Source organism: Actinokineospora enzanensis DSM 44649, from assembly GCF_000374445.1.
GTDB lineage: Bacteria > Actinomycetota > Actinomycetes > Mycobacteriales > Pseudonocardiaceae > Actinokineospora > Actinokineospora enzanensis.
The window spans coordinates 288,358-403,700 of the sequence record NZ_KB894404.1 but is presented as its reverse complement, the minus strand read 5'-3'; the positions used below and the strand labels follow the sequence as shown (position 1 = coordinate 403,700).

25 protein-coding genes (2 of these 25 only partly in view) are annotated in these 115,343 nt (G+C 72.3%); 14 read left to right on the top strand and 11 right to left on the bottom strand.

Annotation, left to right across the window (positions count from 1 at the left end; all coding sequences use genetic code 11):
• Positions 1-478, bottom strand: partial view of a sulfotransferase gene (locus C503_RS0104090; protein ID WP_018680933.1) — the 5' portion only. Its footprint begins 500 nt before the window's first position; only the first 478 of its 978 coding nucleotides appear in the window; the start codon lies at positions 476-478; the stop codon falls past the left edge of the window.
• A complete protein-coding gene (locus tag C503_RS0104085) occupies positions 475-2,529 on the bottom strand; it encodes a class I tRNA ligase family protein (protein WP_018680932.1) in 2,055 nt (684 codons plus the stop codon). The genes C503_RS0104090 and C503_RS0104085 overlap by 4 nt, the downstream gene beginning before the upstream one ends.
• 785 nt (positions 2,530-3,314) lie before the next feature.
• On the opposite strand from C503_RS0104085, the gene C503_RS37810 reads away from it, so the two are divergent.
• The gene (locus tag C503_RS37810; protein WP_033400224.1) at positions 3,315-4,616 is read left to right on the top strand and encodes a lysine N(6)-hydroxylase/L-ornithine N(5)-oxygenase family protein; all 1,302 of its coding nucleotides are present in this window, start codon (positions 3,315-3,317) and stop codon (positions 4,614-4,616) included.
• A gap of 3 nt (positions 4,617-4,619) precedes the next feature.
• Positions 4,620-5,648 (top strand): NAD(P)/FAD-dependent oxidoreductase, encoded by a 1,029-nt coding sequence (locus C503_RS0104075; RefSeq protein ID WP_018680930.1) that lies wholly within the window; start codon positions 4,620-4,622, stop codon positions 5,646-5,648.
• Positions 5,649-5,690: 42 nt separating this feature from the next.
• Here C503_RS0104075 and C503_RS0104070 read toward each other — a convergent pair whose 3' ends face one another.
• Positions 5,691-6,596 carry an Lrp/AsnC family transcriptional regulator gene (locus C503_RS0104070; protein WP_018680929.1) on the bottom strand — a complete coding sequence of 302 codons (906 nt, stop codon included), beginning with the start codon at positions 6,594-6,596 and terminating at the stop codon, positions 5,691-5,693.
• Positions 6,597-6,667: 71 nt separating this feature from the next.
• Here C503_RS0104070 and C503_RS0104065 point away from each other — a divergent pair, with 71 nt between their 5' ends.
• From C503_RS0104065 to C503_RS0104035, 7 genes are all read left to right on the top strand, one after another.
• Complete coding sequence (locus C503_RS0104065) at positions 6,668-7,435, top strand: inositol monophosphatase family protein (RefSeq protein WP_018680928.1); 768 nt, start codon at positions 6,668-6,670, stop codon at positions 7,433-7,435.
• Positions 7,436-7,675: 240 nt separating this feature from the next.
• Positions 7,676-7,855: a hypothetical protein gene (locus tag C503_RS0104060; RefSeq protein ID WP_018680927.1), complete on the top strand. Its 180-nt coding sequence runs from the start codon at positions 7,676-7,678 to the stop codon at positions 7,853-7,855.
• Between the two features lie 491 nt (positions 7,856-8,346).
• Positions 8,347-10,944: a winged helix-turn-helix domain-containing protein gene (locus C503_RS0104055; RefSeq protein ID WP_018680926.1), complete on the top strand. Its 2,598-nt coding sequence runs from the start codon at positions 8,347-8,349 to the stop codon at positions 10,942-10,944.
• 89 nt (positions 10,945-11,033) lie between these two features.
• The gene (locus C503_RS37805) at positions 11,034-11,726 is read left to right on the top strand and encodes an ANTAR domain-containing protein (protein ID WP_018680925.1); all 693 of its coding nucleotides are present in this window, start codon (positions 11,034-11,036) and stop codon (positions 11,724-11,726) included.
• Positions 11,723-11,905, top strand: a complete 183-nt coding sequence (locus C503_RS0104045) for a hypothetical protein (protein ID WP_018680924.1) — start codon at positions 11,723-11,725, stop codon at positions 11,903-11,905. Before C503_RS37805 ends, C503_RS0104045 begins: the two co-directional genes overlap by 4 nt.
• 88 nt (positions 11,906-11,993) lie before the next feature.
• Positions 11,994-12,476 (top strand): DUF1269 domain-containing protein, encoded by a 483-nt coding sequence (locus tag C503_RS0104040; RefSeq protein ID WP_018680923.1) that lies wholly within the window; start codon positions 11,994-11,996, stop codon positions 12,474-12,476.
• Positions 12,477-12,670: 194 nt separating this feature from the next.
• Positions 12,671-13,102, top strand: a complete 432-nt coding sequence (locus C503_RS0104035) for a DUF7144 family membrane protein (protein ID WP_018680922.1) — start codon at positions 12,671-12,673, stop codon at positions 13,100-13,102.
• Between the two features lie 86 nt (positions 13,103-13,188).
• On the opposite strand, the gene C503_RS0104030 is transcribed toward C503_RS0104035, so the two are convergent.
• Together C503_RS0104030 and C503_RS37800 are read right to left on the bottom strand one after the other, a co-directional pair.
• Positions 13,189-13,785, bottom strand: a complete 597-nt coding sequence (locus C503_RS0104030; RefSeq protein WP_018680921.1) for a GAP family protein — start codon at positions 13,783-13,785, stop codon at positions 13,189-13,191.
• Entirely contained in the window at positions 13,760-14,848 is a 1,089-nt protein-coding gene (locus C503_RS37800; protein WP_033400168.1) for an AI-2E family transporter, read from the bottom strand. Before C503_RS37800 ends, C503_RS0104030 begins: the two co-directional genes overlap by 26 nt.
• A gap of 229 nt (positions 14,849-15,077) precedes the next feature.
• Between C503_RS37800 and C503_RS0104020 the strand changes: the two genes are divergently transcribed.
• The 3 genes from C503_RS0104020 to C503_RS0104010 are packed head-to-tail and all read left to right on the top strand — an operon-like array spanning position 15,078 to position 18,728.
• A complete protein-coding gene (locus tag C503_RS0104020) occupies positions 15,078-16,448 on the top strand; it encodes a glycosyltransferase (protein WP_018680919.1) in 1,371 nt (456 codons plus the stop codon).
• Positions 16,449-16,471: 23 nt separating this feature from the next.
• Positions 16,472-17,530, top strand: coding sequence for a DegT/DnrJ/EryC1/StrS family aminotransferase (locus C503_RS0104015; protein ID WP_018680918.1), 1,059 nt, complete (start codon positions 16,472-16,474; stop codon positions 17,528-17,530).
• Positions 17,531-17,552: 22 nt separating this feature from the next.
• Positions 17,553-18,728: a cytochrome P450 gene (locus C503_RS0104010; RefSeq protein WP_018680917.1), complete on the top strand. Its 1,176-nt coding sequence runs from the start codon at positions 17,553-17,555 to the stop codon at positions 18,726-18,728.
• Here the strand turns inward: C503_RS0104010 and C503_RS0104005 are convergent, their stop codons facing one another.
• Positions 18,729-19,529, bottom strand: coding sequence for an aminotransferase class IV (locus C503_RS0104005; RefSeq protein ID WP_018680916.1), 801 nt, complete (start codon positions 19,527-19,529; stop codon positions 18,729-18,731). It lies immediately after the preceding gene.
• Between the two features lie 192 nt (positions 19,530-19,721).
• On the opposite strand from C503_RS0104005, the gene pabB reads away from it, so the two are divergent.
• On the top strand, positions 19,722-21,851 hold the full coding sequence (pabB, locus tag C503_RS0104000; protein WP_018680915.1) for an aminodeoxychorismate synthase component I: 2,130 nt from the start codon (positions 19,722-19,724) through the stop codon (positions 21,849-21,851).
• Between the two features lie 80 nt (positions 21,852-21,931).
• A complete protein-coding gene (locus C503_RS0103995) occupies positions 21,932-26,845 on the top strand; it encodes a type I polyketide synthase (protein ID WP_026315962.1) in 4,914 nt (1,637 codons plus the stop codon).
• Positions 26,846-26,974: 129 nt separating this feature from the next.
• Here the strand turns inward: C503_RS0103995 and C503_RS47640 are convergent, their stop codons facing one another.
• The 5 genes from C503_RS47640 to C503_RS0103970 all read right to left on the bottom strand — a co-directional run.
• Positions 26,975-57,646 carry a type I polyketide synthase gene (locus C503_RS47640; protein WP_018680914.1) on the bottom strand — a complete coding sequence of 10,224 codons (30,672 nt, stop codon included), beginning with the start codon at positions 57,644-57,646 and terminating at the stop codon, positions 26,975-26,977.
• A 142-nt stretch (positions 57,647-57,788) separates the two neighbouring features.
• Positions 57,789-73,970, bottom strand: coding sequence for a type I polyketide synthase (locus C503_RS0103985; RefSeq protein ID WP_425393500.1), 16,182 nt, complete (start codon positions 73,968-73,970; stop codon positions 57,789-57,791).
• A 263-nt stretch (positions 73,971-74,233) separates the two neighbouring features.
• Positions 74,234-84,700 carry a type I polyketide synthase gene (locus C503_RS0103980; RefSeq protein WP_018680912.1) on the bottom strand — a complete coding sequence of 3,489 codons (10,467 nt, stop codon included), beginning with the start codon at positions 84,698-84,700 and terminating at the stop codon, positions 74,234-74,236.
• A 33-nt stretch (positions 84,701-84,733) separates the two neighbouring features.
• On the bottom strand, positions 84,734-99,859 hold the full coding sequence (locus C503_RS37795; protein ID WP_018680911.1) for a type I polyketide synthase: 15,126 nt from the start codon (positions 99,857-99,859) through the stop codon (positions 84,734-84,736).
• A gap of 53 nt (positions 99,860-99,912) precedes the next feature.
• Positions 99,913-115,343: the 3' portion of a type I polyketide synthase gene (locus C503_RS0103970; protein ID WP_018680910.1), read on the bottom strand. The gene runs 12,142 nt beyond the window's last position; only the last 15,431 of its 27,573 coding nucleotides appear in the window; its start codon lies off the right edge, out of view; its stop codon occupies positions 99,913-99,915.

The window sequence follows — 115,343 nt, the reverse complement described above, 5'->3', positions numbered from 1 at the left end:
GTTCCCGGTCGAGCACCAGCAGGTGCAGCCGCTCGGCGGGCCACCCGGCGTCCACCAGGCAGCGGATCGGGTCGAACAGCGTCTCGTAGTGCACGTACGGTCCGGCCATCTCCTTGGCGAACAGCACGTCCTGGCCATCGGGCAACCGCCACGGCGCGCCTTGCCCGCCGGTCATGGCGTGCCGGGCGATGGTCTTGACCGGCTGGTAGTAGGCCGGGACGCCTGCGACCCCGAACAGGTTGGTGAGCGCGGTTGAGCCGACCCGGCACTTCCCCCAACCCACCACGAGCAGCGGGAACTCCGCGGGCCCGCGGCCAGCGAAGCCGTCGGCGAGGGTCCGCGACACGTACTCGGACATGCTCGCCAGGGTGGTCGGCCGCAGCTGGTAGCGGCCGTCCGGGGCCAGCTCGGCGCGGCCGAGCTCGTCCTCCGCGCCGTCGGTGAGCAGCTGCCGGACGCGTTCTGTCGAGTCGATCACGGGCGGGTACCTCCGGGGGGCGTTGACGGGGTCGGGGAACCGAAGAAGATCCGGTCGGCGAGGTCGACGGGGGTGCCCGCCGGGACGAGGTCGACCAGGCTCGGCCAGCGGTCGGGCTCGTCGTCGGACAGCGCCGCGGCCAGCCCGGCGGCGAACCGGGGCATGAGCGGCGCGGCCACCCGGCCGAGCAGTCGGGCGGCGGCCAGCTCCAGCGCGATCGCGGTGCGGTTCTGGCTGCCCCAGTGGTCGATGCCCGCCGCGGCGCGCTCGGCCAGGGAGAACCTCAGCACGTCGTCGACGATGCCGTCGAGTTCGGCCGCGGCGGCGTTGAGGGAGAAGCCGTCCGCGCCGAGCGCGGTGGTGACCGCGGCGAGGCGGACCCGCAACCTGCCGAGCAGTGCGGTGTGCTCCGGTGTCCAGATGCCCGCGTCCGGGGCGCGGCCGCCGTACTGCTCGGCGACCCGCGCGCCCAGGTCGGTGAGCCAGTGCTGCCAGCGCCCGATGAGCGTGTCGCGCACGACGGCGTGGTAGTCGGCGAGCCGGAAGTCGGTGCGCCTGCCCTCGGGACGGGTGCGCGCGACGTGGAAGCGGACCGCGTCGACGGTGTCCGGACCGAGCAGTTCCTTGCCCCAGATGGCATGGCCGCGACTGGTGGAGAACTTCTCGCCGTCCAGCAGATAGAACTCGTTCACGTGATAGTCGATGTCCGGTTCCCAGTCGGGGTGGGCGAGCCGGTACAGCGCCGGGTACAGGACGGAGTGGTAGAAGCTGTTGTCGTAGCCGAAGAAGTGGACGATCTTCCAGTCCGCCGACGGCCGGTCGGCCTGCCAGTCCTCGCCGAGGCGCCCGCCCAGCGCCTGGATGCCGTGCAGGAAACCGAACGCCATCTCCGGCCACACCCACACGACCTGCTCCGGCCCATCCGAAACAGGCACAGCGGGCGCGGTGGGCGCGGTGGGCGCGGTAGGCACTGTGGGCGTGGGCACGCCCCAGGACGACGGGTGGCTCACCGGGAGGTGGAACTCGTCCCGGGCCAGCACCCGGTCGGCGAGCTCGCGCAGCCGGGCCGGGACCCGGCCCAGGTTGTGGTGCGCGCGGATCTCCTCGCGGAACTCGTGCAACGGCAGCGAGTAGCGACGCGCCGAGTCCTGCCGGGGCGCGCGGTCCGACCGGTTGGACACGGGCGCGACCAGGTCGACGCACTGGTTCGGCTCGCCGCACTCCTCACAGATGTTGCCGCCCGTCACGGCCTTGCAGGTGGGGCACAGGCCGTGCACGTCGCACTCGTAGAGGTACTCCCCCGTCTCGGCGTCGAACAGCGCGGGCGCGTCCTGCGGGGCGACGCGGCCGGAGTCGAGCAGACGCCGGAAGAACGCGGTCAGCGCGGGCGGGTAGTCCGGGTCGGCGGTGGTCACCGTGTACTGGTCCGGCTCGATGTCCATCAGCCGCAGCGTGGCGGCGATCTCCGTGCTGAACCGGCGCGCGGTCTCCGCCGGGGTGGTGCCGTCCTTGCGCGCCCGGGACTGGACGTAGCTCTGGAAGTCGTCGCTGCCGGTGAGGTGCCAGGCCCGGACGCCGTTCATCCGCTGGAAGCGCACGTAGGCGTCGGCGCCGAGGTAGGGGCCGGACAGGTGGCCGAGATGCAGGTCGCCGTTGGGGGTCGGCGGGGTGGAGAACACGAACACCGGCCTGCGGTCGAAGCCCCGGCCCACGGTCCGGTTCGCGCGACGAGCGGCCCGGGGCTGGTCGCGCCAGTAGAAGGTGGTGAAGACCAGGTCGGTGTCCCCGGTGTTCGCCACCACATGGGTCTCGAACGGCTCGAACAGCGCCACCGTGCCCTCGGTGACCGGTCTGCGCGCACCGTCGACCACGAGGTGCCCGTGGCCGCGCACGATGACGAACACCTCCACCTCGTCGTGCTGGTGCGGGTCGGACCGCCCGCCGGGCGGCACCCGGCCCCAGCCCGCGCCGACCCCGAGGCCGGGGATGTCCGCCATGTCGATGCCGAACGCCGCGCTGAGCGCGGCGTGGTCGTACACGCTGGTGATCACAGGTTTCTCCTCGCAGTACGCGGCAAACCGGTCGCGAGCCGACCGTCCGGGCGGAGGCACGAGACGATTCCCTACCTGGCGGTGGCCGCCCGCGGGTCGCCCCCCGGGACCACGATGTCCATAATGGAATGGACCGTGGCTCGGGCCACGACGGTTCGGACGAGACCGCACGACACCGTCCGCCGGGTCCGGGAATTCCCGTGCACGGACATGCGATTCGCGCCCCCAGGCGCGCCGTGACCCCACGGCCGATCGCGTCCAGCATCGAGCGCGACCCTGTCGATTTCAATCCCCCAAACGATGGAACACCCCCGAGGTGTCGCGTGCGCGGCCCACCCGACCATGTCTACCAGGTAACACTCGCCCACGTCCGCCAACAGGCATGAATTCCCTGGATTAAGTGGATGTTTCCAGGTCATGTCCTCCTGATTCGTAACTATCGAGTCCTTAGTGGAGGGTAGGAATTCGCCGGGCGGTCCTGCGGGATACCGCAAAAGGGTTGTCCGGAGGTCGATTCGTGACCTGTTGCGGCATCCGAGTGATGACACCGGTCCGCGCTTGCGGCGGTTCGCCCGGCGGTGGCTACCCTGGAACCCGCCGGTGCGCGGCGTCGAACCGCCTCGACGGCAGGGCCTCGGGGGCGGTCGTGCACGAATCACGTTGGGGCGGCGGTGATCCACCGGCCGCGCCGCTCGACTCCTCCGCGCGGGTCACCGACTACCACGGAGGTCACCACAGTGCAGTCCTCGCAGTCAGCACAGTCCCCGCAGTCCGCACCCCCCGCCATGCCCGGGACGCATTTCGGCTGCGTCGGGATCGGCGCCGGACCCGCCAACCTCAGCCTGGCATCGCTGCTGCACGGCCGCCCGGAGCTGTCGAGCCTGTTCCTGGAGGGCAAACCGGCCTTCGGCTGGCACGACGACCAGCAGATCCCCGGCGCCACCCTGCAGGTGTCGCTGTTCAAGGACCTGGTCACGCTGGCGGATCCCACGAACCGGTTCTCGTTCCTGTCCTATCTGCACGCGCAGGGCCGGATCTACCAGTTCATCAACGCCCAGTTCGAGGCCGTGCCCCGCCGGGAGTTCCGCAACTACCTGTCCTGGGTGTGCGAGAACATCGAGAACATCACCTTCGGCGAGTACGTCCGTTCCGTCTCGTTCGACGGCGTCTTCCGGCTGCACACCGACAAACGGGTGCTCACGGCCGACAACGTGGTACTCGGCGTCGGGACGCGGCCGTGGGTGCCGGACGGTGTGGCCGATCTCCTCGGCGATCGACAGTTCCACGTCAACGACTACGCCACCAAGGCGGCCGACCTCACCGGCCTGCGCGTGGTGGTCGTCGGCGGCGGGCAGTCGGGCGCCGAGGCGTTCCTGGACCTGCTGTCCCGACCCCGCGATCGGCGCCCCGCCACGGTGTCCTGGGTGTCTCGACGCGGGAACTACCTGCCCATCGACGATTCCCCGTTCACCAATGACTTCTTCCTCCCCTGCTTCTCCGACCACTTCGCCGGTCTCGACCGCGCGGTCCGCGAGATGTTCAACACGCGGAACGTGCTCGCCAGCGACGGCATCTCGGCGCACACCCTGCGGGCTATCTACCAACGCTGCTACGAGGAACGCCTCATCGACGGCGCGCGCGACACGTTCGCGCTCTACCCCGGCCGCGCGGTCACCACCGTGACACCGAAACCGCACGGCGGCTGGGAACTGCGGTTGGAGAACGCCACCGCTCCCTCGGCCGCCGAGTGTCTCGGCGCGGACGTCGTGGTGTGGGCGACCGGGTTCCGCCCGACCGGTTTCGACCTCCTCGCGCCGATCGCGGACCGGCTGTCCTGGGAGGGCGACGAGCCGGGCATCGACCAGGACTTCGCGATCCGCTGGGACGGACCGGCCGGGCACGACATCTTCGTGCAGAACGGCGCGCGCGGGCAGCGCGGCCTCGCCGACCCCAACCTCAGCCTGGTCGCCTGGCGCAGCGGACGGATCATGGACCGGCTGCTCGGGACCAAGACCCCCGAGCAGGTGCCGTCGTTCCTGAACTGGTCCTGTGCCCCCGCCCTCGACGGCGTCACCGAGGGGGTGTGAGGGATGACCGCCGACGTCACCATCGTGGGGGGCGGGATCCTCGGCTGCGTGATCGCCCGGGAGCTGGCCGACCGACTGCCCGGCGCCCGGCTCGTCGTACTCGACCAGGACATGGTCGGCAGCGGCGCGAGCAGGCGTTCGGCGGGCCTGCACATCCCGCGCGGCGCGACCGGGCGGGTGCGCCGGATGACCTCGTACAGCCAGGCCTGGTATGAGCGGCTGCTCGCCGGGCACCCCGAACTGCCCATCCGGCCGGTGGACATGTTCGTGGTCGGCTCCGGCGAGGACCCGCCCGCGGCCTATGTGGACGACGCCAGGCTGGAGCCGTTCGACGGTCCGCGTGAGCACGTGCCCACCGGTGCGCGGATGTGGCGCGCGCACGGGGCGCAGTACGCCGACGTCTACCAGCTGACCCGGGCACTGGCCGCCGGGCTGCGCGACCGCGTCGAGATCCGGGAGAGCGCACGGGTCAACGCGCTGGAGTCGACATCGGACGGTGTGGTGGTGCGGCTCGACTCGGGTGAGCGGGTGGTCAGCCGCAGGCTCGTGCTGGCGCCGGGCCCATGGCTGTCGTCCGGCGCGTGGCGGGACCTGGTCGCCCCGCTCGGCGCACGGGTCAAGAAGGTCGTCGCGCTGCACGTCGACGGGCCCGTGCCGCCCGACGCGGGTGTGGTGGTGTACGAGGACGTGGACGCTTTCCTGCTGCCACTGCGGAACGCGGGCCACTGGCTGTTCAGCTACACCTGCCAGGAATGGGACGTCGACCCGGCGACAGTCGCCTGTGGATTGTCCACACACGACATCGAGGAAGCAGGCCGGGCGTTGCGCGACTGTGCGCCGAGCCTGGTGGACAGGAATGGCTCCGGCCGGGTGTTCTGCGATGCCTACAGCACCACCCGGGAACCGCTCGTCACGGCTCTCGCCGACGACCGGGTCGTCTTCGCGGGCGCGGCCAACGGCAGCGGATACCGGTTGGCACCGGCGATCGCCGACGAGGTCGCCGAGCTGCTGGTGCCCGCGCCCCACCGGTGACCGTCCGACATCACCGGATCGGAAGTGGATCGTCCGCGGTGGTCACCCCGGCCGGTGACCGACCCGCATCACCGCGCCGCCGACGACCGTCACCTCGGCGGCCGGGACGTCGTGCAGGCCGGTGACGAACTCGTACAGGGCGGGCAGGTCGCGGCAGAACACGGCCGCCATCAGGTTGGTCTCGCCGGTGGTCGCCAGCACGCCGTGCACCAGTGGTGACGTGGCCAGGCGGCGGCCCAGGTCGTCCAGGCGTCCCGGCGGCACGGTCAGCCACACGTTCGCGTCGACGGTCAGGCCGAACACCCGGGGATCGGCGACCACGCACGTACGCAACAAGCCGGCGACGGACAGCCGTTCCAGGCGCCGCCGCACGGTCGACTCCGGCGCGTGCACTGCCGCAGCCAGGTCCGCCGACCCGATCCGGGCGTCCGTGCCGAGTACCGCCAGCATCCGCGTGTCCAACTCGTCGGGTTCGAGACGCAGTGTGGGCGCGGGCGGCGTGAGCGCGGCTGTCTCCTCGGGCGTGAGCAGTCCCGTGCGCCAGTCGGCCGCATCGGAGAACACGTGCATCACCGAGTAGGCGCGCACGCTGGTGACTGCTTGGCCGGTGGGCAGTTCCGGACGGCCGCCCACCACCACCGTGCTGATCTCCTCCCCACCCGCGAGGACGTCCACGAACAGGACTTCGGGACGACGGGCCAGTGCGTCCGCGATCACCTCGACCCGGCCGCGCAGTACGCGGATCCGCAGCATGGTCGTGGCGGGCAGGCCGTGCCGCGGATCCGGGACGCGCACGACCCGCACCGCGCTCGCGATCCGGCTCAGGCTGCGGGTCACCGTGCGCGCGGAGACGCGCAGTGCCGCCGCGATGCGCCCCGGGCCCGCGCGGCCGTCCACCTGGAGGGCGGAGGCCACCCGCTGGTCCAGTTCCGGCAACATCTCGGTCATCGGTGTCCGCTTTCGCTCATTTCGTGACCAGATGGTCGCTGATCGAGCCGCCCAGGTGCAACTCTCGTCGCATGCTGACCTCAGTGATCGAGATCGTCCAGGACGTCGCCGCCACCGTCCCCACCCGTACTTCCGGGCCCGCCACGCTCGACGAGCTGTACGCCGAGTTCGTCGCGCTCGACGGTCCGTTGACCGACGAACTGCGCACCCGGCTCGTCGCGCTCGGCCCCGCGTGGGCGCGCGGGGCCGGTGACGGTTGGGTCGTGGACGCCATGGACGGCGCGGTCCAATACCTGCAGGGCCTGCCGCAGTGGTGTGTCTCCGTGACCCTGGTCCGGGAAGGGCTACCGGTTCTCACCGTGCTGCACTCTCCGTTCGTAGGCGAGACCTACGCGGCGGAGGCGGGCAGCGGCGCGTGGCGCAACGGACAGCCCGTCAGACCGTCCGCCAAGACCTCTCTCGACGCCGCCCTCGCGACCACCAGCCACCCACACACACGACAGCCGGACGCCAACCGCGTCGCGGGGCACGCATTGCCGTACGTCCTGGACGCAGTCGCGGCCGTACGCAACCTCGGGCCGACGTCCTGGCAGATAGCGGATGTCGCCGCCGGACGCGTGGACCTGTTCTGGCAGTTCGGCCTCGACCGGGAGAACCTGCTCGGCGCGTCCTTGATCGCCCGGGAGGCCGGTGCCGTGATCACGACCGCGACGGGTCGGCCGTGGACGCCGGACGCGCCGAGCTTCCTCGCCGCCGCGCCGGGCCTGCACGCCGCCGCCGTGACCCGGTTTTGCAACGCTTCCATTGCCCGACAGGGTGATCTCGCCCCGATCAGGTGACGATCCACCCGGCGCACGGCCGCAGGATTGAGGTCGGACGGAGCGCGGAGGGGCCACCGTGGGCCACGCGGGCCCCGGCACCGTCCGCCGGTGTCGGGTCCGGCGCGCCCGCCGCGAAATCGGGGTCGCGGTGCCGAGCGCCTGTCGGCCGGACCCGACACCGGTGCCAGTGCTGATCTCGGGCGCCCCGGCACCGTCCGAGGAACCGACGCCGTGCGAGATGCGAGAAAAGGGGACGCGATGACACGACTCGCCAACGCCCTGGCCGCCAGCGAACCCAGACCGACCCGGTCGCGGGGCCGCCCCTCCCGGCTGCTCGCCGCCGCCCGGCTCCTCCTGCTCAGCTGCGCCATCGGCACCGCGATCGCGGTGGCCGCGCTGCCCGCGGTCACCACCGCGGTCCCTCAGGTCTTCGGCTGAGCCGGACCGATCCTCGGCACCCGACCGCCCGGCCCGGTCCCCCACCGGGCCCGTACCCCCGGGTGACCGGGATCCGTGACGCCCCGCGCCCACTCCGGGCGCGGGGCGTTCGCGCGTCCGGACCAAGATCGTCACCCGTCCCGGGTGAACGATCTCGGCGACTTCTCGTTGCCATTATTCCGCGCATACTGGGAATGCCCGGCCGGAACCCTCCGCAATGCCTTCCCATATGCGTAAACGGCGGCGAGGCCCAAATCACACCCGGCCCCCGACCGGTCTCGGATTGCGCTGTCCGACAACCTCTTCGCGCCGGTCAGCGGGGGCATGTGAACTTGTTTCGCCCGCCGGAGGTGACGCCCGTCATTAAGTCCCGACGATCTACTCGCCGAAGAGAGGGATAGCAGGCGACTCGGATTTCGACGGGCGGCGATAAGCCAATCCGCGGACCGGCCTGATGCGACCAACCGCGTGAAGAGGAGCAGGTACGCACGATGCGGGACCAGAACGAATCGCCAGTCCACGTCCGGGCCGCCGTGCCCACCAGCAAGGTCCGGGTGCCCACGCGCGCCGCGACCCGGCCCTGGCGGGACCGGCTCGCCGCCACACTGGACGGCTACGTCACCGACCCGGGCACGCCCCCGGCGGTGACCGTGGTGCACGGCCCGGCGGGCTCGGGCAAGACATCCGCGTTGGCGTCGTGGGCGAGTACGCCCCCGGACGGCGTGGAAGTGCGGTGGGCGACAGTGGACCAACGCGACAACGAACCCGGGCGGTTGTGGGCGACCATCCACGCCGCGCTCACCGGCGCCCCGGAACCGCGACCGGAGCCCGCGGACCCGTTCGGGGACCTGGTGGGCGTGATCGACGACCTGACCGCGCACACCTGCCTGGTCCTCGACGACGTGCACGAGCTGCGCGACCAGGCGGTGCTCGGTGTGGTGGCGACGCTGATCCGGCACACGCCCGACCATCTGCGGCTGATCCTGTCCGGCCGGACGCCGCCGGTGCACCTGTCCCGGTTGAGCCTGGACGGGCGGCTGCGCGAGATCGACGGCCGTGAGCTCGCGTTCACCCGCGCGGAGGCGGAGGTGTTCCTGGTCGGGCATCACATCGAGCTCGCCCCGGACGACCTGTCGTCCCTGCTGGACCGGACGCAGGGCTGGGTGGCCGGGGTGCGGCTGGCCGCGCTGTGGCTGGCCGGGGACACCGGGGAATCCCGTGATCTGGCGGGGTTCCCGGCGGAGGATCCGCTCGCGACCGACTACCTGGCCGAAGAAGTTCTCGCCATGCACCCCCCGCACATCCGGCAGTTCCTGTTGTCCACCAGCGTCTGCGACCGAGTCAGCGCGGAGCTGGCGGTGGTGCTGTCCGGCCTGCGGAACGCGGGGACGATCCTGCACAACCTGGGACGGAGCAACTCCCTCGTGGTGCGGTGCGACGACATGGCGGGCGAGTGGTACCGCTACCACCCGCTGATGCGCGAGCACCTGCGCGCGGAGCTGGCACGCACCCGGCCCGGGTCGTCGCAACGTCTGCACCTCACCGCGGCGCGGTGGTTCCGCGGCGAGGGTGACGTCGCGGCCGCGTTGGAGCACGCGGAACTGGCCCAGGACCCGGACCTGACCGCCGAACTGGTGGAGACCGACGGACTGAGAGAGATCCTGCGCGGCCACGGCCGACGCCTGTGCGCGGCGGTGTCCACTCTGCCCGAGGAGCGTCTGTCCTCTCCCCTGTTCGCGGTCACCGCCGCGCTCGCGGCGTTGCAGGTGCCGGATCCCGCAGCCGCGGAGGGCTTTCTCGCGCACATCGCCGACTCCGACCACGCGCCGTGGCCGGACCGGGTGCGCGCGCTGCACGAGGTCACCCTCCTGCGGCGCGCGCATCTCGACGCCTCCGGGGTTCCACCGCAGGTTCGGGCCAAACCGACCGGCGACCCCCAGGTGGACATACTGACCTGGCAGGCACGCGGGACGGCGGCGCTGTGGCTCGGTGATCCGGAGGCCGCGGAGGCGGAGCTGAGCCGGGTGGTGCAGACCTGCCTGCGGGACGACCTTCCCTGGCTGGCCGTGCAGGCCAAGGTGCAGTTCGCGATCGCGGCCGCGTTGCGCACGGACCTGCCGGAGATGGAACGCCGCGCCCGCCGGGCGTTGCACCTGGCGACCACGCACGGCTGGGAACGGGAGTGGCCGTGTTCCGCCGCGTACGTGTTGCTGGGCTGCTACGCGTACCAGCAAGGCGCTGCCGCGGAGGCGAAGCGGCTGTCAACTCTGGCTGAACAGACGGCGCCGCAGCACGAGGAGCCCACGGTGGAACTGGCCCGGCACAGCCTGGCCGCGTTCGTGGCCTTCGAGGACTCCCCCGATCCGCACGCCGTTGTGCGTACAGCGCATCAGAAGTGGCGGCAGCTGACGACCCGACAGGTGAGCCCACAGCTGGTGGCCATGATGCTGCCGACGCTCGTGCGGATGACCCTGCGGGTGGGCGAACCGGGCCGGGCGGTGGAACTGGTGGAGGGCAGCCAGGCGGCGCTCACCGGCCACGCCGAGCTCGCGGTGCTGTTCGCGATCACGCACGCGCATCACGGCCGCGTGATCCAGGCCCGCAGACTCCTCGGACCGGTGCTGTCCGGGGAGCTGCGGCCGTTGATCAGCACCACGATGATCGACGCCTGGCTGTTGGAGGCGACGCTCGTCGACCGCGGCGAGAACCCGCACCGCGCGCACGAGGCCGTCAGCCGCGCCCTGCACAGCGCGGAGCCGGTCCGCACCATCCGACCGTTCCTCACCGCGCGGCGCGCCGTGCGCGACATCCTCGCCGAGGGCGCCGGGCGGTTCGGCAGGCTCGACCGGTTCGCGGTGTCCACGCTGGCGGCACTGCCGGTGGACGCGGCCACCGCGGACCCGCTCACCAGCCGGGAGCTGGAGCTGTTGCTGGAGCTGCCGTCCATGCGCACGGTCGACGAGATCGCGGAGTCCATGTTCGTCTCGGCCAACACGGTCAAGACGCACCTGCGCGGCATCTACCGCAAGCTCGGCGTCCGACAGCGGCGCGACGCGGTGGTGGCCGCGCGCAGGCAGGGGCTGCTCTGAGTCACCGGTCATCCACGGCGGGGGATGACCACCGGCACGGGGGCACGGAGGCTGGCGTCGGCAAGTGCGGTTCCGCGAAAGGAGCGACGGTGCGGACGAAGGACTCCTGGCTGGAAGGACTCATGCGGGTGGTGCTGCACGGCATCAGCGGTGACCTGCCCGGCGCGCTCGGGGTGTCGGTGAGCGCGCCGCGGCCGCGCAGCCCGCACCCGCGACCCGTGGTGTTCGCGGGTCGGGGGGTGGGACGCGCGCTGGAGGAGACCCAGCAGCGCGCGAACACCGGGCCCAGCGCCGAGGCGGCGCTGGGCGGGGCCCCGGTGTCCACCGCCGACCTCTGGGGCGACCGGCGCTGGCCGGGCCTGTCCCTGGACCGCGCCGCGGCGGGCGCGCCGAACCGGGCGGACGCGCTGCGCGCCGTCCGGGGCGCCGCGGCGCTGCCCGGCCTGCGGGACAACGGCAGCAGGCTCGTGCTCGCGGTGTACCTGCCGGAACCGCCGACCGCGGCGGCCCAGGCGGTGCTGCGCAGACACGAGCGACTGGTCGCGGCGGGCGTGGCCGCGCTCGTCGCGACCGCGGGTCCGCGCACCGGAACCGACCGCGCGCTGGACCTGTTGCACGGGCGGGACGTGGTGGAACAGGCGAAAGGCGTACTGGTCGCCCGGCACGGCACCGACAGCGCGACCGCGTGGGAGATGCTGCGCGAACTCGGTGTCGCGACCGACGCGCCGGTGGAGTCCGCCGCGGACCGCCTGGTGCGCGAGGCCGAACAGGAGCGGGAGTGAGATCCCGGCGGGCGAAGTCCCTGACGACGGTGTTGTTCCTGGTGGTGCTGCTGGCCTCGGTGAAACGGTCGGCCGCCCCCGGGGACCCGCCGGACCCGGTCGCGACCGTCCTGCTCAGCGTGCTGGACGCGCCCCTGCTGCTGCGCGTGTTCGCGGACATGATCCGCGCCCTGCCCTGATCGTTCACCCGGCCCGGACGAAGAGGCGCCCGCGGCGGTGGCCGACGCTGAGGTGGTCAGCGGCTCGACAAGTCCAGAAAGGACACGCATGACCACCTTGACGGTATGGAAGTTCCACACGGCCGAGGGTGCCGAGCAAGCCCAACGCTCCCTGGAGCGGATGCGGCGGGAGGGAACACTCACCCTGGTCGACGCCGCGGTCGTGACGTGGCCCGTCGGGGACAAGAAGCCGCGCACTCGGCAGCTGCACAGCCTGGTCGGCTCCGGCGCCCTCACCGGCACGTTCTGGGGCATGCTGTTCGGCATCCTGTTCTTCATGCCGCTGATCGGCGCGGCCATCGGCGCCGCGACCGGCGCGCTGGGCGGCAAGTTCACCGACATCGGCATCGACGACCGCTTCATCGACGAGGTGCGGGCCACCGTGGGACCGGGCTCCTCGGCCCTGTTCCTGATGACCGAGGACGTCGTCCTCGACCGGTTCCGCGAGGAGTTCCCCGGCGAGGAGGCCGAGCTCGTGCACACCAACCTGTCCGACGAGCAGGAGAGCGCCCTGCGCATGGCCTTCGCCTGAGCAACGGCGGCCGACGGTGGTGTCGCGGGGATGTTGTCGTGCGGCAGTGCCATCGGCACCGGGGCGGGAACCTGCCCCGAGCAGGTTCCCGTCTCTGGGCCGTTCACAGCGGTCCTGGAACCCCTGGAGGAGGAAGTGACGAAAACAACCGGAACGCAGGTTCACAACAGGGACGGGAGCTACCTGAGATGAGTATGTACCGCACGGTCGAACAGACACGCACCGATGACGACGGTTACTACCCCCGCCGTGACTCGGCCTGGGTCGGCTGGATCTGGTTCGGCGCGGTGATGATGATCCTCGTGGGGTTGTTCACCGTCGTGAACGGCCTCGTGGCCCTGTTCCAGGACGAGTACTACACAGTCACCGCGGGCCGCCTGCTCGTGTTCGACCTGACCGGCTGGGGATGGCTGCACCTCATCGTCGGGATCGTGGTGACGCTGGCCGGTTTCGCGTTGTTCACCGGCGCCATCTGGGCCCGGGTGGCGGCGGTGGTGCTGGCCGGGATCAATGCCCTGACCCAGCTGGCATTCCTGCCCGCGTATCCCGTCTGGTCGATCATCGCGATCGTCCTGGACGTGGTCGTCATCTGGGCCGTCGTCGTCTACGGCAGAGAGGTCGCCTGAACCGTCGACCCCGATGGCCCGGCCGCGACGGCCGGGCCATCGGCGTGTCCTACGAAACAGGTCGACCGCCGTCGAACCCGCGCAGCTCAGAAGCCGCGGCCGATAAGCACGACCCCCAGCACCAACAGCAACACAGCGGTGATCGAAGCATGGTCCCGAACCAACCAGGCCCGAGTCCGCTCCACATCCCCATACCGATCGGCCGGGATCACCACGGTCGGCGCGGCGACAACCACGAACACCAGCACGGCGACCGCGTCCTGCACGAACCCGAGATCCGCGGCCCCCAACACCAACCCGCCCGCGACAAGCAACACCAGGTTCTTCGGCGTGAGCACCACCAAGGCGACCCCCAGTGCAGTCGCCTTGACTGCCCCGACAGCGTCCAGCCCGCGAGTCCACTTGGGCAACACGGGCGGATCATCCACAGCCTGATGACGCCGCCACTGCAAAGCGGACAGCACCAACAACACGACCCCGAGCACGATCTTCACCCAGGACACCGCGGGCACCCGCACCGTCGCACACACCGACAGCACGGCCAGCGAACCGACCACCCACCCGATCCGAAACCCGCCTGCCCGCTCCGGCGCCATCGCCAGCACCGCGTGCACCGGCACCGGACTCACCGCCACCCCCACCGCCAGCGGGAGCAGCTCACCCACCACCTCGCCGAACGCCACCGTCGTCCTCCTCGTCCAGCCGCAACCGCTGCCCGCTGGCCACCAGCGCGTGCACCCACCGCGCCCGAGGGTCGACGTCGACCAGCAGCGCCTTGGCGAGGAGGGTCAGCGGCACGGCCAGGATCGCGCCGAGCGGGCCGAGCACCCAGCTCCACAGGATCAGCGACACGAAGGTCGTGGTCCCGGACAGGCCCACCGCGTCGCCGACGAAGCGCGGTTGGACGACCGACTGGAGCAGGAAGTTGAGCACCGCGTACAACACGATCACGCCCAGCATGAGCTGCCAGCCGCCCGCCAGCAAGCCGAGCAGCGCCGGTGGGGCGACGCCGAGCAGGAAACCGATGTTGGGGATGTAGTTGGTGATGAACGACAGCACGCCCCAGAGGATGGGCAGCGGGATGTCCAGGAACATCAGGCCGACGGTGTCCAGGACGGCGATGAGGAAGCCGAAGATCGTGGTCACCCAGAGGTACTGGCGGGTGTCGCGGACGAACCCGGTGAGCGACCGGGCGATGTAGGGGCGGTCCTTCGCCACGATGTCGAACCGGTCGTCGGCGCTGGCGGCGTCGATGCTGAGGAACAGCAACAGGGAGAGCAGGAAGACCAGTCCGCCGCCGATCCCGGTGACGGCGTCCAGCAGCGAGCCGAAGAAGCTCGCCAGCCGGTCGAGGTCGATCCCGTTCAGGGCGTCGTGCACCTGTTGGCGGTCCACGCCGAAGCGGGCCAGGAACCGGGCGAGGTGGTCGACGAACTCGGTCGCCTGGCGGGAGTAGCCGGGCAGGATCTCGGCCAGCCGGGCGATGGAGACGACCAGCACGAACACGATCAGCGCCAGGACCGCGTAGACGAGGACGACCAGGATCGTGGTGGTCAGCCAGGCGGGCACGCCACGGGCGCGCAGCCAGCGCGGGGCCGGGCTCAGGCCGATGACGATGACCAGGGCGAGGACGAGCGGGGCGATGAGCCAGGCGGCCACCGACATGCCCGCGATGACGATGACGAGGGCCGCCATTCCGACGAGGATCGCGACCGCGCGCGGGAGAGGGGTTCTGGGGAGTGTCACAGGGCGAAGGTAGGGGCGCCTTTCGGCGGGATGCCTCATTCCGGCTGGTTGAATTCCCGGGTTGTTCCGTGCTCGGAAACGGCGGTGGTTCATCCGGTCGGGGTGCCGACCGGGTGGTCCGCGCCGGGGCGGGCGGCGGCATCTAAGGATTTCCCTGGGGCGGGTCGTGAGATCAAGGTCGGGTGCGGCCAGGCATGCCCGCAGTGCGACGTCTCCGGAGGGGTCGATCATGGAGTCCGGTCAGCGGCCGATGTTGTTCGTCAGTCTTCCGGAGAGCGGGCTGTTGAACCCGATGCTGGTGCTGGCGGGTGAGCTGGCGCGACGGGGGGTGGAGAACCTCTGGTTCGCCACCGACGAGCACCGGCGGGCCGAGGTGGAGGGGCTGTCGGGCACGACGGCGGTGGAGTTCGCCTCGCTGGGCGAGGTGGTCACCGAGCTGTCGGCCGTGACCTGGGACGACGAGGTGTACCGGGAGGTCACGCAGTCGTCGCGGTTCCGGGCGCACCGGGCGGTGATCCGGCAGACCTACCGGCCGGAGGTGCAGGCGCGCAAGTACCGGGCGCTGGAAGCGGTCGTGGACAAGGTGCAGCCCGCGCTGATGGTGATCGACTGTGTCAGCTCGTTCGCGGTCGACCTGTGCCTGGTGCGGGACATCCCGTTCGTGCTGAGCGTGCCGTTCCTGCCGAGCAACCTGTTGACCTCGTACAACCCGTTCGCCAAGTCGTACACGCCGAAGGACTTCCCGGTGCCGCACTCCGGGCTGCCGCAGGCCATGAACCCCTGGCAGCGGATGCAGAACCGGCTGTTCAAGCTGCGCACGCTGCTGATGTTCGTCAACCCGGCCATGGGCAAGGTCGTCGCGGAGGACGCGCGGATCCGCAAGGAGCTGGGGATCGCGCCGCCCAACCCGATGACCAGGGTCGAGCGGGCCGAGGTGGTGCTGTGCAACTCGATCGCCGAGCTGGACTACCCGTTCACCGTGCCGGACAAGATGCGGCTGGTCGGCGCCATGGTGCCGCCGCTGCCGGAGACCTCGGGCGACGACGACGTGGCCCGCTGGCTGGACGCCCGGTCGTCCGTGGTCTACATGGGGTTCGGCACGATCACCCGGCTGACCCGGGAGCAGGTCGGGTCGCTGGTGGAGGTGGCGCGCAGGCTCGACGGGCGGCACCAGTTCCTGTGGCGGCTGCCCGCCGAACAGCAGCACCTGCTGCCCGGGGCGCTGCCCGACAACCTGCGGATCGAGAGCTGGGTGCCCTCGCAGCTCGACGTGCTGGCGCACCCGAACGTCAAGGTGTTCTTCACGCACGGCGGCGGCAACGGCTTCCACGAGGGCGTGCACTTCGGCAAGCCGCAGGTGATGCGGCCGCTCTGGGTGGACTGCTTCGACCAGGCCGTGCGTGGCCGGGACATGGGCTTCAGCCTCACTCTCGACCGGCCGCAGGACATGGACCCCGACGACGTGGTCGACAAGCTCACCCGGGTGCTCGACGACCCCTCGTTCCGGCGGAACGCGGAGCGGCTCGGCGCGCTGTCGCGGGCCGCGGGCGGGCGCGCGGCGGCCGCCGACGTACTCCTCGGGCTGCCCGCGCTGGCCTGACCCCCATCCCCACGGAGGACCGCATGGCGTTCACCTATCCCGTCTCCAAGCCGTGCCTGGACGGACGCGAACTCGACTACGTCACCGACGCGGTGAACGCCGGGTGGATCTCCTCCCAGGGCCCGTATGTACAGCGGTTCGAACGGGCGTTCGCCGACCACCATGGCAGCGCGCACGGCGTCGCCTGCTCGTCCGGGACCACCGCGCTCACCCTGGCGCTGCGGGCGCTGGGCATCGGGCCGGGCGACGAGGTGATCGTGCCCGAGTTCACCATGATCGCCTCCGCCTGGGCGGTCACCTACACCGGCGCCACCCCGGTGTTCGTGGACTGCGCGGACGACCTCAACATCGACGTGGCGCGGATCGAGGAGAAGATCACCGCGCGGACCAAGGCGATCATGCCGGTGCACGTCTACGGCAGGCACTGCGCGATGGACCCGATCATGGACATCGCCTTCCAGTACAACCTGCGGGTGGTGGAGGACTCGGCGGAGGCACACGGCCTGCGCCCGGTCGGCGACATCGCCTGCTACTCGCTGTTCGCCAACAAGATCGTGACCGCAGGCGAGGGCGGGGTATGCCTCACCGACGACCCGCGGCTGGCCGGGCAGCTGGCGCACCTGCGCGGCATGGCGTTCACCACCGACCACAGCTTCCTGCACAAGAAGCTGGCCTACAACTTCCGGATGACCGCCATGCAGGCCGCCGTGGCGCTGGCCCAGACCGAGCGGCTGGACGAGATCCTGGCCGCGCGCCGGGAGATCGAGTCCCGCTACGACCTCGGGCTCAAGGACGTCCCCGGGATCACCCTGATGCCGCGCCGGGACGTGCTGTGGATGTACGACGTGCGCGCGGAGCGGCGGGAGGAGCTGCGCGCGCACCTGGCCGACCACGGCATCGAGACCCGGCTGTTCTTCAAGGCGATGAGCAGGCAACCCGGCTACCTCGACCCGGTCTGGCCGTCGCTCAACGCCACCCGGTTCAGCGAGGACGGGCTGTACCTGCCGACCTACACCTCGCTGACGGCCGCCGACCAGGACTTCATCTCGGGCACCATCCGCGGCTTCTACGGCGTGGACTGACCACCGAACGGAAACGGGCACCATGGAGAAGACCGCCACGACCATCGACTTCCCGCTGCGCACGCCCGGCGAGCCCTTCCCGCCGCCGGTGTACGACGACTACCGCGGCCGGGCCGGGCTCACGCTGTCGCACCTGCCGAACGGGAAGCAGGTCTGGCTGGTCACCCGGCACGAGGACGTGCGCGCCGTGCTGACCAACCCCAAGATCAGCTCCAACCCGATGCACCCGAACTTCCCGAACATCAACGAGACCATCGGCGTGCCCAGGCAGGACCAGATCCCCGGCTGGTTCGTCGGCCTGGACTCGCCGGAGCACGACCGGTTCCGCAAGGCGCTCATCCCGGAGTTCACCGTCCGCAAGATCCGGGACCTGCGCCCGGCGATCGAGCGCACGGTGGACGACTGCCTGGACGCCCTGCTGGCCGCCGGGTCGCCCGCGGACCTGGTGGCGGACTTCGCGCTGCCGGTGCCGTCGCTGGTCATCTCGTCGCTGCTCGGCGTGCCGCCGGTGGACCGGGAGTTCTTCGAGTCCCGGACCCGCACGCTGGTCGACATCCGGTCCTCGACCGACCAGGAACGCGACACCGCCACCCGGGAACTGCTCCGCTACATCAACCGGTTGATCGCGATCAAGCAGAGTTGGCCGGGCGACGACCTGATCAGCAGGCTGCTGGCCACCGGGGCCATCGACCCGGAGGAGCTGTCCGGGGTGCTGTCGCTGTTGTTGATCGCCGGGCACGAGACCACGGCGAACAACATCGCGCTCGGCGTGGTGACGCTGCTGCAGCTCCCCGAGTGGATCTCGGATGACCGGGTGATCGAGGAGGTCCTCCGGTTCCACTCGGTGGCCGACCTGGTGTCGTTGCGGGTGGCCGTGGAAGACGTGGAGATCGCCGGGCAGCTGGTGAAGGCGGGCGAGGGGATCGTCCCGTTGGTCGCGGCGGCCAACTACGACGAGAAGGTCTTCGCCTGCCCGCACGAGTTCAACCCGGCGCGGACCACGCGGCAGCACGTGGCGTTCGGGTACGGGATCCACCAGTGCCTGGGGCAGAACCTGGTCCGGGTGGAGCTGGAGATCGCGTATCGCAAGCTGTTCGAGCGCGTGCCGACGCTGCGGCTCGCGACTCCGGTGGAGGAGCTGCCGTTCAAGTACGACGGTGTCCTCTTCGGAGTGCACTCCCTGCCGGTGGAGTGGTGACTACAACTCGTCGCCCTTGATCTCCGCGTAGGCGGCGGCGAGAGCGTCCACTGTGGGATGAGCGGGCACGCCGGTGAACCTGGCCGTGCCCGTCTCGTCCGCGACCAGGGCGATGGGGCGGACGCCGAAGGCCGCGTTGGTGGCGAAGACGGCCTGCGCCGTGCGGAGATCGTCGACCGTGACCGGCGCGACGACGCCCGGGATGGTGTCGACCTGCTGCAATAGGGCCATGGTGACACCCGGTAGTGCGGGCGCGCTGGGCCAGCGCACCCCGTTCGGGTCGACCACGCCGAGGTTCCAGGTGGCGCCTTCCGAGATCACCCCGTCGGGCCCGGTGAAGACCACGTCGTCGAACCCGGCCCGCTGGGCGGCGCGCCTGCATCGCACCGTGCCGAACAGTCCGACGTGCTTGACCGCGGGCGAGTCGCGGGCGTGCTGTACCAGTTGGACGGTCAGCGGCGACAAGGGCAGGTTCGGGGCCGGGCGGGTAGTGACCAGGATGTGCGGGTGCGCCTCGGCTCCGGGATGGCCCAGGTCGAGGGCGGGGTCGTAGACGGTGACCCGGACGACCACGGCGCCGGTCCGCCCGCCGACGGCCTGGCGGACGTAGGCGAGGACGCGGTCGGGATCGATGTCGGCGTCGAACACGGCGCGCGCGTCGTGGGACAGCCGGTCCAGGTGCAGCGGGAGACCGCGGACCCGTCCGTCCTCGACGCGCATCGTCGTGAAGTGCCCGTAGTTGTACATCGCGAGCACCTGTAACCGGTCGACCGTCACCGGTGCACCATCGAGTTCGGACATACCACCATCGTGCCATTCGACGGGGTGGCGGGCGTGCGCACGCGGTGATGACTAAGGAAAACCCTACGACCGCCGGAATAGTGTGATCCGGTGTATTGCGGACACGAATGATCCGACCAGTGGCAGCCAAGGCCGACAACGGTAAATGGAATCGCGCGGACGACCCTCCGCCCGCTGGATGAGGAAGTATCGATGCGCACGTTGCTTGTCGACAACTACGATTCCTTTACCTACAACCTGTTCCACTACCTCGCCCAGGTGAACGGGACCGAGCCCGAGGTCATCCGCAACGACGACCCGGCCTGGCGACCGGAGTGGCTCGACGGGTTCGACAACGTCGTGCTCTCCCCCGGCCCCGGCACCCCGCACCGGCCTGCCGACTTCGGCCTGTGCGCGCGGATCGTGACCGAGGCCAGGCTGCCCGTGCTCGGTGTGTGTCTCGGGCACCAAGGGCTCGCGCTCGCGTATGGCGCGTCCGTCGGACGCGCGCCCGAACCGCGCCACGGCCGCAGTTCCCGGGTGAGCCACGACGGAACCGGTCTGTTCGCCGGGCTCCCCTCCCCCCTTGAGGTCGTGCGGTACCACTCGCTCGCCGTGACCGGGTTGCCCACCTGCCTGGAACCGGTCGCCTGGGCGTCCGACGGTGTCCTCATGGGACTGCGCCACCGCGAGCTGCCGCTGTGGGGGGTGCAGTTCCACCCCGAGTCCATCGGCACGGACGGCGGCAGGCGGCTGCTGGCGAACTTCCGCGACCTGAGCGAACGCCACCACCATCACCGACGACACGACCAGCGTGTGCCTGTCGGGGCGCGCCGACGCGCGCCCGCGACGCCCGCCGAGCAAGCACGGCCGCACGCGGTGCGGCGCTTACGGTTGCTGGTGGAGCGGATCGAGACCCGGTGTGACCCGGAGGTGGTGTTCGACCGGCTGTTCCGGCGGTCCGAACGCCACCCGTTCTGGCTGGACAGCAGCCAGGTCGGCGGCGCCCGCGGCGAACTGTCCATCATGGGCGACGCGGCCGGGCCACTGAGCCGGGTCGCCCGCGCCGACGTGCCGGGCCGCAAGGTCACCGTCACCGCCGGGAACGCCACCCTGGTCGTCGGCGAGGAGTTCCTCACCTGGCTGGACCGGGACCTGCGCTCGATCCGGCTGGACGCACCGGACCTGCCGTTCGAGTTCACCCTTGGCTGGGTCGGCTACCTCGGCTACGAGCTGAAGGCCGAGTGCGATGGGGACCTCGCGCACCGCTCCACCGAGCCGGACGCGGTCATGGTCTTCGCCGACCACGCGGTGGTGTTCCACCACCCGACCGACACGACCTACCTGCTGGCGCTCGCCGAGGACGGCCACGAGGGCCCGGCGCGCGCGTGGCTGCGGACCGCGGCGGACGAGCTGGCGGCCGCGGCCGGGCAGGTCCCCGAGCCGTGCCGGGCACCCGAGGCGGCGAGCGTCCGGCCGCGCCTGCACCACGACCGCGACGCGTACCTGGGGCTCATCGACGCCTGCCAGGAGGAGATCCGGGCGGGCGAGACCTACGAGGTGTGCCTGACCAACATGATCGAGGCCGAGGCCGACCTGGACCCGTGGTCGGCCTACCGGTTCCTGCGGCGGGCGAGCCCGGCGCCGTTCTCCGCGTTCCTCGCGTTCGGCGAGCTGTCCGTGCTGAGCACCTCGCCGGAACGGTTCCTGCGGATCGACCGGCACGGGCTGATGGAGTCCAAGCCGATCAAGGGGACCCGGCCGCGCGGCGCCACCGCCGCGGAGGACGCCCTGCTGGTGGCCGACCTGGCGACCAGCGAGAAGGACCGGGCGGAGAACCTGATGATCGTCGACCTGGTCCGGCACGACCTCGGCCGGTGCGCGGAGACCGACTCGGTGGTGGCCGACCCGGTGTTCGAGGTGGAGTCCTTCGCCAGCGTGCACCAGCTGGTCAGCACCGTGCGGGCCCGGCTGCGGGCGGACCGCAGCGCGGTGGACGCGGTCCGGTCGGCGTTCCCCGGCGGCTCGATGACCGGCGCGCCCAAGATCCGCACGATGCAGATCATCGACCGGCTGGAGGGCAGGCCGCGCGGCATCTACTCCGGCGCCATCGGCTACTTCGCGCTCACCGGCGCGGTGGACCTGAGCATCGTCATCCGCACCGTCGTGCTGCACGGCGACCGGCTCAGCTACGGCGTCGGCGGCGCGATCATCGCCATGTCCGAGCCGGAGGCCGAGTTCGAGGAGACCGCGGTCAAGGCCGCGCCCCTGCTGAACCTGCTCCAGGCCGAGTTCCCCGGGCGGCGCACGGCCTCCCTGGCCTCGAACCCGACGACCTCCTGACCGGGGTCGGCAGCGGTCCCGCCGCTCCCCCGGGCGAGACCGGCACCCGTTTCGCTCAACGCTCGACCCCGGGAGTGCGCGTGTCCGTCCACCGAGATGACTACCTCGTCGTTCCGACCACCGACCGTGAAGGGGCGCTGACCGGCCACACGCTGCCGGGGGTGTTCGCCGCGGCCGTGGCGGTGGATCCCGACGCGGTCGCGCTGGTCGACGGGGACCGGTCGTGGACGTGGCGGCGGTGGGCGGTGGAGGTGGACGCGCTGGCCCGCGGGCTCCAGGAGATCGGGGTCGGGCCGGGGGACGTGGTCGCGGCCCAGCTGCCGAACTGCTGGGAGTTCCAGACCGCGCACCTCGCCGTGGCGGCGGTCGGCGCGGTGATGATGCCGATCCACAGCGGGAACGGGCGGCCGGACGTGCTGGCGCTGCTGACCCGGGTGGAGCCGGTCGTCGTGGTGTTGCCGGAACTGGACGACGCGTGGCGGGAGACGCTGGCGGCCGTGTCGTCGGTGCGGGCCGTGCTCGTGGCCGGGGACGGCGAGACCTCGGTCGCGAGCCTGGTGGCCGCGTGGGTGGGTGAGCGGCCACGGTCGGTCGAGGTACGGCCGGACATGCCGTTCATGTTGATGCCGTCGTCGGCGACCACCTCCGCGCGGCCCAAGATCTGCCTGCACAGCCACGACGGGCTGCTGTCCAACACGGCCGCGGTCACGGCGGAGAGCGCGGCGTTCGGCGACGCGGTGATCACGGCCTGTCCGCTGACGCACCTGTTCGGGTTGCAGTCGATCCACTCGGCGCTGTTCGCGGCGTGCAGGCAGGTGTTGTTGCGCGGGTGGGATCCCGATCGGTTCCTCGAACTCGGCAGGCGGGTCCGTCCCAGCGTCGTGTTCGCCGTGCCGACGCAGCTGCACGACGTCGTGGGCAGGCTGGCGGAGTCGGGCGCGGCCGCCGGGTTCCGGCCGGTGGAGGTGCGGACGGCGGGGGCGGCGATCTCCGGGGCGCTGGTCGGGCAGGTGCGGGACGCCCTGGACACCGCGTTGGTCGTGGTGTGGGGGATGTCCGAGGTGGGCACGGGGACGTGCACTCGCGCGGACGAGCCTGCCGAGGTCGCGGCCACGAGTGTCGGGCGGCCGACGCGGGGCGCGCGGGTGCGGGTGGTCGATGAGGACGGACTGGAGTGCGCGCCCGGGACCGTCGGCGAGTTGCAGTACCGCAGCGCCGGGATGTTCCGTGGCTACTTCGGCGACGTCGAGCTGACCCGGGCGGCGATGACGCCGGACGGGTGGCTGCGGACCGGGGACCTGGCGAGCGTCGACGGCGGGCTGGTGCGGTTCGGCGGGCGGTCGGCCGAGCTGATCAACGTGGGCGGGCGGAAGTTCACCGCGACCGAGGTGCAGGGGGTGCTGGCGGACCTGCCGGGGATCGGGCCGCTCGCGGTGGTGGGCAAGCCGGACGAGCGGCTCGGCGAGTACCCGTGCCTGGTGCTCACCGAGCGGGCCGACCGGTCGATCGACCTGGCCTCGGTGACCGGGTTCCTGAAGGGCCGGGATGTCGCGGACTACAAGATCCCGCTGGAGCTGATCGTGGTGCCCGATCTTCCCCGGACGCCCGCCGGGAAGCCGCATCGGCGGGCGTTGGAGGAACTCGTCCGGACGACCGTGGACTCCCGGCCCACGCGGCTGCGGACGTTCGAGGAGGCGTTGGAGCTGGTTCGCGCCTGTCTGGCCGAGGTGGTCGACGCGGAGTTCTCCCCCGAGGCGACGTTCCGGGAGCACGGGCTGGACTCGATCCTGGCGATCCGGTTCCGGAACGCGCTCGCCGAGGCCGTCGGCACGCCGTTGACGGCGAGTCTGGCCTACGACTTCCCCAGCCCGGCCGCCGTCGCGCGGTCGTTGGTCGGGCAGGCGGAGGACGAGGCGGAGGTCGACCTCGGCGCGGACGAGCCGGTGGTGATCGTCGGGATGGCCTGTCGGCTGCCGGGCGGGGTGGTGTCCCCGGAGGGGCTGTGGGCGCTGGTCGACGGGGAGGTCGACGCGATCTCCGGGTTCCCGGTCGACCGGGGGTGGGATCTTGACGGGTTGTTCGATCCCGATCCGGAGCGCGTCGGGACCAGCTATGTGCGTGAGGGCGGGTTCCTGCACAACGCGAGCTACTTCGACGCCGGGTTCTTCGGGTTCTCCGACCGGGAGGCGTTGGCGACGGATCCGCAGCAGCGGCTGCTGTTGGAGACCGCGTGGGAGGCGTTGGAGCGGGCCGGGATCGACCCGACGGCGTTGCGCGGGAGTCGGACCGGGGTGTTCGTCGGCGCGATGTACCAGGACTACGCGGCACATGCCGCCGGGTACCCGGCGGAGATCGAGGGGCTGCTGAGCATCGGCACGGCGTCGAGCGCGCTGTCCGGGCGGCTGGCGCACGCGTACGGGTTCGAGGGGCCCGCGTTGACCGTGGACACCGCTTGTTCGTCGTCCCTGGTCGCGCTGCACCTGGCGGGCCGGTCGCTGAAGGCCGGGGAGTCGTCGTTGGCGATCGCGGGCGGGGTCGCGGTGATGGCGACGCCCGATTCGTTCGTGCGGTTCTCCCGGCTGCGTGGGCTGTCTCCGGATGGGCGGTGCAAGTCGTTCGCGGACTCTGCGGACGGGGCGGCCTGGTCGGAGGGTGTAGCGCTGGTCGTGCTGGAGCGGTTGAGTGATGCCCGGCGGAACGGGCACCGGGTGCTGGCCGTGGTGCGCGGGTCGGCGATCAACCAGGACGGGACGTCGAACGGGCTGACCGCGCCCAACGGGCCCGCGCAGCGGCGGGTGATCCGGCAGGCCCTGACCGACGCCGGGCTGGAGCCCGGGGATGTGTCGGCCGTGGAAGCGCACGGGACCGGGACGACGTTGGGTGATCCGATCGAGGCGCAGGCGTTGATCTCGGCTTATGGGCGGGAGCGGGCGGAGCCGCTCTGGTTGGGGTCGGTGAAGTCGAACATCGGGCATGCGCAGGCGGCCGCCGGGGTCACCGGGGTCATCAAGATGGTGCTCGCCCTGGGGCATGGGGTATTGCCGAAGACGTTGCATGTGGACGCGCCTTCGTCGCATGTGGACTGGTCGGATGGGGTGCGGTTGCTGACCGAGGCCCGGCCTTGGCCGCGGGTGGCCGGGATTGCGCGGCGGGCGGGGGTGTCGTCGTTCGGGATCAGCGGGACCAACGCGCATGTGATCCTGGAGGAGTCGCCGGACGACGCCGTGGCGGGCCGGGAGGATCGCGGGATCGTGCCGTGGGTGTTGTCCGGGCGGTCCGAGCAGGCGGTCCGGGAGCAGGCGCGGCGGTTGGCCGAGCATGTGGACAGGCATCCTGGGCTGTCTGCGGTGGATGTCGCGTACTCGTTGGCCACCACGCGGGCTCGGCATGAGCATCAGGTGGTCGTGGTCGGTGAGCGGGACGAGTTGGTGGCGGCGCTCGCTGATGTCGGACAGGTTGTGCGGGGTGGGCGGGGGAAGTTGGCGTTCGTGTTCGCCGGGCAGGGGAGCCAGCGGGTCGGGATGGGGCGGGGGTTGGTCGCGTACCCCGTTTTCGAGGCGGCGTTGAACGAGGTTCTGGGGATTCTCGATCCGTTGTTGGATCGGCCGTTGGCGTCGGTGATGTGGGCTGATGCCGGGGCGCTGGATGACACGCTGCTGGATGACACGGCGTACGCGCAGCCTGCGTTGTTCGCGTTCGAGGTGGCGTTGTACCGGTTGTTCGAGTCCTGGGGTGTTGTGCCGGACTATCTGGTGGGGCACTCGGTCGGCGAGGTCGCGGCGGCGCATGTGTCGGGGGTGTTGTCGCTGGGGGACGCGTGCGTGTTGGTCGCGGCGCGGGCGCGGTTGATGGGGGCGTTGCCTGCAGGTGGGGAGATGCTGGCGGTTCGGCTTGGCGAGGACGACGTCGCGGAGTGGTTGGTCGGGCGCGAGTCGGTGTCTCTCGCGGCGGTGAACGGGCCTCGGTCTGTGGTGCTGTCCGGGGAGGGGGCGGCGGTTCGGGAGCTTGCCGGGGAGTTGACGGTGGCCGGGCACAAGGCCACCGCGCTCGCGGTCAGCCATGCGTTTCATTCGGTATTGATGGAGCCGATGTTGGCGGAGTTCGCCTCCGCTGTCGAGGAGCTCGGGTTCTCCGCGCCGGGGATCCCGGTGGTGTCGGACCTGACCGGGAAGTTGTTGACCTCGGCGGAGGCCCGGGACCCGGGGTATTGGGTTCGGCATGTGCGGGATGTGGTGCGCTTCAAGGACTCCGTGGACTGGTTGACAGGGGCCGGGGTCTCGGCGTTCGTCGAACTCGGGCCTGGTGCCGCGCTCGCGCCGATGATCGACGAGTGCGGCGGGGTGGTCGTGCCGGTGGCCGGGGCTGACGAGGTGCGTGGTGTGTTGGGTGCGGTCGGTCGGCTGCATGGGCATGGGGTGGGGGTTGATTGGGAGGCGGTGCTTCCCGGGGCCCGGACGGTGCCGTTGCCTACCTATGCGTTCCAGCACGGGGAGTACTGGTTGGGTGGGGCCGGCGCTGTGGCTGCGGCCGCGCCGGTGGTGGAGCGCTCGCTGTCGTTGGGTGGGTTGAGCGGGCGGGAACTGGAGAAAGTGTTGGGGGACATGGTGCTGCGGGAGGTCGGCGCTGTGTTGGGGAAGTCGGTGGACGATGCCGCGCAGTCGTTCGCGGACATGGGGGTCACCTCGCTGAACACGATCGAGCTGCGAAACCGGATCACGACGGCGTGCGGGGTGCGGTTGCCCGCGACGCTGGTGTTCGACTACCCGACGCCGGGGGCGCTTGTTCGGTTCATTCGGGGTGAGGTTGTTCCGACCGGGGACGCGGCCGAGTTGGTGGGGCGGTTGGAGAACCTGCTGGCCTCGGGGGCCGTTGACGCCGGTGTCATGTCGCGGTTGCGGACGATCGTGGGGCGCTGGAGTCCTGGGACGGCCAGCGGGGTGGATGTCGGGGAAGCCAGCGATGAGGAGCTGTTCCAGCTTCTGGACAACGGCTGACAGACTCGACAACAGCGCCCTGTCTCCGCGGAGACAGGGCGCTGTTGCTTTGTACCGGTGATTCTGGCCTGGCAGACGACAACGCCCCGTCTCGGCTGAGATGGGGCGTTGTCCGTTCCGGCGGTCCGGTCAGGACAGGCCGAGTTCGTTGTCCAGGATTCGGAAGACCTCCTCGTCGGAGGCCGACTCGAAGTCGAACTCGTCCCTGGGGGCGGTCCGGGCCGCCGACAGCTTCGACCTGAGGATGTCGAGCCGGGCGGTGATCTGCTGGTGCAGGTCGTCGGTGACGTCCAGGTCCAGGAGGGTGTCCAGGCGGTCCAGCTCGGTGAGGATGGCGTGCGGGGTGGGGGTCTCGTCGGGGATGAGGTGCGGGGTCAGGTGGGTGATGAGGTCGGTGGTGGTGGGGTAGTCGAACAGGAGGGTCGCCGGGAGGCGCAGGCCGGTGAGGGTGTTGAGGCGGTTGCGCAGTTCGATCGCCGTGAGGGAGTCGAAGCCCAGGTCCTGGAATGGGCGGGCGGGGTCGATCGCCGACGTGTCCGGGTGGCCGAGGACGGTGGCGATCTGGGTGCGGACCGCGTCGAGAAGGAGTTCGTGCTGCTGGTCCGCGGGGAGGCCGACGAGTTTCTGGGTCAGGTTGGCCGGGGTGGCGGCGGCGCGGCGGGAGCGGGTGCGGACCAGGGCGCCGAGGATCGTGGGGACCTCGGCACGGGTGCGCCAGGTGGGCAGGTCCAGCAGGACGGGGGCGACCACCGGGAGATCACCGGCGACCGCCGTGTCGAGCAGGGCCATGCCGTGGCTCGGGGTGATCTCCTGCATGCCGGAGCGGGCGGCACGTTGAGTGGTCATGCCGGTGTCCTGGGTCCACGGACCCCAGGCGAGCGACCGGGCGGGCAGACCTGCGGAGTGGCGGTGGTGGGCCAGGGCGTCCAGGAACGTGTTGCCTGCGGCGTAGTTGGCCTGGCCGGGGTTGCCCAGGGTGCCCGCGATGGACGAGAACAGGACGAAGGCCGCCAGGTCCCGGTCCCGGGTCGCCTGGTGCAGGTTCCAGGCCGCGTCGACCTTGGGGCGGAGCACGGTCGAGAGCCGCTCGGGGGTCAGGGCGGTGAGCACGCCGTCGTCCAGGACACCCGCCGTGTGGATCACTGCGGCCACCGGGTGGCGGTCCAGCAGGTCGGTCACGGCCGCCGGGTCGGTCACGTCGCAGGCGACCAGGTCGACCCTGGCGCCGTGGCCTGCCAGCTCGGTCACCAGGTCGGCGGCACCCTCGGCGGACGGGCCGCGACGGCTGACCAGGAGCAGGTCCCGGACGCCGTGCTCGGCCACCAGGTGCCGGGCCACCAGCCTGCCCAGACCGCCGGTGCCGCCGGTGATCAGAACGGTGCCCTGCATATCGGACCAGACGGGGCGGTCGGTGGTGGGCGGGGTCTTGGTGAGCCTGGCCGCCAAGGGGTTGCCGTCGCGGATGAGAAGTTGGGGTTCGTCGGAGTTCAGGACGGACAGTGGGATCGGGCCCGAGTCCTGGTCGATCAGGGCGAAGCGGCCCGGGTGTTCCGACTGGGCGGAGCGGATCAGGCCCCAGACCGCGGCGCCCACCAGGTCGGTGCCGGTGGTCGCGCCCCGGGTGATGAAGACCAGGCGGGACTGCTCGGTCCGGGCCAGCCAGGACTGGGTCAGTTCCAGTACGCGGGCGGTGGTGGCGTGCACGTCGTCCACGACCGATGAGGTGCCGACGATCTGCACCGCGACCACGTCCGGGAGGCCGGACCGGACCAGGTCTGCCAGGTCGTTGTGAACGGGCAGGTCCAGGTGGGACAGGAGGCCGTGGTCCGGGCCGATGATCGCGGCCGAGATCGTGGCGTCCTCGGAGACGTCGGCAGGCAGCCAGTCGAGATGGAACAGCGAGCTGGGAGCGAGCTGGTCCGTGGTGATGGGGCGGACGGTGAGGGTGTCCACAGTCGCGACGGGGGTGCCGTCGGGGGTGTCGATGGTGATCGACAGGCCGGAGTCGGTCGCGGTGAGGCGGGCGTGCAGGGCAGCGGCGCCGGTGGTGTGCAGGGAGATGCCACGCCAGGAGAACGGCACACCGGAGTCGCCGGTGCCCAGGAACGCGGCGGCATGCAGGGTCGCGTCCAGGAGGGCGGGGTGCAGGCCGAACGCCGGTGCCTCGGCGGGGTCCGGGAGGGCGACCTCGGCGAGGATCTCGTCGCCGTGACGCCAGGCGGCGCGGAGGCCCTGGAAGGTGGGGCCGTAGTCGAAACCGGCGGTCGCGAGGTTGTCGTACGCGTCGGTCACGTCGATCGGGTCGGCCTCGGCCAGCGGCCACGGAGTGACTGCGGGAGTGGGGTGGTCGGCGGGAGTCAGTTCGCCGGTGGCGTGGAGCTGCCAGTCGTCGGTGGATTCGGGGCGGGAGCGGATGGTGATCGGGCGGTGGCCCGTGGTGTCGGGCTCGCCCACCCAGGCCTGGAGCTGGATGCCGCCGTGGTCGGGCAGTACCAGCGGGGCCGCGAGGGTCAGTTCCTCGACGCGGGGGCAGCCGAGTTCGTCACCGGCGTGCAGGGCCAGGTCGACGAAGGCGGTGCCGGGGACGATGGTCGAGCCCAGGACGACGTGCTCGGCCAGCCACGGGTGGGTCCGCACCGACAGCCGCGAGGTGAACACGGTGCCGTTGCCGGGAACCTCGACCGCCGCGCCGAGCAGTGGGTGGTTGGTGGCGGTCAGGCCGATGGCGGTGGCCCCGCCCGCGCGGAGGGTCGGCTTCGGCCAGAAGCGCTGGTGTTGGAACGCGTAGGTGGGCAGGTCGACGCGCCGGGCGCCGGTGTCGACGAAGAGGGTCGGCCAGGTGACGGTGGCGCCGGAGACGTGCAGGTGGGCCAGGGCGTCCAGCGCGGTGGTCTCTTCGGGGCGGTTCTTGCGCAGCAGCGGGATGAGCAGGGGGTCCGGCAGGCAGGTGGCGATCATGCCGGTCAGCACCGCGTCCGGGCCGAGTTCCAGGTAGCGGGTGACACCGGCGGCGTCGAGCGTGGTCACGCCGTCGGCGAAGCGGACCGCCTGGCGGACGTGGTCGACCCAGTAGTCCGGTGTGTACTCGGTCGCCATTGTCCCGGTCACATTCGACACCAAGGGAATCGCCGGTTCCGCATAGGACAGACGAGCGGCCACGGCGCGGAACTCCGCCAGCATGGGCTCCATCAGGGGCGAGTGGAACGCGTGGGAGACGCGGAGACGGGTCGTCTTGTGGCCACGCGCTGCGAACTCGTCTGCCACCTGCAGCACAGCGGCCTCGTCACCCGAGATCACCAGTGCGGAAGGGCCGTTGATGGCGGCGATGGACACCTTGTCGGTCAGGAACGGGAGGATCTCGTCTTCGGTGGCCGCGATGGCGACCATGGCCCCTCCGGTGGGCAGGGCCTGCATCAGCTTGCCGCGCGCGGCCACCAACGCACACGCGTCCGCCAGGGACAGCACGCCCGCGATGTGGGCGGCGGCGACCTCGCCGATCGAGTGGCCCGCGAGGTAGTCCGGGCGGACGCCGAAGGACTCGATCAGACGGAACAGGGCGACCCCGAGCGCGAACAGACCCGTCTGGGCGTGCACGGTCTCGTCGGCCAGGTCGGCGTCCTCACCCCAGATCACGGACTTGGCCGACTGGTCCAGGTGCTCGTCCAGACCGGCGCACACCGCGTCGAAGGCCGCCGCGAAGACCGGGAACCGCTCGTACAGCTCCCGGCCCATGCCCAGGCGCTGGGAGCCCTGACCGGAGAAGACGAACGCCGTCCTGCCGGGCCGGGCGACGCCCTGGATGACGCCCGGAACGGCCTCGCCTGCGGCCAGGGCGGGCAGGAGGTCCGTGGCCGTGACGACCGCGCGGTAGGCGAAGGTCGACCGTGCGGTCACCAGGGAGTACGCCAGGTCCAGGAGACTCGTGGTCCCGTGCGCGGCCAGACGTTCGGCCTGGGCACGGAGGCCCGCCTCGGACTTGGCCGACAGCACCAACGGCACCACCGCCAGGTCCTTCGGCTCGTCGGCCACCACGCTCGGCTCGGGTTGTTCGAGGATCACGTGCGCGTTGGTGCCACTGATCCCGAACGACGACACACCCGCCCGGCGCGGACGCTCGCCCGCCTGCCACGAGATTTCCTCGGTCAGCAGCTCGACCGAGCCTGCCGTCCAGTCCACATGTGCGGACGGGTCGTCCACGTGCAGGGTCCTGGGCAGCACACCATGACGCATGGCCATGATCATCTTGATCACCCCGGCGGCCCCGGCGGCCGCCTGGGTGTGCCCGAGGTTGGACTTCACCGACCCCAGCCACAGTGGACGATCCCGGTCCTGACCATAGGTCGCCAACAGCGCCTGGGCCTCGATCGGGTCACCCAACGTCGTCCCGGTGCCGTGCGCCTCGACCGCGTCGACATCCACAGTGGACAGTCCGGCGCTTGCCAGGGCCCGGCGGATCACCCGTTGCTGGGACGGACCGTTCGGCGCGGTGAGGCCGTTGGACGCGCCGTCCTGGTTGATCGCGCTGCCCCGGACGATCGCCAGCACCTCGTGGCCGTGCCTGCGGGCGTCGGACAGGCGTTCCAGTACCAGCATGCCGACGCCCTCGGACCAGCCGACGCCGTCGGCCGCGTCGGCGAACGGCTTGCAGCGGCCGTCCTCGGCGAGGCCGCCTTGTCGGGAGAACTCGATGAACGTGGTCGGGGTGGACATGACCGTGACGCCACCGGCCAACGCCAGCGAGCACTCCCCCGCGCGCAGGGCCTGGGCGGCCAGGTGCAGGGCGACCAGAGACGACGAGCAGGCCGTGTCCACGGTGACGGCCGGGCCCTCGAACCCGAAGGTGTAGGAGACGCGGCCGGAGGCGACGCTGCCCGCGCTGCCGCTGCCCTGGTGGCCCTCGAACTCGGGGCCCGTCAGCAGGCCCGCATAGTCCTGGTACATGACCCCGGCGAACACGCCGGTCTGGCTCCCGCGCAGCGATACCGGGTCGATGCCGGTGCGCTCGACCGCCTCCCACACCGTCTCCAGCAGGAGCCGCTGCTGGGCGTCGGTGGCCAGGGCCTCGCGCGGACTCATCCCGAAGAAGTCCGGGTCGAACTCCCCCGCGTCGTACAGGAAGCCGCCGTGCCGGGTGTAGGAGGTCCCCGGGGCATCCCGATCCGGGCTGTACAACGTTTCCACGTCCCAGCCGCGATCGGTGGGGAACCCCGACACCGTGTCCACGCCCTCGGACACCACCCGCCACAGGTCCTCGGGCGAGGACACGCCGCCCGGGTAGCGGCAGGCCATGCCGACGATCACGATCGGGTCGTCCGCCACGACCGGCGGGTGCATGTCCGCGAGAACCGGGTCGGCGCCGAACAGCTCACCGAGGAGGAAGGTCACGAGGACGTCGGTGGTCGGGTAGTCGAACAGGAGGGTGGCGGGCAGGCGCAGGCCGGTGCGGGTGTTGAGGCGGTTGCGCAGCTCGATCGCCGTGAGGGAGTCGAAACCGAGGTCCTGGAACGCGCGGGTCGGGTCGATGTCGGCCGCCTCGGTGTGGCCGAGGACCGTGGCGATCTGGGCGCGGACCGCGTCCCTGGCGACGTCCCGGCGCCGGTCGGGGGCGAGGGCGGTCAGGCGCCGGGTCAGGTCGGAGCCGGTGGCGGCGGCCGATCGGCGGGCCCTGGTGCGGACCAGGCCGCGCAGGATGGCGGGGACGTCGCCCTGGGCGCGCCAGGCCGCCAGGTCCAGTCGCACGGGCGCGATGGCCGGACGGTCGCCGGTCAGGGCGACGTCGAACAGGGCGGCGTCGAACAGGGCGACGCCGAGCTCGGGTGAGATGGCGGGCATGCCCGGGTGGACTGCCCGTCGGGTGGCGGTCAGGGTGCCGGTCATGCCCGCGTCCTGGGTCCACGGGCCCCAGGCCAGGGAGATCGCGGGCAGGCCGAGGTCGGCGCGGTGGCGGGCCAGGGCGTCGAGGAAGGCGTTGGCGGCCGCGTAGTTGGCCTGGCCGGGGCTGCCGAAGGTGCCCGCCACCGAGGAGAACAGGACGAACGCGGACAGGGGCAGGTGCCGGGTGGCCTCGTGCAGGTTCCAGGCGGCGTCGGCCTTGGGGCGCAGCACGGCGGCGAGCCGTTCGGGGGTCATCGAGGTGATCACGCCGTCGTCCAGGACACCGGCGGTGTGGATCACGGCGCGCACGGGGTGCCGCTCGATCAGCTCGGTGACCGCGTCCCGGTCGGTGACATCGCAGGCCACGATCTCGATGCGCGCGCCCTGCTCGGTCAGCTCGGCCGCCAGTTCGGCGGCACCGTCGGCGGCCGGGCCACGGCGGCTGACCAGGAGCAGGTCCCGGACCCCGTGCGCGGACACCAGGTGCCGGGCCACGATCCGGCCGAGACCGCCGGTGCCGCCGGTGATCAGGACCGGGCCGTCAAGGTCCGGCCGGGGTTCGGTGGTGGTGACCGGGACCCTGGTGAGACGGCCCGCGAGCACCTCTTCACCTCGGATGACCAGCTGCGGCTCGTCCGACCCGAACGTGGAGAGCAGTGTCGGCGAGACCTCGTCGTGGTCGATCAGGCCGAACCGGCCCGGGTGCTCGGACTGGGCGGAGCGCACCAATCCCCACACGGCGGCGGCGGCGAGGTTCGCGCCCGTGGTGGCGCCCCGGGTCAGGAAGACCAGCCGGGAACTCGCGAACTCGTCTTCCGCCAGCCAGGACTGCACCAACTCCAAGGCACGGCAGGTCTCACTGTGCACCGCCGTTCCCCCGAGGACTGGGACCACGACCACGTCCGGGACATCGTTCTGGGCCAGCCCCGCGAGATCTGTGTAGGTCGGGAGAGAGAGTCCGGCGTCGGGGCCCACCACCGCGACCGAGGCTGCCGGGTCGGTGGAGACGGGGAGCCAGTCGAGTTCGAAGAGAGAGTTCTGGTCGACCGTGCGTCGGTCGGCGGAGATCGGGCGGATGGCCAGGGCGTCGACCGTGGCAACGGGGGCGCCGTCGGTGTCGTCGATGGTGACGGAAAGGCCGTCGGTGCCGGTGGCCAGGCGGACGCGGACGACGGAGGCGCCGGAGGCGTGCAGGGAGACGCCCTGCCACGCGAACGGGACGCCGGTGTCGCCGGAGCCCAGGAACGCGGCGGCGTGCAGGGTCGCGTCCCACAGGGCCGGGTGCAGGCCGAACCCGGCGGCCTCGGCCTGCGCGGACTCCGGTAGGGCGACCTCGGCGAACACGTCGTCGCCGTGTCGCCAGGCCGCCCGCAGGCCCTGGAATGTCGGGCCGTAGGCGAGGCCGCTGTCGGCAAGCCGGTCGTAGGCACCGGCGAGATCGATCGGGTCGCCGGTGGGCGGCCAGGTGAGCGGTTCGTGCTCGGCAGCCAAGCCTGCTGTGACGGTGCCCTGGGCGTGCAGGGTCCAGAGGTGGTCGCCGTCGTGGTCCGGGCGGGCGTGGATGGTGAGGGCGCGGCGGCCGGACTCGTCCGGCTCCTCGACCCGGACCTGGAGCTGGACGCCGCCGTTTTCGGGCAGGGACAGCGGGGCGGTCAGGGTCAGTTCCTCGACCCGGTCGCAGCCGACCTCGTCGCCCGCGCGGATGGCCAGCTCGACCAGGGCCGTGCCGGGCACCAGCACGGAACCGAGTACGACGTGGTCGGTCAGCCAGGGGTGCGAGCGGGTGGACAGGCGGCCGGTGAGCAGGGCGCCGTCGAAGTCGGCCAGGTCGACCGTGGCGGTGAGCACGGGGTGGGCGGTGTTGTCGGGGGTGCCCATCGCGGGGATGTCCGTGGACCAGAACCGCTGGTGCTGGAACGCGTACGTGGGCAGGTCCACGCGCCGGGCGCCGGTACCCGCGAAGAAGGCCGACCAGTCGATCTTCACACCGGAGACGTGCAGGTGGGCCAGCGCGGTGACGATCGTCGGTTCCTCGGCGCGGTCCTTGCGCAGCACCGGCACCAGGACCGTGTCCTCCGGGACACTCTCCCGGGCCACGGCCGTGAGCACGCCGTCCGGGCCGATCTCCAGGAACCGGGTTACCCCGGCGGCTCGCAGGGCACGCACACCGTCGGCGAACCGGACGGTCTTCCGGACGTGCTCGACCCAGTACTCCGATGAGTACTCGGTCGCCAGGTCCCCGGTCACGTTCGACACCAGCGGGATCACCGGCGCGCTGTGCGACAGTCGTGCCGCCACCTCGCGGAACTCCGCCAGCATCGGCTCCATCAACGGCGAATGGAACGCGTGCGACACCCGAAGCCGACTCGTCTTGCGACCCCGGGCCGCGAACTCCTCCCCCACCCGCAGCACTGCCTCTTCGAGGCCCGACACGACCACCGACGAGGGTCCGTTGATCGCGGCGATCGAGACGTGCTGGTCCAGCAGTGGAGCGACTTCGTCCTCGGTGGCCGCGATCGCCACCATCGCGCCGCCGGACGGCAGGGCCTGCATCAACCGGCCACGAGCGGCCACCAAGGCGCAGGCGTCACCCAGTGAGAGCACCCCGGCGACGTGCGCGGCCGCGATCTCGCCGATGGAGTGGCCGGTCAGGTAGTCCGGCCGCGCGCCCCAGGACTCGACCAGGCGGAACAGTGCCACCTCGACCGCGAACAAGCCGGCCTGGGCGTGGACGGTCTCGTTGATCAGCGCCGGGTCGGTCCCCCAGATCACGGACTTGATCGACCCGTCCAGGTGCTCGTCCAGCCCGGCGCACACCGCGTCGAAAGCCTCGGCGAAGACCGGGAACCGATCGTGCAGCTCCCGTCCCATCCCGAGCCGCTGCGAGCCCTGGCCGGAGAACTGGAACGCGAGCAGCCCGTCGGACGCGACACCGCTGATGGCCTCGCCGAGCGTCACCGCCCCCAGCCCGGTCACCAGATCGTCACCGGTGCCCACGATCGCGGCCCGGTGTTCCAGCGCCGCCCGGGTGGTGGCAAGGGAGAACGCGATATCCATCGGTCGCAATGCCAATTCATCCACATAGGACACAAGCCGCTCGGCCTGGGCGCCGAGTGCGTCCTGTTGCCCAGCCGACAAGAGCCACGGAACAACAGGAGAGTCCACCTCGGACGCCACGGCGACCGGCTCGACCATCGGGGCCTGTTCCACGAGGACGTGGGCGTTGGTGCCGCTGATGCCGAAGGAGGAGATGCCCGCGCGGCGCGGACGTCCGGTGTCGGGCCAGTCCTGCGCGTCCCGCAGCAGGTCGACGGAACCCGCCGTCCAGTCCACATGCGGCGACGGGCTGTCCACATGCAACGTCCTGGGCAGCACCCCGTGCCGCATGGCCATGACCATCTTGATGATCCCGGCCACGCCTGCGGCCGCCTGGGTGTGACCCAGGTTGGACTTCACCGAACCCAGCCACAGCGGCCGGTCTCGTTCCTGGCCATAGGTGGCCAGGATCGCCTGCGCCTCGATCGGGTCGCCCAGGGTGGTCCCGGTGCCGTGTGCCTCCACCACGTCCACCTGGTCGGCGGACAGGCGGGCGTTGGCCAGGGCCTGGCGGATGACGCGGCGCTGGGACGGGCCGTTGGGCGCGGTCAGGCCGTTGGACGCGCCATCCTGGTTCACCGCGCTCCCCCGCACGACCGCCAGCACGGGGTGGCCGTTGCGGAGCGCGTCGGAAAGCCGTTCCACCACCAGGAAACCCGCGCCCTCGGCGAACCCGGTCCCGTCGGCGGCGGCCGCGAAGGACTTGCACCGGCCATCGGAGGCCAAGCCGCCCTGCCTGCCGAACTCGACGAACACGCCAGGGGTCGCCATCACCGTGACGCCGCCGGTCACCGCCAGCGAGCAGTCGCCCTGGCGGAGGGCTTGGACGGCGAGGTGCAGGGCGACCAGGGAGGACGAGCAGGCCGTGTCGACGGCGACGGCGGGGCCTTCCAGGCCGAGCTTGTAGGAGACCCGGCCCGCGACCACGCTGCCGTTGCCGTCGCTGCCCGGGTAGTCGTGGTACATGACGCCCGCGAACACGCCGGTCTGGCTGCCCTTGAGCGAGGTCGGGTCGATGCCCGCGCGTTCCAGCGCCTCCCAGGACAGTTCCAGCGCGAGTCGCTGCTGCGGGTCCATGCCCAGCGCCTCGCGCGGCGAGATGCCGAAGAAGCCGGGGTCGAAGTCGGCGGCCTCGGCGAGGAAGCCGCCCGCCTCGGTGTAGCGGGTGTCGGTGCTCGGGTCGCGCAGGCGGGCCAGGTCCCAGCCTCGGTCGGCGGGGAACCCGGAGATCGCGTCGGCGCCGGTGGACACCAGCCGCCACAGGTCGTCGGGGCTGGTCACGCCGCCCGGGTAGCGGCAGGCCATGCCGATGACGGCGATGGGCTCGTGCGTGGTGACGGCGCGGTCGTCGTCGCGCGGCCGGGCCGGGCGCGGGCCGGAACCCTCCACATCGGACACCGGCCGGACGTCGGCCAGGTCGAGCAGGCTGTCCACCAGGCCCGCGTCGCGGAGCCTGCGGGTGGGGATCGTGAGCAGGGCGCGGCGCAGCTCGTCGTCGCCGGAGCCCGCCTCGGTGGCCGGGGCCAGCTCGGCCTCGACGCAGGTGGCGATGGCCTCGGAGTTGGGGTGGTCGAAGACGAGGGTGGCGGGCAGGCGCAGGCCGGTGACCGTGTTGAGGCGGTTGCGCAGCTCGGTGGCGGCCAGCGAGTCGAAGCCGAGTTCGCGGAAGGCCCGGTCGGGGGTGATCGCCTCGGCGGTGGCGTGCCCGAGCACCGCGGCCACCTCGGTGCGGACGAGCCGAAGCACCGCGCGGTGCCGTTCGGCCGGTGTCAGCCCGGCGACGCGGTCGGCCAGAGTGGTGCCGTGTTCGGTGACGGTGGTGCTCGCCCGGCGCGTGGTCGGGACCAGGCCGCGCAGGAGTGCCGGGACGACATCGGTTCGGGCGCGCAGGGCCTGGATGTCGACCCGGATCGGCACGATCGCGGCCCGGTCGGTGCGCAGGCCCGCCTCGAACAGGGCCAGCCCGGTGTCGGGGGACAGCGCGGGGACGCCGTGGGTGGCCATCCTGGTGACGTCGAGATCGCGCAGGTGGCTGCCCAGACCCGCGTCGAAGTCCCACATGCCGAAGGCCATCGCGGTCGCGGGCAGGCCCTGGGCGTGCCGGTGCTCGGCCAGCGCGTCCAGGAAGACGTTGGCGGCCGCGTAGTTGCCCTGACCGGCGACGAGCACCAGGCCGCCGACCGAGGAGATCAGGACGAACGCGGACAGGTCCCGGTCGCGGGTCAGCTCGTGCAGGTGCCAGGCCGCGTCGGCCTTGGGGGCCAGGACGGCGTCGATGCGCTCGGGGGTCAGGGCGCCGACCAGGCCGTTGTCGCCGACCCCGGCGGCGTGCACGACGGCGGTGAGAGTGGTGATCCCGTCCAGGAGGGCGGCCAGGGCCGCGCGGTCGGCGACGTCGCAGGCGACGATCCGGACCCGGGCGCCCAGGTCGGTCAGCTCGGCGGCGAGGTTCGGGGCGCCGGGCGCCTCGGTGCCGCGTCGACTGGTGAGGACGAGGTCGCGGGCGCCGTGTTCGATGACGAGGTGGCGGGCCATCATGGCGCCGAGGCCGCCGGTGCCGCCGGTGATCAGGACGGTGCCGGTGTCGAACGCGGGCGGTGTGGTCCGGCCGCTCAGGCGGACCAGGCGGGGCACCAGGGGTGAGCCGTGGCGGAGGGCGAGCTCGGGTTCCTCGGTGGCGAGGACGCGGTCGAGCACCTCGCGTGAGGTGTCCTCGCCGTCCCAGTCCAGGAGGGTGAGGCGGCCGGGGTTCTCCGCCTGGGCGGACCGCACCAGACCCCACACCGGGGCCTGGGGCAGGTCGATGTCCGAGGCGACCGCGTTCCGGGTCAGGATCACCAGGCGGGCGCAGGCGAACCGCTCGTCGGCGAGCCATCGCTGGATCACGTCGAGCACCCGGTGGGTGACCGCGCGGATGCCCGTCACGACAGTGCCCATCGGGACAGCGGACACAGAGATCGACGAGCAGTCGAACACCGCGACGGACGGGGTCTCGGCCGGGGTGATGTCGGGCAGCCACGTCCAGTTCGCGGCCCGGGGTGGGACCGACGCGGGGACCCAGTCGATGCCGAACAACGGCTCCCGGTCGGCCAGCTGGTCGGCGGAGACCGGGCGGCCGATCATCGCGCCGACGGTGGCCACCGGGGCGCCGGTGGTGTCGGCGATCGCGAGGGACAGCGCGCCGTCGCCCGCCCGGGTCAGGCGGACCCGGATGGCGGACGCGCCGACCGCGTGCAGGGCGATGTCGTTCCAGGCGAACGGGATGACCGTGCCGCCGACGTCGGTGGCGAGGACGGCAGCGTGCATGGCCGCGTCGAACAGGGCCGGGTGCAGGGCGAACGCGGCTGCGTCGGGCTTGGCGGACTCGGGCAAGGCGGACTCGGGCAGGGCGGACTCGGGCAGCGCGACCTCGGCGAAGATCTCGGCTCCACGGCGCCAGGCCGCGCGGAGGCCCTGGAAGGTGGGTCCATAGTCGTAGCCGTGCTGGTCGAAGAGGTCGTACGTGTCGGCCACCGGAATCTGCTCGGCGCCTGCGGGTGGCCAGACGGTGAGGTCGCAGGGTGCGGCCGGGCCGGTGGGGACGACGAAGCCGGAGACGTGCTCGGTCCAGGCGTCGTCCTGCTGGGAGTAGACGGCGACGGGCCTGCGGCCGGTGTCGTCTGCGGCGCCCACGACCACCTCGACGCCCACGCGGCCGGACAGCACGAGCGGGGTCGACACCGTCAGTTCCTCGATCGCGGCACAGCCTGCCTCGGTCGCGGCGCGCAGGACCATCTCGACGAAGGCGGTCGCGGGCAGCAGGACCTTGCCCAGGATCGCGTGATCGGCCAGCCAGGGGTGGTCTTCCAGGGACAGTCGACCGGTCAGCACGACGCCGCCCGAGTCGGGGAGCCGGACTGCGGCACCGAGCAGGGGGTGCCGCACGGAACCCACACCGGCCGCGTCCAGGTCGGTGCCCTGGCCTGCGTTGATCCAGTAGCGCCTGCGCTGGAAGGCGTAGGTGGGCAGGTCGACTCGGCGGGCGCCGGTGAAGAACGTGGTCCAGTCGATGGCGGCGCCTGCGACGTGCAGGCGGGCGAGCGCGTCCACGATCGTCGCGTGTTCGGATCGGTCCTTGCGCTGGGTCGGGACCGCCAGGACGTCCGGGACGTCGCCGAGGCAGGACCCGGCCATGCCGGTCAGTACGGCGTCGGGACCGATCTCGACGAACCGGGTCACCCCGGCGGCGTGGAGGGCGCGCAGGCCGTCGGCGAAGCGGACGGTCGCGCGGACGTGGTCGACCCAGTACTCCGGTGTGTACTCGGACACCGGCTCGCCGGTCACAGTGGACACGACCGGGATCACCGGCGGGGCGTAGGACAGTCGCGCCGCCACCTCGCCGAACTCGGCCAGCATCGGCTCCATCAACGGCGAGTGGAACGCGTGCGACACACGAAGCCTGCTCGTGCGGCGATCGGCGAAGTGTTCCAGGACTCGCGCAACCGCAGTGTCCACACCGGACACCACGACCGCGGTCGGACCGTTGATCGCCGCGAGCGATACCTGGTCGTCCAGCAGCGGCGCGACCTCGCCCTCGGTGGCCTCGATCGCCACCATGGCCCCACCGACGGGTAGCGCCTGCATCAACCGGCCACGAGCCGCCACCAGCGCGCAGGCGTCACCCAACGAGAGCACCCCGGCAACGTGGGCCGCCGCGATCTCGCCGATGGAGTGCCCGGCCACGAAGTCCGGGTGGATTCCCCAGGAGTCCAACAGTCGGAACAACGCCACTTCGGCGGCGAACAACCCGGCCTGCGCGAACGCCGTCTGGTCAAGCAACTCGGCATCCGCGCCCCAGATCACCGACTTGATCGGCTGTTCCAGGTGCTCGTCCAGCCCGGCGCACACCGCGTCGAACGCCGTCGCGAACACCGGGAACCGGTCGTACAGCTCCCGCCCCATCCCGAGCCGCTGCGATCCCTGGCCCGAGAACAGGAACGCCGTGGTGGCAACGGAACGCGCGGTCGCCTGGTGGACACCGGGACCGGCCTCGCCTCGCGCCACCGCGCGCAGTCCGGTCAGCAACGACTCGCGCTCGGTTCCGACCACGACGGCCCGGCACTCGAACGTCGCCCGTGTCGTGGCCAGTGAGTGCGCCACGTCGAGCAGGTCGAGTTCCGGCCGTGTGTCCAGGAACGCCGACAGGCTCTCGGCCTGGGCCCGCAACGCCGCCGGAGTGGCCGCCGAGACGGGCCAGGGCATCATCTCGGCTTCCGGGGCAGGTCCGTTGGTAGCACTCAGATCCGCAGGCGTCGGGCCCTGTTCCAGGATGACGTGGGCATTGGTGCCGCTGATGCCGAAGGCCGACACGCCCGCGCGGCGCGGGTGGGCCGCGTCCGGCCAGGGGCGGGACTCCGTCAGGAGTTCGATGGCGCCCTCGGACCAGTCCACGTGCGGCGAGGGGGCATCCATGTGCAGGGTGCGCGGGAGCAGGCCGTGCCGCATGGCCAGGACCATCTTGATCACGCCTGCCACGCCCGCCGCCGCCTGGGTGTGGCCCAGGTTGGACTTGATCGAGCCGAGCAGCAGCGGCCGGTCCCGGTCCCGGCCGTAGGTGGCCAATAGGGCTTGGGCCTCGATCGGGTCGCCCAGGGTCGTCCCGGTGCCGTGACCTTCGACGGCGTCGATGTCCGCAGTGGACAATCCGGCGCCTGCCAGGGCCTGATGGATCAGGCGTTGCTGGGACGGGCCATTGGGGGCGGTCAGGCCGTTTGAGGCGCCGTCCTGGTTGACGGCGGTGCCGCGCACCAGGGCCAGCACGGGGTGGCCGTTGCGCAGCGCGTCCGAGAGGCGTTCGACCAGCAGCACGCCGACGCCCTCGGACCAGCCGACACCGTCGGCGCCCGCCGAGTAGGACTTGCAGCGGCCGTCCGGGGACAGGCCGCGCTGGCGGCTGAACTCGATGAGCATGCCGGGGGTGGACATCACGGTGGCGCCGCCCGCCAGGGCCAGGGAACACTCGCCGGAGCGCAGCGCCTGGACGGCCAGGTGCAGGGCGACCAGGGATGACGAGCAGGCCGTGTCCACGGTGACGGCCGGGCCTTCGAGGCCGAGCGTGTAGGAGACGCGGCCGGACACGACGCTGCCGCCGCTGGTGCCGGACGGGGACACGTTCAGCGCGTAGTCGTGGTACATCACGCCCGCGAAGACGCCGGTCCGGCTGCCCTTGAGCGACATCGGGTCGAGGCCTGCGCGCTCCACCGCCTCCCAGGATGCCTCCAGCAGGAGCCGCTGCTGCGGGTCCATGTGCAGGGCCTCGCGGGGCGAGATGCCGAACACGGCCGGGTCGAAGTCGGCGGCGTCGTGCAGGAAGCTGCCGTTGCGGGTGTAGCTCTTGCCCTCCTTGCCGGGCTCCGGGTCGTAGAGGTCGTCGACGCGCCAGCCCCGGTCGGCGGGCAGGTCCGACACCGTGTCCACGCCGTCGAGCAGCAGCCGCCACAGGTCTTCCGGGGTGCGCACGCCACCGGGGTAGCGGCAGGCCATCGCCACGATGGCGATCGGCTCGTCCGATCCGGCGCGCTCGGTCACCGTGACGGTGCTGCGGGTGCCTTCCAGCCGGGACTCGATGTGGTCGGTGACGGCCTGGGCGTTCGGGTGGTCGAAGACGAGCGTGGCGGGCAGGCGCAGGCCGGTCAGCGTGTTGAGGCGGTTGCGGAGGTCGGTCGCGGCGAGGGAGTCGAAGCCCAGCTCGCGGAAGGCGCGGTCGGGCGCGATCGCCTCGATCGAGGTGTGCCCGAGCACGGCCGCGACCTGGGTACGCACGACCTGCAGGACCGCCCGGTGCCGCTCCCCCGGCGTCAGCCCGGCCAGCTGCCTGGCCAGGGTGGTCGTCGGCTCGACGGCACGGCGGGGCTGCGGGGCGAGGCCGCGCAGCAGGGCCGGGACGGTGTCGGTGCGAGCGCGCAGGGCGCGGGTGTCGAGGCGGAGCGGGACGACGGCGGCCCGGTCGCCGCACAGGGCGGCGTCGAACAGGGTCAGGCCGGACTCGTGGGACAGCGGCGGGAGGCCCTGGGTGGCCATCCGGGTGCGGTCGACCTCGCCCAGGTGTTGGCTCATCCCGCCCTCGACGTCCCACAGGGCGAAGGCCATGGCGGTCGCGGGCAGGCCGTCCGCCCGGCGCGCGCTCGCCAGGGCGTCCAGGAAGACGTTGGCGGCGGCGTAGTTGCCCTGACCGGCCGCGAGCACGAGGCCGCCCGCCGAGGAGATGAGCACGAACGCGGCCAGGTCCAGGTGCCGGGTCAGTTCGTGCAGGTGCCAGGCGGCGTCGGCCTTGGGGGCGAGCACCGCGTCGACCCGGTCCGGGGTGAGGGCGCCGATCAGGCCGTTGTCCGCGATCCCGGCCGCGTGCAGCACGGCGGTCAGCGGTCGCTCTGCGGTGATCTCGTCGATGAGCCGGGCCACGGCGGCCCGGTCCGACACGTCGCACGCGGCGACCCGGACCCGGGCGCCCGCGTCGGTCAGTTCGGCGGCCAGCTCGGCGGCCGCAGGCGCGTCGATCCCCCGGCGGCCCGCGAGGACCAGGTGCCGGACGCCGTGCTCGGCCACCAGGTGCCGGGCCAGGGCGGCACCCACCCCGCCGGTGCCGCCGGTGATCAGGACCGTGCGGTCGGGGTCGAGCGTCAGGTCCGAGTGCCGGTCAGCCTGTCGGGCGAGGTGCGGCACGTGGACGGTGCCCGCGCGCACGGCCGACTCGGGTTCGTCGGCGGCCAGTGCCAGTGGCAGGGCTCCGTCGTCGTCCAGGTCGACGAGGGTGAAGCGGCCGGGGTTCTCGGCCTGGGCGGAGCGGACGAGTCCCCAGACGGGCGCCTGGCGTAGGTCGATCTCGTCGCCGTCGGACACGGACACCGCGTTGCGGGTCACCACGACCAGTCGGGACTCGGCAAACCGGGCATCGGCCAGCCACTGTTGCAGCACGGCCAGCACGTGGTGGGTGGCCGAACGCGCTCCCGCCAGGATGTCATCGGCCGAGGTCGGGCACCTGAGCACCACCACGTCGGGCACGGTGTCCGCGAGATCTTCCCAAGGCGTGACCTGGGTACCCGTCGCGGCCACGGTGATCGGGCGCCACTCGATGCCGAACAGGGCCGCGTCGCCGGGGCGGTCCAGCTGTCGCGCGGAGACCGGCCTGCCGACCACGGAACCCACGGACAGGACGGGGCTTCCCGTAGCGTCCGCGACGGCTATGGACATCGAGCCATCGTCGTCCCAGGACAGTCGGACCCGGACCGTGGACGCGCCCATGGCGTGCAGGGAGACGTCGTTCCAGGCGAACGGGATGACGGTCTCCCGGCCGGTGTCGAGCAGGATCGCTGCGTGCATCGCGGCGTCCAACAGCGCCGGGTGCAGTCCGAAGCCTCCGCCGGTGGTCCCTTCGGGCAGGCCGACCTCGGCGAAGACCTCGTCCCCGCGTCGCCACGCGGCTCGCAGGCCCTGGAAGACCGGGCCATAGCCGAATCCGTGGTCCCGCAGGGTGTCGTAGGCGTCGGTGACGTCCACCGGCTCCGCGTCGGCGGGCGGCCATGCGGTCGCATCGAAGTCCACAGGGCTGGGGCTGCCTGCGGTAAGGAAGCCGGTCGCGTGCTCGACCCAGGACTGCTCGCCTGCCCGGGAGCGGACGCCGAACGAGCGGCGGCCGGACTCGTCGGCGGCACCGATCCGCACCTGGACCCGGACACCGCCGTGTTCCGGCAGCACCAACGGGGCCGCCAAGGTCAGCTCGTCGACCCGACCACAGCCCATCTGGTCACCCGCGTGGATCGCCAACTCCACGAAAGCCGTGCCGGGCAACAACACCGACCCCAGCACCACGTGATCGGCCAGCCACGGATGCGACGCCACCGACAGTCGGGACGTGAACACCACACCGTCCCCATCGGACAGCTCAACCGCCGCACCCAACAACGGATGCCCGGCAGGCTCCAACCCCACGGCACCGATGTCACCGGCCCCGGCCTTCGATTCGGGCCAGAACCGCTGGTGCTGGAAGGCATACGTCGGCAAATCCACCCGCCGGGCACCGGTGAAGAACGCGGCCCAGTCGATGGTCACGCCCGAGACGTGCAGGTGAGCCAGCGCGTCCACGAGCACCGGTTCCTCATCCCGGTCCCGGCGCAGCACCGGGATGAGTCGGGCGTCATCGTCCAGGCAGGTCGCGGCCATGCCGGTGAGCACCGCGTCCGGGCCGATCTCCAGGAAACGGGTCACGCCCGCGTTGTGGAGGGCGCGTACGCCGTCGGCGAATCGGACAGTCTCACGCACGTGGCCGACCCAGTACGCCGGGGAACACAGCTCCTCGGTCGCCTGCTCACCGGTCACATTGGACACAACCGGGATCGCCGGTGCGTCGAACGACAGGCGCTCGACCACGGCACGGAACTCCGCGAGCATCGGTTCCATCAGCGGCGAGTGGAACGCATGCGACACGCGCAGCCGACTCGTCCGCCGGTCCGCGAACCGTTCCCGGACCAGCTCTACGGCCGCCTCGGCACCGGAGATCACCACGGCGGACGGGCCGTTGACCGCCGCGATCGACACGTGCTCGTCCAGCAGCGGAACGACCTCGTCCTCGGTCGCGTCGATCGCCACCATCGCCCCGCCGGGCGGCAGGGCCTGCATCAACCGGCCCCGGGCTGCCACCAGCGCACAGGCATCGTCCAACGAGAACACTCCGGCCAGGTGAGCGGCCGCGATCTCGCCGATGGAGTGGCCCGCCAGGTAGTCCGGCCGCACGCCCCACAAGCCGACCAGACGGAACAGGGCGACCTCGACCGCGAACAACCCGGCCTGGGCATACGCGGTCGCGTCGGCAGGCTCGGCGTCCGCGCCCCAGATCACCGACTTGATCGGCTGATCCAGGTATTCGTCCAAGCCCGCGCATACCGCGTCGAACGCTGCCGCGAACACCGGGAACCGGTCATACAGCTCCCGACCCATCCCCAGCCGCTGCGAACCCTGACCCGAGAACAGGAACGCCGTCTTGCCGCCGCCCGCCACGCCACTCACCACGGCAAGATCCGGCTCGCCCGCAGCCAGTGCGGACAGGCCACGGACCATGGACTCGGTGTCGGCGGCCGTCACGACCGCGCGGTGGGTGAAGCCCGACCGCGCGACCGCCAGCGAGCACCCCACATCGGCCAACCGCAGTCCCGCGCCGTCGACATGGGCGGCCAACCGTCCGGCCTGGGCACGCAGACCCGCCTCGGACTTCGCCGACACCACCCACGGCACGACCGCGTGACCCTCGGGTTCCGCGACAGGGGTTTCCGTGGACGGTTGTTCGAGGATCACGTGTGCGTTGGTACCGCTGATCCCGAAGGAGGACACGCCCGCCCGGCGCGGCCGGTCCAGGTCCGGCCAGCGGGTCGGCTCGGTGAGCAACTCGACCGCGCCCGTCGACCACTCCACATGGGTCGACGGGACGGCCGCGTGCAGGGTCCTGGGCAGCAGGCCGTGCCGCATGGCCATGATCATCTTGATCATCCCGGCCACCCCGGCGGCCGCCTGGGTGTGGCCCAGGTTGGACTTGATCGAGCCGAGCAGCAGCGGCCGGTCCCGGTCCCGGCCGTAGGTGGCCAGCAGGGCCTGTGCCTCGATCGGGTCGCCCAGGGTCGTCCCGGTGCCATGACCTTCGACGGCGTCGACGTCCGTTGTGGACAGTCCGGCGCTCGCCAGGGCGGCGCGGATCACCCGCTGCTGGGACGGGCCGTTGGGCGCGGTCAGGCCGTTGGAAGCGCCATCCTGGTTGACCGCGCTGCCCTTCAGCACGGCCAGCACCCGGTGCCCGTTCCGGCGCGCGTCGGAGAGGCGTTCCAGGACCAGCACACCGACGCCCTCGGACCAGCCCACGCCGTCGGCCGAGTCCGCGTAGGCCTTGCAGCGACCGTCCACCGCGAGCCCGCCCTGCCGGGAGAACTCGACGAAGGTGCCGGGCGTGGACATCACCGTCACGCCGCCTGCCAGGGCCAGCCCGCACTCACCGGCGCGCAGGGCCTGAGCGGCCAGGTGCACCGCGACCAGCGAGGACGAACACGCTGTGTCGACGGTGACCGCCGGGCCCTCGAAGCCGAAGGTATAGGAGACACGGCCGGACACGATGCTGTGCGCGCTGCTGCTGCCCCGGACGCCCTCGAACCGGTCGTCGCCGAGGAGGGCGACGTAGTCGTGGTACATCACCCCGGCGAACACGCCGGTCTGGCTTCCCCGCAGGGAGACGGGGTCGATGCCGGTTCGTTCGATCGCCTCCCACACCGTCTCCAGCAGGAGCCGCTGCTGGGCGTCGGTGGCGAGGGCCTCGCGGGGGCTCATCTCGAAGAAGTCGGGGTCGAAGTTCGCGGCCTCGTGCAGGAAGCCGCCGTGCCGGGTGTAGGAGGTGCCGGTGGCGTCCGGATCGGTGCTGTGCAGGGATTCCAGGTCCCAGCCGCGATCGGTGGGGAACGCCGAGACGGCGTCCACGCCCTCGGACACCAACCGCCACAAATCTTCCGGCGAGGACACGCCGCCGGGGTAGCGGCAGGCCATGCCGACGATCACGACCGGGTCGTCGGTCACCGACGACGTCACAGCGGTCGGGATCACCGGCTCGGCGCCGAACAGCTCGTCCAGCAGGTAGGTCACGACGGCGTTCGCGGTCGGGTAGTCGAACAGCAGGGTCGCGGGGAGGCGCAGGCCGGTGAGGGTGTTGAGGCGGTTGCGGAGTTCGATGGCGGTCAGGGAGTCGAACCCGAGATCCTGGAACGCGCGGGCCGGACCGATCGCCGCCGCGTCCGAGTGACCGAGGACCGCCGCGATCTCGGCGCGGACCGCGCCCAGCAGCGTTTCGACCCGCTGTTCGGCGGGCAGGCCGGTGAGGCGCCGGGACAGGTCTGCGGTCCCGGCTGCCGCGCGGCGGACGCGAGGTCGGATCAGGCCGCGCAGGATCGCGGGGACCTCGTCGCGCCAGGCCGCCGGGTCGAGCAGGACGGGCGCGACGACCGCGTGGTCACCGGACAGGGCGGCGTCGAACAGGGCCGTGCCCAGGTCCGGGGAGATCAGGGGCAGGCCGGGGCGGCGGGCGGTGTCGGCGAGGGCGCCGGTCATCCCGGTGTCCCGGGTCCACGGTCCCCAGGCGAGGGAGGTGCCCGGGAGGCCGAGGGCGCGGCGGTAGTGGATCAGGCCGTCCAGGAACGCGTTGCCTGCTGCGTAGTTGGCCTGGCCGGGGCTGCCGATCACGCCCGCCAGGGAGGAGAAGACGACAAACGCGGACAGGTCCCGGTCCAGGGTCGCCTCGTGCAGGTTCCACGCCGCGTCGACCTTGGGGCGCAGCACGGCCGCCAGCCGGACCTCGGTCAGGGAGGTGATCACGCCGTCGTCCAGGACGCCTGCCGCGTGCACGACGGCGTGCACCGGGTGCTGGTCGAACAGTTCGGTCACGGCGTCCCGGTCGGTGACGTCACAGGCGATGGTCTCCACCCGGGCGCCCAGGCCGGTCAGCTCGGCGGTGAGGTCCTGCACGCCGTCGGCGGCCGGACCACGGCGGCTGACCAGCAGCAGGTCCCGTGCGCCGTGCTCGGTGACCAGGTGTCGGGCGATGACCCGGCCCAGGCCGCCGGTGCCGCCGGTGATCAGTACCGGCCCGGCGGACCACGCGGGTTCGCGGGGCTCGGTGGCCGGTGCCTTGGTCAGGCGGGCGGTCAGGATGGTGCCGCTGCGGATGGTGAGCTGGGGTTCGGCTTCGAGGAGGGCCAGGGCGGACGGGAGTGAGTCGAGCGAGGCGGGGCTGTCGTCCAGGTCGATCAGTCCGAACCGGCCGGGGTGCTCGGACTGCGCGGATCGCACGAGTCCCCACACGCCTGCTGCGGCGAGATCGCCGCCGACCGTCCCGCCCCGGGTCACGAAGACCAGGCGTGACGTGGTGAAACGGTCGTCGGCCAGCCAGTCCCGGACCAGCGCCAGCACACGGGCGGTCGCGGTGTGGACCGCGCCGACCACGTCGGCGGAGGCGTCGCCGACGATCGGGAACACCACGGTGTCGGTCTCGGCCAGGGATGCCAGGTCCGCGTGGAACTCCAACGACAGGTCGGCCATGAGACCGGCATCGGAACCCATCACCGCGACCGATTCCACGACGGCGGCCTGCGTGGGCACGGACACCCAGTCGGTCTCGAACAACGAGTTCCGGGTAGTGGAGTCGGTCACTTGGGCGGCAGAGATCGGCCGGACGGTCAGGGTCTCGATCGTGGCGACCGGTTGTCCGTCGGTGTCGGTGATGGCGACCGACATGCCGCCTGCGGACGGCGTCAGCCGAACCCGCACAACGGAAGCGCCGGAGGCGTGCACGGAGACACCGCTCCAGGAGAACGGGACACCGCCATCGACATCCAGAAGGACCGCCGCGTGCAGTGCGGCGTCCCAGAGAGCCGGGTGCAGGCCGAATGCCTCAGCCTGCACGGACTCCGACAATGCCACCTCGGCGAACACCTCGTCGGCCCGCCGCCACGCGGCCCGCAGGCCCTGGAATACCGGACCGTAGGCGAGTCCGGCGTCGGCCAGCCGGTCATAGACGCCGGTCAGGTCCACCGGGTCGGCGTCCGGCGGCCACGAGAAGGCGTCGGCCGGAAGCTCGGCCGGGGCCAGGGTGCCGGTCGCGTGCACCACCCAGTCGCCGAGCTTCTCCGGCCGGGAGCGGACGGTGATGGCGCGTCGGCAGGCGTCGTCGGGTTCGCCGACCCAGGCCTGGAGTCGGACTCCGCCCTGGGCGGGCAGCGGCAACGGGGCAGCGAGGGTGAGTTCCTCGATCTGTCGGCAGCCGACCTCATCACCCGCGCGGATCACCAGTTCGACCAACGCCGTCCCGGGGGCGATCACCGACCCGAGGACGATGTGATCGGCCAGCCAGGGATGGGAGGACAGCGACAGGCGTGCGGTGAACAGGACACCGCCGTCGTCCGGCAGTTCCGCAGCCGCGCCCAGCAGCGGGTGATCGACGGACGTCAGCCCGATCGCGCCCGCGCTCTTGGTCGGCGTGACGGCGGGCCAGTACCACTGGTGTTGGAAGGCATACGTCGGCAGGTCCACCCGCCGAGCGCCCATGCCTGCGAAGAAGGCCGACCAGTCGACCGCCAGACCGGAGACGTGCAGGTGGGCCAGCGCGGTGACGATCGTCGGTTCCTCGGCGCGGTCCTTGCGCAGCACCGGAACGAGCAAGGCATCGTCCGCCGTGTTCTCCCGGGCCAGCGCCGAGAGAACCCCGTCCGGCCCCAGCTCCAGGAACCGCGTGACACCGGCACCGTCCAGGGCACGCACACCGTCCGCGAACCGGACGGTCTTCCGGACATGCTCGACCCAGTACTCCGGCGAGTACCCGGTCGCCAACTCGCCGGTCACATTCGACACCACGGGGATCGCGGGCGCGGCATACGAAAGCCGGGCCGCCACCGCACCGAACTCCGCCAGCATCGGCTCCATCAACGGCGAATGGAACGCGTGCGACACCCGAAGCCGACTCGTCTTGCACCCCCGAGCCGCGAACTCCTCCCCCACCCGCAGAACCGCAGCATCAACACCGGACACCACAACCGACGACGGGCCATTGACGGCCGCGATCGACACCTGCTCGTCCAGGAACGGAACGATCTCGTCCTCGGTGGCCGCGATCGCCACCATCGCCCCGCCGGACGGCAGGGCCTGCATCAACCGGCCACGAGCGGCCACCAAGGCGCAGGCGTCACCCAGTGACAACACCCCGGCCACATGCGCGGCCGCGATCTCACCGATGGAATGCCCGGCCAGGTAGTCCGGCCGCACGCCCCAGGACTCCACCAACCGGAACAACGCCACCTCGACGGCGAACAACCCGGCCTGGGCATACATGGTCTCGTCGACCGGTTCCGGATCCACGCCCCAGACCACCGACCTGACCGACCGGTCCAGGTGCTCGTCCAGCCCGGCACACACCGCGTCGAAAGCCTCGGCGAAGACCGGGAACCGATCATACAGCTCCCGACCCATCCCGAGCCGCTGCGAACCCTGACCGGAGAACAGGAACGCGGTCTTCCCCGGCCGGACCGCCCCCACAACGGCACCGGTGGCATTCGTGCCCAGCGCCGACAGGCCGCGCACCAACGCCTCGACGTCGCCGCCGGTGACGACCGCGCGGTGGTCGAAGCCGGTCCGGGAGACCGCCAGCGAGTACGCCACGTCCACCGGTTCCAGCTCACCGGCCGCCACATGGGCGGCCAGGCGCCGGGCCTGGTCCCGCACGCCCGCCTCGGACTTCGCCGACACCACCCACGGCACGACACCCGGCTCGACCGACCCGCCCGAGGGCACGGACAGCGGGACCCGGGCCGGTTCCTCCAGGATCACATGGGCGTTCGTGCCGCTGATCCCGAACGAGGACACCCCCACCCGGCGCGGTCGACCGGTCTCGGGCCACGGCACCCGGTCGGTCAGCAGCTCGACCGCGCCGTCCGCCCAGTCCACATGCGATGACGGCCGGTCCACGTGCAGGGACTTCGGCAGCACCCCGTGCCGCATGGCCATGACCATCTTGATGATCCCCGCCACGCCCGCAGCCGCCTGGGTGTGCCCGAGATTGGACTTCACCGAACCCAGCCACAACGGCCGATCCCGATCCTGGCCATAGGTGGCCAGGATCGCCTGGGCCTCGATCGGGTCACCCAGGGTGGTCCCGGTGCCGTGCGCCTCCACGGCATCGACTTCCGACGTCGTCAGCCCGGCACCGGCCAGGGCCTGACGGATGACCCGCTGCTGGGACGGACCGTTGGGCGCGGTCAGGCCGTTCGACGCACCGTCCTGGTTGACCGCGCTCCCCCGCACGACCGCCAGCACCTCGTGCCCGTGCCTGCGCGCGTCGGAAAGCCGTTCCAGGACAAGCACACCGACGCCCTCGGACCAGCCGACGCCGTCGGCCGAGTCGGCGAACGGCTTGCAGCGGCCGTCTTCCGCCAGTCCGCCCTGACGGGAGAAGTCCACGAAGGTGGCCGGGGTGGACATCACGGTCACGCCGCCCGCCAGCGCCAGGGAGCACTCGCCGGAGCGCAGGGCCTGGGCGGCCAGGTGCACCGCGACCAGCGAGGACGAGCAGGCCGTGTCGACCGTGACGGCCGGGCCCTCCAGCCCGAAGGCGTAGGAGATCCGGCCGGACACGATGCTGTGCGCGCTGCTGTTGCCCCGGAAGCCCTCGAACTGGTCACCGGTCAGCAGGTCCACGTAGTCGTGGTACATGACACCGGCGAACACGCCGGTCCGGCTGCCCCTTAACGTCGCCGGGTCCGTCCCGGTCCGTTCCACGGCCTCCCACGCGGTCTCCAGCAGCAGCCGCTGTTGCGCGTCGGTGGCCAGCGCCTCGCGCGGGCTCATACCGAAGAACTCGGCGTCGAACGCGCCCGCCTCGTGCAGGAAGCCGCCGTGCCGGGTGTAGGAGGTGCCCAGGACGGTACGGTCGGGATTGTAGAGCGACTCGGTGTCCCAGCCGCGATCGGTGGGGAACCCGGAGATGGCATCCACGCCCTCGGACACCAAGCGCCACAAGCCTTCCGGCGAGGACACACCACCCGGGTAGCGGCAGGCCATCCCGACGACGACGATCGGGTCGTCGGCCAGGACGGAGATCGGCTGCACGGCCTGGGGTTCGTCGATGCCGAACAGTTCGCCGAGCAGGTGGTCGACGAGGGCCTCGGCGTTGGGGTGGTCGAAGACCACGGTGGCGGGCAGCTTGATGCCGGTGACCGTGCTCAGCCGGTTGCGCAGCTCGACGGCGGTGAGGGAGTCGAAACCCAGGTCCTTGAACGCCCGCGTCGGGTCGATGACCGCAGCGCCCGCGTGGCCCAGCACGACCGCGACCTGGGCGCGCACCGCGTCCAGCAGGGCCGCGCGCCGCTGCTCGACGGAGAGCCCGGACAGTTCCCGGTGCACGCCGCCGGTGGCGACGGACCGACGGGCACGGGCCCGGACCAGGCCGCGCAGGACGGCCGGGATCTCGTCCTGGGTCCGCCACACGGCCAGGTCGAGCCGGGTGGGCACGACCACGGGGCCGTCGGCGGCGAGCGCGGCGTCGAACAGGGCCATGCCCTGCTCCGGCGAGATCTCGGGGATGCCTGCGCGGGCGACGCGCTGGAGCTGGGTCTCGGACAGGGTCCCGGTCATCCCGGCGTCCTGGGTCCACGGTCCCCACGCCAGCGACAGGCCGGGCAGTCCCGCCGCGCGGCGGTGTCGGGCGAGGGCGTCGAGGAAGGCGTTGCCCGCCGCATAGTTGGCCTGGCCCGGGCTGCCCATGGTGCCCGCGAGCGAGGAGAACACCACGAACGCGGCGAGGTCCCGGTCGCGGGTGGCCTCGTGCAGGTGCCAGGCCGCGTCGACCTTGGGCCGCAGCACGCGGGCCAGCCGGTCGGGGGTCAGGGCGGTGATCACGCCGTCGTCCAGTACACCGGCGGTGTGCACGACGGCGGCGACGGGGTAGCGGTCGACCAGGTCGAACACCGCCGCGCGGTCGGTGACGTCACAGGCCACCACCTCGGCCCGCGCGCCCAGGCCCGCCAGCTCGGCCACCAGGTCGTCCGTGCCCTCGGCCGCCATGCCTCGGCGGCTGACCAGCACCAGGTCACGGACGCCGTGTTCGGTCGCCAGGTGCCGGGCAAGGACACGTCCCAGTCCGCCGGTCCCGCCGGTGATCAGTACGGTGCCGTCGAGACCGGTCCACGGCGAGCCCACCGGTCGAGGCGTCGTGCGGATGAGGCGCCCGGCCAGGACGACGCCGTCCCGGATCCGGAGCTGCGGCTCGTCCGAGCCCAGAGCGACGGGCCAGGCGGCGGATGAGGCCGAGGCGTCGTCCAGGTCGACCAAGGCGAACCGGCCGGGGTGTTCCGTCTGGGCGGATCGCACCAGTCCCCACACGGCGGCCGCCGCGAGGTCCACACCGGACACCGCACCCCGGGATACGAACACCAGGCGGGACGCGGCGAAGCGATCGTCAGCCAACCAGGACTGGATCACCGTCAGCGCGCGGTCGGTCGCGGCGTGCACGGCATCGACCGAGTTCTGTCCGACCATCGACGTGACGACCACGGCAGGGACACCCACTCGGGCGAGCGCGTGGAGATCCGGGTGGACGTTCGTGAACCCGGCCACCGGGTCCAGGCCAAGCACGGCGACGGACTCGGGTGCCGCAGTCGGTAGGACAGGGCCGGTGGGGATCGGGGTCCAGTCGGGTTCGAACAGGGAGTCCTGGACGATGGCGGCGAGGTCGATCCGGTCGGTGGAGACCTCGCGGAGGACGAGCGCGTCCACCGTGACCACGGGCACGCCGTCGGTGTCGACGGCCGCCACGGACAGCTGCCGCTCGCCGGTGCGGGCGACGCGAACCCGGACCGCCGACGCGCCTGCCGCCCGCAGGGTGACGCCCTGCCAGGCGAACGGGACCAGCCCCCTGGGCATGCCGTTGAACGCCGAGACGTGCAGGACGGCGTCCAGCAGCGCGGGGTGCACGCCGAACGCGCCGCCCTCGACGTCATCGGGCAGGCTGACCTCGGCGAACACCTCATCGCCGTGACGCCAGGCGGCACGCAGGCCCTGGAAGGCAGGCCCGTAGTCGAACCCGCCGCCTGCCATGTCGTCATACAGGCCGGTCAGGTCGACCGGGTCGCCCTTGGCGGGCCAGGAGAACGTGTCGACACCACTGGAGTCGCTTGTGGACAGTTGGCCGGTGGCGTGTTCGATCCACGGCCCCTGGCCGGTTTCCGCCCTGGACCGGATGGTGATGGCGCGGCGGTCGGACTCGTCGGCGGGGCCGACCCGGACCTGTACGTGGACGCCGCCCTGCGCGGGCAACACCATCGGCGCGGCCAGCGTCAGCTCGTCGACCCGACCGCAGCCGACCTGGTCACCGGCGTGGACGGCCAGCTCGACGAAAGCGGTGCCGGGCAACAGGACCGAGCCAAGGACGACGTGATCGGCCAGCCAGGGATGGGACCGCACGGACAGCCGGGAGGTGAACACCACACCGTCGCCATCGGACAGCTCGACGGCCGCGCCCAGCAGCGGGTGGTCGGCGGCGGCCAGGCCAACGGCACCGACGCTCTCGATCGTGACGACCTCGTCCGGCCAGAACCGCTCGCGCTGGAAGGCGTAGGTGGGCAGGTCGACCCGGCGAGCGCCGGTCCCGGCGAAGATCGCCTGCCAGTCGACCGGCACACCCGAGACGTGCAGCTGGGCGATCGCGTCCACGATCACCGATTCCTCGGGCCGGTCCTTGCGCAGCACGGGCGCGAACACGGCGCCGTCCGGCACGACCTCCCGGGCCAACGCGGAGAGCACGCCGTCGGGGCCGAGTTCCAGGAACCGGGTCACCCCCGCCGCACCCAGGGCACTGACGCCGTCGGCGAAACGCACGGACTCGCGGACATGGTTGACCCAGTACTCCGGGGAGCGCGGCAGCTCCGCCCCCGCCAGTTCGCCGGTCACGTTCGACACCAGCGGGATCTCCGGCGCGGCGAACGACAGGCGGGCCGCGTCCTCGCCGAAGTCGGCCAGCATCGGGTCCATCAGCGACGAGTGGAACGCGTGCGAGACCCGCAGCCGACTGGTCTTGCGGCCGCGCGCGGCGAACTCCCCGGCAGCTCGCACGACCGGGCCCTCCACGCCGGAGAGCACGATCGAGGTCGGGCCGTTGATGGCCGCGATGGACACGTGCTCGTCCAGCAGCGGCGTCACCTCGTCCTCGGTGGCCTCGATCGCGATCATCGCCCCGCCCGAGGGCAACGCCTGCATCAGCTGGCCACGCGCCGCCACCAGCGCACACGCGTCGCTCAGCGACAGCACCCCGGCCACGTGCGCGGCCGAGATCTCGCCGATGGAATGGCCTGCCACGAAGTCCGGCCGCACACCCCAGGACTCCACCAACCGGAACAACGCCACCTCGACGGCGAACAACCCGGCCTGCGCATACATCGTCTGGTCCAGCTGCCGGGCGTTCGTGCCCCACGCCACGGACTTGACCGAGAGGTCCAGGTGTTCGTCCAGCCCCGCGCACACCGCGTCGAACGCGGCCGCGAACACCGGGAACCGGCCATGCAGCTCCCGACCCATCCCCAACCGCTGCGAACCCTGGCCCGAGAACAGGAACGCCGCCCTGCCCGGCTGAACCGCACCGACCGCAACCCCGGCGGACGCCTCGCCCGTTCCCAGCGCGGTCAGGCCGCGTGCGAAGGACTCGGTGTCCCCCGCTGTGATCACCGCGCGGTGGGTGAAGGTCGACCGCGAGGTCACCAACGAGTACCCGACGTCGACCGGCCGCAGCTCCCCGGAGAACTCGGCCAGCCGCCGGGCCTGGGCGCGCAACCCGGCCTCGGACTTGGCCGACACCACCCACGGCACCACGGCGGGCTCGACTGCCGCAGGCTCCGACTCCTCGGAAACCGCTTCCGCCTCTTCCAGGATCACGTGCGCGTTGGTGCCGCTGATCCCGAACGCCGAGACGGCTGCCCGCCGGGGCTGCTCCCCCACCGGCCACTCGCGGGCCTCGGTCAACAGCTCGACCGCGCCTGCCGACCAGTCCACATGCGACGATGGCGTGTCCACGTGCAGGGTCTTCGGCAGCACGCCGTGCCGGAGGGCGAGCACCATCTTGATCACACCGGCGAGACCCGCGACGGCCTGGGTGTGGCCGAGGTTGGACTTCACGCCGCCCAGCCAGAGCGGTCGGTCCCGGTCCTGCCCATAGGTCGCCAGCAGGGCCTGCGCCTCGATCGGGTCGCCCAGGGTGGTGCCGGTGCCGTGGGCCTCCACGGCGTCGACCTGCTCGGCCGACAACCGCGCGTCGGCCAGGGCGTTGCGGATCACGCGTTGCTGGGAGGGGCCGTTCGGGGCGGTGAGGCCGCTGCTGGCGCCGTCCTGGTTGACCGCCGAGCCGCGCACCACCGCGAGCACCGGGTGTCCGTTGCGGCGGGCGTCGGCCAGCCGTTCGACCAGCAGGACGCCGACGCCCTCACCCCAGGACGTGCCGTCCGCCGCCTCGGCGAACGGCTTGCAGCGACCGTCGGGGGCGAGGCCGCGCTGGCGGGAGAACTCGGTGAACAGGCCGGTCGTGGAGATCACGGCGACGCCGCCCACCAGGGCCAGCGAGCACTCGTCGGCGCGCAGCGCGCGGACCGCGAGGTGCAGGGCGACCAGGGAGGACGAGCAGGCCGTGTCGACGGTGACCGCCGGGCCCTCCAGGCCGAGCGTGTAGGCGATCCGGCCGGACAGGACGCTGGTGGCGGCGCCGGTCAGCAGGTGGCCCTCGGTCTGCGCGGAGTGGCGGGCCAGGTAGCTGTAGTTGGTGTCGGCGCCGCCGACGAACACGCCGGTGGCACTGCCGTGCAAGGCGGCCGGGTCGATGCCCGCGCGTTCGACCGCCTCCCAGGCCGACTCCAGCAGCAGCCGCTGCTGCGGGTCCATGGCCAGCGCCTCGCGCGGGGCGATGCCGAAGAAGCCCGCGTCGAACTCGGTGGCGGTGTCCAGGAAGCCGCCGTGCCGCACATAGCTCTTGCCCGGCCTGCCGGGTTCCGGGTCGTAGAGCGAGTCGACGTCCCAACCTCGGTCGGAAGGGATCTCCCCGATCGCGTCCGCGCCGTCGGCCAGCAGCCGCCACAGGTCCGCAGGCGAGTCGACGCCGCCTGCGAACCGGCAGGCCATGCCCACGATGGCGATCGGCTCGGCGCCCCTGGCCTCGACCGCCTCCAGCCGCTGCCTGGCCCGCCGCAGGTCGGCGGTGACCAGCCGCAGGTAGTCGCGGAGCTTGTCTTCCGAGCTGGCCATGGATCGCGAACCTCGCTGTCTTGGAAGAAGTCACTGTCTTGGAAGAAGTCCCTGTCCGGGACGAAGTCGCTGTCCGGGGAGAGGCCGCCGTGGTGGCGGAACCGGCGGGCACCGGGCAGGTCCGGTGGGCGACCGGGCGCGGTCAGCCCAGGCCCAGCTCCTTGTCGATGAGGTCGAACATCTCGTCGTCGGTGGAGGTGACGAGATCGGACGGCAGGTCCGTGTCGGTGTCGAGCGCGACGCCGCCGCCGGTGTCACCGTCGAGCTTCCATTGCAGCTGCCGCAGGCGGGTCAGCAGCCGGGACCGGTTGTCCGTGGTCAGCTCGGCCACCGCGACCGAGACGGCGGACTCCAGCGCGGCCAGCTCGGCGAAGACCGGGTGCCCGGCCGCCTCGGTGCCCAGCTCGGCGCGCAGGTGCCGGGCGAGACCGAGCGGGGTCGGGTGGTCGAAGATCAGCGTCGTCGGCAGCCGCAGGCCGGTCTCCACGCCGAGCCGGTTGCGCAGCTCGACCCCGGTCAGCGAGGTCATGCCCAGCTCCAGGAAACCCCGGTCCACCGCGACGGCCTCCGGCGAGCCGTGCCCGAGCACCGTGGCGACGTGGCTCGCGACCAGGTCGAGCAGCAGGGTCTCCTGCTTGGCCGCGCTGAGTCCGGCGAGCCTGCGCGTGAGGTCGTCCTCCCCCACGTCTGCCGCACCTGTGGCTCGGCGCAGGGTGGTGCGGACGAGGCCGCGCAGCACGGACGGCACGTCGGCCTTGATCGCGCGGAGGTCCAGGCGGACCGGGACGAGCGCCGGGCTGTCGCTGCCGAGCGCGGCGTCGAGAGCGGCCAGGCCCTGCTCGGTGGACATGGGCAGCAGGCCCGCGCGAGCGAACCTGGCGACGTCGACCTGGTCGAGTGTGCTGGTGAGGTCGCTGGTCTTGGCCCAGTAGCCCCAGGCCAGCGAGGTCGCGGGCAGGCCATGCGCGTGGCGGTGGTGGGCCAGGGCGTCGAGGAAGGTGTTGGCGGCGGCGTAGTTGGCCTGGGTGAGGCCGCCGCCGATGCCCGCGTAGGAGGAGAACAGGACGAAGGCCGTCAGGTCGTGGGTGAGCTCGTGCAGGTTCCAGGCGGCCTCCGCCTTCGGGCGCCACACCCGGGCCAGCTGGTCCGCGTTCAGGTTCTCCAGCAGGCCGTCCTCGACCACCCCGGCCGCGTGCACGACGGCCCGGACCGGGATGCCGTCCAGCGCGCGGGCCAGGACGTCCCGGTCGGCGGCGTCGCAGGCGATCACGTCGACCTGGGCACCCAGGCCGGTCAGCTCGGCGCGCAGGTCGTGGGCGCCGGGGGCGTCGATGCCTCGGCGGCTCATCAGGGCCAGGGCGCGGACGCCGTGGCGGGTGACGAGGTGTCGGGCGACCTCGGCGCCGAGCGTGCCGGTGCCGCCGGTGATCAGCACGGTGCCGTCCCCGACCCGCCATTCACCGCCGGTGGCGTTCGACCTGGTCAGGCGCGGGACGGTCACCTCGCCCGCGCGGAGCGCGAGCTGGGGTTCGTCGGTGGCGAGGGCGGTGGCGACTGCGGTCGGGAAGGTGTCGGCGGAGGACTCGTGACCATCCCAGTCGACCAGCAGGAAGCGACCGGGATGCTCGGTCTGCGCGGACCTGACCAGGCCCCAGATGCCCGCGTTCGAGAGTCCGGATACCTCGCCCGCGTCGATCGCGCCCTCGGTGACCACGATCAGCCGGGACCTGGCGAATCGCGGGTCGGTCAGCCAGGACTGTACGGCGCACAATGTGTCCAGAGTGGACTCATGCGCGTTCGGACCGGTGCCGGACAGCACGACGAAGTCCGGGACGGGGTCGATCGCGGACAGGTCGTCGAACGTGTGCGAGTCGGGTGTCGCGAGTCGGGTGTCGCCGATGACGGCCCAGGTTCCCGAGGGGTGATGTGCGCCGACACCGGGCAACGGGGTCCACGAGAGCTCGAACAGCAGGTCCGAGCGGGCAGCGGACAGGAACTGTCCGGCCGGGACGGGTCGCCTGGTCACCGAGCCGATGGTGATCACCGGTGCGCCCGTGCCGTCCACCGCGACCACCGAGACCGCGCCGTCGTCCGCCGGGGTCAGGCGCACGCGGAGCAGGGACGCGCCCGTCGCGAACAGGGACACCTCGTGCCACGTGTCCGGCAGGCCGGGCTCGTCGCCGATCGGGCCCGAGGAGAGAAGCGCCTGGAGGAGGGCCGGGTGCAGGTGGCGTCCGGGGGCGTCGGCCAGTGCGTCGCCGGTCAGTTCGACCTCGGCGAACACCTCCGCGCCCCGCCGCCACACCGCGCGGATCGTCCGGAACAGCGGGCCGTGGTCGATGCCGTGCTCGTCGAACTCGACATACCGGGCCTCGACGTCCAGGGGTTCGGCGTCCGCCGGGGGCCAGGTGAGCCGGTCCGGGTCGGCCGGGCGCCGGGTCGTGAGCGTGCCCGTGGCGTGCCGGGTCCAGGTGTCACCGAGGGGCCTGGCGTGGATGGTGATGAGTCGGGAGTCGGCGGACTCCGGGCCGACGACCACCTGGACCTCGATGGCGTCGCCCTCGGGCAGGACGAGCGGGGCGTGTTCGGTGAGGTCGCGCAGTACCGGGCAGCCGATCTCGTCGCCTGCGCGCAGCGCCCACTCCAGCAGCGCGGTGCCGGGGAGGATCACGGCGTCCCGCACCCGGTATCCGGCAGGCCAGGTCCGGGCGTCGATCTTGCCGGTGAGCACGACCCCGCCGCCGTCGGCGATGGTGACGACACTGCCCAGGCCGACCGCGTCGGCCACGGCGGCGGCCGGGCGCAGCCAGAACCGTTCGCGTTGGAAGGCGTAGGTGGGCAGGTCGACAGGCCTGCCGCCGGACACGGTGGCCCGCCAGTCGACGGCGATGCCGTGCACGTGGGCCTCGGCGAGCGCGGTCAGCACGCGCGCCGGGCCGCCGTCGTCGCGGCGCAGGGAGCCGATGGCGACCGCGTGGGCCTCGACGTCCTGGATGGTGTCCTCGACGCCCATGGTCAGCACGGGGTGCGGGCTGGACTCGACGAACGCGTCGAAGCCCTCGCCGACCAGGGTCCGCACGGCCTCCTCGAACCGGACCGGGCGACGCAGGTTCCGGTACCAGTACTCGGCGTCCAGTTCGGTGGTGGTGATCCAGTCGCCGATGACCGTGGAGAAGAACGGGATCCGGCTCGCGCGTGGCCGCAGGTCGGCCAGTTCGGCGAGGAGGGTGTCGTGCAGGCGCTCGACCTGGGCCGAGTGGGAGGCGTAGTCGACCGGGATCTTCTTGACCCGGACACCGTCTGCGGCGCAGGCGGTCGCGAACTCGTCCACTGCGGACAGCTCGCCCGAGATGACCACTGTGGACGGCCCGTTGCTCGCCGCGACCGACAGCCGGTCGCCCCACGGCGCCATCCGCGCGACGACGTCGTCCCGGCCCGCCGCCACCGAGGCCATGCCGCCGTGGCCCGCCAGTTCGCGGGCGATGGCGGCGGCGCGCAGGGCCACCACCCTGGCCGCGTCGGTCAGCGAGAGGGCGCCGGACACACAGGCCGCCGCGATCTCGCCCTGGGAGTGGCCGACCACGGCGGCCGGTTCGACGCCATGTGCCCGCCAGACCTCGGCCAACGACACCATGACCGCCCACAGCACGGGCTGCGCCACGTCCACCAGCTCCAGTGATGGCGCGCCTGCGACGCCGTGCAGCACGTCGCGCAACGACCACCCGACGTGCGGCGCCAGGGCCTGCTCGCACTCGATGATCCGCTCGGCGAAGGCGGGCGAGGTCGCCAGGAGGTCGACGCCCATGCCCGCCCACTGCGAGCCCTGGCCCGGGAACACCATGACGACCTTGCGGTCCCGGCCGACAGCGGAATCCCCGTGCACCACACCGGTCGCGGGCTGTCCGTCCGCCAACGCGCGCAGGGCCGTCCGCAGTTCGTCACCGGTCGCGCCGATCACGACCGCGCGCCGCTCAAGCGTGGCGCGGGTGGTGATCAGCGACGACGCGGCGTCGACCAAGGGGAGATCCGGCCTGTCATCGAGGTGCGCGAGCAGGGCCCGCGCCTGTCCGCGCAGGCCGCGCTCCGTCCGGGCGGACAACACCCACGGCACGACCCGCGACTCGTCGTCCGGACGCGCGGGTCCGGGGTCGTCCGGTCCCTGTTCGATGATCACGTGCACGTTGGTGCCGCTGATGCCGAACGACGACACACCGGCCCGGCGCGGCCGCCCGGTCTCCGGCCAGGGCGCCGCCTCGGCGAGCACGCTGACCGCGCCTGCGGACCAGTCGACGTGCGGGGTGGTCTCGTCGACGTGCAGGCTCTTGGGCAGCACGCCGTGCCGCAACGCCAGCACGGTCTTCATGACCCCGGCGACGCCCGAGGCGGCCTGGGTGTGGCCGAGGTTGGACTTCACCGAGCCGAGCAGCAGCGGCCGGTCGCGGTCCTGGCCGTAGGTGGCGAGCAGGGCCTGGGCCTCGATCGGGTCGCCCAGCCGGGTGCCGGTGCCGTGCGCCTCCACGGCGTCGACCTCGTGCGCGGCGACCCCGGCGTTGGCCAGGGCCTGGCGGATCACCCGCTGCTGCGAGGGACCGTTGGGCGAGGTCAGGCCGTTGGACGCGCCGTCCTGGTTCATGGCCGAGCCGCGCACCACGGCGAGCACCCGGTGCCCGTTGCGCCGCGCGTCGGACAGGCGCTCGACCAGCACCAGACCGACACCCTCGGCGAAGCCGGTGCCGTCGGCGGACGAGGAGAACGCCTTGCACCGGCCGTCGGCGGCGAGGCCGCGCTGGCGGGAGAAGTCGACGAAGATCGTCGGGGAGGACATGACCGTCACGCCACCGGCCAACGCGAGCGAGCACTCCCCCTGCCGCAATGACTGCATGGCGAGGTGCAGCGCCACCAAGGACGACGAGCACGCTGTGTCCACAGTGACCGCAGGCCCCTCCAGCCCCAGCGCATACGCCACGCGCCCGGACACGACACTGACCGCGTTGCCGTTGCTGATGAACCCGGCGAGCTCGTCCGGGATCTCCCCCACGCGCGACAGGTAGTCGCTCAGCGAGAGGCCCGCGAACACGCCGGTTCGGCTGCCGCGCACGGACTTCGGGTCGATCCCGGCCCGCTCGAACACCTCCCAGGCCACTTCCAGGAGCAACCGCTGCTGCGGGTCCATAGCCACGGCCTCGCGCGGGCCGATGCCGAAGAAGTCCGCGTCGAACTCGGCCACGCCTGCCAGAAACCCGCCCTCGCGGGTACGGGAGACACCCGGGTCGTCCGGCAGTCCGTCGAACATGCCGTCGACGTCCCAGTCCCGGTCGGCCGGGAACGCGCCGATGGCGTCGGACCCGGTGGACAGCAGCTCCCACAGGTCTTCCGGCGACCGCACGCCGCCCGGGAACCGGCACGCCATCCCCACGATCGCGATCGGTTCGTCCGATGTGGACGGTGTGGCGAGCACCGGGGTGTGCGGGGTGCCATCCCCAAGCCGACCCGCGAGGTGGTCGGCGAGGGCGGCCGGGTTGGGGTAGTCGAAGACGAGGGAGGCGGGCAGGCGCAGGCCGGTGACGGTGTTGAGACGGTTGCGGATCTCGACGGCGGTCAGCGAGTCGAACCCGAGTTCGCGGAAGGCCCGGTCCGGGCGCACCTGGTCGGTGCCGGAGTGGCCGAGCACGGCGGCGGCGTAGGAGCTGACCAGGTCGAGCAGGGCGGTTCGGCGTTCCTCGGCGGCAAGACCGACCAGCCGGGCCCGCACGCCGCCGGAGTCGCCTGCGGCGCGGTCGACCACCCGGCGGGCAGGGCCGCGATGCAGGGCGCGCAGCAGTGCCGGGATCTCGGCGGGGTCGTGCGAGCGCAGTTGGGCGGTGTCCAGGCGCAGGGGCACCAGGAACGGTTCGCCGGTGGCGAGGGCGGCGTCGAACAGGGCCAGGCCGTCGGCGGCCGCGAGCGGGAGGACGCCGGAGCGGCGCATCTTGGCCAGGTCGGTGTCGTCAAGATGCCCGGTCATCGCGCTGGCATCCGCCCACAGGCCCCAGGCCAGCGCGGTCGCGGGATGGCCGGTGGCGCGCAGATGGGTGGCGAAGCCGTCGAGGAAGGCGTTGGCGGCGGCGTAGTTGGCCTGGCCTGCGTTGCCGAACACGCCTGCGCCGCCGGAGAACAGCACGAACTCGGCGAGGTCCAGGTGCCGGGTCAGCTCGTGCAGGTGCCGGGCGGCGTCGACCTTGGGGGCCAGCACGGTGCGCAGGCGGTCGGGGGTGAGGGCGTCGAGCACGCCGTCGTCGAGCACGCCCGCCGCGTGCACGACGGCGGTCAGCGGGTGCTCGGCGGGGATGGCGGCGATCAGGTCGGCCACCTGCGCGCGATGGGAGACATCGCAGGCCGTGATGGTGACGTGCGCGCCGAGTCCGGTCAGTTCGTCGTGGAGATCCCGGGCGCCGGGGCTGTCCGGGCCGCTACGGCTCGTCAGCAGGAGGTGGCGGGTGCCGTGCTCGGTGACCAGGTGGCGGGCGAGCCTGCCGCCGAGTTCGCCCGTGCCGCCGGTGATGAGCACGGTGCCCTCGGGGTCCCGGCGGCGCGGCACGGTCAGCACGATCTTGCCGACGTGCCGGGCCTGGGACATCAGCCGGAACGCGTCCCGAGCCTGCCGCACGTCCCTGGTGATGATCGGCACCGGGCGGATCACGCCCTGCTCGAAGAGCGCGACCAGTTCCGCGAGCATCTGCTGGACGCGCTCGGGCCCGGCCTGTGCGACCTCGAAGGCCTGGTAGGACACGCCGGGGTGGGCGCGGGCCACGTCGTCGGCCGCGCGGATGTCGGTCTTGCCCATCTCCACCAGGCGGCCGCCCGGGGCCAGCAGGCGCAGCGAGGCGTCCACGAACTCGCCCGCGAGCGAGTTCAGCACGACGTCCACGCCCCGACCGCCGGTGGCGGCGCGGAACCGGTCCTCGAAGTCGAGGGTGCGGGAGGAGGCCAGCCGGTCGGCGGGCCAGTCCTGGGCGCGCAGCAGCTCCTGCTTGAACTCGCTCGCGGTGCCGAACACCTTGGCGCCCCAATGGTGGGCGAGCTGCACGGCGGCCATGCCGACACCGCCTGCGGCGGCGTGCACGAGGACCGACTCCCCGGCGGCGAGCCCGGCCAGGTCGTGCAGGCCGTAGTAGGCGGTCAGGAAGACCACGGGGACGGAGGCGGCCTGGACGTAGGACCAGCCGGTCGGGATCGGCACGAGCATGCGGGCGTCGGCCACGGCCCGCGAGCCGAACGCGCCGGACTCCACCAGACCCATGACCCGGTCGCCCTCGGCGAGACCCGTCACTCCCGGTCCGGTCTCGACCACGACACCGGCGGCCTCGGTGCCGAGCAGCAGCCCCTCGGCGCCCGGGTACATGCCCAGGGTGTTGAGGACGTCACGGAAGTTGATGCCTGCCGCGCGGACCTCGATCCGCACCTGCCCCGGCTCCAGCGGCTCGCTCGCCTCCGGGCAGGGCACGAGGACGAGGTTGTCGACCGTGCCCTTCTCCGGGATGTCCAGACGCCACGGCCGGTCCGGGTCCGGGATGGTCAGGGCGTCGGGTCGGTGGGTGCGCACCAGGCGGGGCGCGTGGGCGATGCCTTGGCGCACGGCGATCTGGGGCTCGCCCGCGTCGATCACGCCGGGCAGCGCGCGCCAGGAAGCGGAGTGCGAGTCGATGTCCGCGAGCACGATCCGGCCGGGGTATTCCGACTGGGCCGAGCGGACCAGGCCCCACACGGACGCGCCGGGCAGGTCCCGGACGGTGCCCGCGAGATCGGTGGTCACGGCCTCCCGGGTGACGACCACCAGCGTGGTCCGGGTGAGCCTGTCGTCCGCCAGCCAGGTCTGCAGCACGGACAGCGTTTGGTCCAAAGTGGACGGCAGATCGGCAGGGTCGGTCGAGTCGGTCGCGAGAACGTAGACGGCGTCGGGCGCGGTGTCGGTGGTCAGGGACTCGACCAGGCCGGTGCGGTCGGGCCTGCGGGTGACGGTGACACCGGCTTCCGTCAGCTCGGCGACCAGGCGTTCGGCATCGTGGCCCACGACCGCGTGTTCGCCCGCGACCGGACCGGCGGGTACGGGGGTCCAGTCGACGCGGAGGAGCCAGTCGCGAGTGGCTCGCGAGGCGGCGGCGAGGGCGCCGGACTCGATCGGCCGGACGGTGAGGGCGTCGATCGAGGCGACCGGCGCGCCGGTCTCGTCGGCCACGAGCACGGCGATGGTGTCCGGGCCGATCGAGGTCACCCGGACCCGCGCGGCGGTGGCGCCTGCGGCGTGCAGGGAGACACCGGCCCAGGAGAAGGGGGCGACCGCGCGCGCGGTCCGGCCGTTCCAGTGACCGAGGTTGGCGGTCTGGAGCGCGGCGTCGAGCAGGGCCGGGTGCAGGCCGAACCCGGCCGCCTCGCCTGCCTCGTCGGGCAGCACGACCTCGGCGAAGACCTCGTCGCCCCGCCGCCAGGCCGCGCGGGTGCCCCGGAAGGCGGGCCCGAACTCGTAGCCCCGCTCGGCGAGCAGCGCGTGGAAGTCGTCCGTCGAGACCGATTCGGCGGTGGGCGGCCAGGTGGTCAGGGTGTCGGGCGCGGCGGCGGGGGCTGGGCCGAGCGTGCCGACGGCGTGCTGGGTCCACCGCGAGTCCGGGCCTGCGGGTCGCGTGTGAATGGTCAGCGGACGGTGGCCGGACTCGGCCGCGCCGACGACGAACTGGACCTGAAGTTCGTCACGCTCCGGCAGAACGACCGGGGCCTGGAGGGTGAGCTCCACCAACCGACCGCAGCCGACCTCGTCCCCGACCCGGATGGCCGCCTCGACCAGGGCCGCGCCCGGGACCAGGACCACTCCGGACACCGCGTGGTCGGCCAGCCACGGGTGGGACCGCAGCGACCAGCGGGCCGTGACGACCAGCTCGTCACCGCGCGCCAGCGGCACGGCCGCGCCGAGCAGCGGGTGGTCCAGCGAGTCGAGACCGGCGGAGGCCACCTGCCTGGCGGAGCCCGCGCCGTGGAACCAGTAGTGCTGCCGCTGGAACGCGTAGGTGGGCAGGTCGACGAGTCGGGCGTCGGTGTCGGCGAACCCGGCCGCCCAGGCGACGCCGGTGCCGTTGACCCAGGCCGTGGCGGCGGCGAGCCGGAACCGGTCCAGGCCGCCCTCGTCGCGGCGCAGGGTCGGGGTGATCGCGGCGGGGACGCCGCTGTCCTCGATGGTCTCCTGGATCGCGGTGGCGACCACCGGGTGCGGGCTGACCTCGATCAACGACCGGTACCCGGCCGCGAGCAGCGCCCGCGTGGCCTGTTCGAACTCGACGGTCCGGCGGAGGTTGCGGTACCAGTACTCGGCATCGAGGTCGGCGGTGTCGATCGGCTCGCCGGTCACCGTCGAGTAGAACGGGATGTCCGCCGAGCGCGGGGTGATCGGGGCCAGCAGGGTGAGGAGCTCGTCCTGGATGCGTTCGACCTCGACCGAGTGCGAGGCGTAGTCCACCGGGATCCGCCGCACCCGGATCCCGTCCCGCTCGCAGCAGGCGAACCAGTCGTCGAGCGCCTCGGAGGGGCCGGACACCACCACGGACCCTGGCCCGTTCACCGTCGCGACCGACAGCACGCAGGCGCGTTCGTCCAAGCGCGCGCGGACCTGGTCCACCGGCAGCGCCACCGAGACCATACCGCCCCGACCGGCCAACGCCACCAACGCCTTGCTGCGCAGCGCGACCACGCGCGCGGCGTCCGGCAGCGTCAACGCACCGGCCACACACGCCGCCGCGATCTCGCCCTGTGAGTGCCCCACCACGGCGGCGGGCCGGACGCCATGCGCGCGCCAGACCTCCGCCAACGACACCATCACCGCGAACAGGGCGGGCTGGACCACGTCCACCCGCTCCAACGACGCCGCGCCGGGCGCGCCGCGCAGCACGTCCAGCAGTGACCAGTCCACATAGGACGACAGGGCGACCGCGCAGGCGTGCAGGTGGTCGGCGAACACCGGCGAGGTCGCCAGCAGCTCCGCCGCCATCCCGACCCACTGCGACCCCTGACCGGGGAACACGAACACCGCGTCGCCCGCGCCCTCGGCGACACCCTCCACCACGCTCGGGTGCACATCACCGGTCGCCACCGCGTCCAGGCCCGCCAACAGCTCCGCCGGATCGTCTGCCACGACGGCCGCGCGGTGCGCCATCGCCGAACGGCCGGTCACCAGCGAGTACGCCACGTCGCGCGGGTCCGGGCCCGACCCGCGCACGAACGCGGCCAGGCGAGCGGCCTGCTCGGCCAGTGCCTGCCGGTTCCGGCCCGACAGCACCCACGGCGCCGCGACGAGCCCGGCCCGGGTGTCCGACGGTGCCACGGGTTCGTCGACCCGGGCGGGCGGTTCCTCCATGACCAGGTGGGCGTTGGTGCCGCTGATGCCGAACGAGGAGATACCGGCGCGACGTGGCTGCCCGGTCTCCGGCCACGGCGACGGCTCGGTCACCAGCGCGACCTCGCCCGCCGACCAGTCCACGTGCGGGGTGGGCGTGCTGACGTGCAGGGTCTTGGGCAGCACGCCGTGCCGCATCGCCAGCACCATCTTCATCACACCCGCGACACCTGCCGCAGCCTGGGTGTGCCCGAGATTGGACTTGACCGATCCCAGCAGCAGCGGGCGATCACGGTCCTGGCCGTAGGTGGCGAGGATGGCCTGCGCCTCGATCGGGTCGCCCAGGGGCGTCCCGGTCCCGTGCGCCTCCACCGCGTCGATATCCGTTGTGGACAGTCCGGCGTCGGCAAGGGCCTGGCGGATCACCCGCTGCTGGGACGGGCCGTTCGGCGCGGTGAGGCCGTTGGAGGCGCCGTCCTGGTTGATCGCCGAGCCACGGATCACCGCGAGCACCGGGTGGCCCCGCCGCACCGCGTCCGACAGCCGCTCCACCAGCAGCCACCCGACGCCCTCGGCGAAGGCCATGCCGTCGGCGGACGCGTCGAACGCCTTGCACCGACCGTCCCGCGAGAGACCGCGCTGGCGGGAGAACTCGACGAAGGATTCCGGTGTGGACATCACGGTCACGCCGCCCGCCAGGGCCAGCGAGCACTCCCCCGAGCGCAGCGACCGCACGGCCAGGTGCACCGCCACCAGCGACGACGAGCAGCCGGTGTCCATGGTCACCGCCGGGCCTTCGAGGCCGTAGGTGTAGGAGATGCGGCCGGACATGATGCTGCCCGCGTTGCCGGTCATCAGGTGGCCCGCGAGCTGCTCGGGGGCGCCGCCCAGGGTGACCTGGTAGTCCTGCGTGATGGCGCCGACGAACACGCCGGTCTCGCTGCCGCGCAACGATTCCGGGTCGATCCCGGCCCGCTCGAACGCCTCCCACGAGGTCTCCAGCAGCAGCCGCTGCTGCGGGTCCATCGCCAGCGCCTCGCGCGGGGAGATCCCGAAGAACCCGGGGTCGAACTCCCCGGCCTCGTGGATGAACCCGCCCTCCTGGACGTATGAGGTGCCCTGGCGTTCGGGGTCCGGGTCGTAGAGGCTCGCGACGTCCCAGCCCCGGTTCACCGGCAGCCGCGAGATCACGTCGAGACCGCCGTCGACCAGGTCCCACAGGTCGTCCGGGGACCGCACGCCGCCGGGGAACCGGCAGGCCATGCTCACGATCGCGATCGGCTCATCGGTCACGACCACCGGCGCGGGCGTGCTCGGGGCGGGCTGCTCGACGGCACCCACCAGCTCGTCCCGCAGGTAGTCGACCACCGCGACCGTGGACGGGTAGTCGAACAGCAGCGTCGAAGGCAGCCGGACGCCGGTCGCGACGGTGAGCCGGTTGCGGACCTCGACCGAGGTCAGCGAGTCGAAGCCCATGTCCCGGAACGCCCGCCGCACGTCGACCGCCGCAGGCGAGGCGTGCCCGAGGGCACGCGCGACCTCGCCGCGCACCAGGTCGGTCAGCAGGCGCTCGCGCTCGTTCGGCGCCAGCCCGGCGAGCTGTCCGCGCAGGCCGCCCGCGACCGGTTCGGCGGCCAGGGCGGCGCGGGCCTCGGGGATGTCCTCGATCAGCGGGTTGGGTCGGGCGCCGGTCCGCGCGGGGGCGTGCCGAGCCCAGTCGGCATCGAGGACGACGGCGTTGGTGCCCTCGACCACCGACCGTTCCAGTGCGGCGATGGCCAGGTCGGGGGCCATCGGGCGGAGGCCGTCGCGGCGCATGCGGCCGCCCTGCGCCACCTCGGTCGACATGCCGCCGCCCGCCCACGGTCCCCACGCGACGGAGGTGGCGGGCAGGCCGTCGGCCTGGCGCCGCTCGGCCAGGGCGTCGAGGTAGGCGTTCGCGGCGGCGTAACCGGCCTGGCCCGCGTTGCCCAGGGCGCCGACGATCGAGGAGAACAGCACGAACATGGACAGGTCGTGGTCGCGGGTGAGCTCGTGCAGGTTGGCCGCGACGTCGACCTTGGGCCGGAGGGCGGCCTGGAACTGTTCCAGGGTAACGGAATCCAGCACGCCGTCGTCCAGCACACCGGCGGCGTGCACGACCCCGGTGAGCGGCAGGTCAGCGGGGATCCGCGCGAGCAGACCGGCCAACGCGTCCCGGTCGGCGGCGTCGCACGCGGCCATGGTCACGCGGGCGCCCAGCGCGGTGAGCTCGGCCGTCAGCTCGGCGGCGCCCGGTGCGTCCGCGCCGCGTCGGCTGATCAGCACGAGGTGTTCGGCGCCCGCGCCCGCCAGCCAGCGGGCCACCCGGGCGCCGAGCGCGCCGGTGCCGCCGGTCACGAGCACGGTGCCGTGCGTCGACCAGGTGTCCTCGCGTTCGCCTTCGCCTGCGGAGGCGCGGACCAGGCGTCGGGTGAACACACCGGACGGACGGACGGCCACCTGGTCCTCGCGACCGGCGGCCACCACGTCGAGCAGCCGGGACACCGTCCTCCGGTCGATCGCGGCGGGAAGATCGATCAGCCCACCCCAGCCGAGCGGGTACTCCAGTGCGGCGACCCGGCCGAGACCCCACACCTCGGCCTGCACCAGGCTCGTCGGCGGGTCGAACCGGTCGACGGACACGGCGCCCCGGGTCAGGCACCACAGCCGCGCGTCCAGGTCCGCCGTCGCCAACGCCGCCCACGCGGTCGCGACCAGCCCGCGCGGCACCGAGGGCGCGGACGGGTGCAGCCGCTCGTCGAGCGCGAGTAGCGACAGCACACTGTCCACCGGCTCGGCGAGGGCTTCCCTTAGCCGCTCGGTGATCGCGGCCTGATCGTCCTCACCGGACACGATCAACGTCTTGACCGAGGCACGCCTGCCCAGGGCGGTCAGCAGATCGGTGATCCAGTCGTCGGTGTGGTCGGGCACGAGGACCAGCACGCGGTCGGTCGTGGTCGAAGGCAGGTCGGTCAGGGCGGACCAGCGGGCCCGGTAGCGCCAGGTGTCGACGGCGGACCGGGTTGTCCGGCGGCGCAGCCAGGACGACAGGGCGGGCAGCACGTCGCTCAGCGAGGTCTCGGCGGTGCCGTCCAGGTCCAGGGCCGAGGACAGGGCGGGCAGGTCTTCGCGTTCGACCGCCGACCAGAAGCCCGCGCCCACCGGATCGGCGGCGGACGTCCCGTCCGGCGCGGCCTGCGGGGTGAGCCAGTAGTGCTGACGCTGGAACGGGTAGGTGGGCAGGTCGGGCATGTGCGGCGCGGCGGTGACATGGGTGTCCCAGTCGACCGAGGTGCCCTGGGCCCAGACCGCAGCGAGGGACAGACGGAACCGGTGCGGGCCACCCTCCGCGCGGCGCAGCGTGGGGGTGATCGATGCGGCGACGCCTGCGGCCTCGATGGTCTCCCGGATCGGCGCGGTCACCACCGGGTGCGGGCTGATCTCGATCAGCGCCCGGTAGCCCGCGTCGAGCAGCGTCCTGGTGGCCTGCTCGAACAGCACGGTGTCACGCAGGTTGCGGTACCAGTACTCGGCGTCCAGTTCGGCGGTGTCGATCCGCGCGCCGGTGACGGCCGAGTAGAACGGGATGTCCACCGAACGCGGCTTGATCGACGCGAGCAGGGTGAGCAGTTCGTCGCGGAGTTCCGCCATCACGGCGGAATGGGACGCGAAGTCGGCCTGGATCCGCCGCACCCGTACCTGGTCCCGCTCGCAGTGGGCGAGGAAGTCGTCCAGCACCTCCGCGTCGCCGGACACGACCACCGAGGTGGGGCCGTTGATCACCGCCAGGGTCAGTCCCCGGCCGTGCTCGTCCAGGCGCCGCCGGACCTCGTCCACGGTCAGCGCGACCGAGGCCATGCCGCCCCGACCGCCCAGGCGGGTCATCGCCTTGCTGCGCAGCGCGACCACGCGGGCCGCGTCGTCCAGGGACAGCGCGCCGGTGACGCAGGCCGCCGCGATCTCACCCTGCGAATGCCCGATCACCGCCGCCGGGTGCACGCCGTGCGCGCGCCACATCTCGGCCAGCGACACCATCATCGCGAACAGGGCGGGCTGCACCACGTCCACCCGCTCCAGCGCGGCGGCGCCTACTGTGTCCGCTGTGCCGTTGTCGGACTTCAGGATGTCCAGTAACGACCAGTCCACATGGTTCGAGATGGCATCGGCGCACGCGTGCATGTGCTCGGCGAACACCGGCGAGGCCGCCATCAGCTCCGCCGCCATCCCGACCCACTGGGAACCCTGACCGGGGAACACGAACACCGCGTCGCCGGTGGACTCGGCCACCCCTTCGACGACACCCGGATGGGCCTGGCCCGCGCTCAACGCGTCGAGTCCGGCCAGCAGTTCGGCACGGTCGCCCGCCACGACGGCGGCGCGATGTTCCATCGCCGATCGACCGGCCACCAACGAATACGCGGCATCGCCGAGGTCCAGCCCGTCCGACTCGCGCACGAACGCGGCCAACCGGCCTGCCTGATCGACCAGTGCCTCTCGGCTGCGCGCGGACAACACCCAGGGCAGCTCGACGAGTCCGGGCACCGGCTCCCGCCGGGCCGACACCTGCGGCGCTTCCTCAAGCACGACATGGGCGTTGGTGCCGCTGACCCCGAACGAGGACACGGCGGCGCGACGCGGCTCGTCCCGCCTGGGCCAGGGTTCGGCGTCGGTCAACAGCTTCGCGGCGCCCGCCGACCAGTCCACGTGCGGCGTGGGCTCGTCCACATGCAACGTCTTGGGCAGCACCCCGTGCCGCAGGGCGAGCACCATCTTGATGATGCCCGCGACGCCTGCGGCGGCCTGGGTGTGGCCGATGTTCGACTTCAGGGAACCCAGCAGCAGCGGGCGTTCCCGGTCCTGGCCGTAGGTGGCCAGCAGGGCCTGGGCCTCGATCGGGTCGCCCAGCGTGGTGCCGGTGCCGTGCGCCTCGATCACGTCGATATCCGAAGTGGACAAACCGGCATCGGCAAGGGCCTGGCGGATCACGCGTTGCTGGGACGGGCCGTTCGGCGCGGTCAGGCCGTTCGACGCACCGTCCTGGTTGACCGCGCTGCCCCGGATCACCGCCAGCACCCGGTGGCCGCGCCGCACCGCGTCCGACAACCGTTCCACCAGCAGGATCCCGGCGCCCTCACTCCACCCGGTACCGTCGGCCGAGGCCGCGAACGACTTGCACCGGCCGTCCGGCGCCAGACCGCGCTGCCGCGAGAACTCGACGAACATCCTGGGCGTGGACATCACGGTCACGCCACCGGCCAGCGCCAGCGAGCACTCCCCCGCGCGCAGCGACCGCACGGCGAGATGCAGGGCCACCAGGGAGGACGAGCACGCCGTGTCCACGGTGACCGCCGGGCCCTCCAGCCCGAAGGTGAACGAGATCCGGCCGGACGCGACGCTGACCGTGTTGCCGGTGAGCAGGTGCCCGGCCACCTCGTCGCGGTGCGCGCCGGACTCGTCGTCGTAGCCGCCGTGGCCGGTGCCGACGAACACGCCGGTCGGCGTGCCGGTCAGGCCGCGCGGGTCGATCCCGGCCCGCTCGAACGCCTCCCACGACGTCTCCAGCAACAGCCGCTGCTGCGGGTCCATCGCCAACGCCTCACGCGGCGAGATCCCGAAGAAGCCCGCGTCGAACTCGCCCGCGTCGTGCAGGAACCCGCCCTCGCGCGAGTAGGTGGTGCCCTGGCGGGTGGGGTCCGGGTCGTAGAGGCCGTCGAGGTCCCAGCCCCGGTTGTCCGGGAAGGTCGAGATCGCGTCCACCCCGTCGAAGGCCAGCTCCCACAGCTCCTCCGGGGACCGCACGCCGCCCGGCAGGCGGCAGGCCATGCCCACAATCGCGATCGGCTGACGACTGTCGTCGGCCAGGTCGCGCAGCTGCTGCCGGGCCTCGTGCAGTTCCGCGATCGCCCGCTTGAGGTACTCCCGGAGCTTGTCCTCGTTCGACATCAGGATGTCAACCTCTCGGTGAGATGCCGGGGATGTCCGTCGACCGACACGGGGCGACAGCCTTCCGACCCCAGCCTCGCCCATCCGGACTGCGCTTTTCCCTAGACGGACACAGCCCTAGACGAACACAGCCTTAGACGGACACAGCCCTAGAGGGACACAGCCCTAGAGGGAACACCGCCCTGGAAGGCACAGCCCTACCCGGACGCAGGCCCCAGCGGAGTCGTCCGCTGGGGCCCGCGTCCGGAACAGGATGACCGTCGGGATCACCCCACGGGTTGACCGGCGAAGCGGTCCGAGGTCAGCCAGTCCTCCACGATCGCGGCGGTCTTGTCGCAGTCCTCGCGGACCATGGACAGGTGGTCCGCCTCGACCAGCCGGACCTCCGCAGTGGGCACCAGCGGCGGCCGTTCCGGGTCGCCGTTCCGGGCCAGCACCTGCCGGGCGCACTGGATCATCAGGACGTCGGCGGTGGTGGGCTGGACCTTCATCGCGTTGAGCAGCACCATCCAGCGGCCCATCGCGGACAGCCGGGAGTTGGTCAGGCGCACCGGCGAGGCGCCCGGGTCGGCGAAGTTGAGCCGCATCATGCCCGGGTAGTCCACGCCATCGTCGTCGCCGTGCTGGAAGCTCAGCGTGTCCAGCATGATCACCGCCGTCGGCCGGATGCCCCAGGTGTTCTCCAGCAGGCCCGCCGCCGCGTAGGCGAACGACCCCCCGGACGAGTGACCGACCAGCGCGAACGGCCTGCCCTCGCTGGCCCGCAGCGCACTCTCCGCGATCACCCGGACGGCGACCTCCGGGTTGGCGGGCAGCCGCTCCCCCGCCGCGAACCCGACCAGCGGCAGCGCGGCGACGTCCCGCTTGCCCCGGAAGTGCGCGGACAGCCGGGAGTACTGGTGGACGCCGCCGTTCGCCGTGGGCGCGCACACACAGATCAGGCGCGGCCCCTGCGACCCTTCGGCGAGGGGGACCGCCCAGGGCAGGTCTTCGAGTTCGGCGGTCTGGGCGAAGGTCGGGCGCAACGCGGCCAGCGCCGCCAGCACGCGCTCGGCCTCGCGGGTCTTGTCGTTGTTGATGGCGTCCAGGAACATCCGCTCCACCGAGTCGATCTCCGGTTCGTCGCAGGCGAGCACGACCACGTTCCCGGCCTCCGCGCCCGCCGACGTGGACAGCTCGCCGCGCACCCAGCGGGCCAGCTCGGCCGGGGTCCGGCTGTCGAACACCACGGTCGCGGACAGCCGCAGCCCGGTGACCGCCGCCAGCCGGTTGCGCAGCTCGACCGAGGTGAGCGAGTCGAAGCCCAGCTCGTAGAAGTCCCGGTCGGCCTCGACGGCGGCGAGCGAGTCGTGCCCGAGGATCGCGGCGGCCTCGGTGCGCACGATGTCGACCACGAACCGGATCCGTTCCTCGCCGACCAGCTCGGCCAGCCGCTTGGCGAAGGTGGCCGGGGTGCCCGCGCCGCCCGCCGCGTTGGCGGCCGCGCGCCTGCTGCCGCGCACCAGCCTGCGGAACAGCGGCGGCACCTCGCCCTGCGGCCGTCCGGCCCCGGCGGCCAGACCGACCGGCAGCACCACCGGTTCCGCGCGCAGGCCCGCCGCGCCGAACAGGGCCAGGCCGTCCGGCACGGACAGCGGGGGCATGCCGCCGCCCTGCATGCGGCGCATGTCGGTGTCGCTCAGGCCGGTGGTCATACCGGCCTCCTGCGCCCACGGGCCCCAGGCCAGCGAGGTGCTCGCCAGGCCGAGGGCGCGGCGGCGGTGGGACAGGATGTCCAGGAACGAGTTGGCGGCCGCGTAGTTGCCCTGGCCGGGGCTGCCCATGACGCCCGCGATGGACGAGAACGTGCGGAACGCGGCCAGGTCCAGGTCCCGGGTGAGTTCGTGCAGGTTCCAGGCGGCGTCCACCTTGGGACGCAGGACCGTGGACAGCCGCTCCGGGGTCAACGAGGTGATCACGCCGTCGTCCAGGACACCGGCGGTGTGGATCACGGCGGTGAGCGGGTGTTCGGCCGGGATCCCGGCCAGCAGAGCGGCTGTCGCGTCGCGGTCGGCCATGTCGCAGGCGGCCACGGTGACGGCCGCGCCCAAGGCCCGCAGGTCTTCCGCCAACGCGGCCGCCTCGGGTGCGTCCGGGCCACGGCGGCTGGTCAGCAGCAGGTGGCGGGCACCTGCGGTGACCAGCCAGCGGGCGAGGTGGCCACCCAGCGCGCCGGTGCCACCGGTGATCAACACCGTGCCGTCCGGGTTCCAGGGCCGGGACACCGCGTCCTTGGTCGCGGCCAGCCTGCCCAGGCGGCCGACGCGCACGGTCGCGTCGCGCACGACGAACTGCGCGTCGCCGGTGACCAGCAGGCCGGGCAGGATCGGGCGGATTCCCGAGATGTCCGGGGTGTCCAGGTCGATCAGCACGAACCGGTCCGGGTGCTCCGACTGGGCCGAGCGCACCAAGCCCCAGACCGCACCACCGGCCAGGTCCGCCGCGCTCTCGTCGTCCTCGGCGGGCACCGCGCGATGGGTGACGAACACCAGCCGCGCCCCGACCTTGTCCAGCGCGAGCCAGTCCTGCACCAGCCCCAGCGCCCAGGCCGTGCGGTCGTGCACCACGCCGGGCAGTCCGTCCGCGCTCGCGGCCGGGACCGGCACCAGGACGAGCGAGTCGTCCGCCGCCTCGGCCAGGGTGCCGATCGTGGCCCCGAGCCCGAACTCATCCGTGCCGAGCGCGACCCACCGGGCGCGGTCGTCGGCGGGAACCTCGGGCGCGGGCACCCAGTCCACCCGCAACAGTGAGCCCGCGCCGTCGGTGGCGGTCTCGACTGTGGACAGGGCGCTGACGGTCACCGACTCGGCCGACAGCACCGGGGCGCCATCGAGGTCGACCGCCGTCACCGTCACCGTGTCCGCGTCGGTCTTGACGATGCGGGCGCGCAGGGCCGAGGCGCCGTTGGCGTGCAGGGACACGCCCTGCCAGTGGGTGGGCGCCTGCATCCCTTCCGCGCCGACGCCCGCGAAGGGCGTGGCCTGGAGGACGGCGTCGAGCAGGGCAGGGTGGAGTCCGAAGTAGCGGGCGTCCTCGGCGTTGACCGGCATGGCGGCCTCGACGAACGCCTCGTCGCCGCGCACCCACGCCGACCGCAGGCCCTGGAACGCCGGGCCGTAGCCGGTGTCGGCGTAGAAGTCGTCGAGGTCGACCGCTTCCGCGTCGCGCGGCGGCCATTCCGCCACACCGAGGTCGAGCACTCGTTCACCGCTGGTCAGCACGCCGGTGGCGTGGTGGGTCCAGGTCTGGTCCGCCTCGCCCTGCCGCGAATACACGTCGATCGTGCGTGCGCCGTCCTCGTCCGGCGCGCCCACGCGCACCTGGACGATCGGGCCACCGTCGCCGGTCAGAACCAACGGGGCTTCCACGGTCAGTTCTCGCACGCGTTCGCAGCCGACCTCGTCGCCCGCACGGATGGCCTGTTCCAGGAAGCCGGTGGCCGGGAAGACGGTCGTCCCGTCCACGGTGTGGTCGGCCAGCCAGGGGTGGGCGGGGAGGGAGAGCCTGCTGGTGAACAACACGCTGTCGGACTCGGCCAGGGTCAGGGTCGCGCCCAGCAGCGGGTGGTCGGCGGAGACGAGACCGCTGGCGGTGACGTCGCCGGTGAACGCGGCCGGGCGGGGCCAGAAGCGTTCGTGCTGGAAGGGGTAGGTCGGCAGCTCGACCAGGCGGCCGCAGGCGTCGGCGAGGAACGCGGACCAGTCGGTCTCGATCCCGGACACGTGCAGCCGGGCCACCGCCGTGGTGATCGAGTGCTCCGCGCAGCGGTCCTTGCGCAGCGCGGACACCAGGACCGTGCCATCGGTGTCACCGGTGCCACCAGCTTCAGAGCCGTCGAGACTGTGCTGGGCCATGGCGGTCAGGACGCCGTCGGGGCCGAGTTCGAGGAATGTGGACACGCCTGCCGCCGCGAGGGTGCGGATGCCGTCGGCGAACCGGACGGGCTTGCGGACGTGGTCCACCCAGTACTCGGGAGTGCTGATCTCCGCCGTGGGCTCACCGGTCACATTGGACACCACCGGGATCTCCGGCTCCTGGAACCGCAGACCGGTGACCACGCGGCGGAAGTCGTCGAGCATCGGGTCCATGAGCGGTGAGTGGAAGGCGTGGCTGACCGACAACCGCTGCGTCTTGCGCCCCTCGAACTTCTCGGCGACCGCGCACACGGCCGTCTCCTCGCCTGCGATCACCACCGCGCGCGGCCCGTTGATCGCGGCGAGCGACACGCCCTCGATCAGCTCCGGCAGCACTTCCTGCTCGTCGGCCTGGATGGCGATCATGGCGCCGCCCGGGGGCAGCGCCCGCATCAGTAGGGCCCGCGCGGCGACGAGGGTGCAGGCATCGGCGAGCGACAGCACCCCGGCGACGTGCGCGGCGGTGATCTCGCCGATGGAGTGCCCGGCCAGGAAGTCCGGCCGCAGGCCCCAGGACTCGACGAGCCGGAACAACGCCACCTCAAGGGCGAACAGCGCGGGCTGCGCGTAACCGGTGTCGTTCAACAACTCCGGGTCGTCACCCCACATCACATCCCGCACCGGAATGTCCAAGTGGGACAAGACGTCGTCCAGGGCGTCGGCGAACACCGGGAACCGGCCATACAGCTCCCGCCCCATGCCCAACCGCTGCGAGCCCTGGCCGGTGAACAGCACCGCCCACGACCGCGCGGTCGCCTTGCCCCGCGCGACCTCGGCCACCCCGTTCTCGTCCGCCAACAGCACCGCCCGGTGCTCGAACACCGACCGCCCCTCGGTCAGCGACCAGCCCACGTCGACCGGCAGCACGTCCGGGCGCTCGGCGGCGAAGGCGGTGAGCCTGCCGACCTGGGCCGCCAGCGCGTCCTCGGACTTGGCCGACACCGACCACGGCACCACATTCGTCGGCACCCGGTCGGTCCCCGGCCCGACCGGGGCCTGCTCGATGATCACGTGCGCGTTGGTCCCGCTGATCCCGAACGACGACACCCCGGCCCGCCACGGCCGATCCACCTCCGGCCAGGACCGCGCCTCGGTCAGCAGCTCCACCGCGCCCGCGTTCCAGTCCACATGGGACGATGGGCTGTCCAGGTGCAGGGTCTTGGGCAGCACGCCGTGCCGCATCGCCTGGACCACCTTGATGATCCCGGCGACACCGGCGGCGGCCTGGGTGTGGCCGATGTTGGACTTGATCGACCCGAGCAGCAGCGGCCGCTCCCGGTCCTGGCCGTAGGTGGCCAGAAGCGCCTGGGCCTCGATCGGGTCGCCCAGCGAGGTGCCGGTGCCGTGCCCCTCCACGGCGTCCACGTCCGACGCGGTCAACCCGGCACTGGCCAGGGCCTGCCGGATCACCCGCTGCTGCGACGGGCCGTTCGGCGCGGTCAGGCCGTTCGACGCGCCGTCCTGGTTCACCGCGCTGCCCCGGACCACCGCCAACACCTCGTGGCCGAGGCGCCGGGCGTCGGACAGCCGTTCCACGACCAGCACACCCACGCCCTCGGACCAGCCCGTGCCGTCCGCCGAGTCCGAGTACGCCTTGCACCGGCCGTCCGGCGCGAGCCCGCCCTGCGCGGTGAAGCTGGAGAAGCTCGCGGGCGTGGCCATGACCGTGATGCCGCCCGCCAGGGCCAGCGAGCACTCGCCCGCACGCAGGGCCTGCATGGCCCAGTGCAGGGCGACCAGCGAGGACGAGCAGGCCGTGTCGACGGTGACGGCCGGGCCCTCCAGACCGAAGGTGTAGGAGATGCGGCCGGAGATCACGCTGGTGGCGAGGCCGGTGCCCGCGTGGCCGGTGATGTCCTCCCGAGAGTTCATCATCACCGTGGCGTAGTCCAGGCCGTTCGTGCCGACGAACACGCCGGTCCGGCTGCCGCGCAGCCTGCGCGGATCGAGACCCGCGCGCTCGAACGCCTCCCAGGACAGCTCCAGCAGCAGCCGCTGCTGCGGGTCCATGGCCAGGGCCTCGCGCGGGGAGACGCCGAAGAAGCCCGCATCGAAGTCGGCCAGGCCGGGGATGAACCCGCCCTCCAGGGTCGCGCTCCGGCCCTGGCCCTCGTGCGTGCCGCCGAGCAGCATGGCCATGTCCCAGCCCCGGTCGTCCGGGAAGGGGGCGATGCCGTCGCCACCGTCGCGGACCAGCCGCCACAGGTCGTCCGGCGAGCGGACCTCGCCCGGCAGCCTGCACGCCATGCCGACGATCACGATGGGGTCGTCGGTGTGCGTGAGCGCGGTCGGCAGGTGGGTGTCGGCGTGCGTGTCGAGCAGTTCGGCGAGGACGAAGTCGGCGAGCGCGGTGGCCGTCGGGTAGTCGTAGACGGCGGTGGCGGGCAGGCGCAGGCCGGTGGCGGCGTTGAGGCGGTTGGGGAGCTCGATCGCGGTCAGCGAGTCGAAGCCGAGGTCGCGGAACTTCTTCTCCGGCTCGATCGCGGCCGCACCGGGGTAGCCGAGCACGGCGGCCACGTGTTCGCGGACCAGCTCCACCACGACCCCGATCCGCCTGACCTCGGGCAGGCCGCGCAGACGGTCGCGAAGGGCGGCAGCGGCGGCCTCGGTCTCGTGACGCGCGGCGGCGGCGTCCGCGAGTGCCTGCTTGGCCTGTGGGAGTTCCTTGAGCAGGGCGTTGCCCCGCATGCCCACGAGGCCGTCCAGGATGCCGGGCTGTTTCAGGTCGAGGACTACCAGCGTCGGCTCGGGGCTGGTCACGGCCTGGCGGAGCGCGGCAACGGCCAGGTCGGGGTGGACGGCGGGCAGCGGGACGCGGCGGCGGCCCGGCTCGTCGTCGGTGGTGTCGTCGCCGATCCAGGCGCCCCAGGCCAGCGAGGTCGCCGGGAGACCTTCCGTCCGACGCTTCCGGGCCAGTGCGTCGAGCACGGCGTTGGCGGCGGCGTGGTTGGCCCGGCCGGGGCTGCCGACCGCGCCCGCGACCGAGGAGAACAGGATGAACGCCGACAGGTCCCGGTCCCTGGTCAGGGCATCGAGGTGGAGCGCGGGTTCCACCTTGGACCGGAACACCGAGGCGAACCGTTCGGGGGTCAGGTCGTCGAGCACGCCGTCGTCGACGGTGGCCGCCGCGTGGATCACGGCGGTCAGCGGTTCCGGGATGTCCGCCAGCACGGCGGCGAGGTCGTCCCGGTTCGCCGCGTCGCAGGCGGTGATCGTGACTTGGACGCCCAGTTCGCGCAGCTCGGTCGCGAGATCCTCGGCGCCCGGGGCGTCCGGGCCGCGACGGCTGACGAGGATGAGGTGGTCCGCGCCCGCGCCTGCCAGCCAGCGGGCGACATGCGCACCACGGCCGCCGGTGCCACCGGTGATCAAGACCGTGCCGCGCGGGGTCCACCCGGCGTCCTGGGCACCCATCGGGGCCGGAACGAGGCGACGACCGAACACACCGGACGCGCGCACCGAGACCTGGTCCTCGCCGTCCATACCGGCCAGTGCGCCCGCGAACCGCCGGGCCGCACGGTCGTCGATGGTCTCCGGCAGATCGATCAGTCCGCCCCACTGGCGGGGGCGTTCCAGCGCCGCGACCCGGCCGAGCCCCCACACGCCTGCCTGTGCCGGGGAGAGCCGGTCGGAGTTCACCGCGTCCCGCGTCACGCACCACACCGGGGCGGTGATCTCCGCGTCCCGCACCGCCTGGAGCAGGGTCGCCGTGGCGGTGACCGGGTCGGCGTCGAGGGCCGGCAGGGAGACGATCCCGGCCAGGGTGGCGTCGGTGGGCGCGAGGGTGCGCAGCCGGTCGGTCAGGGTGGCGCGGTCGACCTCGTCCAGGCCGAGCCGGATCGCGTCGGTGCCGACCGCCGCGAGCACGGCGGCCTGCCATTCGTCGTCGGCGCACCGGTTCGGGGTGACGACCAGCCAGGTTCCGGCGGGCCGGGTGGCGTTCGCGGGCAGTGGCTTCCAGGTCTCGTGGAAGCGGAGGGAGTCGAGCACGGACTGGTAGCGGCGGTGGCGCCGCCAGGTCGACAGGGCGGGCAGGACCGCTTCCAGGGCGACGACGTCGACATCGAGATCGGCGGCGAGCAGGTCCGCGTCCTCGCCTTCGACGGCGGCCCAGAATCGGGCGTCGAGCGGGTCACCGGCGCGGTCGATGGCCTCGCTCGGCGCGGGCCAATAACGCTCGTGCTGGAAGGCATAGGTGGGCAGGTCGATCCGGCGCTCGCCGGTGCCCGCGAAGAACGCGGACCAGTCGATGTCCACTCCGGCGACGTGCAGCTCGGCCAGGGCGGTGACCAGCGTGGTCTCCTCGTCCCGGTCCTTGCGCAACGCGGGAACGGCCACCGCGTCCGGCACGCCCCGGGCCAGCGCGGTCAGCACACCGTCCGGCCCCAGCTCCAGGAACGCCGACGCACCCGCGCCTGCCAGGGCCCGAACCCCGTCGGCGAACCGGACAGTCCGGCGGACATGCTCGACCCAGTAGTCCGGCGTGCGGATCTCCTCGGTGGCGAGTCTGCCGGTCACGTTGGAGACGACCGGGATCTCGGGTTCCCCGAAGGTGAGGTCCGCGATCGCCTGGCGGAAGTCGTCGAGCATCGGGTCCATGAGCGACGAGTGGAACGCGTGACTCACCGACAGGTGCTGCGTCTTGCGCCCCTCGGCGGCGAAGTACTCGGCGATCTCGACGACCGGGTTCACCACACCGGAGATCACCACGGACTCCGGGCCATTGACGGCGGCGATCGACACGCCTTCGACAAGCCGCGCCGACACCTCGTCCTCGGTGGCCTGAACGGCGATCATCGCCCCGCCCGCAGGCAGGGCGGCCATCAACCGTGCCCGAGCCGACACCAACGCACAGGCATCCGCCAGCGACAACACACCCGCCACATGCGCGGCCGTGACCTCGCCGATCGAATGCCCGGCAACATGGTCCGGCCGCAACCCCCACGACTCGACGAGCCGGAACAACGCCACTTCGAGCGCGAACAACGCGGGCTGGGCGAACCCGGTGTCATCCAGGCCCGGCCCATCACCCCACATCACCTCACGCAACGACGGATCAAGGTGCGCCAACACCTCGTCCAGTGCCTGGGCGAACACCGGGAACCGAGCACACAACGCCCGCCCCATGCCTGGCCGCTGCGAACCCTGCCCCGTGAACAACACCGCCAACGACCGCTCGACGGCCACGCCCCGGGCCACCTCGTGCCCCGGCGCCAGCAACACGGCCCGGTGCTCGAACACGGACCGGCCCGCCAACGACCGACCGAGATCCACCGCCGCCACGTCGGGCTCGTCCGCGACGAACCCGGTCAACCGCTCCACCTGCGCGGCCAGCGCAGGCTCCGACTTCCCCGACACCAGCCACGGCACCACCATCGGCGAAACAGGCGCGGTCTCAACAGAAACCGGCTCCGCCTGTTCGACAATCACATGCGCGTTGGTCCCACTGATGCCGAACGACGACACCCCCGCCCGCCACGGCCGATCCACCTCCGGCCAGGCCCGCTGCTCGGTCAGCAGTTCCACCGCACCGGCCGACCAGTCCACATGGGACGACGGGCTGTCCAGGTGCAGGGTCTTGGGCAGCAAGCCGTGCCGCATGGCGAGCACCATCTTGATCACGCCCGCGACGCCCGCCGCCGCCTGCGCGTGCCCGATGTTGGACTTCACCGACCCCAGCAACAGCGGCTGCTCACGGTCCTGCCCGTAGGTCGCCAGCAGCGCCTGCGCCTCGATCGGATCCCCGAGCGTCGTCCCGGTGCCATGCCCTTCCACAACGTCCACATCGGACGGCACCAGCCCCGCGCCCGCCAGCGCCTGTCGGATCACCCGCTGCTGCGACGGCCCATTCGGCGCGGTCAAGCCATTCGACGCGCCGTCCTGGTTCACCGCCGACCCACGGATCACCGCCAGCACCTCGTGCCCGTTGCGCCGCGCGTCGGACAGCTTCTCCAGCACGAGCACGCCGACACCCTCGGACCAGCCCGTGCCGTCCGCCGAGTCCGCATAGGACTTGCACCGGCCGCTCGGCGACACCGCGTCCTGCCTGCTGAACCCGGAGAACGCCATCGGCGTCGACATCACCGTGACACCACCGGCCAGGGCCAGCGTGCACTCGCCCGCGTGCAGCGACTGGGCCGCGATGTGCATGGCCACCAGCGACGATGAACACGCCGTGTCCACGGTCACCGCCGGACCCTCGAACCCCAGCGTGTAGGAGACCCGACCGGACACCACGCTCGCCAGGAGCCCGGTCGTCCCGTGCCCTTCCGCGTCCTCGCCGGAGTTCAGCAGCACGCCCGCGTAGTCCACACCGGACGCGCCCACGAACACACCCGTCCTGCTGCCCCGCAGGCCGACCGGGTCGATCCCGGCGCGCTCGATCGCCTCCCAGGACAGCTCCAGCAGCAGCCGCTGCTGCGGGTCCATCGCGACCGCCTCGCGGGGCGCGATCCCGAAGAACGGCGCGTCGAAGGCGCCCGCGTCGATGAACCCGCCCTCGGTGGCCGCGCTGCTGCCCGCGCCGTCGCCGGTGAGCACGTCGAAGTCCCAGCCACGGTCGGCCGGGAAGCGGCCGATGCCGTCGGCGCCGTCGGCCAGCAGCCGCCAGAACCCGGCCGGGCTGGTCACCCCGTTCGGCAGCCTGCAGGCCATGCCGACGATGGCGACCGGCTCCTGCCTGCCCGACTCGACCTCCTGCAGCCGCTGTCGGGTCTGGTGCAGGTCGGCGGTGACCCACTTGAGGTAGTCGACGAGCTTGCGGTCGGGGTCAGTGGACATGTGAGCAGCCTCCGGTGGGTGGGCACGCCGAGATCAGCGGTCGCTGAGGCGCCCGAGCTCGTGGTCGATGAAGTCGAAGATCTCTTCCGCGCTGGCCGCGCCGATCCGCTCGGACACCTGGGTCGCCTCGGTGTCCGGCTCGGCGGCCCGACAGCGGTCCAGCATCCGGCTCAGCCGCTGCGCGATGCCCGACCTGGTGATCTCGTCCGGCTCGCCTGCGGCCAGGGCCGCGTCGATGCGGTCGAGCTCGGCCAGCAGCGACGGGGCCGCGTCGGCCTCCGCCGTGACGAGCCGCGACACCAGGTACTCGCCGAGGACGGTGGGTGTCGGGTAGTCGAAGACGAGGGTCGCGGGCAGGCGCAGGCCGGTCCGGGTGGCCAGGCGGTTGCGCAGTTCCAGGGAGGTCAGGGAGTCGAAGCCCAGCTCGCGGAACTCGCGGGCGGGGTCGACGTCCTTGGCGGAGGTGTGCCCGAGCGCGGCGGCGGCCTCGGCGGTGACGTGCTCGGTCATGAACCGGACGCGCTCGGGCTTCTTCAGGCCGGTGAGTTCCTGCACGAGCGTGGCCGACCGGCCGGTGTCGCGGGCGGCCTTGCGGCGCGTCTTGACCAGGGCCCGGAAGACGGCGGGCAGATCCTCCGGTGCCATGCGGCCGCTGTCGGACAGCTCGACGGCGATCACCTGGGCCTCGTCGGTGCCCAGGGCGGCGTCGAGCAGGGTCAGGCCCCGGTCGAGAGTGAGCGGTGGGAAGCCGCCGCGCATCCGGCGGAGGTCGGTGTCGCTCAACGTGCTGGTCATGCCGCCATCGAGCACCCACGGGCCCCAGGCCACCGAGTGCGCGGGGAGGCCCCGGGCCCGGCGGTGTCGGGCGAGGTGATCGAGGAAGGTGTTGGCGGCGGCGTAGTTGGCCTGGCCCGCGCTGCCGGTGACGCCGGAGATCGAGGAGAACAGCACGAACGCGGCGAGATTCTCGGTGAGCTCGTGCAGGTGCCAGGCGGCGTCCACCTTGGGGCGCAGCACGGTGGTCATGCGTTCCGGGGTGAGAGCGTCGGTGACGGCGTCGTCGAGCACACCGGCGGTGTGGATGATGGCGGTCAGTGGATGGTCGGCGGGGATCGCCGCCAGCATCCCGGCGACGGCGTCCCGGTCGGCCACATCGCAGGCGACGACCGTGGCGTGGGCACCGGCTTCCTGGAGTTCCGCCGCGAGTTCGGCCGCGCCGGGGGCCGCCATGCCTCGGCGGCTCGTGAGGACCAGATGCCGCGCCCCTTGGGCGGCGAGCCGCCGGGCGACATGGGCGCCGAGCGCGCCGGTGCCGCCGGTGATCAGCACGGTGCCGTGCGGGTCCCAGTCGGGTTGCTCGGCGGGCGGGGTGGTCATCCGGGTCAGTCGGGGCAGGCGTATCGAGCCCGCGCGCACGGCGAACTGCGCGTCGCCGGAGGCAAGCAGTGCTCCCAGGCCGGGCAGGACGGCAGTGGACTCGGAGTCGTCGGTGTCGAGGAGGACGAACCGGCCGGGGTGTTCCGATTGTGCCGACCGGACGAGACCCCACACGGTGCCTGCCGCGAGATCGACCACGTCCTCATCCGCCGACACGGCCACGGCCTGCCGCGTCACGAACACCAGCCGCGTTCGCGACAGCCGGTCCTCGGCGAGCCACCGCTGCACGAGGCTCAGCGCCTGGTTGGCCAGCTCGTGCGCGGCCCCAGGCAGGTCGCCCGTGCCCGAGACCGGGACCAGCACCAGATCCTCGTCGCCGGTGAGGTCATCCAGGGACGCGCCGAGGGTGTCCAGTTCGACCCAGCGGATCTCGGCTGCCGGTGTCTCGGGGGCCGGGACCCAGTCCAGGCGGAGGAGGGAGTCGTGGGGCCTGCCGGGTGAGGTCGGTGCCGAAGTGGGTTCCCGGAGTGTCACCGAGTCCACTGTCAGCACCGGGGTGCCCTGGACGTCGACCGCCGCGATCGAGAACGTGTCCTCGCCGGTCCTGCGGATACGGGCCCGCACCACCGAGGCGCCTGCGGCATGCAGGGACACGCCGGTCCAGGCGGACGGGAGCAGCGGTCGGTCGTCCAGGGAACCTGCCGCGTGGATGATCGAGGTCAGCAGGACGGGATGGATCCCGAACGCGTCGCCGGTCAGGGCTTCCGGCAGGGCCGCCTCGGCGTGGATCTCGTCACCGGTGTGGGACAGCGAGCGCAGGCCCCGGATGCCATCGACGTCCACGGCCGTGGCCTCGGGTGGCGACCATTCGGTGACGGGTTCCAAGAGTCGGGTGTCGGCGGTGAGGATGCCGGTGGCGTGTTCGGTCCACGGCTGGTCATCGGGGCGGGCGTGGCAGCGGACGGTTCGAGAACCGGACTCGTCCGGCTCACCGACGGATACCTGGATCGTCACGGGCCGGTCGTCGAGGACCAGGGGGACCGTGGACGTCAGCTGCTCGACCCGGTCGAGACCCACCTGGTCGGCGGCGCGGATGGCCAGCTCCAGGAAGCCGGTCCCGGGGAAGACCGGGGCGCCGTCGATGGTGTGGTCGGCCAGCCAAGGGTGGGTGTGCACGGAGATCCGACCGGTGAACAGGACCGCGTCCGACTCGGCCAATGCCACGGCCGCGCCCAACAAGGGGTGTTCGGCCGACTGGAGACCGGCGGAGGTCACATCGCCCCGGGTCCCGGGGCGGGCCCAGAACCGCTTGTGCTGGAAGGCATACGTGGGCAGACCGACTCGGCGTGTGCCCGTGCCCGCGAAGAACTCGGACCAGTCGACGTCCACTCCGGACACATACAGCTGCGCCAACGCGTTGAGCAGGGTGGTTTCCTCGTCGCGGTCCTTGCGCAGAGCCGGGAAGGCCACGGTCTCGTCCAGGGTTTGCCGGGTGAGCGCGGTCAGCACCCCGTCCGGCCCCAGCTCCAGGAACGCCGACGCGCCCGCCTCCGCCAGGGTCCGGATGCCGTCGCCGAAGCGGACGGTCCGGCGGACGTGCTGGACCCAGTACTCCGGCGTGCCGATCTCCGAGTCGGCGAGCTGTCCGGTCACATTGGACACCAGCGGGATGCGCGGTTCACCGAATGTCAGACCCGACACGGCCGCACGGAAGTCCGCGAGCATCGGGTCCATCAGCGGCGAGTGGAACGCGTGGCTCACCGAGAGCCGTCGGGTCTTTCGGCCGAGCACCCCGAAAGCGTCGGCGATCCGATCGACCTCGGACTCGGCACCGGAGATCACGACCGCCCTGGGCCCGTTCACGGCCGCGATCGACACGCCGTCGGTCAGCCAGGACTCCAACTCCGTCTCATCGGCCTCGATGGCGACCATCGACCCGCCCGGCAGGCGCCGCATCAGCCCGGCGCGGGCGGTCACCAGCGCACCGGCGTCCGTGAGCGACAGCACCCCGGACACGTGCGCGGCCGTGATCTCGCCGACCGAGTGCCCGATGACGAAGTCCGGCCGCACGCCCCACGACTCGACCAGCCGGAACAGCGCCACCTCCAGCGCGAACAACGCGGGCTGCGCGAACCCGGTGTCGTCCAGGCCAGGCTTGTCTCCCCACATCACATCCCGCACCGAACCGTCCAACCCGGCCAGTGCCTCGTCCAGGGCCTGGGCGAACACCGGGAACCGCGCATACAGCTCGCGCCCCATCCCCGGTCGCTGCGAGCCCTGGCCCGTGAACAGCACCGCCAACGACCGCTCGACAGCCCGACCCCGCGCCAGCTCGTCCGGGATCAGCACGGCCCGGTGCTCGAAGGTCGTCCGGCCTGCCAGCGACAGCCCCACATCCACCGGCGAGAGGTCGGGCCGGGCCGCGACGAACCCGGTCAGCCGCGCCACCTGATCCGCCAGCGCCTCCTCCGTCCGCGCCGACACCAGCCATGGCACAGCACCCGCCGAGACCGGCCGCGGCTCGACCTCGATCGGTGACGCCTGTCCGGCGTGTTCCAGGATCACGTGCGCGTTCGTCCCGCTGATCCCGAACGACGACACACCTGCGCGACGCGGCCCATCCCCCTCAGGCCACGGCCGCTGCTCGGCGACGATCTCCACCGCGCCGCTCGACCAGTCCACATGCGACGAAGGCCGATCCACGTGCAGCGTCCTCGGCACGACCCCGTGCCGCATCGCCTGCACCATCTTGATCACACCGGCCACCCCGGCCGCCGCCTGGGTATGCCCGATGTTCGACTTGACCGACCCCAGCAGCAACGGCCGCTCCCGATCCTGCCCATAGGTCGCCAACAACGCCTGCGCCTCGATCGGATCACCCAGCGTCGTCCCCGTGCCGTGCCCCTCCACAACGTCCACATCGGACGCCACCAGCCCGGCGCTCGCCAGCGCCTGCCGGATCACCCGCTGCTGCGACGGCCCATTCGGCGCGGTCAACCCGTTCGACGCGCCATCCTGGTTGACCGCGCTCCCCCGCACGACCGCCAGCACCTCATGCCCCAGTCGTCGCGCGTCCGAAAGCCGTTCCAGGACAAGCAAACCAACGCCCTCGGCCCACCCGGTCCCGTCCGCCGCGTCCGCGTACGCCTTGCACAGCCCGTCGGCCGCCAACCCGCCCTGCGCGCTGAACCCCGCGAACCCGGACGGTGTCGCCATCACGGTCACGCCACCGGCCACCGCCAGCGAGCACTCGCCCGCGCGCAGGGCCTGGGCCGCCCAGTGCATGGCCACCAGCGACGACGAACACGCCGTGTCGACGGTGACCGCCGGGCCCTCCAGGCCGAACACGTAGGACACCCGGCCGGAGATGGCGCTGGTGGCCAGGCCGGTGGTCGCGTGGCCCTCGGTGTCGTCCTGGGAGTTCATCACCAGTGCGGCGTAGTCCTGCCCGTTGGTGCCCACGAACACGCCGGTCCGGCTGCCGCGCAGGGCGGCCGGGTCGATCGCGGCCCGCTCGAACGCCTCCCAGGCGACCTCCAGCAACAGCCGCTGCTGCGGATCCATCGCGACCGCCTCGCGCGGCGAGATCCCGAAGAAGGCCGCGTCGAACCCGGCTACCTCGTCCAGGAAGCCACCCCGGCCGGTCGCGCTGCGGCCCCGGCCGTCCCCGGTGAGCCGGGCCAGGTCCCAGCCCCGGTCGGTCGGGAACGCCGAGATCCCGTCCCGTCCCGCCGCGACCAGGTCCCACAGCTGTTCCGGCGACTCGACCCCGCCCGGCAGCCGACAGGCCATGCCGACGATGACGATCGGGTCCGTGGTCGCCCCGGCCGCGACCACTCGCGGCACGTCCTCCCGCTGGTCCAGCAGCTGCCGGACCAGGTGTTCGGCCAGTACGACGGGGGTGGGGTAGTCGAAGACGAGGGTGGCGGGCAGCCGCAGGCCGGTGGCCGTGGTGAGCTTGTTGCGCAGTTCCACGGCCGTGAGGGAGTCGAACCCGAGCTCCCGGAACTCCCGTCCCGGGTCCACCGCCTGGGCGGAGGCGTGTCCGAGCACGGCGGCCGACTCGGCGCGCACCAGCTCGACCATGAACCGGACCCGCCTGCTGTCCGCCAGGTCCCGCAACCGGCGCGTCAGTTCCGCGACTGTCCCGGCCCCGCCCGCCGCCGCGATCCGACGACCGCCCCTGATGAGGCCACGCAACAACGGCGGGACCTCGCCGGGCGTGCGCATGGCTCGCGGGGCGACGCCGAGCGGTACGACGTGGGGCTCGTCCAGGCTGGTGACCTGGTCGAACAGCGCCAGCCCCTGCTCGACGGACAGCGGCGGGCCCGCTGCGGAGACGCGGCGCATGTCCTGGTCGGACAGGGTCGCGGTCATGCCCGTGTCGCGCGCCCAGGCTCCCCAGGCCACCGAGTGCGCGGGCAGCCCCTGGGCCGTGCGGAGCTGCGCGAGGTGGTCCTGGAAGACGTTGCCTGCGGCATAGTTGGCCTGGCCCGCGCTGCCCATGACACCGGAGATGGAGGAGAACAGCACGAACGCGGCGAGATTCTCGGTGAGTTCGTGCAGGTGCCAGGCCGCGTCGACCTTCGGGCGCAGCACCGTGGACACCCGGTCCGGGGTCAGTGCGGTCACCACACCGTCGTCCAGCACGCCTGCGGTGTGCACGACGGCGGTGAGCGGGTGCGCCGCCGGAACCCTGGCCAGCACCTCCGCCAGTTCGGCCCGATCAGCCACATCGCACGCGGCGACCGTCACAGAGGCGCCTTGCGCGGTCAACTCGTCGTGCAACTCGACTGCGGCCGGGGCTTCCAGGCCCCGGCGGCTGAGGAGCAACAGATGGCGCACGCCGTGGTGGACCACCAGGTGCCGGGCGATCTCGCTGCCCAGGCCACCCGTGCCGCCGGTGATCAACACTGTTCCGTCCGCGTTCCACTCGCGCGGCCGGACGTCCCGGTCGGTGCTCATCCGGGCCAGCCGGGCGACGCGGAGTTCGCCACCCCGGGCCACGAACTGGGCATCTCCCGTTGCCGAGAGGGCAGGTAGGAACCTCAGGGACGAGAGATCGCCGTCGGTGTCGAGCAGGATGAAACGGTCCGGGTGTTCCGACTGGGCCGAGCGCACCAGGCCCCACACGACAGCCGCCGCCAGGTCCTGCACGGTCTCCTCGGCGTCGGCCGCCACCGCGTGCCGGGTCACGAACACCAGCCGGGATCCCGCCGGACGGTCCTCGGCCAGCCACTCCCCCACCAGGCCGAGCGCGCGGGCTGCCAGCTCGTGTGCCGCGCCCGGTAGGTCCATGCCCCTGCCGGAGATCGACACCGCCACGATCGACTCGTCGGCGACCTCGGCCAAGGACTCGATCCCGGACTCGCCGTCGCCCAGTTCCACACACCGGACGTTCTCGGCGGCCGTGACCTCCGGGGCCCGCACCCACTCCAGCCGCAGCAACGCTCCCCGGGCGGCCGACTGACCGGAGTCCGACCGAGGGCGGAGACTCAACACGCCGGACAACACAGGCGCGCCTGCCGAGTCGACCAGTGCGATGGACACCGTGTCCTCGGTGGTCTTCACGATGCGTGCCCGGACCACCGCCGCGCCTCGGGCGTGCAGGGAGATGTCCTGCCAGGAGGCGGGTTCCAGATCGGACAGCCCGAGGAACTCGACCGAGCGCACGACCATGTCGAGCAGGGCCGGGTGCAGGCCGAAGTACCGGGCGTCCTCCGCCTGGACCGTCAACGCGGCTTCCACGAACGCCTCGTCCTCGCGCGCCCAGACCGACTGCGGTCCCTGGAACACCGGGCCGTGCTCGCTGTGGAAGCCGGTCAGGTCCACCGCGACCGCGTCGCGCGGGGGCCATTCCGAGGTATCGAGGTTCGCGATTCGTTCGCCGAGCCCCAGCGTGCCGGTGGCGTGCCGGGTCCAGGACCGCTCGTGCTGCGAGAACACGCTGATCAGACGAGCGCCGTGCGCATCGGGGGCGCCCACCCGGACCTGGACGGCCACGCCGCCCTCGGTCAGGGGCAGCGGTGCCTCCAGCGCGAGTGTCTCGACCCGGGTGCAGCCGACCTGGTCGCCTGCGCGGATGGCCAGCTCCAGGAAACCCGTCCCAGGAAAGACCGGTGCGCCGTCGATGGTGTGGTCGGCCAGCCAGGGGTGCGTGCGCAGGGAGATCCGGCTGGTGAGGAAGACCTCGTCCGAGTCGGCCGGGGTCATGGCCGCGCCCAGCAGCGGGTGGTCGGCCGGGGCGAGTCCGGTCGACGACACGTCACCGGTGCGGGGCGACGGCCTGGGCCAGTACCGCTGGTGCTGGAAGGCGTAGGTGGGCAGCTCTACCCGGCGCGCACCCGGGTAGAGGGCGGACCAGTCGATCTGGACGCCGGAGACGTGCAGGCGGGCCACTGCCGTGAGCAGGGCGGTGTCGTCGTCCCGGTCCTTGCGCAACGCGGGGACGGCCACCACGCCGTCCTCGACCTGGACCAGCGCGGTCAGGACCCCGTCCGGGCCCAGTTCCAGGAACGCCGACACGCCCACGTCGACCAAGGCCCGAACCCCGTCAGCGAACCGGACGGTCCGGCGGACGTGCTCGACCCAGTACTCCGGTGTGCGGATCTCCTCGGTGGCGAGCTGACCGGTCACGTTGGAGACCAGCGGGATCCTGGGCTCGCGGAACTCCAGACCGGACACGACCTGCCCGAATTCCGCCAGCATCGGATCCATCAGCGGCGAGTGAAACGCGTGACTCACCGACAGACGCTGGATCTTCCGCCCCTCGGCGGCAAACCCGTCCGCGATCGCCACCACGGCGGCCTCCACACCGGAGATCACCACCGCGCGCGGCCCGTTGATCGCCGCAATCGACACGCCTTCCACCAGCCGCGCCGACACCTCGTCCTCAACGGCCTGAACGGCGATCATCGCCCCACCCACCGGCAGGGCAGCCATCAACCGCGCCCGAGCCGACACCAACGCGCAGGCGTCCCGCAACGACAAGACTCCGGCCACATGCGCGGCCGTCACCTCACCGATCGAATGCCCGGCAACGTAGTCCGGCCGCAGCCCCCACGACTCGACCAACCGGAACAACGCCACTTCCAGAGCGAACAACGCGGGCTGCGCGAACCTCGTGTCATCCAGGCCCGACCCATCACCCCACATCGCCGCACGCAAGGACGGGTCCAGCTGAGCGGTGACCTCCTCGAAAGCCTGCGCGAACAACGGGAACCGGTCATACAGCGCCCGCCCCATGCCCAGCCGCTGCGACCCTTGACCGGTGAACAACACCGCCAACGACCGCTCGACCGCGACACCCCGGGCCACCTCGTCAACCCGGTCGTCCTGGGCCAACAACACCGCGCGGTGCCCGAACACCGACCTGCCGACAGCGAGCGACAACCCGACATCCGCAGGTGACAGGTCCGACCGCGCCGCGAGGAACTCCGTCAGCCGGTCGACCTGGGCGGCAAGCGCCTCCTCGGACCTGGCCGATACCGGCAATGGCACCAGACCCGGTGCAGGCACGGCCGCGACCTCGGTAGGCTCGGGCTGTTCGATGATCACGTGCGCGTTCGTGCCGCTGATCCCGAACGACGACACACCGGCCCGCCACGCGCGCCCGACCTCCGGCCAGGACCGCTGCTCGGTCAACAGTTCGACCGCACCATCCGCCCAGTCCACATGCGACGACGGCGCGTCCACATGCAGGGTCTTCGGCAACACCCCATGGCGCATGGCCTGCACCATCTTGATCACACCGGCCACCCCGGCCGCCGCCTGGGTGTGCCCGATGTTCGACTTGACCGACCCCAGCAGCAGCGGCCGCTCCCGATCCTGCCCATAGGTCGCCAACAACGCCTGCGCCTCGATCGGGTCCCCGAGCGTCGTGCCGGTGCCATGCGCCTCGACGACATCGACATCCACAGTGGACAAGCCGGAATCGGCCAGCGCCTGACGGATCACCCGCTGCTGCGATGGACCATTCGGCGCGGTCAGGCCATTCGACGCGCCGTCCTGGTTCACCGCCGAACCGCGAACCACCGCCAACACCTCATGCCCGAGGCGGCGCGCATCCGAAAGCCGTTCCAGGACAAGCAGTCCCGCGCCCTCGGACCAGCCGACCCCGTCGGCCGAGTCCGCGAAAGCCTTGCAGCGGCCGTCCGTGGCCATCCCGCCCTGCCTGGTGAACCCGGCGAAGCTCAGCGGCGACGCCAGCACGGTGATGCCACCCGCCAGCGCCAGCGAGCATTCGCCGGACCGCAGCGACTGGGCGGCGAGGTGCAGGGCGACCAGGGAGGATGAGCACGCGGTGTCGAGCGTGACGGCCGGGCCCTCCAGACCGAAGGTGTAGGAGACGCGGCCGGAGATCACGCTGTTGGCGAGCCCGGTGGTGGCGTGGCCTTCCACATCCTCCCGCGAGCCCATCACGAGCGAGGCGTAGTCCTGCCCGGTCGTGCCCACGAACACGCCGGTCCGGCTGCCGCGCAGGGAAGTCGGGGGGATGCCCGCGCGTTCGAACGCCTCCCAGGAGGTCTCCAGCAGGAGGCGCTGCTGGGGGTCCATCGCCACGGCCTCGCGCGGGGAGATGCCGAAGAACGCGGCATCGAAGTCGGCGATGCTTTCCAGGAAACCGCCTTGGCCGGTCGCGCTGTTCCCGTGCTCGGCCGTGCCACCGAGCAACGCGTCCAGGTCCCAGTCACGGTCGGTGGGGAAGGCCGAGATGCCGTCGCGGCCCTCGGCGACCATGGTCCAGAGGTCTTGCGGCGACCGGACGCCGCCGGGCATCCGGCAGGCCATGCCGACGATGACGATCGGGTCCTCGGCCGACTCGACGGTCTTGCGGACGACCTGGACGTGCTCGCGCTCGCCCAGCAGCTGCCCGAGCAGGTGGTCGGCGAGGATCGTGGGGGTCGGGTAGTCGAAGACCAGGGTCGCGGACAGCTTCAGGCCGGTGGCCGCGACCAGTCGGTTGCGCAGCTCGACCGCCGTCAGCGAGTCGAAGCCCAGTTCGCGGAACTCCCGGTCGGCGGTGACGGCCTCGGCGGACGCGTACCCCAGGACAACGGCCACCTCGGTCCGGACAAGTCCCAGGACGAACCGGGCTCGTTCGTCCTCGCCCAGCTCCGACAGCGCCCCGACCGTGCTGGGCCCGGCCAGGCCCGCGACCCGACGGCCGCCGCGCACGAGGTCCCGGAGCAACGGCGGGACCACGCCGGGCACGCGGGCGCCGGACGTGACCGGGCCGACCGCGACCACGGTGGCGTCGTCGAGTCCGAGGGTGGCGTCGAACAGGGCCAGGCCCTGCTCGACGGACAGCGGCGGGACCCCGGCGGAGGCGATCCGCTGCCGGTCTGCCTCGGCGAGGTCGCCGGTCATGCCCGTACCCGATGCCCAGGCGCCCCAGGCCACCGAGTGCGCGGGCAGGCCGTGGGTCCATCGGTGGTGGGCGAGGTGGTCCAGGAAGACGTTGGCGGCGGCGTAGTTGGCCTGGCCTGGGCCGCCCATGACGCCTGCGGTGGAGGAGAACAGGACGAACGCGGCAAGGTCTCGGGTGAGTTCGTGCAGGTTCCAGGCGGCGTCGACCTTGGGGCGCAGGACCGTGGACAGGCGTTCGGGGGTCAACGAGGTGATCACGCCGTCATCGAGGACACCGGCGGTGTGGATCACGGCGGTGAGCGGGTGTTCGGCCGGGATCCCGGCCAGCAGAGCGGCTGTCGCGTCGCGGTCGGCCATGTCGCAGGCGGCCACGGTGACGGCCGCGCCCAAGGCCCGCAGGTCTTCCGCCAACGCGGCCGCCTCGGGTGCGTCCGGGCCACGGCGGCTGGTCAGCAGCAGGTGGCGGACTCCGTGCCGGGTCACCAGGTGTCGGGCCAGCACGCTCGCCAGGCCGCCGGTGCCGCCGGTGATCAGCACTGTGCCGTCGGGGTTCCAGGGACGCGACTGGTCGGGGGTGGCGGATCGGGCGAGGCGGGCGACGTGCAGGGTGCCGTCGCGCAGCACGAACTGGGCGTCGCCGGTGGCGAGGAGGCCGGGCAGGACCGGTGCCACGGCGGCGAGGTCTTCGGTGTCGGTATCGAGGAGGGCGAACCGGTCCGGGTGCTCCGACTGGGCCGAGCGCACCAGGCCCCAGACGGCGCTGCCCGCCGGGTCCGCGCCATCGACGGCGCCCTGGGTCACGAACACCAGGCGGGATGGCCGCTCGTCCGACAGCCAGTCCTGCAGTAATCCCAGCGCCCAGGCGGCACGGGCGTGCACGGCACCGGGCAGGGTGCCCTCGGTTCGGGGCACGGGAACGAAAACGAGGTCGGGCTGGTCGATGTCGGCGAGTCCGCTGGCCGCGTCGACGGTCACGTGCTCGACGGTTTGCGGGGACGGGGTGTCGACCGGGACCCAGTTCAAGGACAGCAGCGTTCCCTGCTGGGTTGCTCCGGGTGTTGGGGTGGCTGCTTCGCCCAGGACCAGTGACTCGACGGTCAGCACCGGAGCGCCTGCGGAGTCGATGGCCTCGACCGAGACCGTGTCGATGCCTGTCCGCACGATACGCGCGCGGATCATCGGGGCGCCGCCTGCGTGGAGCGTGACGCCGCTCCAGGAGTGGGCGGTCAGGTCCTCGTCCGGGGCGGCCGCGCGGACCAGGGTGTCGAGCAGGGTGGGATGCAGGCCGAAAAGGGTGGCGTCGGTCTGGCCGGGCAGCGTGACTTCGACGAATGTCTCGGTGTCGCGCACGTCGGCGTCGTGGGACGGCCAGGTCATGACGTCGGTCGGGGGCGGTCCGGCCTGGGCGAGGATCCCGGTGGCGTGCTCGGTCCACGAGGAGTCCTCGGCGCGTGAGTAGATGGTCACCGCGCGTCGACCGGACTCGTCGGGGGCGCCCACGACGGCCTGGATGGTGCGGGCCGTGCCTTCCGCGAGGGCGAGGGGAGTTCCGACGGTGAGTTCGTCGACGCGGTCGGCGCCGACCTGGTCACCGGCGCGGATGGCCAGTTCCACGAAACCGGCGGCGGGGAAGATCAGGGTGTCGTCGACGCGGTGGTCCAGCAGCCAGGGGTGTGCCTCGGTGGACAGGCGGCCGGTGAACAGGACCGCGTCGGAGTCGGCCATCGAGACCGCCGCGCCGAGCAGCGGGTGGTCGGTGGCGGTGAGCCCGGCGGCGGTGACGTCGCCGGAGGAGGTCGGGCGGGCCCAGAAGTGCTCGCGCTGGAAGGCGTAGGTGGGCAGGTCGACGCGGTGTCCGCCGGTGTCGGCGAAGAAGGCCGTCCAGTCGATCCGCACCCCGGCGACGTGTGCCTGGGCGAGCGCGGTGATGACCGACTGTTCCTCGCCACGATCCTTGCGCAGCAGGGGGATCGCGAGGACGTCGTCCGCGTATTGCCGGGCCAGGGCGGTCAGGACTCCGTCGGGGCCGAGTTCCAGGAAGGCCGATGCGCCTGCCTTGGCGAGGGACTGGACGCCGTCGGCGAACCGGACTGTGCGGCGGACATGCTCGACCCAGTACTCCGGCGTGCGGATCTCCGCTGTGGCGAGTTGTCCGGTCACAGTGGACACTACCGGGATCTCCGGGGCGTGGAAGGAGAGGTTCTCCACGACGCGGCGGAAGTCGTCCAGCATCGGGTCCATGAGCGGCGAGTGGAAGGCGTGGCTGACCGACAGGCGCTGGGTCTTGCGGCCGTCGGCGGCGAACTTCTCCGCGATCTCGACCACGGCGGTCTCCTCGCCGGAGATCACCACGGCGCGCGGCCCGTTGATCGCGGCGAGGGCGACGCCGTCGACCAGGACCGGCAGCAGCTCGTCCTCGGTGGCCTGGATGGAGATCATGGCGCCGCCGGGCGGGAGTGCCTGCATGAGCCGTGCCCTGGCGGTCACGAGGGCGCAGGCGTCGGTCAGCGACAGGACACCGGCGACGTGCGCGGCCGTGATCTCGCCGAGCGAGTGTCCGCCGACGAACCGGGGGCGGATGCCCCAGGACTCGATCAGCCGGAACAGTGCGACCTCAAGGGCGAACAAGGCGGGTTGGGCGTGTCCCGTGTCGTCCGGCCGTGCCGAGTCGTCGAGGTCCAGCCGGGCCGTCACCTCGTCCCACGCCTTGGCGAAGACGGGGAACCGGGCGTGCAGCTCCCGTCCCATGTCCGCCCGCTGCGAGCCCTGTCCGGCGAACAGCACGGCCAACGACCTGGTGACGGCCTTGCCGCGCGCGATCACGCCACCGTCCAGTACGACGGCCCGGTGCTCGAACACGGACCGGCCGGTGGCCAACGACCAACCGACATCCACCGGCGACAGATCCGCCGCGAACGCGGTCAGCCGGTCGAGCTGGGCGTCCAACGCCTCCTCGGACCTGCCCGACACCAGCCACGGCACCGGTGCCGCCGACCCACTCCCGACCACGGCCGGTTCGGGCGCCTGCTGGATGATCACGTGCACGTTCGTCCCACTGATCCCGAACGACGACACTCCCGCCCGACGCGGTTGTCCCGTCTCCGGCCAGGTCCTCTTTTCGGCCAACAGCTCGACCGCGCCGCTGTTCCAGTCCACATGAGATGATGGCGTGGCCGCGTGCAAGGTCTTCGGCAGCACCCCATGGCGCATCGCCTGCACCATCTTGATCACACCCGCCACCCCGGCCGCCGCCTGGGTATGCCCGATGTTCGACTTGATCGACCCCAACAGCAGCGGCCGCTCCCGCTCCTGCCCATAGGTGGCAAGCAGGGCCTGAGCCTCGATCGGGTCTCCCAGGGCGGTTCCCGTGCCGTGCCCTTCGACGGCGTCGACCTCCTGCGGTGACAGTCCGGCATTGGCAAGCGCTTGCCGGATCACCCGCTGCTGCGACGGTCCACTCGGGGCAGTGAACCCGTTGGATGCCCCGTCCTGGTTGACCGCGCTTCCCTTCAACACAGCCAAGATGGGATTCCCATGTCTCTGCGCGTCCGACAGTCGCTCCAGCAGCAGCACGCCAACGCCCTCGGACCACCCGGTACCGTCCGCAGCGTCCGAATAGGCCTTGCACCGCCCGTCCCGCGCCAACCCCCCTTGCCTGCTGAACTCCAGCAACGACCCGGGCGTGGACATGACGTTCACGCCCCCGGCCAGCGCCAGCTCACACTCCCCCGCCCGCAACGCCTGAGCCGCGAGATGCAACGCCACCAACGACGACGAACACGCGGTGTCGACCGTGACGGCCGGTCCTTCGAGCGCGAGTTCATAGGACAGCCGCCCGGAGGTGGCACTGGCCGCGATCCCGGTCCCGATGTCCCCGGTGGCACTCGCCAACGACCTGACCAGCAGATACGCGTAGTCCTGCCCGTTGGTCCCGATGAACACCCCGGTCCGGCTGCCCCGAACGCGCGCCGGATCGATCCCGGCCCGCTCGAACACCTCCCAGGCCGTCTCCAACAACAACCGCTGCTGCGGATCCATCGCGACAGCCTCACGCGGCGAGATCCCGAAGAACCCGGCGTCGAACTCCGCCACCCCGTCCAGGAAACCTCCTTCCTGGCTGACACTCGTACCGCGCCCATCCGTCCCGGCCGCCCGCAACGCCCCGAGATCCCACCCCCGGTCCCCGGGGAACGCCGAGATCGCATCGCCCCCACGGGCAACCAGCTCCCACAACCCTTCCGGCGAGTCCACCCCACCCGGATACCGACAACTCATCCCCACGATCGCGATCGGCTCCGTGGCCGCCGCGACAAGCTCCCGATTCCGCCGCCGCAACCGCTCGGCTTCCTTCACCGCCGCCCGCAACGCCTCGACGACCTTGTCCCCCGGCATGCCCTGCCGCTCAACGGTCATTGTCAGCTCCACAGACAGAGAGAGGATTGCCGGGCATGGGCGCAAGCGAGTGGTCAGGCGTGGTCATGGTCGGCTCCGAGGTCGGTGTGGCCGTTGCCGTCCAGGGCGACGCGGACCAGGTCGTCCAGGGCCATGGAGTCGATGGCGTCGAGCGGGTCGGAAGTGTGGCCGTTGCCGTTGGTGCGGGTCAGCCGCAGCAGCGGGTCCAGGAGACCCGATTCGCGGAGTGCGGCGAGGGAGACGGTGGCCAGCAGCGAGCGCAACGTGGTGTCGTCCACCTGCGGGGCCGTGTCGTCGGGGATCAGGTCGTGCAGGAGGTGGGTGGCAAGGGCGGTCGGGGTGGGGTGGTCGAAGACGAGGGTGGCGGGCAGGGTGCGGCCGGTGGCGGCGGTGAGCTGGTTGCGGAGTTCGACCGCTGCCAGCGAGTCGAAGCCGAGGTCGCGGAAGGGGCGGTCGGGGCCGATGGTGTCGGGGTCGGGGTGGCCGAGGACGTCGGCGGTTCGGCCGCGCACCAGGTCGAGCAGGATTTCCGCGCGGTGCGCGGGTGTCAGGGGCAGGAGTTCGTCGCGCAGGGCCAGGGTGGTGGTCTCGGCGGTGGTGGCGGCGGTCGAGATCTCGGTGTAGCCGGGGAGTTCGGCGAGCAGCTTGCTCGGGCGGATGGTGGTGAAGGCGCGCAGGAAACGGTCGCGGTCGACCTCGGCGACGAGCGGGGTCGGGTCGGTGGCGGCGATGACCTGGCGGAGGGCCAGGACGGCCAGCGACGGGTCGAGTGGGCGGATGCCGGTGCGCTGGGCCAGGGCGACAGCCCGTTCGTCGGCGGCCATGCCACCGCCGCCCCAGGCGCCCCAGGCGATGGAGGTGGCGGGCAGGCCGTGGGCGCGGCGGTCCTCGGCGAGCGCGTCGAGGATGGCGTTGGCGGCGGCGTAGTTGCCCTGGCCGGGGTTGCCGACCGCAGCGGAGGCGGAGGAGAACAGGGCGAAGGCGGTGAGGTCCATGCCCCGGGTCAGCTCGTCGAGGAGGAGGGCGGAGGCCACCTTGGCGTGGAACACCGAGGTGAACCGCTCCGGGGTCAGGCTGTCGATCACCCCGTCGTCGAGCACGCCTGCCGCGTGGATCACCGCCGTCAGCGGCGCGTCGGCCGGGATGTCCGCCAGCACGGCCGACATCGCCGCCCGGTCGGCGGCGTCGCAGGCGATGATCGTCGTCTCGACCCCGAGTTCGGCGCGCAGTGCGTCCGCCCCGGGGGCGTCCGGGCCACGGCGGCTGACCAGGACCAACCGCTGGGCCCCGGCCGCCGCCAGTCCTCGGGCGACGTGCGCGCCCAGCGAGCCGGTGCCGCCCACGATCAACACCGTGCCGGTCGGGTCCCACTCACGAACCTGCCCGGCCTGCACCGGCACCAGCCGACGACCGAAGACCCCGGTGGACCGGATCGCGATCTGGTCCTCACCGTCCGGATCCGCGAGCACACCGGCGAACCGGGCCCCGATCTTCTCGTCGACGACCTCGGGCAGGTCGATCAACCCGCCCCAACGCCCCGGAACCTCCAACGCGGCCACCCGACCCAGACCCCACACCCCGGCCTGCCACATCCCCGGCACCGGCTCGGCCGCCACCGAGACCGCTCCCCGCGTCACGCACCACAGCGGCGCCTCGATCCCGACATCCCCCAGCGCCTGGATGAGCGCCGCCGTCGCCGCGACCCCGTCCGAACCGGCAAGCGCCAGCAGCGATACGACACCGGCGAAGTCATCCGCGCACCCGCGCAGCAGATCGGCGACCGCCGCCCGATCCGACCCGGCGACCTCGACCGTCACGGCATCCCGGCCAAGCCACCGGACAACCTCGGTCCCCGCACCGGAAGGCAACACCGCGAGCCAACGGCCGACGGGACCACCGGAACCCGTATCCAGTGACCGCCACCCGATACGCTGCCGCCAATCATCCACTATGGACTGCTCAGCCCGCCGCGCACGCCACGCGTTCAGCGCGGGCAGCACCTTGGACAGCGACTCCCGGTCGACCTCCAGCGTCGACACCAGCGAGTCGAAGTCCGCCCGCCGCACCGCCGACCAGAACTCGCTGTCCTCGCCGCAGGCATCGGGGGTGGCATCAGGCCAGTACCGCTGATGCCGGAACGCGTAGGTGGGCAGATCGACCCGCCGCGCGTCCGTGAACAGACCGTCCCATCGAGGACCGAGCCCGGCGACGTGCAGTTGCGCCATCGCCGACAGCAGCGAGGCATGCTCGGCGCCATCCTTGCGCAGCACCGGCACGGCGGACACGTCCTGGCCCATACCGCTGAGCACCGCCCCCGGCCCGAGTTCCAGCATCACCGTCACACCACGCCCGGCCAAGGCCCGCACGCCGTCGTCCCAACGGACCGCTCCGCGAACATGCCGCGCCCAGTACTCCGGCGTGCGCGTCTCATCCGCGAAGAACTCGCCCGTCACGTTCGACACCAGCGGGATCTCCGGGGCCCGGAACTCCAACCCGGACACAACCCGGCGGAAGTCCGCCAGCATGGGCTCCATCAACGGCGAGTGGAACGCGTGACTGACCGACAGCCGCCGCGTCCGGCACCCTCGATCCGCCAACTCGGCGGCAACCGACTCCACCGCACTCTCCACACCGGAGATCACCACCGCGCGCGGCCCGTTCACCGCCGCGATCGACACGCCGTCCACCAGGGCAGCGGCCACCTCGTCCGCATCGGCCTCGATCGCGACCATCGCCCCGCCGACCGGCAACGCCCGCATCAACCCGGCCCGCGCGGCCACGAGCGCGCACGCGTCGTCCAGGGACAGCACCCCGGCCACGTGCGCGGCCGCGACCTCGCCGATCGAATGCCCGGCCACACACTCCGGCCGCAGCCCCCACGACTCCACCAGCCGGAACAACGCCACCCCGACCGCGAACAGCGCGGGCTGCGCGAACCCGGTATCCGCCAGGGCAGCCGGGTCATCGCCCCACATCACCGAACACAACGGACGGTCCAATGAGACGTCCAATCGGGCCACGACCTCGTCCAACGCGTGGGCGAACACCGGGAACCGCCCATACAGCTCCCGCCCCATCCCCAGCCGCTGCGAGCCCTGCCCCGGGAACACCATCGCCGTCTTGCCCGGCACGGCCTGCCCGCGCAGGACCCGTGCCGTGGTCCGCCCTTCGACCAGGGCCGTAAGCCCCTCGACCAGCTCGTCCCGCCCGGTCGCCAGCACCGCAGCCCGGTGTTCGAAGGCGGCCCGGCTCACGGCGAGCGAGTGGGCGACGTCCACGAGATCGACATCGGGACGCGTGGACACAAAGTCCAGCAACCGCTCGGCCTGTGCCCCCACGGCCTCCTGATCAGGCGCGGACACCATCACGACCACCGGTTCCGGCTCACGCGCCCGCACCGGACCGGCCACCACCGACGGCTGCTCGATGATCACGTGCGAGTTGGTCCCGCTCGCCCCGAACGAGGAGATCCCCGCCCGGCGCGGCCGTCCCGTCGCAGGCCACGCCGCCTGCTCGGCCAGCAGCTCCACCGCCCCAGCCGACCAGTCCACATGTGACGACGGCCGGTCGATGTGCAGCGACCTGGGCAGCACGCCGTGCCGCATGGCCAGCACCATCTTGATCACACCCGCCACCCCGGAGGCGGCCTGGGTGTGCCCGATGTTCGACTTCACGGTGCCGAGCAGCAGCGGCCGCTCGCGCTCCCGGCCGTAGGTGGCGAGCAGTGCCTGCGCCTCGATCGGATCGCCCAGTGCCGTGCCCGTCCCGTGTGCCTCCACAGCGTCCACATCGGCCGGTGACAGTCCGGCGTTGGCCAGGGCCCGCCCGATCACCCGCCGCTGCGACGGACCGTTCGGCGCGGTCAGCCCGTTGGACGCGCCGTCCTGGTTGATCGCGGACCCGCGCACCACCGCCAACACCTCGTGACCGTCACGCAACGCATCCGAAAGCCTTTGCACCACAAGGAACCCCACGCCCTCCGACCACGCTGTGCCATTGGCGGAGTCGGCGAACGCCCGGCAGCGGCCGTCCGGCGAGAGCGCCCCCATCTCCCCGAACTCGACGAAACCGACCGGCGTCGACATCACCGTCACGCCACCCGCGAGCGCCACGGAACACTCCCCCGCCCGCAGCGCCTGCGCGGCGAGGTGCAGCGCCACCAGCGAGGACGAGCACGCCGTGTCCACAGTGACCGAGGGCCCTTCCAGGCCGAGCGTGTAGGACAACCGGCCGGACAGGAGGCTGGCCGACTGCGCGGTCTTGGCGTGACCGACCAGATCGGACCCGGGCCGGTAGTCGCCGGTCCCGCCGCCGACGAACACACCGGCGTCGCTCCCGCGCAGTCCCAGCGGGTCGATCCCGGCCCGTTCCAGCGCCTCCCAGGCCGCTTCGAGCACGACGCGCTGCTGTGGGTCGATCACGAACGCCTCGCGCGGGGACATCCGGAAGAAGCCCGCGTCGAAGTCGGCCACGTCGTAGAGGAACCCGCCATGCTGGGTGACGCTGCGGCCCCGGCCGTCCTTGTCGCCCCGGCTCAGCCGGTCGAGGTCCCAACCCCGGTCCGTGGGGAACCCGCCGATCGCGTCGACCTCCCCCACCAGCAGCTCCCACAGATCCTCCGGGGAGCGCACCCCGCCCGGGTAACGACAGCTCATGCCGACGATGGCGATGGGTTCGTCGGTCGCGACGCCGGTCGTCACCACGGCGTCCGCGTGCTCGCCGAGGAGTTCGGCGCGCAGGTGACCGGCAATGGCGGTCGCGGTCGGGTAGTCGAACGCGAGCGTGGCGGGCAGGCTCAGGCCGGTGACGGCGGTCAACCTGCCGCGCAGGTCGACGGCGGTGAGCGAGTCGAATCCGAGGTCCCGCAGGGCCTGATCAGGCGGAACGGCCCCGGCGTCGGAGTGCCCGAGTACCTGTGCCGCCTCGGCGCGGACCACGTCCAGCAGGCGCCGCACCCCGTCGGCCTCGGCGAGCCGGACGAGTTCGGCTCGCATGGCGGACGCGGTACTCGCGGCGGCCTGGTCGGTGGGCTCGGTCTGCTGTGCCTCGGAGATCTCCGCGAACAGGCGGGTGCGCCGGGCCTGGGCGAACGCGGGCGCGAACCGCTCCCACACGATGTCCGCGATCGTCTCGGCCGCGTGCCCGGCACCGACGGCCTGGCCGAGCGCCGACAGGGCCCGGTCGGGGTCCATCTCGGGCAGGCCGTTGTTCCGCAGGTGATCGGTGAGGCCCGCCGGGCTGGTGCCTGCCCAGGCCCCCCACGAGACGGCGACGGCGTTGACGCCACGCGCCCGATGCTGCTGGGCCACCGCGTCCAGGTAGGCGCTCGCGGCGGCCCCGGATCCCTGGCCGCGCACGCCCCAGACTCCCGAGATCCCCGCGAACAGGACGAACGCATCCAGCGGCCGGTCCCCCAACGCGACATCCAGGCCCTCGATACCCGCCTGCACCGTCGCCAGGAGCGAGCCGGGATCGTCATCGGCGCTTTCGTCCGCGTGGAGCACAGCGCTCAGCCCGGTCACGTCTGCCAGGATCGCGGCGAGCCCGTCGTGATCATCCACCGCGCACGTCGCCACGGTGAGCTCGGTGCATTGCTCGGTGCATTCGTCCCGCAGCGCGGCCACCTCGGTGTCCACCGGTTCGGTCCGGCTGACCAGCAGCACATGGTCCGCGCCGTTCCGCGCCAGCCAGCAGGCGACACGGCCCGCGATACCGGACACCGCGCCGACGACCAGCACCGTGCCGGACGGCTGCCACGGGTTCTCGCCCCCACCCGCTCGGATCAATCGCCGCACGAACACCCCGGACGGACGCAGCGCGATCTGGTCCTCACCGTCCGCGTCCGCGAGCACGCCACGGAGCCGATCAGCTGACCGCTGGTCGAGCACCTGCGCGATGTCGATCGACCCACCCCACCGGGCCGGTTCCGCCAGCGCGGCCACCCGCCCGGCTCCCCAGACCGCCGCCTGGACCGCGTCCGCGAGCACCTCGGAACGCCCCACCGACACCGCACCCCGCGTGATCATCCACAGCGGAGCTTCGATGCCCGCTTCAGCCAGGGCTTGGAGCACAGCATCAGGCCAGGTCGCCCCAGGGAGAGCGACGGCGCCCGCGAAGTCATTCCGATCGGGGAGCCGATCCAGCGTGGCCACGACCGTGTCCGGGCCCAGTGCCTCGATCACGGCGGCGGACCACTCATCCTCCACATCCGCGAGCACCAGCCAGGTCCCCGGCAGCGCATGCCGGGACGGCACGGTCGACGGCTGCCAGCCCACCCGGTACCGCCACCCATCCACAAGGGACTTCTCGGCCCGCGCACGCCGCCACGACGACAGGGCAGGCACCACGGTCGTCAGCGAAACCTCGGCCACGGCCAAAGTGGACGACAGCGACTCCAGATCCCCGCTCTCCACCGCCGCCCAGAACTCGGCATCCGCCGCGCTCACCGGAGCGGCGCCGGTCACGGGCGCGGTCTCCGGCCAGTAGCGCCGGTGCTGGAAGGCGTAGGTCGGCAGGTCGACCCGGCGCGCACCCGTGCCCGCGAAGAAGGCGTCCCAGTCGACCCCGACCCCGGCCACGTGCACCTGCGCCAACGCCGTGACCAGGGCGATCTCCTCGTCCCGGTCCTTGCGCAGCGCGGACACGGCGACGGTGTCCACCCTCTGCCGGGTCAGCGCGGTCAGCACCCCGTCCGGTCCCAGCTCCAGGAACGCCGTCGCCCCGGCCTCGACCAACGCGTCCACGCCGTCCGCGAACCGGACCGTCCGACGAACGTGCTCCACCCAGTACTCCGTCGTGCACATCTCGTCGGTCGCGAGCCGACCCGTCACATTGGACACCACCGGGATCTCCGGAGCCCGGAACCCCAGCCCCGCCACGGCCCGGCGGAAGTCCGCCAGCATCGGATCGACCAGCGGCGAATGGAACGCGTGGCTCACCGACAACCGCTGGGTCCGCCGCCCCGGGAACGCCGCGACGATCCGGGTGACCTCGTCCTCGGCGCCGGAGATCACCACCGACCGAGGCCCGTTCACCGCCGCGATCGACACGGCCTCGGTCAGCGTGGGCAGCACCTCGTCCTCGGTCGCCTCGATGGCCACCATCGCCCCACCGACAGGCAGCGCCGCCATCAGCCGTGCCCGAGCCACCACCAGCGCACACGCGTCCGCCAGCGACAACACCCCGGCCACATGAGCGGCCGCGATCTCACCGATCGAATGCCCGGCAACATAGTCCGGCCGCAGGCCCCACGACTCCACCAACCGGAACAACGCCACCTCAAGCGCGAACAACGCGGGCTGCGCGAACCCGGTCCCGTTCACCGACTCCGCGTCCGCGCCCCACATGACCTCACGCACCGGCCGGTCCAGCCCGATGTCCAAATAGGACACGACCTCATCCAACGCCCGCGCGAACACCGGGAACCGCTCATACAGCCCCCGCCCCATCCCCAGCCGCTGAGACCCCTGCCCGGAGAACAACACCGCCAACGACCGCTCGGCAGCCACACCCCGAGCCACCTCGGCACCGTCGACCAGCACGGCCCGGTGCTCGAACGCCGAACGACCGGTGGCCAGCACCAGCCCCACGTCCACAGCCGACAGATCCGACCGCGCCGCGACAAACCCGGTCAGCCGATCCACCTGCGCGGCCAACGCCTCCGCCGACTTCCCCGACACCAACCACGGCACCACGCCCGCTGACACCGGCGCAACCTCAACCTCGGTCGACTCCGGCTGTTCGATGATCACGTGCGCGTTCGTCCCGCTGACCCCGAACGCGGACACCCCGGCCCGACGGGGCCGTTCCACCTCCGGCCACGAACGTCCCTCGGTCACCAGCTCGACCGCGCCTGCCGACCAGTCCACATGCGACGACGGCTGATCCACGTGCAGGGTCCTGGGCAACACCCCGTGCCGCATCGCCAGCACCATCTTGATCACGCCCGCCACGCCCGCCGCGGCCTGGGTGTGCCCGAGATTGGACTTGATGGCGCCGAGCAGCAGCGGCCGCGGCCGGTCCTGTCCGTAGGCGGCCATCAACGCGTGCGCCTCGATCGGGTCGCCCAGGGCGGTTCCGGTGCCGTGCGCCTCGACCGCGTCGATCCCGGCCGGGTTCAGCCCGGCGTCCGCCAGGGCCTGGCGGATCACCCGCTGCTGGGACCGGCCGTTCGGGGCGGTCAGCCCGTTGGACGCGCCGTCCTGGTTGACCGCCGAGCCGCGCAGCACGGCCAGCACCCGGTGGCCGAGCCGTCGCGCGTCGGACAGCCGTTCCAGCACGAGCACGCCGACACCCTCGGACCAGGTCGTGCCGTCCGCCGAGTCCGCGAACGCCTTGCACCGGCCGTCCGGCGCGAGCCCGCCCTGCGCGGTGAACTCCACAAAGGAGTCCGGGCTCGACATCACCGACACGCCACCGGCGAGCGCGAGCGAGCATTCGCCGCCGGTCAGTGCCCGCGCGGCCATGTGCAGGGCCACCAGGGAAGACGAGCAGGCGGTGTCGACGGTGATCGCCGGGCCTTCGAGGCCGAGCGTGTAGGAGAGGCGGCCGGACATGACGCTCGCCGTGTTGCCGGTGGCGGCCAGACCGCGCACGTCGGTGGCGCCCCGGCGAAGCGCGGCGAGATAGTCCTGTCCGTTGGTGCCGACGAACACACCGGTCTGGCTGCCGCGCAGGCGGGCGGCGTCGATCCCGGCGCGTTCCAGGGCCTCCCAGGTGGTCTCCAGCAGCAGGCGCTGCTGCGGGTCCATCGCCACCGCCTCGCGCGGCGAGATGCCGAAGAAGGCGGCGTCGAAGTCCGCGACCCCGGTCAGGAAGCCGCCCTCGGCGGTGGCCGAGCCACCGCGGGCCAGCGCGTCCAGGTCCCAGCCGCGGTCGGTCGGGAACCCGGAGACGGCGTCCGCGCCCCGGGACAGCAGGTCCCAGAGGTCCTCCGGGGAGCCGACGCCGCCGGGGAACCGGCAGCCCATCCCGACGATCACGACCGGGTCGTCGACGCCCACCCGGGTGATCGACTCGGCGGCCGGTTCGGGCAGCGAGTCCAGGAGTCCGGTGCGCAGGAAGTCGGCGAGTTCCCGGGGAGTCGGGTAGTCGTAGACGAGGGTGGCCTGCAGGCGCAGGCCGGTGGTGGCCGCGAGACCGTTGCGCAGCTCGACCGTGGTGAGCGAGTCGAAACCGAGATCGGTGAACGCCTGGTCGGCCGCCACGCTCTCCGCCCCCGCGTGCCCGAGGACGGCGGCGACCTGACCGCGCACCAGGTCGAGGACGAACCGCTCGCGAGCCGACGCAGACAGCCCGGCCAGCCGGTCGCGCAACGTGTCGCCGTCCGGCGTCGCACCCGCGTCCGCCGTGGCTTTCACCTCGGGCAGATCGGCGATGAGCGGGTTCGGGCGGATGGTGGTGTGCGCGGCGGCGAGGCGGGTCCAGTCGATGTCCGCCACGACCTGGGTCGCGTCGTCACCCGCGAGTGCCTGGCGCAACGCGGTGAGGGCGAGTCCGGGGGCCATCGGGGCGAAGCCGCCGCGGCGGACCCGGTCGGCCATGCCGGTGTCGTCGGCGGCCATGCCCGACTCGGCCCAGGCGCCCCAGGCGATGGCGGTCGCGGGCAGGTCGTGGGCGCGCCGGTACTCGGCGAAGGCGTCGAGGAAGGCGTTGGCGGCGGCGTAGTTGCCCTGTCCGGCGGCGCCGAGTATGGCCGCGGTGGAGGAGAACAGGACGAACGCGGTCAGGTCGAGATCACGGGTGAGGTCGTGCAGGGCGAGCGTGGCGGTCAGCTTCGAGTGCAGGACGGTCGCGAACCTGTCCGGGGTGAGGGTGTCGAGCACGCCGTCGTCGAGAACGCCCGCGGTGTGGAAGACGGCGGTGAGCGGCGTCTCGGCGGGGATGTCGGCCAGGACGGCCGCGAGGGCGACACGGTCGGCGATATCGCACGCGGCCACCGTGACCCGGGCGCCGCGGTCGAGAAGGTCCTGGCGGAGTTCGGCCGCGCCGGGGGCGTCGGGGCCGCGGCGGCTGACAAGGAGGAGGTGTTCGGCGCCGTGGTCGGCCAGCCATCGGGCGAGGTGGCCGCCCACGCCGCCGGTGCCGCCGGTGACCAGGACCGTGCCGGTGAAGGCCGGGTCCGGCGTGGTGTCGTGGCCGGTCACGCGGGTCAAGCGGCGGACGTAGGTGCCGGAGGCGCGGACCGCGACCTGGTCCTCGGTGCCCGCGAGCACGTCGGCCAGTCGACGCGACGCGATCTCCGCATCGAGCGGGAGATCCACCAGGCCGCCGAAGCGCTGCGGGTGCTCCATGGCGACGGCCCGACCGAGGCCCCACACCATGGCCTGCACCGGGTCCGTGACCTGGTCCGCGCGGCCGACCGACATGGCCGTCCTGGTCACGCACCACAACGGGGCTTCCACACCCGCGTCGCCCAAAGCCTGGACGGCGGCCGCCGTGGCCGACAGGCCCACCGGCACGCCATCGGACTCGCCCGGCGCGAGGGCCAGGAAGGACAGCACGCCCGTGACCTCGGCGGTGACTTCCCGCAGCCGGTCGGCGAACGTCTCGCGGTCCGCTGCCTCGATCCGGACCACGTCGACCGGCAGGCAGGCGATGACGGTGTCGACCCAGTCCTCGCCGGTCGGGGCGAGCACCAGCCAGGTCCCGGTGAGCGGGGCCGCCGAGCCGGTGACCGGCCGCCAGCCCGCCCGGTACCGCCAACCATCCACAGTAGACTGATCACGCCGACGACGGCGCCACGAGGACAGGGCAGGCACCACGGCGTTCAGTGCGGCGCCGTCCAAGTCCAGAGTGGACGCCAGCGACGGCAGGTCCACACGTTCCACGGCGGACCAGAACTCGGCGTCCACCGGGTCGGCCGCGGGCGCGAACGCGACCGGTTCCGGCCAGAACCGCTGACGCTGGAACGGATACGTCGGCAGCTCGATCCGGCGCGCGCCGAGACCGCGGAACACACCATCCCAGTCCACCCGCGCCCCGTGGACGTGCACACGACTTAAGGCCGCCAGCGCGGCAGGCACCTCCGCCCGATCGCGCCGCAGCACCGGAGCCGTCACGACATCCGCGCCGAGGGTGCCCGCGACCGCGCCGGACAGCACGCCGTCCGGGCCGAGTTCGAGGAAGACGTCCAGCCCCCGCTCGGCCAGCCCGGCCACCGCGTCCGCGAACCGGACGGTCCCACGGATCTGCCCGACCCAGTAGCCCGGCGAGCACAGCTGGTCCGCGGTCGCGAACGCGCCGATCACGGTCGACATGAACGGAACCTGTGGCGCGTGGTAGGTCACGCTCGCGGCGACGCGCCGGAAGTCGTCCAGCACGGCATCCATCCGCGGCGAGTGGAACGCGTGGCCGACCCGCAGCCGCTTGGTCCGCCGCCCCTCGGCCGCGAACCGGGCCGCGATCGCCAGCGCGTCGTCTTCCTCGCCCGCCACGACCAGCGACATCGGGGAGTTGATCGCGGCGAGGGCGACTCGGTCGGTGAGCAGCGGCAGCACCTCGGCCTCGCTCGCCTCGATCGAGACCATGGCACCACCCGGCGGCAGCTCGGCCATCAGCCGTCCCCGGGCCGCGACCAGCTCGCAGGCGTCCGCCAGGGAGAACACGCCGACGGCGTGCGCGGCCGCGAACTCGCCGATCGAGTGGCCCGCCACGAAGTCCGGCCGCAGGCCCCACGACTCGACCAGCCGGAACAGCGCGGTCTCCAGGGCGAAGAGCGCGGGCTGGGTGTAGCGGGTGTCGTCGAGCAGGTCGGCCTCGGGCGTGCCCGGCTCGGCGAAGAGGATGTCCCGCAGCGGTCGGTCGAGTCGGACGTCGAAGCAGGCCAGCACCTCGTCCAGGGCCGCGGCGAACACCGGGAACCGGGCATACAGTTCACGGCCCATACCCGGACGCTGGCTGCCCTGGCCGGTGAACAGGAACGCCTGCCTGCCCCGGCCCGCGTGTCCGGTGATCAGGTCCCGATCGGGCATACCGTCACGCACGGCCGCAAGGGCCCGGCGCAGTGCCTCGTGGTCCTCGGTCACGACGGCGGCGCGATGTTCCAGACTCGACCGGGACGTCGCCAGGGAGAACGCGAGATCGCTCAGCGAGATCCCGGAATCCACAAGGGACAGAATCCGATCGGCCTGGTCCCGCAGCGCCGATTCCGTCCGTCCGGACAGGACGAACGGAACAAGACCCGTATCGGCCTCGCCAGGCTCGTCCACCGGCGGCGCTTGCTCGATGACGATGTGCGCGTTGGTGCCGCTGATCCCGAACGACGACACGCCAGCACGGCGCGGCCTGCCGGTCTCCGGCCACTCGGCGGCCGCCGTCACCAGGTCGATCGAGCCTGCCGTCCAGTCCACATGCGACGACGGCGCGTCCACGTGCAACGTGCCGGGAACGGTGCCGTTCCGCATGGCCAGCACGACCTTGATCACACCCGCGACACCCGAGGCCATCTGGGTGTGCCCGATGTTCGACTTGACCGAACCGAGCAGCAACGGCCGTTCCCGCTGCTGCCCATAGGTGGCCAGCAGTGCCTGCGCCTCGATCGGGTCGCCGAGCGCGGTCCCGGTGCCGTGCCCCTCCACGACGTCGACCTCGGCCGCCGACACCCCCGCGTTGGCCAGGGCCTGGCGGATCACGCGCTGCTGCGAGGGGCCATTGGGCGCGGTCAGCCCGTTGGACGCGCCGTCCTGGTTCACCGCGCTGCCGCGCACGACCGCGAGGACCGGGTGCCCGCGCTCGATCGCGTCGGCGAGGCGTTCGAGCAGGACCAGGCCGACGCCCTCGGCGAGGCTCATCCCGTCGGCGGCGTCGGAGTAGGCCTTGCAGCGGCCGTCCACCGCCATGGCCCGCTGCCTGCTGAACCCGACGAACGCGTTGGGCGTCGCCATGACGCTCACCCCGCCCGCCAGCGCGAGGGAGCTGTCGCCCTCGCGCAGGGACTGGCAGGCCAGGTGCAGGGCGACCAGGGACGAGGAGCACGCGGTGTCGAGCGTGACGGCCGGGCCCTCGAAGCCGAAGGTGTAGGCGAGTCGGCCGGACAGGACACTGGAGACGGTGCCGGTGATCAGGTGTCCCTCGGCGCCGTCCATGCCCGCGGCGTAGTCCTGGTAGCTGGCGCCGATGAACGTGCCGGTCGCGCTGCCCCGCAGGGTCGAGGGATCGATACCGGCACGTTCCAGCGTCTCCCAGGCCGTCTCCAGCAGCAACCGCTGCTGCGGGTCCATGGCCAGGGCTTCCCGGGGGGAGATGCCGAAGAACCCGGCGTCGAAGTCGGCCGCGTGGTGCAGGAACCCGCCGCGGGTGGAGTAGGTCTTGCCGACCCGGTCGGGGTCCGGGTCGTAGAGGCCCTCGGCGTCCCAGCCGCGGTCGCGCGGGAACTCGGAGATGGCGTCGCCGCCGCGGACGAGCAGGTCCCAGAGGTCTTCCGGCGAGCCGACCCCGCCGGGGTAACGGCAGCTCATCCCGATGATCGCGATCGGCTCGTCGGTCGCGGCCGCGCGCACCGAGACGGTGTGCTCGACGGGCGCGCCGTCGACCAGGGTGCGGAGGAACTCGACGAGCCGGAGCGGGTTGGGGTGGTCGAACACCATCGTGCTGGGCAGGGTGAGACCGGTCGCGGCGGACAGGCGGTTGCGCAGGTCGACGGCGGTCAGGGAGTCGAACCCGACCTCCCGGAACGCCCGCTGCTCGGCCACCATCTCGGGCGAGTCGTGGCCGAGCACGACGGCGGCCTCGGCGCGGACGAGGTCCAGCAGCACCCGGTCCCGCTCGACGGACGGCAGCGCGCGGACCCTGGCGACGAACTCCCCGGCCGGGACGGCGTCGGGTGCGGCGGGCTGGACCTCGGGGATGTCGTCGAACAGCGGCGTGGGCCGGACCGAGGTGAATACCGGGTGGTACCGGTCCCAGTCGACATCGGCGATGGCGAGGACGGTCTCGTCGCCGTCGAGGGCCTTGCGGAGCCCGGCCAGGGCCAGGCGCGGGTCCATGAACACCAGGCCGCTGCCCCGGATCTGCCTCGGGTCGACCCGGCCGAGCTTCTGGTCGTCGGCCCAGATCCCCCAGGACACGGAGATGGCGTGCGCGCCCCGGGCCCGGCGGTTCTCGGCGAGCGCGTTGAGGTAGGCGTTGGCCGCGACGTAGGCGGCGTGCCTGCCGCTGCCCCACATGCCCGCGGTGGAGGAGTAGAGGACGAGTTCGGCGTCGTCGAGGAGCTCGTCGAGGTTCCGCGCGCCCGCGACCTTGGCGTACACGACCTTGGCGACCGCGTCCAGGCCGGTCTCGGCGAGGGTGGCCAGCTCGATGGTGACGGCGGTGTGGATGGCCGTGCGCACCGGGCGACCGTCGGCCGCCAGCCGGTCGAGCAGTGCCTTGACCTGCTCCCGATCCGTGATGTCACATGCGACGAACGTGGCCGTACAGCCTTGTTCGGCCAACTCCGCCACGAGTTCCGCCGCGCCGACTCCCCGGCGACTGGTGAGCACGAGGTCCCGGACACCTTGTCGCACCAGCCACCGCGCCAGGTGCGGGGCGAGCGTGCCGGTACCGCCGGTGACCAGGACCGTCCCGCTCGGCACCCAGGTCTGCGCGGAGGCGTTGGCCGGTGCCCGCACGATCCGCCGCCCGAACACGCCCGACGCGCGGATGGCGAGCTGGTCCTCCTCGGTCCCGCCCGCGAGGACCCCGGCCAGGTGATCGGCCGCGCGGCTGTCGAGCTGCTCGGGCAGGTCCACTGTGCCGCCCCAGCGCCTGGGGTGTTCCAGGGCGGCGGTCCAGCCGAGACCCATGACCTGGGCCTGGCCGGGGTGGGTCACCGGGTCGGAGCGTCCGATCGAGACCGCTCCCCTGGTGAGACACCACAACGGCGCATCAATCCCGGCGTCGCCGAGGGCTTGGACGAGCACCACGCTCAGGGCAAGACCCTCGGCCAGCTCGGGGTGCTGTGCACTCGGGGCCTCGGCACCGGCCAGCGCCGACACCACGCCCGCGAGTTCGCCGTACTCGGCAAGCCGGGCCGCCAGCGCCTCGCGGTCCAGGCAGGTCTCGTCGAGCACGAGCCGCTCGACCTGCGCACCGCGCTCGGCCAGCGCGGTCGTGATCTCGGCGTCAGCGATGTCGTCGGGGCTGACGACCAACCAGGTACCGGTCAGTGTCGTCCGTGCCAGGGCACCGCAGGGTTTCCAGGACGTGCGGTAGCGCCAGGAGTCGACGGTGGTGTGGTCGTGGCGGTTGCGACGCCAGTCGGACAGGGCCGGGAGGACGGGGGCGAGGGTGTCTCGTTCGATGCCCAGGCCCGCGGACAGGGAGTCGACGTCGGCACGTTCCACCGCCTCCCAGAACTCGGCGTCGGCGGGGTCGACCGCGCCCCGGCGGGCGTCCGGGATCGACCAGAGGTGTTCGTGCTGGAAGGCGTAGGTGGGGAGGTCGACGCGGCGGGCGCCGGGGAACAGCGGGGACCAGTCGACGTGGACGCCGCGGACGAAGGCCT

Coding starts and splice junctions, on each gene's coding strand:
- C503_RS37810 (WP_033400224.1), top strand. CDS start 3,315: ATGCCCGGGACGCATTTCGGCTGCGTCGGGATCGGCGCCGGACCCGCC.
- C503_RS0104075 (WP_018680930.1), top strand. CDS start 4,620: ATGACCGCCGACGTCACCATCGTGGGGGGCGGGATCCTCGGCTGCGTG.
- C503_RS0104070 (WP_018680929.1), bottom strand. CDS start 6,596: ATGACCGAGATGTTGCCGGAACTGGACCAGCGGGTGGCCTCCGCCCTC.
- C503_RS0104065 (WP_018680928.1), top strand. CDS start 6,668: ATGCTGACCTCAGTGATCGAGATCGTCCAGGACGTCGCCGCCACCGTC.
- C503_RS0104060 (WP_018680927.1), top strand. CDS start 7,676: ATGACACGACTCGCCAACGCCCTGGCCGCCAGCGAACCCAGACCGACC.
- C503_RS0104055 (WP_018680926.1), top strand. CDS start 8,347: ATGCGGGACCAGAACGAATCGCCAGTCCACGTCCGGGCCGCCGTGCCC.
- C503_RS0104040 (WP_018680923.1), top strand. CDS start 11,994: ATGACCACCTTGACGGTATGGAAGTTCCACACGGCCGAGGGTGCCGAG.
- C503_RS0104035 (WP_018680922.1), top strand. CDS start 12,671: ATGTACCGCACGGTCGAACAGACACGCACCGATGACGACGGTTACTAC.
- C503_RS0104020 (WP_018680919.1), top strand. CDS start 15,078: ATGGAGTCCGGTCAGCGGCCGATGTTGTTCGTCAGTCTTCCGGAGAGC.
- C503_RS0104015 (WP_018680918.1), top strand. CDS start 16,472: ATGGCGTTCACCTATCCCGTCTCCAAGCCGTGCCTGGACGGACGCGAA.
- C503_RS0104010 (WP_018680917.1), top strand. CDS start 17,553: ATGGAGAAGACCGCCACGACCATCGACTTCCCGCTGCGCACGCCCGGC.
- C503_RS0104005 (WP_018680916.1), bottom strand. CDS start 19,529: ATGTCCGAACTCGATGGTGCACCGGTGACGGTCGACCGGTTACAGGTG.
- pabB (WP_018680915.1), top strand. CDS start 19,722: ATGCGCACGTTGCTTGTCGACAACTACGATTCCTTTACCTACAACCTG.
- C503_RS47640 (WP_018680914.1), bottom strand. CDS start 57,646: ATGGCCAGCTCGGAAGACAAGCTCCGCGACTACCTGCGGCTGGTCACC.
- C503_RS0103980 (WP_018680912.1), bottom strand. CDS start 84,700: ATGTCCACTGACCCCGACCGCAAGCTCGTCGACTACCTCAAGTGGGTC.
- C503_RS37795 (WP_018680911.1), bottom strand. CDS start 99,859: ATGACCGTTGAGCGGCAGGGCATGCCGGGGGACAAGGTCGTCGAGGCG.